The 91795-nt window shown below is 73.2% G+C and carries 80 protein-coding genes and 2 pseudogenes; 24 read left to right on the top strand and 58 right to left on the bottom strand.

The features are described 5' to 3' along the window. Positions 1–18: 18 nt before the first annotated feature. On the bottom strand, positions 19–4170 hold the full coding sequence (locus tag ACIBTU_RS31120) for a S8 family serine peptidase (protein ID WP_399129967.1): 4152 nt from the start codon (positions 4168–4170) through the stop codon (positions 19–21). Between the two features lie 172 nt (positions 4171–4342). Between ACIBTU_RS31120 and ACIBTU_RS31125 the strand changes: the two genes are divergently transcribed. Both ACIBTU_RS31125 and ACIBTU_RS31130 read left to right on the top strand, forming a co-directional pair. After that, entirely contained in the window at positions 4343–5317 is a 975-nt protein-coding gene (locus ACIBTU_RS31125; protein WP_399129969.1) for a LuxR C-terminal-related transcriptional regulator, read from the top strand. 82 nt (positions 5318–5399) lie between these two features. Then, entirely contained in the window at positions 5400–6494 is a 1095-nt protein-coding gene (locus ACIBTU_RS31130; RefSeq protein ID WP_399129970.1) for a DUF5925 domain-containing protein, read from the top strand. A 224-nt stretch (positions 6495–6718) separates the two neighbouring features. Here the strand turns inward: ACIBTU_RS31130 and ACIBTU_RS31135 are convergent, their stop codons facing one another. Further along, positions 6719–7093 (bottom strand): GntR family transcriptional regulator, encoded by a 375-nt coding sequence (locus ACIBTU_RS31135; RefSeq protein ID WP_399129972.1) that lies wholly within the window; start codon positions 7091–7093, stop codon positions 6719–6721. Between the two features lie 70 nt (positions 7094–7163). Between ACIBTU_RS31135 and ACIBTU_RS31140 the strand changes: the two genes are divergently transcribed. The 3 genes from ACIBTU_RS31140 (at position 7164) to ACIBTU_RS31150 (ending at position 8965) form a co-directional block, all read left to right on the top strand. After that, positions 7164–8096 carry a GNAT family N-acetyltransferase gene (locus ACIBTU_RS31140; RefSeq protein ID WP_399129974.1) on the top strand — a complete coding sequence of 311 codons (933 nt, stop codon included), beginning with the start codon at positions 7164–7166 and terminating at the stop codon, positions 8094–8096. After that, entirely contained in the window at positions 8074–8574 is a 501-nt protein-coding gene (locus tag ACIBTU_RS31145; RefSeq protein ID WP_399129976.1) for a DUF402 domain-containing protein, read from the top strand. Before ACIBTU_RS31140 ends, ACIBTU_RS31145 begins: the two co-directional genes overlap by 23 nt. Positions 8575–8827: 253 nt before the next feature. Further along, positions 8828–8965, top strand: coding sequence for a hypothetical protein (locus ACIBTU_RS31150; RefSeq protein WP_399129977.1), 138 nt, complete (start codon positions 8828–8830; stop codon positions 8963–8965). A 9-nt stretch (positions 8966–8974) separates the two neighbouring features. On the opposite strand, the gene ACIBTU_RS31155 is transcribed toward ACIBTU_RS31150, so the two are convergent. Further along, a complete protein-coding gene (locus tag ACIBTU_RS31155; RefSeq protein ID WP_399129978.1) occupies positions 8975–9439 on the bottom strand; it encodes a GNAT family N-acetyltransferase in 465 nt (154 codons plus the stop codon). Between the two features lie 185 nt (positions 9440–9624). Between ACIBTU_RS31155 and ACIBTU_RS31160 the strand changes: the two genes are divergently transcribed. Continuing rightward, positions 9625–10611, top strand: a complete 987-nt coding sequence (locus ACIBTU_RS31160; RefSeq protein ID WP_399129979.1) for a lytic polysaccharide monooxygenase — start codon at positions 9625–9627, stop codon at positions 10609–10611. Positions 10612–10694: 83 nt separating this feature from the next. Here the strand turns inward: ACIBTU_RS31160 and ACIBTU_RS31165 are convergent, their stop codons facing one another. Next, positions 10695–11576 carry an esterase/lipase family protein gene (locus tag ACIBTU_RS31165; protein WP_399129980.1) on the bottom strand — a complete coding sequence of 294 codons (882 nt, stop codon included), beginning with the start codon at positions 11574–11576 and terminating at the stop codon, positions 10695–10697. 141 nt (positions 11577–11717) lie between these two features. Further along, positions 11718–12164: a MarR family winged helix-turn-helix transcriptional regulator gene (locus tag ACIBTU_RS31170; protein ID WP_399129982.1), complete on the bottom strand. Its 447-nt coding sequence runs from the start codon at positions 12162–12164 to the stop codon at positions 11718–11720. A 120-nt stretch (positions 12165–12284) separates the two neighbouring features. Between ACIBTU_RS31170 and ACIBTU_RS31175 the strand changes: the two genes are divergently transcribed. Further along, positions 12285–12659: a cupin domain-containing protein gene (locus ACIBTU_RS31175; protein ID WP_399129983.1), complete on the top strand. Its 375-nt coding sequence runs from the start codon at positions 12285–12287 to the stop codon at positions 12657–12659. 24 nt (positions 12660–12683) lie between these two features. Here ACIBTU_RS31175 and ACIBTU_RS31180 read toward each other — a convergent pair whose 3' ends face one another. Both ACIBTU_RS31180 and ACIBTU_RS31185 read right to left on the bottom strand, forming a co-directional pair. Next, complete coding sequence (locus tag ACIBTU_RS31180) at positions 12684–13709, bottom strand: hypothetical protein (protein ID WP_399129984.1); 1026 nt, start codon at positions 13707–13709, stop codon at positions 12684–12686. Then, a complete protein-coding gene (locus tag ACIBTU_RS31185; RefSeq protein ID WP_399129985.1) occupies positions 13706–17170 on the bottom strand; it encodes a DNA polymerase III subunit alpha in 3465 nt (1154 codons plus the stop codon). Before ACIBTU_RS31185 ends, ACIBTU_RS31180 begins: the two co-directional genes overlap by 4 nt. 184 nt (positions 17171–17354) lie before the next feature. Between ACIBTU_RS31185 and ACIBTU_RS31190 the strand changes: the two genes are divergently transcribed. Next, positions 17355–18371, top strand: coding sequence for an ABC transporter permease (locus ACIBTU_RS31190; protein WP_399129986.1), 1017 nt, complete (start codon positions 17355–17357; stop codon positions 18369–18371). Positions 18372–18439: 68 nt separating this feature from the next. On the opposite strand, the gene ACIBTU_RS31195 is transcribed toward ACIBTU_RS31190, so the two are convergent. From ACIBTU_RS31195 to ACIBTU_RS31240, 10 genes and pseudogenes are all read right to left on the bottom strand, one after another. After that, positions 18440–19627, bottom strand: coding sequence for a S1 family peptidase (locus ACIBTU_RS31195; RefSeq protein WP_399130050.1), 1188 nt, complete (start codon positions 19625–19627; stop codon positions 18440–18442). A 160-nt stretch (positions 19628–19787) separates the two neighbouring features. Beyond that, positions 19788–20693, bottom strand: a complete 906-nt coding sequence (locus ACIBTU_RS31200; protein ID WP_399129987.1) for a S1 family peptidase — start codon at positions 20691–20693, stop codon at positions 19788–19790. A gap of 241 nt (positions 20694–20934) precedes the next feature. After that, positions 20935–21728: pseudogene (locus tag ACIBTU_RS31205) on the bottom strand (DUF1684 domain-containing protein). Beyond that, positions 21725–23047 carry an LLM class flavin-dependent oxidoreductase gene (locus ACIBTU_RS31210; RefSeq protein WP_399129988.1) on the bottom strand — a complete coding sequence of 441 codons (1323 nt, stop codon included), beginning with the start codon at positions 23045–23047 and terminating at the stop codon, positions 21725–21727. Before ACIBTU_RS31210 ends, ACIBTU_RS31205 begins: the two are co-directional and overlap by 4 nt. Further along, on the bottom strand, positions 23044–24138 hold the full coding sequence (locus ACIBTU_RS31215; protein WP_399129989.1) for an LLM class flavin-dependent oxidoreductase: 1095 nt from the start codon (positions 24136–24138) through the stop codon (positions 23044–23046). Before ACIBTU_RS31215 ends, ACIBTU_RS31210 begins: the two co-directional genes overlap by 4 nt. Positions 24139–24178: 40 nt before the next feature. Further along, the gene (locus tag ACIBTU_RS31220) at positions 24179–25159 is read right to left on the bottom strand and encodes an ABC transporter substrate-binding protein (protein WP_399129990.1); all 981 of its coding nucleotides are present in this window, start codon (positions 25157–25159) and stop codon (positions 24179–24181) included. Between the two features lie 45 nt (positions 25160–25204). Next, positions 25205–25993, bottom strand: a complete 789-nt coding sequence (locus ACIBTU_RS31225) for an amino acid ABC transporter ATP-binding protein (protein WP_399129991.1) — start codon at positions 25991–25993, stop codon at positions 25205–25207. Beyond that, positions 25990–26898, bottom strand: a complete 909-nt coding sequence (locus ACIBTU_RS31230; RefSeq protein WP_399129992.1) for an amino acid ABC transporter permease — start codon at positions 26896–26898, stop codon at positions 25990–25992. Before ACIBTU_RS31230 ends, ACIBTU_RS31225 begins: the two co-directional genes overlap by 4 nt. Before the next feature lie 38 nt (positions 26899–26936). Then, positions 26937–28727 (bottom strand): FAD/NAD(P)-binding protein, encoded by a 1791-nt coding sequence (locus ACIBTU_RS31235; protein ID WP_399129993.1) that lies wholly within the window; start codon positions 28725–28727, stop codon positions 26937–26939. Then, a complete protein-coding gene (locus tag ACIBTU_RS31240; protein WP_399129994.1) occupies positions 28724–29572 on the bottom strand; it encodes an amino acid ABC transporter permease in 849 nt (282 codons plus the stop codon). Before ACIBTU_RS31240 ends, ACIBTU_RS31235 begins: the two co-directional genes overlap by 4 nt. A 521-nt stretch (positions 29573–30093) precedes the next feature. On the opposite strand from ACIBTU_RS31240, the gene ACIBTU_RS31245 reads away from it, so the two are divergent. Further along, positions 30094–31035 (top strand): ABC transporter substrate-binding protein, encoded by a 942-nt coding sequence (locus tag ACIBTU_RS31245; RefSeq protein ID WP_399129995.1) that lies wholly within the window; start codon positions 30094–30096, stop codon positions 31033–31035. 18 nt (positions 31036–31053) lie between these two features. On the opposite strand, the gene ACIBTU_RS31250 is transcribed toward ACIBTU_RS31245, so the two are convergent. From ACIBTU_RS31250 to ACIBTU_RS31270, 5 genes are all read right to left on the bottom strand, one after another. Beyond that, positions 31054–31644, bottom strand: coding sequence for a GTP-binding protein (locus ACIBTU_RS31250; protein WP_399129996.1), 591 nt, complete (start codon positions 31642–31644; stop codon positions 31054–31056). Next, a complete protein-coding gene (locus ACIBTU_RS31255) occupies positions 31628–31996 on the bottom strand; it encodes a DUF742 domain-containing protein (RefSeq protein ID WP_399129997.1) in 369 nt (122 codons plus the stop codon). Before ACIBTU_RS31255 ends, ACIBTU_RS31250 begins: the two co-directional genes overlap by 17 nt. Then, positions 31993–32421, bottom strand: coding sequence for a roadblock/LC7 domain-containing protein (locus tag ACIBTU_RS31260; RefSeq protein WP_399129998.1), 429 nt, complete (start codon positions 32419–32421; stop codon positions 31993–31995). Before ACIBTU_RS31260 ends, ACIBTU_RS31255 begins: the two co-directional genes overlap by 4 nt. Further along, positions 32418–34805 carry a nitrate- and nitrite sensing domain-containing protein gene (locus ACIBTU_RS31265; protein WP_399129999.1) on the bottom strand — a complete coding sequence of 796 codons (2388 nt, stop codon included), beginning with the start codon at positions 34803–34805 and terminating at the stop codon, positions 32418–32420. The genes ACIBTU_RS31260 and ACIBTU_RS31265 overlap by 4 nt, the downstream gene beginning before the upstream one ends. A 213-nt stretch (positions 34806–35018) precedes the next feature. Next, the gene (locus tag ACIBTU_RS31270; RefSeq protein WP_399130000.1) at positions 35019–36296 is read right to left on the bottom strand and encodes a DUF5685 family protein; all 1278 of its coding nucleotides are present in this window, start codon (positions 36294–36296) and stop codon (positions 35019–35021) included. A gap of 367 nt (positions 36297–36663) precedes the next feature. On the opposite strand from ACIBTU_RS31270, the gene ACIBTU_RS31275 reads away from it, so the two are divergent. After that, on the top strand, positions 36664–37104 hold the full coding sequence (locus ACIBTU_RS31275; RefSeq protein WP_399130001.1) for a cell division protein SepF: 441 nt from the start codon (positions 36664–36666) through the stop codon (positions 37102–37104). 80 nt (positions 37105–37184) lie between these two features. Here ACIBTU_RS31275 and ACIBTU_RS31280 read toward each other — a convergent pair whose 3' ends face one another. Then, positions 37185–38834, bottom strand: a complete 1650-nt coding sequence (locus ACIBTU_RS31280) for an MFS transporter (protein ID WP_399130002.1) — start codon at positions 38832–38834, stop codon at positions 37185–37187. Positions 38835–39090: 256 nt separating this feature from the next. On the opposite strand from ACIBTU_RS31280, the gene ACIBTU_RS31285 reads away from it, so the two are divergent. Together ACIBTU_RS31285 and ACIBTU_RS31290 are read left to right on the top strand one after the other, a co-directional pair. Beyond that, entirely contained in the window at positions 39091–40224 is a 1134-nt protein-coding gene (locus tag ACIBTU_RS31285) for a hypothetical protein (protein ID WP_399130003.1), read from the top strand. Between the two features lie 259 nt (positions 40225–40483). Next, positions 40484–41518, top strand: a complete 1035-nt coding sequence (locus ACIBTU_RS31290) for a phosphatase PAP2 family protein (protein WP_399130004.1) — start codon at positions 40484–40486, stop codon at positions 41516–41518. 96 nt (positions 41519–41614) lie between these two features. On the opposite strand, the gene ACIBTU_RS31295 is transcribed toward ACIBTU_RS31290, so the two are convergent. From ACIBTU_RS31295 to ACIBTU_RS31315, 5 genes are all read right to left on the bottom strand, one after another. After that, complete coding sequence (locus ACIBTU_RS31295) at positions 41615–41830, bottom strand: I78 family peptidase inhibitor (RefSeq protein ID WP_188339754.1); 216 nt, start codon at positions 41828–41830, stop codon at positions 41615–41617. A gap of 356 nt (positions 41831–42186) precedes the next feature. Continuing rightward, on the bottom strand, positions 42187–43017 hold the full coding sequence (locus ACIBTU_RS31300; RefSeq protein ID WP_399130005.1) for a hypothetical protein: 831 nt from the start codon (positions 43015–43017) through the stop codon (positions 42187–42189). Then, positions 43014–44261 carry a glycosyltransferase family 4 protein gene (locus ACIBTU_RS31305; RefSeq protein ID WP_399130006.1) on the bottom strand — a complete coding sequence of 416 codons (1248 nt, stop codon included), beginning with the start codon at positions 44259–44261 and terminating at the stop codon, positions 43014–43016. Before ACIBTU_RS31305 ends, ACIBTU_RS31300 begins: the two co-directional genes overlap by 4 nt. A gap of 212 nt (positions 44262–44473) precedes the next feature. Beyond that, positions 44474–45784, bottom strand: coding sequence for an ABC transporter substrate-binding protein (locus ACIBTU_RS31310; RefSeq protein WP_399130007.1), 1311 nt, complete (start codon positions 45782–45784; stop codon positions 44474–44476). Beyond that, positions 45759–46286, bottom strand: a complete 528-nt coding sequence (locus ACIBTU_RS31315) for a hypothetical protein (RefSeq protein WP_399130008.1) — start codon at positions 46284–46286, stop codon at positions 45759–45761. The genes ACIBTU_RS31310 and ACIBTU_RS31315 overlap by 26 nt, the downstream gene beginning before the upstream one ends. 144 nt (positions 46287–46430) lie before the next feature. Between ACIBTU_RS31315 and ACIBTU_RS31320 the strand changes: the two genes are divergently transcribed. The 3 genes from ACIBTU_RS31320 to ACIBTU_RS31330 are packed head-to-tail and all read left to right on the top strand — an operon-like array spanning position 46431 to position 51073. Next, positions 46431–46895 (top strand): hypothetical protein, encoded by a 465-nt coding sequence (locus ACIBTU_RS31320; RefSeq protein WP_399130009.1) that lies wholly within the window; start codon positions 46431–46433, stop codon positions 46893–46895. A gap of 3 nt (positions 46896–46898) precedes the next feature. Beyond that, positions 46899–50399 (top strand): ATP-binding cassette domain-containing protein, encoded by a 3501-nt coding sequence (locus tag ACIBTU_RS31325; RefSeq protein ID WP_399130010.1) that lies wholly within the window; start codon positions 46899–46901, stop codon positions 50397–50399. Beyond that, a complete protein-coding gene (locus tag ACIBTU_RS31330) occupies positions 50396–51073 on the top strand; it encodes an ATP-binding cassette domain-containing protein (RefSeq protein ID WP_399130011.1) in 678 nt (225 codons plus the stop codon). The genes ACIBTU_RS31325 and ACIBTU_RS31330 overlap by 4 nt, the downstream gene beginning before the upstream one ends. 18 nt (positions 51074–51091) lie before the next feature. Here ACIBTU_RS31330 and ACIBTU_RS31335 read toward each other — a convergent pair whose 3' ends face one another. Then, positions 51092–51658 (bottom strand): transglycosylase family protein, encoded by a 567-nt coding sequence (locus tag ACIBTU_RS31335; RefSeq protein WP_399130012.1) that lies wholly within the window; start codon positions 51656–51658, stop codon positions 51092–51094. A 172-nt stretch (positions 51659–51830) separates the two neighbouring features. On the opposite strand from ACIBTU_RS31335, the gene ACIBTU_RS31340 reads away from it, so the two are divergent. Then, on the top strand, positions 51831–52613 hold the full coding sequence (locus ACIBTU_RS31340) for a hypothetical protein (protein ID WP_399130013.1): 783 nt from the start codon (positions 51831–51833) through the stop codon (positions 52611–52613). Between the two features lie 197 nt (positions 52614–52810). Next, positions 52811–53080: a hypothetical protein gene (locus ACIBTU_RS31345; protein WP_399130014.1), complete on the top strand. Its 270-nt coding sequence runs from the start codon at positions 52811–52813 to the stop codon at positions 53078–53080. A gap of 38 nt (positions 53081–53118) precedes the next feature. Here ACIBTU_RS31345 and der read toward each other — a convergent pair whose 3' ends face one another. From der to ACIBTU_RS31375, 6 genes are all read right to left on the bottom strand, one after another. Then, positions 53119–54594, bottom strand: coding sequence for a ribosome biogenesis GTPase Der (gene der / locus ACIBTU_RS31350; RefSeq protein WP_399130016.1), 1476 nt, complete (start codon positions 54592–54594; stop codon positions 53119–53121). A gap of 78 nt (positions 54595–54672) precedes the next feature. Continuing rightward, positions 54673–55320, bottom strand: a complete 648-nt coding sequence (locus tag ACIBTU_RS31355) for a 1-acyl-sn-glycerol-3-phosphate acyltransferase (RefSeq protein ID WP_188339742.1) — start codon at positions 55318–55320, stop codon at positions 54673–54675. Further along, complete coding sequence (cmk, locus tag ACIBTU_RS31360) at positions 55317–55997, bottom strand: (d)CMP kinase (RefSeq protein WP_399130017.1); 681 nt, start codon at positions 55995–55997, stop codon at positions 55317–55319. Before cmk ends, ACIBTU_RS31355 begins: the two co-directional genes overlap by 4 nt. A gap of 116 nt (positions 55998–56113) precedes the next feature. After that, positions 56114–57199: a prephenate dehydrogenase gene (locus tag ACIBTU_RS31365; RefSeq protein ID WP_399130018.1), complete on the bottom strand. Its 1086-nt coding sequence runs from the start codon at positions 57197–57199 to the stop codon at positions 56114–56116. After that, on the bottom strand, positions 57196–57558 hold the full coding sequence (gene aroH / locus ACIBTU_RS31370; protein ID WP_399130019.1) for a chorismate mutase: 363 nt from the start codon (positions 57556–57558) through the stop codon (positions 57196–57198). The genes ACIBTU_RS31365 and aroH overlap by 4 nt, the downstream gene beginning before the upstream one ends. Before the next feature lie 124 nt (positions 57559–57682). Then, entirely contained in the window at positions 57683–58132 is a 450-nt protein-coding gene (locus tag ACIBTU_RS31375; protein WP_399130020.1) for a YidB family protein, read from the bottom strand. Between the two features lie 99 nt (positions 58133–58231). On the opposite strand from ACIBTU_RS31375, the gene ACIBTU_RS31380 reads away from it, so the two are divergent. Beyond that, positions 58232–58921, top strand: coding sequence for a DNA polymerase beta superfamily protein (locus ACIBTU_RS31380; RefSeq protein WP_399130021.1), 690 nt, complete (start codon positions 58232–58234; stop codon positions 58919–58921). Here the strand turns inward: ACIBTU_RS31380 and ACIBTU_RS31385 are convergent. The 12 genes from ACIBTU_RS31385 to ACIBTU_RS31440 form a co-directional block, all read right to left on the bottom strand. Next, on the bottom strand, positions 58901–59677 hold the full coding sequence (locus tag ACIBTU_RS31385; protein WP_399130022.1) for a DNA polymerase beta superfamily protein: 777 nt from the start codon (positions 59675–59677) through the stop codon (positions 58901–58903). The two genes, ACIBTU_RS31380 and ACIBTU_RS31385, sit on opposite strands and share 21 nt — an antisense overlap. Then, complete coding sequence (locus ACIBTU_RS31390) at positions 59674–60699, bottom strand: ADP-ribosylglycohydrolase family protein (protein WP_399130023.1); 1026 nt, start codon at positions 60697–60699, stop codon at positions 59674–59676. Before ACIBTU_RS31390 ends, ACIBTU_RS31385 begins: the two co-directional genes overlap by 4 nt. Next, positions 60696–61478: an NUDIX hydrolase gene (locus ACIBTU_RS31395; protein WP_399130024.1), complete on the bottom strand. Its 783-nt coding sequence runs from the start codon at positions 61476–61478 to the stop codon at positions 60696–60698. Before ACIBTU_RS31395 ends, ACIBTU_RS31390 begins: the two co-directional genes overlap by 4 nt. Before the next feature lie 130 nt (positions 61479–61608). Then, positions 61609–62748, bottom strand: coding sequence for a pseudouridine synthase (locus ACIBTU_RS31400; RefSeq protein ID WP_399130025.1), 1140 nt, complete (start codon positions 62746–62748; stop codon positions 61609–61611). Between the two features lie 11 nt (positions 62749–62759). Then, positions 62760–63392 carry an SMC-Scp complex subunit ScpB gene (gene scpB / locus ACIBTU_RS31405; protein ID WP_399130026.1) on the bottom strand — a complete coding sequence of 211 codons (633 nt, stop codon included), beginning with the start codon at positions 63390–63392 and terminating at the stop codon, positions 62760–62762. Beyond that, positions 63389–64417, bottom strand: a complete 1029-nt coding sequence (locus ACIBTU_RS31410; RefSeq protein WP_399130027.1) for a segregation and condensation protein A — start codon at positions 64415–64417, stop codon at positions 63389–63391. The genes scpB and ACIBTU_RS31410 overlap by 4 nt, the downstream gene beginning before the upstream one ends. Before the next feature lie 18 nt (positions 64418–64435). After that, positions 64436–65038, bottom strand: a complete 603-nt coding sequence (locus ACIBTU_RS31415) for a hypothetical protein (RefSeq protein WP_399130028.1) — start codon at positions 65036–65038, stop codon at positions 64436–64438. Next, the gene (locus ACIBTU_RS31420) at positions 65023–66201 is read right to left on the bottom strand and encodes a ParA family protein (protein ID WP_399130029.1); all 1179 of its coding nucleotides are present in this window, start codon (positions 66199–66201) and stop codon (positions 65023–65025) included. Before ACIBTU_RS31420 ends, ACIBTU_RS31415 begins: the two co-directional genes overlap by 16 nt. 315 nt (positions 66202–66516) lie before the next feature. Beyond that, positions 66517–67632, bottom strand: coding sequence for an alanine dehydrogenase (ald, locus tag ACIBTU_RS31425; protein WP_399130030.1), 1116 nt, complete (start codon positions 67630–67632; stop codon positions 66517–66519). 146 nt (positions 67633–67778) lie between these two features. Further along, positions 67779–69749 (bottom strand): tetratricopeptide repeat protein, encoded by a 1971-nt coding sequence (locus ACIBTU_RS31430; RefSeq protein WP_399130051.1) that lies wholly within the window; start codon positions 69747–69749, stop codon positions 67779–67781. A gap of 447 nt (positions 69750–70196) precedes the next feature. After that, a complete protein-coding gene (locus ACIBTU_RS31435; protein WP_399130031.1) occupies positions 70197–70829 on the bottom strand; it encodes an NUDIX domain-containing protein in 633 nt (210 codons plus the stop codon). Between the two features lie 129 nt (positions 70830–70958). Then, positions 70959–72641 (bottom strand): CTP synthase, encoded by a 1683-nt coding sequence (locus tag ACIBTU_RS31440; RefSeq protein WP_399130032.1) that lies wholly within the window; start codon positions 72639–72641, stop codon positions 70959–70961. Positions 72642–73131: 490 nt separating this feature from the next. On the opposite strand from ACIBTU_RS31440, the gene ACIBTU_RS31445 reads away from it, so the two are divergent. The 3 genes from ACIBTU_RS31445 to ACIBTU_RS31455 all read left to right on the top strand — a co-directional run bounded on the left by ACIBTU_RS31445 (position 73132) and on the right by ACIBTU_RS31455 (position 78127). Next, positions 73132–74934: a glycoside hydrolase family 15 protein gene (locus tag ACIBTU_RS31445; protein ID WP_399130052.1), complete on the top strand. Its 1803-nt coding sequence runs from the start codon at positions 73132–73134 to the stop codon at positions 74932–74934. Positions 74935–75012: 78 nt separating this feature from the next. Further along, entirely contained in the window at positions 75013–76395 is a 1383-nt protein-coding gene (locus ACIBTU_RS31450; RefSeq protein WP_399130034.1) for an FAD-binding oxidoreductase, read from the top strand. A 79-nt stretch (positions 76396–76474) separates the two neighbouring features. Beyond that, positions 76475–78127, top strand: a complete 1653-nt coding sequence (locus tag ACIBTU_RS31455; RefSeq protein ID WP_399130035.1) for a PucR family transcriptional regulator — start codon at positions 76475–76477, stop codon at positions 78125–78127. A 4-nt stretch (positions 78128–78131) separates the two neighbouring features. On the opposite strand, the gene ACIBTU_RS31460 is transcribed toward ACIBTU_RS31455, so the two are convergent. The 6 genes from ACIBTU_RS31460 to ACIBTU_RS31485 all read right to left on the bottom strand — a co-directional run bounded on the left by ACIBTU_RS31460 (position 78132) and on the right by ACIBTU_RS31485 (position 84419). Further along, positions 78132–79277: a glycosyltransferase family 4 protein gene (locus ACIBTU_RS31460; protein WP_399130036.1), complete on the bottom strand. Its 1146-nt coding sequence runs from the start codon at positions 79275–79277 to the stop codon at positions 78132–78134. Between the two features lie 308 nt (positions 79278–79585). Continuing rightward, on the bottom strand, positions 79586–80341 hold the full coding sequence (locus tag ACIBTU_RS31465) for a hypothetical protein (protein ID WP_399130037.1): 756 nt from the start codon (positions 80339–80341) through the stop codon (positions 79586–79588). 43 nt (positions 80342–80384) lie between these two features. After that, entirely contained in the window at positions 80385–82109 is a 1725-nt protein-coding gene (gene recN, locus ACIBTU_RS31470) for a DNA repair protein RecN (protein WP_399130053.1), read from the bottom strand. 300 nt (positions 82110–82409) lie between these two features. Next, complete coding sequence (locus ACIBTU_RS31475; RefSeq protein WP_399130038.1) at positions 82410–83315, bottom strand: NAD kinase; 906 nt, start codon at positions 83313–83315, stop codon at positions 82410–82412. Beyond that, positions 83312–84127 (bottom strand): TlyA family RNA methyltransferase, encoded by an 816-nt coding sequence (locus tag ACIBTU_RS31480; protein ID WP_399130039.1) that lies wholly within the window; start codon positions 84125–84127, stop codon positions 83312–83314. The genes ACIBTU_RS31475 and ACIBTU_RS31480 overlap by 4 nt, the downstream gene beginning before the upstream one ends. 7 nt (positions 84128–84134) lie before the next feature. Beyond that, positions 84135–84419, bottom strand: coding sequence for a hypothetical protein (locus ACIBTU_RS31485; protein WP_399130040.1), 285 nt, complete (start codon positions 84417–84419; stop codon positions 84135–84137). 42 nt (positions 84420–84461) lie between these two features. On the opposite strand from ACIBTU_RS31485, the gene ACIBTU_RS31490 reads away from it, so the two are divergent. Beyond that, the gene (locus tag ACIBTU_RS31490) at positions 84462–84809 is read left to right on the top strand and encodes an SCP2 sterol-binding domain-containing protein (RefSeq protein ID WP_399130041.1); all 348 of its coding nucleotides are present in this window, start codon (positions 84462–84464) and stop codon (positions 84807–84809) included. Here the strand turns inward: ACIBTU_RS31490 and ACIBTU_RS31495 are convergent. Genes ACIBTU_RS31495 through ACIBTU_RS31510 form a run of 4 tightly spaced genes read right to left on the bottom strand, consistent with a single transcriptional unit; the run spans position 84793 to position 88877 of the window. After that, positions 84793–85665 (bottom strand): ABC transporter ATP-binding protein, encoded by an 873-nt coding sequence (locus ACIBTU_RS31495; protein WP_399130042.1) that lies wholly within the window; start codon positions 85663–85665, stop codon positions 84793–84795. The genes ACIBTU_RS31490 and ACIBTU_RS31495 overlap by 17 nt on opposite strands. Continuing rightward, entirely contained in the window at positions 85662–86720 is a 1059-nt protein-coding gene (locus ACIBTU_RS31500) for a FecCD family ABC transporter permease (RefSeq protein WP_399130043.1), read from the bottom strand. Before ACIBTU_RS31500 ends, ACIBTU_RS31495 begins: the two co-directional genes overlap by 4 nt. Next, positions 86717–87772 carry a FecCD family ABC transporter permease gene (locus ACIBTU_RS31505; RefSeq protein ID WP_399130044.1) on the bottom strand — a complete coding sequence of 352 codons (1056 nt, stop codon included), beginning with the start codon at positions 87770–87772 and terminating at the stop codon, positions 86717–86719. Before ACIBTU_RS31505 ends, ACIBTU_RS31500 begins: the two co-directional genes overlap by 4 nt. A 49-nt stretch (positions 87773–87821) precedes the next feature. Further along, positions 87822–88877 (bottom strand): HAD hydrolase-like protein, encoded by a 1056-nt coding sequence (locus tag ACIBTU_RS31510; RefSeq protein WP_399130045.1) that lies wholly within the window; start codon positions 88875–88877, stop codon positions 87822–87824. Positions 88878–88949: 72 nt separating this feature from the next. Here ACIBTU_RS31510 and ACIBTU_RS31515 point away from each other — a divergent pair, with 72 nt between their 5' ends. Then, the gene (locus ACIBTU_RS31515; protein ID WP_399130046.1) at positions 88950–90251 is read left to right on the top strand and encodes a DUF1015 family protein; all 1302 of its coding nucleotides are present in this window, start codon (positions 88950–88952) and stop codon (positions 90249–90251) included. 104 nt (positions 90252–90355) lie between these two features. Here ACIBTU_RS31515 and ACIBTU_RS31520 read toward each other — a convergent pair whose 3' ends face one another. Then, complete coding sequence (locus ACIBTU_RS31520) at positions 90356–91165, bottom strand: hypothetical protein (protein ID WP_399130054.1); 810 nt, start codon at positions 91163–91165, stop codon at positions 90356–90358. On the opposite strand from ACIBTU_RS31520, the pseudogene ACIBTU_RS31525 reads away from it, so the two are divergent. After that, positions 91136–91795, top strand: a pseudogene (locus ACIBTU_RS31525) (hypothetical protein); the annotation flags it as partial. The gene ACIBTU_RS31520 and the pseudogene ACIBTU_RS31525 overlap by 30 nt on opposite strands.

Here is a 91795-nt window from a genome sequence, read left to right on the forward strand (position 1 = left end):
CAAAGCCTTTTTGACGGGTCAGTCGGTCAGATACAGGCGGTGCACACCTCCCAGGGTGGTGCCGGCGTACAGGTCCTCGCCGTCGGTCGCGAGCTGGGTGACGTCGAGGTTCTGCAGCCCGGTGGAGACGTTGCGCCAGGTGCGGCCGCCGTCCGTGGACCGCAGGACGCCCCGGCCGCCGCGCGGCAGCGCGGTCTCCCAGAAGGCGCCGGATCCCGCGTACAGGGTGTCGCCGATCTGCTCGAAGTCCGTGATCCGGACGGGCAGTCCGCCGGTGTCGCCGGTGCGGAAGGTCCTGCCGCCGTCGGTCGACGTGCGGATCCCGTCGCCGCCGACCAGCAGGCGCGGGCCAGCGAACCGGATCGCGGTGACCTGGCCGTCGGCCCGCTTCGTCATCTCCTCGCCCCGGTCGTCGGAGCGGTAGAGGCCGTCGGGGGCGCCGAGCCACAGGACGTCCGGGTCGGAGGGGTCGCCCGCGAGGGCCGTGAGGTGGGTGTCCTGGCGCAGGTTCTTCCAGTGCTCGCCGCCGTCTCCGGTGGCGTAGAGGCCCTGGCTGCGGATGTTGCCGTAGGCCACGTACACCTGGTCGGGGTCGGCCGGGTGCACTTCGAGGGCGAAGACGGTGCCTTCGCCGTGGCCCTTCTCGTCCCAGGAGCGGCCTCCGTCGGTGCTGCGTTCGACGGCGAAGTCGCCCCACGGGCCCCGGCGGACCCGCCACACGACGTCGTCGTCCTGCGCGGACACCTTGAGCAGGGCGGTCTCGTTGCCGATGGTGCCCTCGCCGCCGGTGGTGCCCCAGTCGGGGTCGGTGGCCGGGAGCGCGGTGCGGTGGGTGCCCACCGGGCCCGCCGCGAGCAGCGTCTTCCCGCTCACCTCGAGGCCGTTGACGGTGCCGCCCTGGACGCCGAGGCGCTCGTAGTGCGCGCCGTCGTCGCGGGTGCGGTAGAGGCCTGCGCCGGACGCGGAGACGGTCAGGGAGCCGTCGGCCCAGCGGTCGAAGTCGAGGGCCACGTAGTCGCCGGGGGCCTTGATCAGGGACCAGTCGCGGCCGAGGTCCCGGCCGACGCGGATGCCGTCCCGGGTGGCGACGTAGAGGTCGCCACCGGTGATCGTGAGGCCGGAGACGCCGGGCCCGGTGGCGAGCAGCGTCGACCAGGTGGCGCCGCCGTCGCGGGAGCCGACGATGCCGGTGCCGTTCTCGTGGCCGCCGACGAAGTCGCCCTCGGCGACGACGCGGGTGAGGGTCCGGCCGTCCTTCGGCTCGTAGACCTTGCGCGGTGCGCCGAGGGTGCCCGCGGCGAGGCCGTCGCGCTTCCAGACGGCGTGGCCGGTGGCGTAGTAGAGGCTGTCGCCGGCGGCCTTCACGTCGTAGACGTCGCCGGGGACGTCGAGCGGCGTCGTGGTCCAGTGCGTGCCGCCGTCGCGGCTGAGCAGGAGGCCCGCGGCGGTCCACGCGATCAGGGTGCCGCTCTTGTCGTCGGAGAGGAGGCCGGAGACGGGGGCGCCGGGGGTGTCCAGGCGCCGCCAGGTGCGGCCGGCGTCCTCGGTGCGCAGGATCTGCCCGGTCTGCGGGAAGTTGGAGGCGCTGTTGACGGCGTACCACCAGCGGTTCTCGTCCTCGGGGTCGATGACGAGGTGGCCGTCGCCGGCGACGTCCGTGACGGGGAGCCGGGCGGTCTGGCGCCAGGTCCTGCCGCTGTCGTCGGTGGCCCACAGGCCCGTGCTGTCGGCGCGGTCGAGCACCGCGTGCCCGGGGGCGCCGGGCGCGAGCGTGAGGTCACCGGCCTGGCCGGCCGGACCGACGGGCTGCCACCGGTCGCCACGCGAGGACTTCGGGGTGACCTCGAAGCCGTCGGTGTTGCTGATGAGGGTCTTGCCGTCGGTGGTCTCGGCGCGCGCCGAGATCCGGTAGGCGCCCTCGTCCTTCACGGAGAGCTGGACCTCGTACACGTTGGCGCCCCGGTGCGTGGCCTCGGCGGTGAAGGACCGGCCGTGCGGCGGCCGCACGGTGACGGTCGGTACGCCCTTGAGGCCGACGGGGGCGAACACGGCGACGCCCGACTTCCCGTCGCTGGGGTCCGGTCCGGCCTGCGCGAACAGGGTGCGTACGGAGAGGAGGTAGGGCACGTGGAGCGCGGGGGCGCCCTCGGGGGTCAGGGTGACCTGGCCGCTGATCTCGGTGTCGGTGGCGGGCCGTTCGGCGCGGACGGTGACGGTCGCGCGGGCGCTGCCGCCCGCCGGGACGGTCAGGGCGCGGGGGCTGACGCGGGCGTCTCCGCTGGCGGTGAGGCGCACGGTGCGAGGCTGGTCGCCGTCGTTGTGCACGGTCAGGGCGCGGCTGCCGCCGATGTACCGGTCCTTCAGGTCGGCGAGGCCGTACGAGAGGGTCGCGGGTGTCGTGGTGATCCCGGCGTCGGCCGCGTCCGCGGCGGCGGCCACGTCGAGGCGTCCGGCGCCGGCGGTCGCCGTGTCGAAGTCCGGCAGTTCCTTGCTGGAGCCGGTGAGTTCGGAGGTGACGCGCGCCGGGCTGTGGTCGGGGTGCAGCTGGCGCAGCAGGGCCGCGGCGCCCGCGACGTGCGGGGCGGCCATCGACGTGCCGGACATGCGGTACTGGCCCGGCGCGTACAGGGACTTCGGCACGGTGGAGCGGATGTCGTAGCCGGGGGCGACGAGGTCGGGCTTGAGGTCCCAGCCGGCGTCGGGGCCGCGGGAGGAGAAGCCGGCCATGCGGTCGGTGGCGTCCTCGCCGGTGACGGTGATCTCGACCTCGCCGTCCGCGAGCCGGCGGCCGAGTTCGTCGTACTGGGTCTCGTCGACGCCCATCACGATCACGTGGTCCATGCGCAGGGAGTCGCCCGAGGCGTCGATCGTGTTGCGCGGGGCGGCCTCGACGAAGCCGCGCCGCTCCCCCGCCAGGACGGGGCCGCCGTTCGTGGTGCCGCCGAGGATCGCGACGGCGCCGCGCTTCTCGGCCTCGCGGGCCAGGTCCAGCTCCTGGATCGAGACGTCGCCGACGTCGGCGGAGATCGGGTACTGGACGCGTACCGCCTTGCCCTCGACGTCACCGGCGGCGTCCCACTCCTCCGGCGATCCGTAGCCGACGTCGGCGAGTTCGAGGGTGACGGGCTTCGCCGGCGGGTTCGCGGAGACGTATCCGCGGAACGTCTGGATCTTGCCGCCGTTCTTGTAGGCGGCGCCCGGGATCCGCAGTCCGCTGACGGAGGCGCCGACCGCGAGGACGCCGTCGGCGGCGGCCGGGGAGCCGACGGTGTTGTGGCCCGGGCCCTCGTTGCCGGCCGAGGCCACGACCACGACGCCGGCCTGCGTGGCGGCCGTGGAGGCGAGACCGATCGGGTCGCTGCCGTCGCCGGGGCCGCCGATGCTCATGTTGACGACGTCGGCGCGGTGCGGGTTCGCCGGGTCGACGGCCGCCTCCAGGCCGGCCACGATGTCGGAGGTCTCGCCGTAGCCGTCGGCGCCCATGACCTTGTACGCCATGAGCGAGGCGCCCGGGGCGACCCCGGTCACGCCGCCGGGTTCCGCCGCCTCACCGGCGATGATGCCCGCGACGTGGGTGCCGTGGCCGTTGTCGTCCATCGGGTCGGCGTCGTCGTCGGCGAAGTCGTACCCGCCGACGACCTTGTGGCCGGCGCCGAAGCCGCCGCCGAGGTCGGGGTGGGTGTAGTCGATGCCGCTGTCGAGGACGGCGACGGTCACGCCGTCGCCGCGGACCTTCGTGCCGTTCGGGTCCTCGCGCTTCCACACCTGGGGCGCGCCGACGGTGGGCACGCTGTCGTCGGTCTGGATCCGCAGCTTCTTGTCCTCGACGACGCCGGTGACACCGGGCTGCCGCCTCAGGTCCGCCACCTGGGAGGACTTGACGGTGACGGCGACGGCGTCGAGCAGCAGGTTCAGCCGGCGCGGCGCGCGGACCTCGATGCCCGCCGCGTCCAGCGCGTCCAGGAACCTGCCCTGTGCGGCCTTGAGTTCCTTGCGCTCGCCGAGCACGTCCGCCTTCTCGGCGCGGTCGAGCCTGCCCTTTCCGGCCACGGGCGCGGCTCCGGCGAGGGTGACGATCACCCGCCGGTCCGGGTCCTTGCCGGGCGCGGCGGTCGCGGCCGGTCCGGCGAGCAGGCCGCCGAGCACGGTGACGGCGACCAGGGAGGTCACCGTGCGGCCGGTGGCGGGCCGGGCGGATCTTCGGCCGGCCGGGGGTGAAGTCCTGCTCCGTGTGGCTGATATCGGGTCCATGCCCTCAGGTCCTACGTCCGCGCCGGTGGCCGGGACAACGATTCGGCCTGGCCCATTGCGGCCCCTGGCACACACGGGCCACGATCCCCGCATGCCCCACGAGTCGCCCGACACCCTCCGCAGGCAGCTGACCGCGGCCGGTGTCGACCCGTTCGACGAGCGCGTCTACCGCGAGATCCTGGTCCGCCACACGGCGGCGCCGGCCGAACTCGCCGGTCCCCTCGGCTGTTCCACGGACCGCGCGGCCCGCGCCCTGGACCGGCTGCGCGAACTCGGCCTGGTGGGGCGGCTCTCGGGGCAGCGCCGCCGGTACGCGGTGATCGAGCCCGGCGCGGCGATCGAGGCGCTGGTGCGCGCCCGCACCGCCGAACTCGCCACCGTGCGGGAGGCGGCGGGCGAACTGTCCCGGCTCTTCGACGCGGCCCAGGCGGGCGGCACGGAGGAGGTCGAGGTCGTCGTGGGCAGCGAGGCGCTGGGCCGCTGGTTCGTGCGGCTCCAGCAGGAGGCCCGCGAGGAGGTCATCACGCTCGACCGCCCGCCGTACGCCCTGACGACCTCGAATCCGGTGGAGGCGACGGCCCTCACGCGCGGTGTCGGGTACCGCGCGGTCTACGCGCCCGAGGCGCTGGAGTGGCCCGGCGTGCTCGGCGACATCCGCGAACTGGTGGCGCGCGGCGAGGAGGCCCGCGTCCTGCCGGGCCTGCGCGTGAAGCTGGCGATAGCGGACCGGCGGCTCGCGCTGCTGCCGCTGTCCCTGGACTTCGCCGGGGAGGTGCGGGCGGCGGTGCTGCGCCCGTCGGCGCTCCTGGACGGCCTGGTCGACTACTGGGAGATGTGCTGGCGTGCGGCGACCCCGCTGGGCGCGCCCGCCGACGATCCGCTGACGGAGGACGACCGCCGGATGCTGACGCTGCTCGTCGCGGGCCTCAAGGACGAGGCGATCGCCCGGCAGCTCGGCTGGTCGGTGCGCACGATGCGGCGCCGGATCAGCGCCCTCAACGAGAAGCTGGGGGCGGCCAATCGCTTCCAGGCCGGGGTGATCGCGGTCCGGCGCGGCTGGATCTGACCCGTGACGCCCCATCAAGCCGTACCGGGACGCGCTGCGGAAATCCCGTGCGGGCGGCGCATTCGTGCCGGATCATGGCGGCATGTCTGAGAACCCGTTCGACGCGCTGCCGGTCCGGCTGGGGGTCGACGACAGCGACTCGCCCGCCGATGTCGTCGACGCCCTGTTCCTCGGCCGCTTCGCCAAGGGCGAGCAGCCGCACTCGCACGCGGTGAACATCGACCGGGTCCGCTCCGGTGCCACGCTGCTGCCGCCCGGTGCCCGGGTGCTGCGCTCGGCGCGCGACGACGACCGCAGCGCGACGCTCGCCGAGGGCGAGGGCTGGACGCTGCTGGTCTCGCGGTGGAACAGGGGCGCGGACGTCACCGTGACGGCGACGACGGCGGAGCTCGCCGAGACAGTGCTGAAGCAGGCCACGGACGGGGCGGCCGACGAGCCCGAACCCCAGCCGGAGAACGTGACGATGGGCTTCTGGTACGTGTCGCCCCGGCGCGGCCCGCACCGCACCACGCGGCAGATCTCGGCCGGTACGTGGGACGAGGTGCGGCCCAACTACACGGCGCCCGTCGCCGAGGCGATGGACGGGCTGATGACGACGCGGCCCGAGAACATCGCGGGCCGGCTGCTCCTGTTGCACGGCCCGCCCGGCACCGGCAAGACGTCGGCGCTGCGCACGCTCGCGCGGTCCTGGCGGGACTGGTGCCAGGTGGACTGCGTCCTGGACCCCGAGCGTCTCTTCACGGACGTCGGCTATCTGATGGACATCGCGATCGGCGAGGAGGACGGCACGGCGAAGGGCCGCTGGCGGCTGCTGCTCCTGGAGGACTGCGACGAGCTGATCCGCGGAGAGGCCAAGCACACGGCGGGGCAGGCGTTGTCGCGGCTGCTCAACCTGACGGACGGGCTGCTCGGGCAGGGCCGCAACGTCCTCGTCGGGGTCACCACCAACGAGGACCTGGAGCGGTTGCATCCCGCGGTGGTGCGGCCCGGGCGGTGCCTCGCCCGCATCGAGGTCGGGCCCCTCACGCGGTCGGAGTCCGTGGACTGGCTGGGCTCCGACGAGGGCGTCGGCCACGGGGGCGCGACGCTGGCCGAGCTGTACGCCCTGCGCCGCGGGGTGTCTCCGACTTCGGTACCGGACCCTCGGGGCTCCGCCGACGCGGGTTTGTATCTGTAACCCGAGCCGAAGTCCCGGTTGGTCGGCTGACGGCCGGTGGGGGCTGGTCGCGCAGTTCCCCGCGCCCCTGAGATGCACACCCTTCGGGTGGCATCTCCTCGATCAAGGCGCCGGGCGCCTGTGGTCGGGGGAAGGCGCGGCGAAGCCGCATGCCTTCCAGGGGCGCGGGGAACTGCGCGACCAGCCCCCACCGGAGCCGCACCCGCCGACGAACCCGCCGCCCCCTACTCGTAGGCGGCCCGCAGCGCATCACGGGCAGCCGAAAGCGCCGCCTCCTGCGACAACCCGAGCCGACGAACCCGCTCGGCGAAGCCACTCGCCGCGATCGCCGCCTCCCGAGAAGCCGCGTCCCGAGCGGCAGCGATGAACGTTCCGTTGCGCCCCCGCGTCTCGACCACCCCGTCCGCCTCAAGGGCCCGGTACGCCTTGGCCACGGTGTTCGCGGCGAGCCCGAGCTGCTCGGCGAGCCCGCGCACGGTGGGGAGTTTGTGGCCCACGGGCAGCGCCCCGGAACGGGCCTGTTCGGAGATCTGGGCGCGCACCTGCTCGTAGGGCGCGGCGCTGTCGGCGGTGTCTTGGACACGGATCTTCAAGGTCACCGGCCGATTGTCCCGCAGGCCCGGAAAATGGGAGGCACCCGCGTCCGGACGGCGCGTAGCGTGCGCGTTCATGACTGTGATCGTCCGTGCCACCAGCCCTGACCGTCCGTCGGACACCGACGGCTTCGCCCGGGTCCGCCGCGCCTGTGTGCCGGCGATGCTGGCGACGCCCGCCTCCGTCGCGTTCGACGCCGCGCGGGCGCATCCCGACGCCCACTACCGCCAGCTCGTCGCGGTGGCGGACGACGGCGAGGTGATCGGCACGGCCCAGGTCGGCATCGCGGACGACAGCCCGGTGCCGGGCCAGGGCTTCGCCAACGTGTACGTGCATCCGGAGCGGCGTGGGCGCGGCGCGGGCACGCTGCTGCTGCGCACCGCCGAGGAGCATCTGGCCCGGCACGGTGCGCGGAGGGTGTTCTGCTGGGCACTGGACGGCGCGGAGAACCTGGCGTGGGCCGCGGCCCGGGGCTACCGGCCCAGCCGCAGCGCCCATTTCCTGCGCCTCGACCTGACGCCGGACGCGCTGCCGCCGCTGCAGGCGCCGCCGCCGGGTGTGGAGCTGCGGACGGCGGCGGACTTCGCGGACGATCCGCGCCCGGTGTTCGAGCTGGACGCGGCGACGGTCGCGGACGAGCCGGGCGACATCTCCGCCGAGATGGAGTACGGACAGTGGCTGCGCGACACCTGGGAGCATCCGCTGGTGAACCACGTGCTGACCACGATCGCGCTGGTGGACGGTCGTCCGGCCGCGTTCTCGGCGGCCCGTACGGACGGCGAGGGCCGCTACTCGACGGGGATGACGGGCACGCTGCGCGAGTTCCGGGGCCGGGGCCTGGCCAAGCTCGCCAAGAACGACTCGCTGCACCGGGCCCGCGCGGCGGGGATCACGGTGGCGTACACGGGCAACGACGCGGAGAACGGGCCGATGCTCGCGATCAACAAATGGTTCGGTTACGTGGTGGACACGACGGAGGTACGGCATGTCCGGGAGCTCGGCGCCTGAGGTGATGCGGGTCCGGCTGGTGAAGGGCGGGCGCGAGAAGATCTCGTACCCGGCGGAGCTGCTCGGGGACGACGGGACGCGGGTCGTGGTGCGGGCCGCGTGGGCGGGTTCCGGGGTGCGGGACTTCGGGTTCGTGCGCTTCGAGCCCGGTGACGTGTTCACCGAGCACTACTGGCGGGACCGCTGGTTCTCCGTGAAGGAGGTGCGGGCGGGTGACGGGGCCCTGAAGGGCTGGTACTGCGATGTCACCCGGCCCGTGGTCCGGGACGCGCAGGGGCTCGTCTCGGACGATCTCGACCTGGATCTGTGGGTGTCGGGGGACGGGACGGAGGTGATCCGGCTGGACGAGGACGAGTTCGCGGCGAGTGGCTTGCGTGAGCGGGATCCTGGTGCGGCGGGGGCCGCGGTGCGGGCCCTGGACGAACTGGAGGCCCTGGCCCGCGGGGGCGGTCTGGCGGGGCTGTTGAGAGGCGTCTGACCGTGTGGGCCTCTGTTTCGTAGGCCTCTGCGGGCCGGTGGGGCTTCTCGCGCAGTTCCCCGCGCCCCTGGAAGGCATGCGCTGCGCGCAGCCTTCAGGGGCGCGACCGGCCCCACCAGGGCCGCAGGCGAACGCATTCACGACCCGGGGACGTGACAACCGCCACTGACATTTGCGCTTCGATGCGTCACCCTCCGGGAACAGGACTACAACGGCACCACGTTGGAATCCGTGTAGGTACAGGAGGCCCGAGATGCGCCGAGTGACCATGCACAAGCCGGCCCGCACGAGCGGTATCACGCGCCGGCTGCAGGAAGAGGCCGCCGAGCCCCGGCGCGAGCGGCCCGAAGTGCGCAAGGACGTGCGCAGGACGTGGTGGCCGGACGAGTAGGGCGGCCGGTCAGATGACGTCCAGACGCCTGCGGTAGTGGATGCGGTCGTAGGGCCCGTCGACCCGGCGCTCCACGACCTCGTATCCGTACCGCGGATAGATCTTCTGGTTCTCCCACATCAGCGCGTTGGTGTAGAGCCGCACCTCGGGCAGCCCCAGGGCGCGCGCGTGGGCGTCCACGAAGTGGAGCAGGGTGCGGCCCACGCCGCGCCCGTGCGCGTCGGGGTGGACCGCGACGCTGTCGAGGAAGAGGTGGTCGGGGCGGGCCTCCACCACCACGAGTCCGACGACCTCCGGTTCCCCCGTGACGTACACGCGGCCCGCCGCCACGTTCGCCGCGTGGTCGGCCTCCATGGGTTGGGGGACGACGCCGATGCGGGCGATGTAGGGGTGGTAGGCGGCGTCGGTGACGGCGCGCACGGCCTCCACGTCGGCGCCGGTGGCCGGGCGGACCGGCTGGTTCTCGGTGTTCATGCGGCCATGTCTATGTCACCTCCGGGTCCCCGCGCCAGCAGCAGCCTGATCACAGTCTGAGCCGCGCCTTAAGTGCGCCATAAAGATCGTCGCGGGGAGCTCCCAGGGGCTTTCGGGGGCCGTTTCGCGGGCTAACTTCCTTGCCACCACCCCCCGTTCGCAGGAAGCAAGCCCGAGGAGCATCCATGTCCGCACGCCGTCGCAGGCTCGTCGCCGTCTCCGCCACCGCCGCCGTCCCGCTCGCCCTGTGGGCGGCGCCCGCCTCGGCGCACGGCACGCTGGGCGACCCGGTCAGCCGGGTCGCGGCCTGTTACGCCGAGGGCCCGGAGAGCCCGACGTCCGCGGCGTGCAAGGCGGCGGTCGCGGCGGGCGGCACGCAGGCCCTGTACGACTGGAACGGCATCCGGGACGGCGACGCGGCGGGCCGGCACCAGGAGCGGATCCCGGACGGCAAGCTGTGTTCGGCGAACGCGGCGGAGTTCAAGGGGCTCGACCTGGCCCGCGACGACTGGCCGGCGACGAAGGTCTCGGCGGGCTCGTACACGTTCAAGTACAAGGTGACGGCCCCGCACAAGGGCACCTTCAAGCTCTACCTGACGAAGCAGGGCTACGACGCGTCGAAGCCGCTGGCCTGGTCCGATCTGGACCTGGAGCACCCGGTGGCGACGAAGACGGACCCGGTGGCCGAGGGCGGCTACTACACGTTCTCCGGCACGCTGCCCGAGCGCACGGGCCGCCAGCTCGTCTACGGGATCTGGCAGCGCTCGGACAGCCCGGAGGCGTTCTACTCCTGCTCGGACGTGACGTACGGGGGCGGTGCGGCGTCCGGCGGTGCGGCGGCCCCGAAGACCTCGGAGCCCGCGGAGCCCTCGGCGCCTTCGGACGAGCAGATCGCGAAGGACGCCGACAAGTCGACGACCGACCACGGCGGCATGGACATGGGCGACGGTGCCGGGCACGAGGGGCACTCGGGTGCCACGGAGTCGCCCGCGGCCGCTCCCGCCAACGCACCCAAGACCAACGGGAGTTCCGAGGGCCTGGCCGAGACCGGCGGCGACTCGACGACCCCCTACCTCGCGATGGGCGGCGCGGCGGCGCTGGCGCTCGGTGCGGCGGGGCTGTTCGCCTCGGCGCGGCGCCGCGCGACGGCGGGCGCGCGCCACGGCCGCTGACCCGTACACGCACGAAGCGGCCCGGTCGTCGTCCTCCTCCGGAGCGGGGAGGCGGCGACCGGGCCGTTCGCGTGGGGGGTGGGTCAGTTGAAGCAGTCGGTGGGGGTGGCGTGGGCGGGGTCGAGGGCGTTGGCGACCTCGTGGTACGCGACGAGGTCGACGGTGCCGATCGTCACGTGCTCGGAGAGGTCGACGGGGCACAGGTCCTGGAGCAGCACGTTGCGCACGTCGGGCCCGTCCAGGAACTGGCTGCGGTACGGGGTCACGACCTCGTCGTACTTGGTCGCGATGACGGTGTAGTGGACGCCGGGCACGGTGTCGCCGCCCGCGTTGAGCCGGGTGATGAAGTCCGAGCCCGCGGCCTGGTCGGCGAGGCCCGGGGTGGCGAGGGTGAGCAGGTCGCCGGCGCCCGGGAAGTAGGGCAGCAGCTTGGTGAGCCCGTTGAGGGTGGTGCCGTGGTTGTCGGGGGCGAGTCCGACGAGGGAGTTCACCTCGGCGGCGCCGCCGAGGAACTTCAGGTAGTAGCGCGGCATCATGCCGCCCTGCGAGTGGCCGACGAGGTCGACCTTCGCGGTGCCGGTGGTGCCGCGCACCTTGTCGACGAAGGCGTCGAGCTGTTCGGCGGACTTGGCGATCGGGCCGAGTCCGTTGAAGAGGGGGACGCCGGGCAGTTGTCCGTAGTCGAGGGAGAAGACGCAGTAGCCGCGCTTCACCAGGTACGGCGCGAGGACGAGCCAGTTGTCCACGGAGTTGCCGAAGGTGCCGTGGACAAGGACGACGGGGCGGGGGTGGGCGGCCGAGGGGCGGCAGGACCAGTCGTTCCAGCCGCGGTCGGGCGCGGTGCTCGCGTGGGCGGCGCCGAGGGGGGTGACGGTGGCGGCGAGGAGCGCGGCGGTGACGGTCGCGGCGCGCAGCGTCCGCCGCCATGCGGACCGTACGGGCCGTGGGCTTCTGGGCAGCTTCATGGATCTCCTTGCGGCTCAAGGGAGTTGCAGGAGTGAGCTGTGCGGTTGCCCAGACAAGTTACGCGCGGGTAGTGCAGACGTGAAGTTACGCGTCGGTAAAGAATTCCCGGTGCCCTTGTGGATCACTCCGCTGACAGAGTGTCACCAGGTGGGCCGGATCGGGCCGTTCGGCGCGATGGCCAGCAATTGTCGTACCAGCGCGGCGGACTGCCGCTCCCCCAGGCGCTCCACCCAGGGCCGTACGGCGTCGGCGGCGGCCGCGTCGGCGGCGCGGGTGCAGGCGCGGCCACGCTCGGTGAGCACGACGAGCCGGGCGCGCGCGTCCCTGGGGTGCGGGCGGCGCTCCACGTACCCCTTGCGCTCCAGCTCGTCGACGAGCTGACTGGCCGCCTGCTTGGTGACGCCGAGGTGCGCGGCGACATCGGTGACCGTGGCATCCCCGGCGGAGATGCGCACGAACGCGAAGCCGTGCGCGGGCCGCACCCCCTCGAAACCCCTGGCCAGGACGCCCTCATGGATGCGCTGGGTCAGCTCCCCGGCCGCGGCGAGCAGGGCGGTGGACAGGGCGAGGGCGTCGGAGTTCTGCACGGGCCCATTGAAACACCCTTGACTATTTGGTCAAGCTCCTTGACCATCTAGTCAAGGAGCTTGACCAATTCATCCCTCGGATCGGAGAGATTCGAGGGGAACCGACCGGAGGGAACAGCCATGCCCGTAGTCCGCGCGTCCGAGGCCGTCGTCCACGATATGCACGGCGTCCGCTTCGTCTCGTACGCCACCACCGACAGCGGCAGCAAGGAGCTGGCGGCCTGGCGGGGCGAGATCCCGGCGGGCACGAAAGCGACCCCGCACACCGTGACGCGGGAGGAGATCCTGCACCTGCTGTCCGGCTCGCTGCGCCTGACGCTCGACGGCACGGCGCATGCGCTGACCGCCGGCGACACGGCGATCGTGAACGCGGGCTCGGAGCTCGCGCTGGAGAACCCGGCGGACTCCCCCGCGTCGGTGTGGGTGACGACGTCGGTGGGCCTGGAGGCGACCCTGCGGGACGGAACCCGGATCGCGCCGCCCTGGGCGGGCTGATCCGGGCTCCGTCCCGCACCCGGTTCAGCCCGTCGCCCCCGCCGGGCGCACCGCGTCGGGACCGTACTTGCGCCGGGCCCGGTCGACGACGGCCTCGATGCGGCGGGCCCGCTCGTCGACGGGGTCGAACAGGAGCTGGCGCGGGGCCTGTTCGGCCGGGATCAGATCCTCCGCGCGCAGGGCGAGGGAGCGGACCCGGGCCCGCTGCAGCGCGAGCCGGTCGTGGAGCTCGCGGGCCAGCGCGGTCAGCGGCGGGGTGTGGGACGTGGCCTCGCGCAGGGTGCGGCTGCGGGTGATCGTCGTGTATCCGGTGCGGTCGGCGTAGCGGACGGTGAGGGCGAGGGAGCGGGTGGCCTGCCGCTCGGCGCGCAGCCGCAGGCCGAGCCGGTCGGTGAGCGCGAGCAGGGCGGCGCGCCGCACGTCCGGGTCCAGCTCGTCCTGCGGGAAACGGTGTTCGACGCGCAGCGACCGGGCCGGGGCCGCGGGGACCACCCGGGTCGGGTCCAGGCCGTGCGCCGCGTCGTGCAGCCGCCGGCCCGCGCCGGCCCCCAGAATCCGCTGGAGGGTGCCGAGCGGTGCGGCGGCGATCCGGCCGACACTGTCCAGGCCGTACGAGGACAGGGTGCGGGCGGTCGCGGGACCGACCCCGTGCAGGGCGGCGGCGGGCTTGTGCGCGAGGAAGGCGGCGACGGCGTCCACGTCGTCGGGCAGCGCGCGCACCGCGGAGGGCGGCCCGTCGGCGGCGACCATGCGGGCCAGCATGGGGTTCGCGGCGACACCGACGGTCGAGCGCAGCCCGTAGAGGCCGCCGGTGCGGGCGCGGACGCGTTCGGCGAGGGCGAGGGCGTCGGTGCCGAAGTAGCGCAGGCTGCCGGAGACGTCGGCGAGCGCGGCGTCCGGCGGCAGGGCCTGCACCTGCGGGGTGAACTCGGCGAGGAGGTCGAGCAGCCGGTGGTAGAGCGGCTCGTCCGTCAGCTCGTGGAAGTGGATGTACAGGACGTGCATCCCGCTCTCGGTCGTCCCGCTCTCGGTCGTCCCGTTCTCGGTCATCCCGCGCTCCCCGGGCTCTGGTGCCACAGCTTGCGGCCCTGCTTGACGGATGCGCCGGGCGGCTGGAGGTCCGCCCAGGGGTGCAGGTCGTAGCCGGTCTCCAGGTGGATGGTGCGGCCGGTCCCGGAATCACCGTCGGCGCTCGGCAGCCCGCGTTCGGTGAGCCGCTCGGTGACCGCGGACAGGCCGCCGGTGCGGCGCAGTTCGGCCAGTTCGGTCAGGTCCCAGGCGGCGGAGCCGGTGACCGAGAGGGCCTTGCCGCTGCCGCCGCCGCGGCGCTGCACCACGCCGCGCACGAGCAGCAGCCAGGAGTGGAAGACGGTGTGCGCGCTGGCCTCGTGGCTGTCCTCGAAGAACGCGCAGTCGACCAGGCCCGTCGTGTCGTCGAGCGTGGCGAAGATGACGCGTTTTCCGGAGCGGACCGGCGGGGTCTGCACGGCGCCCTTCGCGCCGGCGACGAGCACGACCTGTCCGTGCGGCAGGTCCCGCAGCCGCTGCGCGGGCACCACGCCGAGCTCGTCGAGCAACTCCCGCTGGTCGCCGAGGAGATGGCGGGAGGTGTCCATGCCGAGCACGCCGAGCTCGGCGCCGAGCCGTTCGGCGTCGTCGAGGTCGGGCAGGTGGGCGGGGGCGACGGTGTCGGGGGTGTCACCGGTCTCGCCCAGCGCCAACTGGCCGCTGCCCGACCGGAGTCGGGAGCGGTGCAGTTCGGCGATGTGCAGCATCAGGTCGCGCCGGTTGCGCCCGAAGGCGTCCAGGGCGCCGACCTGGGCGAGCCGTTCGGCGACCGGGCGGGAGGGGTGGGCCCGGGAGAGGAAGTCCTGGAGCGAGACGTAGGGGCGCCCCGCGACGATCCGTGCGGCCTCGCCCTCGCTCATGCCGCGCACATCGCCGAGCGCGAGCCGGAGCCCGTACTCCGGAACCCCTCGCTCAGACACCAGTTCGATTCTATAGGCCGCATCCGACGCGTTGACGTCCAGCGGAAGCAGCGGCACCCCCCGGCGCCGCGCGTCCGCGAGCAGCAGCCGCTTCGGGTACATGCCGGGATCGTGCGTGAGCAGCCCCGCGTAGAAGGCGGCCGGGCGGTGCGCCTTGAGCCAGGCCGACTGGTACGAGGGCACGGCGAACGCGACGGCGTGCGCCTTGCAGAACCCGTACGCGCCGAACGCCTCGATGATCTCCCAGGTCCGCTCGACGACCTCCTGCGCGTAGCCGCGCCCGCGCGCCCGCTCGGCGAACCAGGCCTTCACCCGGCCGACCTGTCCGGGGTTCGACAGGGCCCGCCGCGTGTAGTCGCCGAAGGCGAGACCGCAGCCGGTCATCACGTCCAGGATGCGGATGATCTGCTCGTGGAAGACGACCACCCCGTACGTGTCCTCCAGTACGGGCTTCAGGTCCTCGTGCGGGTACCGGGGGGCCTGCCGGCCGTGCCGCGCCTTGATGAACGGGTCGACCATGTTCGCCGCGACCGGGCCGGGGCGGAACAGCGAGATGTCCACGACGAGGTCGTGGAAGGTCTCGGGCTGCAGCCGCGCGATGAGGTCCCGCTGGCCGGGCGACTCGGTCTGGAAGCAGCCGAGCGTCTGGGAGTTCTTGATGAGCGCGTACGTCTTCGGGTCGCCCGGCGGCACCTGTGCGGGGTCGTCGAGGTCGATGTGCCGCCCGGTGGTCCGTTCGATCTCGGCGACGGCGTGCGCCATCGCGGACTGCATGCGCACCCCGAGCACGTCGAGCTTGAGCAGCCCGAGGTCCTCCACGTCCTCCTTGTCGAACTGGGACATGGGGAAGCCCTCGGTGCTGGTCGGCACGACGGGGGTGCGGCGCAGCAGCGCGGTGTCGGAGAGCAGCACCCCGCACGGGTGCATGGCGATGCCGCGCGGCAGGCCGTCCAGCGCCTCGACCAGGTCCCACAGTCGCGGTCCGTACGCCTGCGGGTCGATGCCGCGCAGTTCCGGCAGTTCCTGGAGGGCGGCGCGGGCGTCGCGGGCGCGGATGTGCGGGAAGGACTTGGCGAGCCGGTCGACCTCGCCCGGGTTCAGGCCGAGGGCGAGGCCGACGTCGCGCACGGCGTGCCGCACCCGGTAGGTCTCGGGCATGGAGACGGTGGCCACCCGCTCGGGGCCGAAGCGCTCCAGGATCGCGCGGTAGACCTCGAGGCGGCGGGCGGACTCCACGTCGATGTCGATGTCGGGCAGTTCGGTGCGCCGCTCGGACAGGAACCGCTCCATGAGCAGCCCGTGTTCGACCGGGTCGGCGGTGGCGATGCCGAGCAGGTGGCTGACCAGGGACCCGGCGCCGGAGCCGCGGGCGGCCACCCGGATGCCGAGGTCCCGGGTGTCGGCGACCACCTGGGCGACGGTGAGGAAGTAGGCGGCGTAGCCGAGCCGTTCGATCAGGCCGAGCTCCTCCTCCAGGCGGTCCCAGTACTTCCGCCGCCGGTCGTAGCCGCGGGCGAGCATCGCGGCGGCGCAGCGCGAGCGCAGCACCCGCTCGGGGGTGCGCCGGGCGGCGCCGACGAGGTCCGGTTCGGGGAAGTGGACGCGGCCGAGGCCCAGGTCGTCCTCGGGGTCGACGCGGCAGGCTGCGGCGGTCTGCTCCGTGACGTCGAGCAGCCGGCGGGCGGTGTTCGCGCGGTAGCCGGCGGCCTCGGCGACGCGCAGGGCGAGGTCCGCCATGTCGTCTCCGGGCTTGAGCCAGCGCTCGCCGCCGTCGAGCCCGGCGCGCGGGTCGATCGGGACGAGCCGGCGCGCCGAGTCGAGGACGTCGGCGACCTCGCCCTGTCCGGGGTCGGCGTAGCGCACGGCGTTGGTCAGGACCGGCAGGATCTTCTGTTCGACGGCGAAGCCGAGGGCGCGGGCGGCGAGCCGCAGCGAGCCGGGTCCGGTGCCGCTCCGTCCGTGGTGGACCGCCTCGATGCGCAGCGCCGCGTCCCCGTACCGCTCCCGCCAGGGGGCGAGCAGCCGGGCCGCGCGGTCGGGGCGTCCGGCGGCCAGGGCGCGGCCGACGTCGGAGTCGGGGCCGAGCAGCACGGTGAGGTGGTCGCCGACGGTGGTGTCCCAGGGCAGCAGGGGGCGGGCGCCGTCGGGGAGGTCCCGGTGGGCAGCGGTGACGAGGTCGCACAGGGCGGCCCAGCCGGCCGCGCCGTCACGGGCGAGGAAGACGGCGCGCTGGGCCGACTCGTCGACGAAGGCGCCGCCGCGAACCGGGGTGCGCCGGCGCTCGGTGCGTCCGGCGGTCTCGGCGGGGGCCGCCACCGCGAGGTCGACGCCGAACAGGGGGCGGATGCCGGCCCGGCTCGCGGCCTTGGCGAAGCGGACGGCGCCGCCGAGGGTGTCCCGGTCGGTCAGCGCGAGCGCGTCCATCTCCCGCTCGGCGGCCCGCTCCGCGAGCGCGTCGGGGTGCGAGGCGCCGTACCGCAGGGAGAACCCGGAGGCGGTGTGGAGATGCGTGAAGCCCCGCATCCGAACCACCTCGCTACCCTGCCCCCTCCTGCCTGACCTGCCACACCGGCCCCATCGGGCCCGCTCTCCTCACCATAGACCATGTTCGAATATCTGTGCGAATACCTGTGCGCGCCCACTCCCCCCGGCACCCGTTCGGCCCTCCCCGACTGCACGCGGGCGGGGCCCGCCGGACCGTGGGGGCATGAAGTTCGCCGACGAGTTCAAGGCCGCCGTCACCCCACGAGCCGCGCTGCTCGTCCTCGGGGTGCTCGCCCTGCAGCTCCTGTTCATCACCTCCTACGTCGGGGCGCTGCACAGCCCCAAGCCGAAGGACGTGCCGTTCGGCGTCGTGGCCCCCGTGCCGGCCGTCGCCCAGCAGGCCGAGCAGCGCCTCGACCAGCTGCCCGGGTCGCCGCTCGATCCACGGGTGGTCGCCGACCGGGAGACGGCACGGCAGCAGATCATGGACCGGAAGATCGACGGCGCCCTGGTCATCGACCCCCGGGGCACCACCGACACCCTGCTCGTCGCGTCCGGCGGCGGCGCGGCCCTGTCGAACTTCCTGGAGGGCCTGACCGTCCGGATCGAGGCCGCCGAGCAGCGCACCGTGCGCACGATCGACGTGGCCCCCGCGTCACCCCAGGACTTCAACGGGCTGTCGTCGTTCTACCTCGTCATCGGCTGGTGCGTCGGCGGCTATCTGTGCGCCTCGATCATGTCGATCAGCGCCGGGACGCTGCGCGCGAGCCCGCAGCGCGCGGGCATCCGGATCGGGGCCATGGCGCTCGTCTCGATCGTCGGCGGCATCGGCGGCGCGCTCATCGTCGGCGACACGATCCTGGGCGCGCTGCCGGGCTCCTTCTGGGGGCTCACCGGGCTCGGCGCCCTGATCACCTTCGCGGTCGGCGCGATCACCCTGGCCCTCCAGGAGCTGACCGGCGTCGTCGGCATCGGCCTCGCCGTGCTGCTCGTCGTCGTGGCCGGCAACCCGAGCGCGGGCGGCGCCTTCCCGCTGCCGATGCTGCCCCCGTTCTGGCAGGCGATCGGGCCGTGGCTGCCGCCGGGCGCCGGCACCTGGTCGGCCCGTTCGATCGCCTACTTCGAGGGCAACGCCCTGACGAAGTCCCTCCTGGTCCTCTCCGCCTGGGCGGTCCTGGGCGTCGCGGTCACCCTGCTGGTGACGGCCCTGCGCGAACGGAAGCACCCCGCGCGGGCCTGAGGAACCAGCAGATGGGGCACCCCGCGGCGCGGGGTGCCCCATCTGCGTACTGATGCGTCCTGCGAGACTCAGCCGATCTGCGTGCCCGTGGCGGAGAGCGCCTCGGTCACCGGCTGGAAGAACGTCTCGCCGCCCGACGTGCAGTCGCCGCTGCCGCCGGAGGTGAGGCCGATCGCCTGGTCGCCGGAGAACAGCGAGCCACCGCTGTCACCGGGCTCGGCGCACACGTCGGTCTGGATCAGGCCGTTGACGACGTCGCCGTTGCCGTAGTTCACGGTGGCGTCGAGGCCGGTCACCGAACCGTCGTGGACCTGGGTGGTGGAGCCGGAGCGGGTGACCTTCATGCCCACGGTCGCGTCGGCGGCCCCGGTGATCTGCTGCGCGGAACCGTTGTAGAGGTTCACCTCGCTGGGGTGCGGCACGTCCGCGGTGTACTTCACGAGCCCGAAGTCGTTGTCCGGGAAGCTGGACTGCTCGTTCGTACCGATCTCCTGGCCGCTGGAGTCCGACCAGGTGGAGATCGCCTCGGTGCAGTGGCCCGCGGTGATGAAGTACGGCTCACCGCCCTTGACCACGTTGAACCCGAGGGAACAGCGGCCGCCGTCCCCGGTGATGGCGTCGCCGCCCGCGACGAAGGGCTTGAACTCACCCTGGGTGCGCTTGAGTTCGGCCTTTCCGCCGAGCCCGTCGACGACCTTGCTCAGCTTGCCCCAGGCGGCACCCCTGACCGTGCGGTCGGCGGTGACCACGACCTTGTTGGTGGCCGGGTCGGTGGCCCAGGAGGTGCCCGGGATGGTGGCGTCGCTCTTCAGGGTCGTACGGGCGCTCTTCAGCGCGGCGAGCGAGTTCTGCACGATTCTGGCCTTGGCGCCGACCGCCTCGACGGTCTTGACGGCGTCCTCGCTCAGCACGTTCATCACGAGCTGCTTGGTGCGGGCGTCGTAGTAGCTGCCCGCCGAGTCGGCGCCCAGATCCTTCGTCAGGGCCGAGGCGAGGTCCCCGGCCTTGGCGACGGAGAGCGTACGGGGCGACTGGACCGGGGTGTCGGTGCTGGCGTTCGCGCTCTGGAAGGTGATGCCCGCGGCGGCCAGGGCGAGTATTCCGCCTCCGGCGATCGCGGCACGCCTCTTGGACATGCGTCGGTGCTTCAACTCTCGTCCTCCTGTGGGGGGTCGGGAACCGGCCCGATGTGGGGGTGGACTGGCTCCGTGAGGCTGACGCGCCCCACTATTCCCACGGACCCCACTCGCACACAACCCCGAATTCAAGACCCACCGAGGAGAGGACAAGCGGCACGAGAAGCCCCGTAAGGGGCGCGGGGAACCGCGCGAGAAGCCCCCGCCCGGCGAACGCCGGACGGGGGCTCCCCACTACTGGCTGCTGCTGCGCACAAGACGTACCTGAACCGGAGTCAGGTCAGTACACGTGCACCCCGTACGCGCTGAGCGCCTCGGTGACCGGCTGGAAGAAGGTCGTACCGCCGGAGGAGCAGTTCCCGCTGCCACCGGAGGTGAGCCCGTACGCCTTCGTGCCACCGTAGAGCGGACCGCCGGAGTCACCGGGCTCGGCGCAGACCGTGGTCTGGATGAGGCCGGAGACGATGTCGCCGCCGCCGTAGTTCACGGTGGCGTTGAGGGCGGTGACCCGGCCGCTGTGCGTGCCGGTGGTGGAGCCGCGCCGGTAGACCGTGGTGCCCACGGACGGCGTGGCGGCGCTCGTGATGTCCTGGCTGCCGACGGTGCCGGACTTGGCCACGGAGCTGTTCGTGTAGCGCACGATGCCGTAGTCGTTGCCCGGGAAGCTGGACCCGGCGGTGGAGCCGAGGGTCGTCGAGTGCGCCGAGTTCGACCACCAGGTGCCCGCGCCGTCGGTGCAGTGACCGGCGGTCAGGAAGTAGTAGTTGCCGCTGCTGTCCTGGACGTTGAAGCCGAGCGAGCACCGCCAGCTGCTCGCGTAGATGGCGTCGCCGCCGGAGATCAGCTTCTTGAAGGTGCCCGGTGTGCGCTCGATCTTGAGCGCGCCCGCGTTGGCGCCGGCCTCCTGACGGATCCTGTTGATCTCCGCCTGCGAGACCGTGCTGTCGGCGGTCACGACGACCTGCTTGGTCTTCGCGTCGACGGCCCACGCGGTACCGGCGACATCGGCGCCCCGCACCGCGTCGGTGGTCTGCGCGAGTTCGGCGGCCGTGAAGGTCTGCGGGGTCTCGGCGGCGTGCGCGCTGGGTACGGCGAACGCCGCAGCGGCCAGCAGCCCGGTGCCCGCGGCGATCAGCCGGGTCCGTCTCGCCGTACCGCTGAGGGGGGTGGTGCGCTTGATCCTCACTGGTCGTTCCTCCCGTAGGGAAGTCGGGGGCCCGCGTGGGGTCGGGGCCCGGTGAGGCGCAGCCAGGACCCCGGCCCGCGGTCCGGATTCCGAACGCGACGTGACCCTGACAAGCGCTGCTCGGGAGTATTCGGGTTCTCAACTACCCGGCACAAGGGTGCCTTTCGGCCTTCCACCGGTTCTCCGCAAGCATGACGGCATGCCCCGACGGCTTCACGCCGCCGGGGCCCGGCTCGGCCTGTCAGACGGTGACGGGGGCGGCCAGGTTCCGTTCACCCGCGTCGACGGCCACGGGCAGGGTGTTGCCCGGGGGCGGGAAGGGGCAGACGAAGTGGTCGGCGAAGGCGCAGCTGGGCAGCACGGCGCGGTTCAGGTCGACGGTCGTGCGGCCCTCGGCCCCGGGCGCGTCCGCGTACAGGAAGCGGAAGCGGTACGTGCTCTTCCCGCTGGTGGCGTCGGCGAAGACGGCCCAGAGCCGGCCGTCGGGCAGCCCCGTCACGCGCAGGGCGTGGCGCCGGCCGTCGAGCGTGAAGGACAGCTCCCCGGCGAGCCCGAGCCCGCGCTCCACGCCGTCGGCGTTCCCGACACGGATCTCATGCGTCTCGTCGTACGGCGTGAACCGTGCGGGGAGGGTCCAGCGCGGGTCGTGGGGCGCGAGGTCGATCCCGGTGAAAGCGGTGCGGGTGGGGGCGGCGGGGTCGAAGTCCCGTACCGCCCACAGGCCTTCGCGGACGATGACGACGAGCCGGCGCTCGCCGAGCGGCACGGTGGTGTCGGCGGCCAGCCTGAGCTCGCCCGTCGTCTCGTACCCGTCGTCGGGACCCGCGGTGAGGACGACGGCGTCACCCTCGGCGCGCCAGTGACCCGGGATGGCCGGAAGTTGCCCTTCCGGATGGTCGGCGAGCATGGGGGTCCCCCCTGCTCCTTAAGAGCTTGGGGGAGGGTGCCCGCGAGGGCGAGCGGGCCGTGCGGGGCGGAGACGGTGGCGGTCCGCTCCTCGTGCCACTGCTTGCGGAGATCGGCGGCGTCGGTCATGCGGTGGGGATCCTTTCGTGGCGCGGGGCCGGGACGGGCAGCCCGAGGTGGGAGCGCAGGGTCGTGCCGGTGTATTCCGTGCGGAAGACGCCGCGCTCCTGGAGGAGGGGGACGACCTGGTCGACGAAGTCGTCGAGGCCGCCCGGGGTGAGGTGCGGGACGAGGATGAACCCGTCGGCGGCCCCGGCCTGCACGAAGGCGTCGATCTCGGCGGCGACGGCCGCCGGGGTGCCGATGAAGGACTGGCGGCGCGTGGTCTCGATGACGGTCTGCCGGATCGACAGGCCCTTGTCGCGGGACAGCGCCCGCCACTTCTCGGCCAGTTCGAACACGTCGCCGCGGTGGGTGCGCCCCTGGGAGAGGCCCGTGTCGGGCACCGGGTCGATGTCGGGCAGCGGTCCGTCCGGGTCGTACGCGGAGAGGTCGACGCCCCAGACCTGTTCGAGGGTGAGGAGCGCGTTCTGCGGGGAGACCTGCTGCCGGCGGATCCCGGCGGCCTTCTCCTGGGCCTCCTCCGCGGTGTCGCCGAGCACGAAGGTGACGCCCGGCATGATCTTGAGGTCGTCGGGCGCGCGTCCGTAGCGGGCGAGCCGGCCCTTCACGTCGGCGGAGAAGGCGCGGCCCGCCTCCAGGGTCCCGTGGCGGGTGAAGACGACATCGGCGGCGGACGCGGCGAACTCGCGGCCCTCGTCGGAGTCGCCGGCCTGGATCACGACCGGGTGCCCCTGCGGCGGGCGCGCCGGTCCGAGTTCGCCCTCGACGGTGAAGTGCTGTCCCGCGTGGCGGAACGGGCGCTCGGCGCCCGCGTCCCACACCTGCCGGGCCACGTCCACGAACTCGGCGGCCCGGGTGTACCGGTCCGCGCGGTCGAGGAAGCCGCCGCGCCGGAAGTTCTCGCCGGTGAACGCGTCGGAGGAGGTCACCACGTTCCACGCGGCGCGGCCCCCGCTGAGGTGGTCCAGGGTGGCGAAGCGGCGGGCCGTCTCGTACGGCTCGTTGAAGGTGGCGTTGACCGTGGCGGCGAGACCGAGCCGGTCCGTGACGGCCGCGAGGGCGTTCAGGACCGTGAGCGACTCGGGCCGGCCGACGACGTCGAGGTCGTGGATGCGGCCCTTGTGCTCGCGCAGCCGCAGCCCCTCCGCGAGGAAGAAGAAGTCGAACAGGCCGCGTTCGGCGGTGCGGGCCAGATGCTCGAAGGACGCGAAGTCGATCTGGGAGCGCGACCGGGGGTCGGCCCAGACGGTGGTGTTGTTGACGCCCGGGAAGTGCGCGGCGAGGTGCACCTGCCGGGGCGTGTCGTAGGACGAGGTCGATGTCATCGCCGCTCCCCCGCGGTGGCGTACTGGTTGACGGGCCGGGCGAGCCCCAGGTGTTCGCGCAGGGTGCTGCCCGGATAGAAGGTGCGGAACAGGCCGCGGTGCTGGAGCAGCGGCACGGTCCCGTTGACGAGGCGTTCCAGGTCGCGGCGCGGGTCGAGCGGCGTGAGGTGGAAGCCGTCGGCGGCGCCGCCCCGGTGCCAGTCGGCGATCAGGTCGGCGAGGTCGACGGGCCCGCCGCGGTACAGCGGGCCGCCCTCGGCGGGCAGCGGGCCGCCGCCGTGGCCGGGCCGCGCGGCGCGCTCCCCCGCGCCGAGGTCGATGCGCAGCGCGGCGAGGACCCGCAGGGTGTCGGGGTCGCGCCCCAGTTCGGCGGCGCGGCGGCGCAGTGCGGCGCGCGCGGCGGAGATCCGGTCCGGTTCGGCCTCCGCGACGAGGGCGACGTCGGCGTGCCGGGCGGCGGCCTCGGCGGAGTGGGGCGAACCGGCGTCGACGACGACCACGGGGTGGCCCTGCGGCGGGCGCGGCACGATGGACGGGCCACGCACGGAGAAGGTCGGTCCCTCGTGGTCGACGTGGTGGAGCTTGTCGCGGTCGACGAAGCGGCCGGTGGCGACGTCCCGGATCTCGGCGTCGTCCTCCCAGCTGTCCCACAGCTTGCGGGCCGCGTCGACGACGTCGCCGGCCTCCGCCCACAGGGCGGCGGGCGGGGCCGGGTCCCGGCGTCCGAAGAGCCTGGCCTCGGCGGCGCCGGTGGAGACGTCGGGCCGCCAGCCGGCCCGGCCGCGGCTCACCCAGTCGAGGGTGGCGACCGCGGCCTGCACGTGGAACGGCTCGGTGTGCGTGGTGGTGACGGTCGGCACGAGTCCGATCCGGGTGGTGCGGGGCGCGAGCCGGGACAGGACGGCGAGGCCGTCGGGGCCCGGCGCGGCGAACGAGTCGTGCAGCGTCACGAAGTCGAGCGCGCCGTGCTCGGCGAGCCGGACCGCACGCTCGTACGGTTCGGCCTCGTAGGCCTCGGCCGCGTACGGGTCCGGGAGGTCGACGGCCGCGGCGAGGTGCAGCGACCGGCGTCCGGCGGGACGGGTGGTCATGGGTGGCGGACCTCTCTGGGAGAACCGGTGGCGGGGGCGGTCACGGCTTGGGCAGGCCCGGCGGGTTGATCTCGGACTTCGGCACGGCCTCGCTCGACAGGCCCCAGCGCTTGAGCACGCGCCCGTACGAGCCGTCCTCGATGACGTGGTTCAGTGCGGCGGCGTACGCGTCGACGAGGCCGCTGTCCTTCTTCGTGGTGGCGGCGATCTTGCCCTGGACGAGGTCGCCGCCACCGGAGATGGTGCCGATGATCTGCGACTGGCCGGCGGACGCGACGTGGTAGGCGGAGGCGGGGCTCGGGCCGAGGTAGGCGTCGATGCGGCCGGACTGGAGCGCCAGGTAGTAGTCGGTGTCCTTCTGGAAGTACTTGATGGCGACGGGCTTGCGGCCGGCCTTCTCGTTCTGCTCGCTCCAGTCGACGAGGATCTTCTCCTGGTTGGTCCCGGAGGAGACGGCGATGGTCTTCCCGGCCACGTCCTTGGGCCCCTTGACCCGCCAGCTCGTGCCCTTCTTGGCCTCGAAGGCGATGTTGTCGAGCCGGTAGGTGGCGAAGTCGTACTTCTCCTTGCGCTCCTCGGTCACCGTGACGTTGGAGAAGACGGCGTCGAACTTTCCGCTGTCGAGGCCGACGAAGAGGTTCTCCCAGCTCACCTGTTCCTGCTGGATCTTGAGGCCGAGGGTGTCGGCGACGAGGGTGGCGAGGTCGATCTCGGAGCCGATCCGGGTCTTGTCGTCGGTGGCGAAGAAGCCGAGCGGTGGCGAGGCGTCGGCGCTGCCTCCGAGCCGGAGCGTGCCGCGCCTGCGCACGGACTCGGGCACCAGCGCGGCGATGGCCTCGACCTTCTTGCCGCGGATGCGGTTCTGGTCGGGGCCGATGTTGACGTTCCCGACCTTCTTGGTGCCCGCGGCGCCCGCTCCGCCCGTCCGGGCGGCGGCGTCGCTGTCACCTCCGCAGGCGGCGAGCAGGGGCGCCGCCGCGAGAGCGGCGAAGGAGGCGACGAGGGCACGACGGTTCAGCATGGGAGTTCTCCTCAACGGTGAAGTAGGAAAAAAGGGGAGGGGAGTTCAGAGGACCTTCGAGAGGAAGGCCTTGGTGCGGTCCTCGCGCGGCGCGTCCAGCACCTCGGCGGGGGCGCCCTGTTCGACGATGCGGCCCTCGTCCATGAAGACGACGGTGTCCGCGACCTCGCGGGCGAAGCCGATCTCGTGGGTGACGACGATCATCGTGGTGCCCTGGTGGGCCAGGTCCTTGATGACGTCGAGGACCTCGCCGACGAGTTCGGGGTCGAGCGCGGAGGTCGGCTCGTCGAACAGGAGCAGCTTGGGCTCCAGCGCGAGCGCGCGGGCGATGGCGACGCGCTGCTGCTGACCGCCGGAGAGCTGGCGCGGGTAGGCGTCCGCCTTGTCGCCGAGCCCGACCCGGTCGAGCAGCCGGCGGGCCGTCTCGGCGGCCTGGGCGCGGGGCCGCTTCAGGGCGGAGACCGGCGCCTCGACGATGTTCTCCAGGACGGTCAGGTGCGGGAACAGGTTGAAGTTCTGGAAGACGAAGCCGATGTGGGTGCGCTGCTTGAGGACCTCGCGCTCGCGCAGCTCGTACAGCTTGTCGCCGGACCTGCGGTAGCCGACGAGGGCGCCGTCGACGCTGATCCAGCCGCTGTCGACCTTCTCCAGGTGGTTGATGGTGCGCAGCAGCGTCGACTTGCCGGAACCGGACGGGCCGAGGACGACGGTGACCTCGCCGGTGCGGACCTGGAGGTCGATGCCGCGCAGCACCTCCAGCGGGCCGAAGCTCTTGTGCACGGACTTGATGTCGACCATGGGGGCGGCTTCGGGGGTCGAGGTGGCGGCGCTCATCGGGTCGTGCCTTTCGCGTAGTGACGTTCGACGTAGTGCTGGAGTACGGAGAGCGCGCTGGTCAGGAGGATGTACCAGGCGGTGGCGATCATGAGCAGGGGGACTACGCGGCCGTTGCGGCCGTAGATGACCTGCACCTGGTAGAAGAGTTCGCCGATCGCCATGACGGAGACGATCGAGGTGCCCTTGAAGAGGGAGATGACCTCGTTGGCGGCGTTCGGCAGGATCGAGCGCATGGCCTGCGGCAGCACGATGCGGCGGATCTGCCGCAGCCGCGGGATGCCGAGCGCCGCCGCGGCCTCCAGCTGTCCGCCGTCGACGGCGAGCACGCCGCCGCGCACGATCTCGGCGGCGTACGCGGCCTGGTGCAGGGCGAGACCGAGGACGGCGGCGCTCATCGCGCCGACCAGGCCCATGGTGTCGAAGGAGAAGAAGCCGGGCCCGAAGGGGATGCCGAACTGCAGCTCCTTGTAGAGGTAGGCCAGGTTGAACCAGAAGAGCAGCTGCACGATGAGCGGGATCGAGCGGAAGGCCCAGATGTAGCCGAACGCCACGGTCCGCAGGAAGCGGCTGCGCGACAGGCGCATGAACGCGAGCACGATGCCGAGCGCGAAGCCGAGGGCCGTGCCGTAGAAGGTGAGCTGGAGCGTCGTCCAGACGGCTTTGAGGACGACGTCGGCGGTGAAGAACTCGCCGAACACCTCCCATTCCCAGCCGGGGTTGGTGACGAGCCCGTGCACGAACTGGGCCAGCAGCACGGCGGTCACGGCGATGGCGACCCAGCGCCAGGGGTGCCGCACGGGCACGACCTTCAGGCTGCCCGGATCGTCGGCGACCGGCGCCGCGACGGCTTTCACCTCCTTCTCGGCGGAGGTCTTGAGGGGTGGATCGCTGGTCAGAGACATGGGGGTCCTAAGGGGGCGAGAGCGGGGGTGCACGGGGATCAGGCCGCGGCGGCGCGACAGTCCAGGTCGCGCAGCAGGTCGAGCACGGCCCGCGCGGTGGCGTCGTTCTGCCGGAACGAGGGGCTGTTGGTGCGCGGCCGGGTGAAGGCTCCGGCGCCCCGCGCGTTCGTGTGCGGGCCGAGCGCGAAGCGGCGCGGGTGGGCGCTGCCGTCGCGGTGCAGGACGCGGCCGTCGGCGGGGTCGACGGCGAGCAGCCCGGTGGGCGTGGCGGCGGCACCCTCGGCGTGCAGTGCGCGCAGCAGGCTGTCCCGGGTGCGGGCGAGCGTGGGCTGCGGGAGGCGGGCCTCGACGAGGGCGCGGGCCTCGACGACGGCGCCGGGCACGGTGTCGCCGGTGGCCCGGAAGACACCGTCCTCGGCGCTCACCCGCACGCCGGCGCCGAGGAAGCGGACGACGCCCGCGCGGGACAGGGCGAGCAGTTGGCGCAGGCGCGGGCCGGGCGGCCCGGAGGCCAGGTAGCTGAAGAAGCCGTGCCACCAGGGGCCGAGGTCGCCGAGCCGGACGAGCTGCCCGTACACGGAGAGCAGGCCGAGGAAGACGGCGAGGTCCTGGTCGTGCGCGGGGTCGTGCCGGCGTTCCAGGTCGGCGGTGATGTAGCCGCGCAGGGCCTCCTGCAGCTCCTCGGGCGAGCGGTGGCGGATGCCGTCGAGGGGGTGGTCGAGGGCGGCGAGGTCGAGCCGGTCGGCGGGGTCGGGCACGGAGGCGGCGACGAGGGCCTGGAGTTCGGCGCCGAGCGGGTCGGCGGCGGCGTACTTCTCCTCGAAGTCGGTCCAGGCGACGGCGGTGCGCTCGGGGTGCGCGGTGAACAGGCGGTGGTAGTGCGCGAAGCCGAGCTCCTTGTCGATGAGCGGCCACACGTCGCGCCGGAAGTCGAACCCGCCTTCGCGGGCGAGGAGTTCGTCGATCTGCGCGGGTCCGAGGAAGCGGGGCAGCGGCGGCCGCGCGCCCAGGGTGTCGTCCCAGTCGTAGCCGATCTTGGAGTGGTAGGGCACGCCGCGCCGGGAGCCGACGTGCAGCACGGGCTCGCGGCCCGACGGGATGTAGCGGTCCCCTTCGAAGCGGCCGCCGCGCCCCTCGGTGAGCAGCACCGTCAGGTCGACGAAGGCGAGCCCGAAGCCCCGCACGATGACGTCCTGGCCCGGCGCGAGGGCGCTCAGGTCGGAGTCGGCGGTGAAGTCCGGCGGCAGGTGGACGAGCCCGTGACGCGCCGCGTACGCGCTCAAATCGCGTTGCTCGTCGTCGAGTTCGGCGTCGAGGTGCCCCTGCGTGAGGACGACGGCGTCGGCGAGCAGGGGGCGCGGCCGGTCCTCCAGCCACACCTGCTGGCGGCCGTGCCGGGCGCCGGCGAGGCGCAGGGCGCGCCGCGCGTGGTGGTGGACGACGACGCCCTCGGGCAGGGCGGCGACGGCCTTCTCGTACACCCAGCGCAGATAGCCGCCCTGGCGCCGGCGGTCGGGAAAGGTACGGCCGTCGAGTCCGGCCCAGGTGTGCAGGGCGGGGCCGGGCAGCACGGGCCCGTCGAGCTCCACGGTGTCGTCGGTGAACATGGTGACGTCCTGGGCCTGCGAGTTCATCCAGAGCAGCGGGGACTGGTCCTCGCGCCAGATGCGTCCGCCGCCCGGCGGGTACGGGTCGACGAGGTGGATGTCGAGGTGCCAGGGCCCATCCCCGTCAGGGGCGTTGGCGGCGATCCGTTCCAGGACTCCGGTCCCCCGCGGCCCGGCTCCGACGACGACGAGCGAGCGGCGCGGCGGCCGCGCGGCGCTCATCGGCCGGCTCCGCGCGCGTAGTGCCGCTCGACGTAGTACTGGCCGACGCTGAGCAGGGAGGTGACGACGACGTACCAGAGCGTGGCGACCAGGAGCAGCGGGATGACCTGGTAGGTGCGGTGGTAGACGAGCTGCACGGAGTAGAGCAGGTCCTGCACGGCGATGACGCTGACGATGGAGGTGCCCTTGAGGGTGCCGATCAGCATGTTCCCGGCGGGCGGGACGATGGAGCGCATCGCCTGCGGCAGCACGATCCGGCGCCAGCGCCGGGAGCGGCTGAGCCCGAGCGCCTGGGCGGCCTCGATCTGGCCGCGGTCGACGGAGAGGATGCCGCCGCGCACCACTTCGGCGGCGTACGCGGCCTCGTGCAGGGTCAGTCCGACGACGGCGACGGTGACGGGGCCGAACAGGTCGACGGTCCTGATGCCGAGGATGTGCGGGTACAGGGCGCCGATGTTGAACCAGAACAGCAGCTGGACCAGGATCGGCATGGAGCGGAACAGCCACACGTAGCCCCAACTGACCGCGCGCAGCACGGGGTTGGCGGACAGGCGCAGGACGGCGAGCAGGGTGCCGAGGGCGAAGCCGAGGGCCATCACGAGGGCGGTGAGCCACAGGGTGAGGCCGAGGCCGCGCAGCACGGCCGTGGTGGTGAAGTAGTCGGCGACGACGCCCCACTGGAAGGCCTCGTTGCGCAGGACCGAGTTCACGGCGAGGCCGAGCAGGGTGAGCACGAGGGCGGCGGCGAGCCACTGGCCGGTGCGGCGCCGCGCGACGATGCGGGGCGGTGCGGCGCCGGAAGCGGCCCGGCGGGGCGTTGTCTTGGTGAGGGTCTGTGAGGACATGGCAGGCTCCGATGGCCGGAACTCCGGCACGGTCTTGCCTTCACGTCTGCGGTCTTGCCGGCACCGAGCCCCTCAGCAGCGGTACCGCACCGAGAGTAAGGGGCTGTTCACGGCTCCTGTCAAGGCTGTCCACACTGTGAGCCGTACGTCTCAAGCGAGTTGACGCGGAAACGGATGCCTGTTCCACTTGGCCCATGCATCCGCAGCAGTGGCTGGTCACGCGCTCCCACATCGACTTCGGTCGAGTGTGGTCCGCGTCTTGTTGATGCCCTTCCGGCGTCCTCTTCGCGACGCCCGCTGACGCCCGCGCTCACTCCGCGCGCGTCACGCCCTTCTCGCTCCGCCTCTTCATTCGACGGATCCCTCGGATCCGTAGCACTCACGCGTCCGTACGCGCGGCCACCGTGCCGTGCGCCCCTTCGCGCCTTCACCTCGCTGCACCCTCCCCTCCCCTCGCTCCACCCTGTTTCCGCCTGCTTCCGTCTGCTTCCGCGCCGCCGTAGAAGGGCATCCACCTCGCCATGCGCTCCTCCACCCTGACCTCCGCCTTCGCGCTGATCACCGTCGCGACCCTCGGACTGACCGCGTGCGGCTCCGGTGACGCGACGGACGCGGCGCCCGCGGGTGCCGCGAAGAGCGACAAGATCCCCACCCAGGACGTGACCTCGTCCGTACGAGAAGACCCCGCCGCCGCGAAACTGCTGCCCGACTCCGTACGGAAGAAGGGCAGCCTGAGACTCGCGGTGACCGTGGGCGGCACCCCGCCGGGCTCGGCCTATCTGCCGGACGGGAAGACGATCGCCGGCCAGGATGTCGACTTCGCCCAGGCCGTCGCGAAGGTGCTCGGCATCGAGCTGCACCAGGAGGTCGCGAGCTTCGAGGCGATCCTGCCGGCGCTCGGCAGCGGCAAGTACGACCTGGGCACGGGCAACTTCGGCGTCACCGACGAGCGCCGCAGGACCATCGACTTCGTGACCTACATCAACGACGGCCAGGGCTTCGCCGTCCGCAAGGACAGCGACCTGAAGAAGGTCACCGACCTCAAGCAGCTGTGCGGGCTGAACGTGGCCACGGGCGCGGGCACGACGTTCGAGGCGACGCTGGAGGAGAACAAGGGCGTCTGCGCGGACGCGGGCAAGAAGGCGTACAGCGTGAAGACGTACGCGGAGTCGAGCGCGATCTGGTCGTCGCTGCAGCAGGGCCGCTCGGACGTCGTGATGAGCACCATCAACGGGCTGCGCTACGCGGTGGAACACCAGGAGGGGCTGCGGTTCCTGAACGAGTTCCACCGCCTGGACGTCGGTTTCGCGTTCAAGAAGGGCACCCCGCTCGCGCCGGCCTTCCGGGCGGCGGTGAACAAGCTGATCGCGGACGGCACGTACACCCGCATCCTGAAGAAGTGGGGTACGGCGCCGTCCGCGATCGAGCGGTCCCGGATCTCGCCTCCGGAGATCAAGGACTGAGCCGGGGCCGGGCCGGGGTCAGACCCCGACCGGCCGGCGGCCGCGGGTGCGGACGCCGATGACCTGGTCCATGAGCGCCCCGAGGACGTCACGCACGGAGGCGCGGGCCCGGGCGTCGCACTCGACGACCGGGACCTCGTCGCCGACGCCGAGCGCCTCACGGATCTCGGCGAGATCGAAGCGCTCGGCGCCGTCGAACCGGTTGACGGCGAGCACGAACGGCGTGCCCTGCGCCTCGAAGTAGTCGAGTGCGGGGAAGCAGTCCTCGATGCGCCGCGTGTCGACCAGCACGATGGTGCCGATCGCGCCCTCAACCAGGTCGTCCCAGAGGAAGGAGAACCGGTCCTGTCCCGGGGTGCCGAACAGGTAGAGGGCGAGCGACGCGTCGAGGGTGATCCGGCCGAAGTCCAGGGCCACGGTCGTGGTCGTCTTGCCCTCGACGCCGTCGAGCGAGTCGACACCGAGCGACACCTGGGTGATCGCGGCCTCGGTGTCCAGGGGTTCGATCTCGGAGACCGCACCGATGAACGTGGTCTTGCCGACGCCGAGTCCACCGCTGACCACGATCTTCACGGCCAGCGGCGCGCGGCGTTCAGAGCGCCCTGACATGGTCTCTGATCCTTTCGAGGGTGTGGAGCGGAAGCTCCGCGGGTTGCGAGCAGGTCAGGTGACCGCTGACGACGAGGTCGGAGACGAGCACCTTGGCGACGCCGAGCGGCACCTCCACCGCCTCCGCGATCTGGGCGAGGGTGGTGGCCTGCGCGCAGAGCGCCACGATCCGCCGGCGCTCGAAGGCGAGGGGTGCGGACCCCTCCACCGGGTCGCAGGCGACCACGAGCGTCTCCAGGCGCAGATCGGCCTGGGCGGGCAGCGCGCGGCCGCCGGTGATGATGAACGGACGGACGAACTGGGTGTCCGCGGCCTCGTCGTCCTCCGCCCCATGAGGTCGGTCGGTGCTCATCGCGGCAGCGTCTCCCGCAGATCGGCGATGAGCATCGGGTTCAGCAGGTCACCGGCCCGCTCCGCGAGGACGGCCATCTCGTAGCCGACGAGGCCGAGTTCGCCGCTGCTGTCGGCGAGCACGCCGAGGCAGGAGCCGTCCCGGATCGCCGAGACCAGCAGGAAACCGCGGCCCATCTCGATCATGATGAGTTTGACCCCGTCGAAGCCGTAGCGCTTGGAAGCACTGCGGGCGAGGCTGGACAGGCCCGACACGATCGCGGACAGGTGGTCGGCCTCGGTGCGGCCGAGTCCGTCGGAGACGGCGATCAGCAGTCCGTCGGAGGAGACGGCCACGGCGTCCCGGACCCCGTCCGTGTGGCGGACGAAGTTGGCGAGGAGCCAGTTGAAGGTCTGCGAGTCGCCTCGCGTGTCGACGGTGCTCACTTCTCACCCTTCCCTTCGCTCGACGTACCTGAGGTGCCCGAGGTCTTCGACTGTTCGGCGGCGGCCCGCTCCTTCTCCACGCTGATGGCGCCGCGCATGTGGGCGCTGCGGAGGCTGGAGAGCATGCCCGACACCTGGTCGGGGCCGCGCTCGACGGCCGGCGCCGGGGGCGCGGGCCGCTCCGGCTCGCCGCTCTCCCGTACGACCTTGGCGATGGCGCTGCGCTGGGGGCGCTTGACCAGGCCGTTGCGGGTACGGGCGGCGGAGGGCGCGCTGGCGCTCACGGCGGCGGGTTCCCTGGCCGAGCCCGGCTCCGGAGCGGTGTCCGCGGCCGTGCCCCGCGCGGGCTCGCGCTCGGCACGCGGGGCCGGCAGCTCGACGGGGCGCCGTCCGCCGTCCGCGGCCTTCCTGCCGCTCGCGGCGGCCTTGGCGGCCTTCTTCTTGTCCTTGGCGGTGGGCTCGGTGAGCAGCGTGGCCGGGATGAGGACGCGCGCGACGACACCGGCCGCGGGAGCCTCGCCGAGCCGCACCTCGATGCCGCACCTGCGGGCGAGGGCGCCGACCACGAAGTGGCCGAGGAACCGGGTGGGTTCGGCCATGAAACCGGCCGCGCCGGACAGCCGGACGTTGGCCTCGGCGAGGGCCTTGCTGTCCATGCCGTGGCCGTGGTCGACGATCGCGACGAGGTAGCCCTCGCTGGTGCGCCGGCCCTCGATCTCGACCTCGGACTCGGGCGGCGAGAAGCTCAGCGCGTTCTCCACCAGCTCGGCGAACAGGTGGGCGACCTCGGCGACGTGCAGTCCGCTGATGTGCGCGGTGTCGACGCGGCGCAGCGTGACGCGGCGGTACTCCTCGACCTCGGAGAGCGAGGCGCGCAGGACGTCGGTCATGGAGAGCGCGGTGGACCAGGTGCGGGGGCTGGACTCGCCCGCGAGCACGAGCAGCGACTCGGCGTTGCGGCGCATGCGGGTCGCGAGGTGGTCGAGCTCGAAGAGGTTGGCGAGGGTGTCCGGGTCGGCGTCCTCGTGCTCCAGCCGGTTGATGAAGCTGATCTGACGGCGGACCAGGTTCTGGTTGCGGCGGCCGAGGCTGACGAGCGACTCGGTGGCGTTGCGGCGCAGTACGGCCTGTTCGGTGGCGAGGTCGAACGCGGCGCGCTGGACCCGGTCGAAGGCCTCGGCCACGTCGCGGACCTCGGCGCCCGCGTAGGCGTCCGGGGTGAGCGGCTCGGGCGGGTCGGGCTGTTCGCCGTCCGCGGCCTGCACGGCGGCGACGGCCTTGGGCAGCCGGTCGTCGGCGACGTCGCGGGCCTGCTCGGCGAGCCGGCTGAGGGGGCCGGACACGGAGCGGACGCAGTTGCGGGCGAGGGCGCCGACGGCGGCGGCCATGACGAGGGCGAACACCAGGAAGAGCAGCAGGTCGAGGCCTGCCCGGCGCTCCAGCTCGAGGGCGCGGGCCTGGATGTCGTCGCCGACGGAGACCTGGACGCCGCGCAGGCCGTCGATGGTCGCGGTGATCGACTGGTACCAGGACATGGGCGGGATGTCGCGGGCGGAGAGCTTGCCCGCGCCGCGCACGGCGTTCTCCTCGTAGTCGAAGGTGCGCTGCGCCTCGGGGGTGCCGAGGGCGTCGGCGAGGCGCCGGCGCTCGCCCGGGGTGGCGGTGCTCGGCAGGGCGTCGAGGGCGGCGAGCCGGCCGGCCCGCATCTGCATGAAGCGGCTGTAGTCGTCGCCCCGGAAGCGGCCGCCGGCGTCGAGGGAGCCGAGCACGATGGCGCGCTCCTCGCCGGTGAACTCCTTGGCGTTGCCGATGACCTGGAGGGTGCGGAAGGCGTCGCGCAGCTGCTCGTCCTGGACGTCCTCGAGGCCGAGGTCGGGCCGGTCGAGGGCGATCAGGGTGCTGGTGAACCAGTTGAAGGTGGGTTCGACCTTGGCGGTGCCGTTGTCGGCGGACTGGCGGATGCCGGTGAGGGCGTCCACGCGGCCCATCGTGGCCCGCACCGTGTCCGCGTCCGCGTCGTCGTGCTCGGTGAGCGTGTTCTCCAGGGTGGTGCGCGCGGCATCGGTGGTCTTGCGCTGCGCGGTCATCGGGCCGCGGAACGTCTTCTCGCCGCCGACGTAGCCGACGGTGAGTCCGCGTTCCTTCTGCAGCTCGTGGACGAACGCCTGGAGGGTGATCTCGAGTTTGGCGTTGGCGGCTCCGTGGGCCGCGTTGCGGTAGTCGGAGATGTGTCCGGCCGCGATGACGCCGAGGAGGGCGAGCAGCACGGCGAGACAGATGCCGAGGATGCGGAGCAGGCGGGACCTGATGGTCCGGGGTTTCACGGAGCGGGCGACGGCGTCCTTCACCGACGTCGCCGGTGCGGGGGGCGATGCAAGATCCACGTAATGGCCTTATAGAGAGGGCGAGTTGTCGAAACGTGCGGGTTTCTGTGCACGGTCAACGACCCTCGGGACCTCAGGTCACCCGTCCGGCCGGGGTTTTATATGGACACAACATGAACCGCCTTGATTCCGGGTCCATACAGGGATCCGCCCATGTCCCGGCAGAGCCGAACACAAGGGCGGACGACCCCTCTCAGGGGTGAGCGGCGGCGCTCAGCAGTCGCAGCAGGAGAGGCACTCGCAGCACTGGCAGCAGGAGCAGGCCTCGCAGCACGAGCCGTCGCAGTTGCTGCAGCAGCCCTCGCGCTTCTTGCGGGACCAGGCACCCTCGTACTCGTCGGCGCAGCACACCTTGCAGGTGCAGCAGAGGCCGATCGCGGCGAAGCAGCCGGCGAAGAAGCCGCGCTTCTCGGGGCGGGGCGGCTTGGCCGGGTCTCCTCCGAAGCCACCGAACCCGTCGCCGCCGAACCCGTCGCCGCCGCCCCCGGGCCCGTACGGTCCGCCGGGCCCCTGCGCGCCGCCGCCGTAGGGGTTGTTGGAGCCGTAGGCCTGGTCCGGGGTGAAGGAGCCGTGGCCGGGCGGGCCGTAGGGACCGGGCTGCTGCGGGTGGCCGTGTCCGGTGGAGCAGGTGGTCGTGCCGAAGGCGCGGTCCACGGAGCGGCCGAGCTCGTGCGCGAGCAGCAGATGCGCGAGCCGGCCGTCGACGAAGTCGACCTCGCGCAGGGCGAGCCGGATGCCGTGCACGGCGTCGTCGGCGAGCCGGCGGGCCTCGGGCAGCGGGGTGCCGGTGGCGGTGAGCGGGTTCCAGGCGCCGGCCTCGGCGTCGGCGCCCCGGTCCTCGACGGCGTCGAGGAGGTGGGCGAGCCGGCCGAAGAGGCGGCCGGCCTCGGCGAGCGGCTCCGCGTTGTGCGGGCGTCCGGCGAGCACGGCGGTGTGCGCGAAGGCGGCGGCGGTCGCGGTCTCGGTCGGCTCGGTGACGGTGAGCACGGAGGTGCCGGGTCCGGCGAGGGACTCGACGCCGGCCTGCCGCTCGACGGCGTCGATCAGCACGGCGGTGTCGAACCCGACGTCAGATCCCGTGCGCGCGCCCGCCTTTCCCCAGCTCGCGGCGACCTTGCGGGCCGCGGCGGCGACGGGCCTGCGGGCGAAGACGCCGTCCCGGTCGTCGACGTGGTCGCGGACCTTGGCCGAGGCGAGGACGAGCGAGACGGCGGCGGCGAGCCGGGCGCCCTCGCCCTGGGCGACGGAGGCGGTGCGCATGCCGCGCAGGGGGCAGGGTCCGGCCTGGCGCCGCCACCCTCCGGCCTCGGTGCGCTCGGCCTGAGCCTCCGTCAGGACCGAGACCAGCAAACCGTCATAGTTCGTGACAATCCGGGCGAACTGCCCATGATCGCCGCGCAGCGCCAGGCAGAGCCCGCACAGATGGGCCATCCACTGCGTCCTGAGCCCCTCGCCGAGCCGATGGCTGCAGGGCCTCACTATTCCGAACAAGGTGACTCCCCCGTGCGCCGCATGACGGTGCGTCAACCGGGCAGGCGCGCACCGTCACCGCGTGATGAATCCCGGCGGTCCCGGAACGACGGCATCGTACCGAGCGGGTCCGGCCTCCGGCTCGTTCACCCGTACGCACCGCAACTCACCCAAACGCCGTGAAGAATCATATTTCACTCACTGTCAGCAGCCGTACCCCACGCACCCCTTGGGAATGCCGGGATCACGCCGGGTTGACTGTGCACCAGTACCGTCACGAAAACCCCGCGCGGCGACTATCCACTTGGCGCCGCATCTGCATCATGGACGAACATTGGGGATGCACGACATGCGGAACACAGAGGGACCGCTGTGAGAGGAGGCGTCCATGGGATCGGTGCGCAAGGCGAGTGCCTGGCTTGGCCTCGTCGACGACAACGATGACGAGCGTTACTACGACGACGACTACGCCGAGGGGTCTTCCGAGCCCGGAGACGCCTGGGTGACGGACCCGCGAGTGAAGGTCGCCAGCGAGGAGGCCGTGGAGAAGGGCCGCCGGATCGGCACCGTGACCCCGGACAGCTTCCGGGACGCGCGCCGGATCGGCGAGATGTTCCGGGACGGCGTCCCGGTGATCATGAATCTCACCGCGATGGACCCCACCGACGCCAAGCGGGTCGTCGACTTCGCGGCCGGCCTCATCTTCGGCCTGCGCGGTTCGATCGACCGTGTCGCCACCCGGGTGTTCCTGCTGACCCCGGCGGACACACAGATCGTCTCCGGGCGCGAGGCGGCCGTACAGCCCGACGGGTTCTTCAACCAGAGCTGACCGGCTCCGACGGGGGCGACGGGAAGGGGTGCACCGCCCGGCCGTACGGCCGGGCGCCCGCCCTGTCCCCGCGGCGTCGGTCAGACCACGGGCGACTCGGCCCGGGACGAGGGACGTCGCTGTGCGGCGACCTCCGCGTTCCCGGCGCCCTGCGCGTCCGGCGCGCACGGTGCCGCCGGCGCCTCGCACTCCATCCGGCGCGGCAGCTTCAGCGCGGCCAGCGCGCCGAGCAGCAGCAGCACCGCGCTGACGATCAACGTGACGTGCAGTCCGTGCACGAACGCCCCCCGCGCCGCGTCGCGCAGCGAGGCCTCGGCCGCGCTCCCGAGCCGCGCGGCGATCTGGTACGCCTCGCCGAGCGAGTGCCCCGCGGCCTCGCTGTCGGAGGCCGACACCCCGGTGACCCGGGCGAGCCCCGGCGCGTACGCCGCGTTCATCACCGAGCCGAGCAGCGCGATGCCCATGCCCGCGCCGAGCTGGTACGAGGTCTCGCCGATCGCGGCCGCACCTCCGGCGTCGTCGGCCGGCGCCTCCGTGAGCATCGACTCGTAGGCACCGAAGAGGGTGCTCTGGAAGCCGAGGCCGAGCAGGACGAAGCCGGTGCCGAGCAGCCACGGCCGGTCGTTCTCGCCCATGAGGACCAGCAGCAGCACCGCGCAGGCGGTGAGCGCGAAGCCGTACGCGACCATGCGGCGCGGGCCGAGGCGGCGCAGGTTCGCCGAGCCTAGGACGCCCGCGATCATCGCCGCGAAGGTCAGCGGCAGCATGCGTACGCCGGTCTCCAGCGGGCTGAGGTCCAGCACCAGCTGGAGGTACTGGACGGCGATCAGCTCCAGGCCGACGAGCGCCAGCATGGCGATGACGATGCAGCCGACGGAGGAGGAGAACGCGGCGTTGGAGAACAGCCGCATGTCGATCAGCGGGTGCTCGCGCCGGCGCTGGCGCCGGACGAAGAGCAGGAGCAGCGCGATGCCGCCGAGGAAGGGCAGCACGGCGCCCGCGTCGAGGAGGTCCCGCTCGATGCCGAGTTCCTTGATGCCGTAGACGACGCCGAGCACGCCGAGGGCGGCCAGGAGGGCGCCGAGGAGGTCCCAGGGGCCGTCCGAGCGGCCCTTGGACTCGGGCACCAGGAGCCGGCACAGCGGGAGCATGACGGCCATCAGCGGGATGTTGATCAGGAAGACCGAGCCCCACCAGAAGTGCTCGACGAGGAAGCCGCCGAGGACCGGTCCGGTGGCGGCGCCGACGGCGGAGACCGCGGTCCACACGCCGATGGCGACGGCCCGCTCGTGCCGGTCGGGGAAGACGTCCCGCAGGATCGACAGGGTCGCGGGCATGATCATCGCGCCGCCGACGCCGAGCAGCGCCCGCGCCGCGATCAGCACCTGGGCGCTGTCGGAGACCACGGCGAGCGCGGAGGCGACGCCGAACAGGGCGTAGCCGAGGAGCAGGATCCGGCGGCGGCCGACGCGGTCGCCGAGGGTGCCGAAGAGGATCAGCAGGGAGGCGCAGACCAGTGGATAGGCGTCACCGATCCACAGCAGCTCGACCGAGGTGGGCTTCAGGTCCTCGGTGACCGAGGGCAGGGCCACGTAGAGGATGGTCGAGTCGAGCGCGACCAGGAGCAGACTTGTGCACAGGACGACGAGGACGATCCAGCGATTGGTGCGGGCCCCGGTGGCGGTCAGCCGATGGCGCAGGCGCCCGGTGGACGTGCTCGTCCCGGACATGCGTACCTCCCAGTGGTCCTCGCGTTCGGCGGATCCGGGGGCGGGGACTGCCCACGGTCTCCGGCTCGGGAGGAGCGGTCTCCCGGCCCCGCGGCGAAAGGCGAGTGAGCCGTCAGAGTACGCGAGTTCGAGCGGGTGACACGTGGCGGACCTCTCATGGAGTCGGGGAGCGGGTGTGGCGTACGCCACTCCCGGACGGGGCCGGGACCGGGCCCGGCCTGCGGCGACCCGGAGCCGGGCCCCGATAATCGGGGCCGTGACGGACGACGATCGACGAAGCCGGCCCTCCCCGCGCCGGGCCGCTCCGGCCCTGCTCGGATACGCGGGCGTGCGCGCGGCCGGCCTGCTGGCCCTCGCCCTGTGGAGCGCCGCGGCGGGCAAGAGCCCGCACACGCTGCTGACCGCGCGCTGGGACTCGCTCTGGTACACCCGGGTCGCCGAGCACGGCTACGGCTGGTCGGTGACGCTGCCCGACGGGAGCGTCCACTCCAATCTGGCGTTCTTCCCGCTGCTGCCGTGGCTGGAGCGGGGCGTCGCGGCGCTCTCCCCTCTCTCGTACGCGGACGCGGGCCTGCTGGTGAGCTGGCTCGCCTCGCTCGGCGCGGCCTGGGGGATCTTCGCGGTCGGTGACCGGCTGTACGGGCGCCGGGCCGGAGTGTGTCTGGCGGTGCTGTGGGGGGCGCTGCCGGTCGGGATCGTGGCGTCGATGGCGTACAGCGAGGCCCTGTTCACGGCGCTCGCGGCCTGGGGGCTGTACGCGGTGCTGCGGGAGCACTGGGTGAGCGCGGGCCTGCTCGCGGCGGCGGCCGGTCTGACCCGGCCGATCGGCGCGGCCGTGGTGGCGGCGGTGTGGGTGGCGGCCGCGCTGTGGGTCCGGCGGGAGCGGCGGGTGCCGTGGCGGCTGGTGCTGGGGGTGCTGCTGGCCCCGGCGGGCGCGGCGGCGTACGTACTGTGGGTGGGCCGGCGCACGGGCGGCGGCCTGTTCGGCTATCTGGACGTGCAGGAGCAGTGGGGGAACGGGTTCGACGGGGGCGTGGCCTTCGCCCGCTTCGTCGCCGACAAGTTCACTTCGCCGCTCGGCGCGCTCGCGGGAATCGGCCTGATCGTCGGGGTGGCGCTGGTGATCTGGCTCTACGTGGCCGGGGTGCGGCAGGGCCAGCCGGCGCCGCTGCTCGTCTACACGGGGATCGTCGTGGCGCTCGCGCTGTGCGCCTCGGGGTACTTCGGGTCGAAGCCGCGGCTGCTGCTGCCCGCGTTCCCGCTGCTGCTGCCGCTCGCGGTGGCCCTGTCCCGGTGGCGGACCGGCAGGTCGGCGGTGATCCTTGGGGCACTGACCCTGGTCTCGGCGGTGTACGGGGCGTTCTGGCTGAACGGTTCCGGCCCTCCGTGACCGTCCCCGACCGTCCTCGACCGGCTCCGGCGGGCCCGATGAGCGGACAGAGAATTCCGTGCCAGCAACCGGTGAACACTTTCATAATCGCCCCGGAACGAGCCGTGGAAAACGATCACTGAATTCCGCGGGCCTTCTCTCCGCGGTTACCGGAATCCGTGGAATAGACGGCATCCTGAGATCAATCCCACATCACATCGTCATCACAAAGCCACTGTTTCGCCCTGGTCCGCCGCGCGCCCGCTGTAGCGTCGATTGGGTGCGTACCGAACGAAACCTGACCCGGCGCGTCGAGCGGGTCTTCGCCCGGCTCGACCGCGAGCCCGAACGGCCGGTCATCCTGGACCCACCCAGGATGAGCCGGCACCGGGTCGTGCTCTTCGGGCTGACCCTGTCCTTCTACCTGGCCATCGTGGTCGCCGTCCTGGCCACCACCCGCCTGGTGGAGTTCGACTGGGAAGTCATGTTCTTCCGGCCGTACCAGCAGTGGCCGGAGGTGCACGCGTTCCTCGACTACTGGGTGGTCCTGGGCCAGCGCGGACCGACTGCCGTGATGGTGACGGCCTGGCTGGGCTGGCGCTCGTGGCGCCAGCACACGCTGCGCCCGCTGCTGATGTTCGGTGCCGCACTGCTGCTGCTCAACCTGACGGTGGGCGCGGCCAAGCTCGGCATGGGCCGCCTCGGCCCGCACTACGCCACCGTGATCGGCTCGAACGAGATGTGGCAGGGCGGCGATATATTTCCGTCCGGCCACACGGCGAACGCGGTGGTGACCTGGGGCATCCTGGCCTATCTGGCCTCCACGCCCTGGACCCGCCGCTGGCTGTCCGCGGCCTCCGCGGTGATCTCCCTCAGCGTGGGCCTCACGACGGTCTACCTCGGTACGCACTGGCTGAGCGACGTCCTGCTGGGCTGGGCCGCCGGCCTGCTGATCCTGCTCGCGCTCCCCTGGTGCGAGCCGCTGGTCGCCCGGGTCGAGGCGGTCGTCCTGGCCCTGCGCGACCGGCTCCGTTCGGGCCGTGGCGCCACGGCGCCGATGCCGGTGCCGCAGCCCGTCCCGGTCGCCGCGATGGAGCCCGCCCGGGCTCCGGCGCCCGCCGACGAGGTCCGCACGCACGAGCCGGTCACCGCGCGTCCGGGCCGGCACGGCACGCTGCTGCCGCCGGGCCCGCACACCCCGCGCGGCGAGCGCACCCCGGCCACGCCGACGGGCAGCCGCCGGCCGACCACGGAGCGGGTGCCCCGGGTCGGCGCCCTGAAGGGACGAGGGGAGCTGCGCGAGCAGCCTCAGTGACGAGACGGCGGGCCCCGGTACGCACAGCCGGCCCGCATGCGAAGGGCCCCGGAACCATGAGGTTCCGGGGCCCTTCGCATGTCCGGGCGGTCCGGGTCAGCCCTTCCAGGAGCGCGTCACGGTGCCGTCCGTGACCTCCAGATTGAGGCGTCCTGCGAGGTACTCCATGGTGATGATCGCGCCGGGCGGCAGCTGCCGGACGGTGGACCAGCCGCGGCCGCGCGCCTGGCGCTCGGCCTCCTGGGCGTCGAGTCCGACATACGCGTCGGGGCTGTCCTGCGGGTCTGCGGGCGGGGTCGGAACGGGTGCCATGCGGCCACCGTAGGCGGTTCGCCCGGGCGGCGCCAGGCCCGGCCGCCGCCCCCTCGACGGGTTCGTACGGTCACGCTTTCGTCACAAGATCACGACAGTCTCGTGCCTCGAACTTCCTCACACGATCGGGCGGTTCCGTTCGCCCGAAACGGTTCTTCCCAGGACTCCGCGGCGGCCGGAATCGGGAATTCCATGAGCTCCCCGGCGCATTCCCACACCTTCTGAATCCCGAATTCACGGGACGCGTCCGGCGCGCGTTTCCAGCCACCCGCCTCGCATTCCCGAATTACCGAAGACGCGGGCCGCACGGGCGAGTTGGGGCCCGCGGGAATTGCCCGGAACGGAATGGGGACGGGTCAGGCCGTGGCGACCAGAACCGACAGGTCGTTGTCCACCGTGTAGTACGGGCTCGCCGTCAGCTCACGCCCGGCGGCGCTCACCCGCGCGGCCGGATAGGTGAAGATCGGCTTCTTGTCGGCGACGTCGTCGAGCAGCCGGGCCACCCGCACCTCGGGGCCCTGCGGACCGGCCGGCCGCAGCCACACGTCCCAGCGTCCCGCGTCCAGCTCCGCGTACCCGATCCGCAGGGTGAACGCGGCCCCGTCCGCGGACAGCTCCCCCGTGCGGATCTCCCCGGCCGCCTCCCGGGAGCGCAGCTCGGCGCGGGCCCCGGCCGCGAAGGCGGTGCCGTAGAGCCGGCCGCGCACGGTCAGCTCGCCGTCCTCGATGAGCAGCTCGCCGGCCTCGGCGTGCGGGGTGCGCAGCCAGCTGCGGACCGTGAGGTTGCCGTGCTTGGTGGCGTACGGGATGCGGACGGCGACATGACCGCGCGAGCCGCTCGGCGCCCGGTCGACCAGGGAGCGCAGATCGTTCACGCCCGGCATCAGCCGCACCGGCTGCTCCCCGGCCACCTGCGCGTACGCGTCCCAACGGCCCTCGGGCAGCCCGACACCTATGGGCAGCGAGGCGCGCAGCCGGCCGTCCCCGGCGGGGGCGAGGGGCAGCCGCACCTCCTCGCCGCCCGCGCGGTCGATCAGCACGAGGTGTGCCGGGTCGTGCGCCCCGTGGTCCGAGACGTCGAAGGTGAGGCCGCCGGCGGAGTCGGCGATGCAGTCGGCGCGGGGCGGCAGGCCCGCCGTCCGGTCGTCGGAGCCCGAGGTCGGTGCGGGTACGGCCAGCGGAGTCATGCGGTGCGCCCCTTCGCCTGTGAGGTGAACGCGTTCCGTACGGCGTAGGCGCCGTCGAGGAGGGAGCCGCGGGCCCGCTGGAGCAGGCCGACGCGGCCGCCGCGCGCGGTGAGCGAGCCGAACAGGGTCTCGTAGCGCTCGGCGATCCGGGCCGGGTCGAAGCGCTCGGATTCGGTGAGCGCGCGGGCCGCCATGCGGTGGCGCAGCTCGTCGTCGTTGATGAGTTCCAGCAGGCCGCGCGCGATCGCGTCGACGTTGCCGACCTCGACGAGGCGTCCGTCGACACCGTTGTCGATGATCTCGCCGGGGCCGTGCGGGCAGTCGGTGGCGACGACCGGCAGGCCACAGCGCATGGCCTCGACGATCGTCATGCCGAAGGACTCGAAGGTCGAGGTCACCGCGGCGACGGAACCTTTCGCCCACTCCGGCTCGATGGGGTTGGCGGGGCCCATGAGGAACACGTGGTTGTACAGGCCGAGTTGGTCGATGAGGTGGCGCAGCTTGTCCTTCTGCTTGCCGCCGCCGTAGATGCGCAGCCGCCAGTCGGGGCGCTCGGCGCGCACCTTGTCGAAGGCCTTGATGAGGAGGTCGTAGCGCTTGACCGGGGCGAGGCGGCCGGCCGCGACGACCCACTTGCCGTTGCCGTCGGCGGGGGCGACGCCGGGCGCGGGCACCGGGTTGGGCAGGGCCGTGATCCGGACGCCGGGCAGCCGCATCCGCTCGCGGTAGGCGCGCGCGTCGGCCTCGGTGGTCGTGGTGAGGGCGTCGAGCCGCGGGTACACGGCGCGCAACTGCCGTACGAGGGCGGGCGAGTGCGTGTCGAGGGTGAGGTGCTCCTGGCCGATGCGCAGCGGGCCGCGCCGGGTCTGGCGGGCCAGGTGCACGTTCAGCCCCGGGCGGGTGCCGACGACGACGTCCGCCTCGACGCTCCCCAGGTGCTCGGCGATGCGCCGGTCGGTGAGCGCGCTGTACTGCGCGTAGCGGCCCTCGGCGCGCGGGAAGAAGCTCGCGGGCCGGTGGTACTCGGGGTCGTCGCCCTCGTAGCCGGGGCTGTCCTTGCGGATGTCGACCAGGTGACGCACCCGCACGCGCGGGTCGGTGGCGAACACCGGCTGGTCGCGATGCCGGAAGACGGACACGACCTCGACCTCGTGCTGCTCGGCCAGGGTGTTGGCGAGGTTGTACGTGGTGCGGATCGTCCCTCCGATCCCGTACGCATTGTGAATCAGGAAAGAGATCTGCATGCGTCCCCGTATCCCACCATTCCTCGCGGTCAGCCCCGGTCAGTCCCAACAGGTCACATCAGTCTGAACAGCCCGGGTCCTCCGCCTACCGCATGGTTAGACAGGGATGCCCCGACGAGGGTTGTTCTTCATCATCATCTTGTTCCAGAAGAGTTGCCGGATCGGAAGCCGACATCGGGAACCTTTTCGTCAATCCATCCATTAGGAGGACGTCATGGCTGGTAGGCGAGCTGCGGGACGTCGAAGCACGTCCGCGTCATGTCACCGTTCTGGGTGACCCAGCCACGCCCGTCGACCCAGCGGGCGACCGACAGACACGTGTGGCGCGTCGCCGGCGGCTCCGGCAGCGGGCGGTAGGTGACCGGCAGCAGCAGTCCGTGGGCGGTGTAGGGCGCGGCGCGGTTCATGAAGCGGTCGACGCACGCGCGGGTGACGCCGTCGCCGTGCGTCACGCAGGAGCGGGCCGCGTCCGTGAACCACAACGCGGCCGCCCAGCCCTCCAGTTGCCACTGGGAGTGCGTCTTCAGGTGCTTCGTGCCGTCGCGGAAGGCGCGGACGGCCGGGTGCCCGGTGTCCTCGTAGTTGCGGCTGGAGCCGGTGGCCCACAGGGAGTCGCGGCAGTGCGGGGCGTTCTTGTAGTCGGCGGCGACGGTCGAGGACCAGTTCTGGACGTTGGTGACCTTCGCGGTGACCCGGACCCCGGCCCGGTCCATCGCGTCGCACAGCCGGGCGTTGCCGTGCGCGTCGATCGCGTCGAAGACCAGGTCGGCCTTCTGGCTCTTCAGATCGGCGGCGACGGCGCGGAAGTTGGGCAGCGCGAAGTCGACCTGCTCGGGCACCACCTTGTAGCCCTCGGCCTCCAGACCGCGCGTCACGAGGCGGGCGTAAGCGGCCGACGCGGCCTGGTTGTAGGAGACGACGGCGGCGGTGCGGGCGCCCTTCTCCCGCTTGAAGTAGCGGTAGACCTCGGTACCGCCGTACAGCGTGCCGTCCCAGCCGGGGGTGCCGTCGCGCGGCGCGGAGCTGCCGTAGATCCCGTACAGGTGCGGGTAGGTGTCGTAGGCGGGACCGATGGGCTGGCCGCCGATGTCGGGGACGCCGGCCCGGGAGACGCGGGCCGCGCCCGCGTAGTCGAGCGAGGTGGTGGCGACCAGGGCGACGACCTTCTCCTCGTCGACGAGGCGGTGGACGCAGGTGTTGTTGCCGACGCCGCTGCCGCCGTCGTCGCACAGGTGCGCCTCCACGCGGCGGCCGCCGATGCCGCCGTGCGCGTTCAGTTGCGCGAAGTAGGCCTGGGCGCCGTCGCGGGTGTCGGTGAAGGTGGCGCCGCCGACGGGGCTGGTGGCGCTGGTGATGATGCCGACGCGGATCGGGGCGGCGGTGTCCGCCGGGGCGCGGCTCGTGCGGCCGCTCTCGAAGGCGCTCTCGGGCAGCCGGGAGCCGCAGGCCGCGACCGCGAGCAGCATCGCGGTGAGGACGAGGGCGAGGGCGGGGGCCTCAGCAGCCCGGCGCGGCCGACGCATTCTCGCTCAGCTGGACCAGGGCGCACAGCGTCTTGACCGACACCTTCCAGGTGCCGTCCTGCTCGACGGAGGTGCCCTTGGCGTCCGGCAGCACCGTGGCGCCCTTCAGCGACAGCGAGTACGTCACGTCGGCGCCGGTCGGCGAGGTGAAGGTCACCTTCGTGACGTCGGCGGAGACCTGCTGGCCGCGCTGGTCGCCGTTGAAGCCCTGGAGGACCTGCCGCATCTGCTGCCCGTTCTCCAGCACGGCTTCCTTCTCCTTGAGGGAGACGGCCGGGTCGAAGAACTTCTCCCAGTTCTCCTTGATCTCCTTGCGGGCCGCGGCCGGGTCGGCCGGGGCCGTCGCCGAGGGGGTCCGCGAGGCGGGGGTCGGGGGGTTGGTGCCGGCTCCCCCGCTGTCGTCGCTGCACGCCGCGAGGGCCGGTCCGAGCACCAGCGCACCGGCGAGGGCGAGCGCGGCGCCGCGCCCGCGGCCCGTTCTGATCCTGCTCCCGAGAACCATCTGGCTCACCACCGGGTATCGGTCCGGGCCTGTCCTGCGCCCGGTGCTTTCAGGGTCGGCTTCCAGAAGGCATAGTGCAAGCGATCGCCGGACAGGACCAGACACCTGCACGCGCCCGGGGCCGTGCGACGACGGGGAGCCACGATGCGGACGGTCGGACCACGCTCGGTGCACCCGGCCGCGTGGGCGGGGCTCGCCGCGCTCGCGGCGGGGGCGGTGCTCTGCGCGATCGGCTGGTACGGGGTGTCCGGCGAGCGGTTCGCCGAGCGGCAGCTGCCGTATCTCGCCTCCTGCACGGTGCCGGGCGCGGCCCTGATCGTCGCGGGCGCGGTGCTCCTCACGTACGGGCGCGGCGCGCTCGCCGCGTCGCGGGTGGAGCGGCTGTACGAGCTGCTCGTGGTGACCGGGGCGCCGCCCCGCGCGGAGGCCGGCGCCGGTCCGCTGGCCACCAGTGACGAGCTGCGGACGGTGCCGGACGGCACGCTGTGGCACCGGGCCGACTGCCCGCTGGTGGAGGGCCGGGCCGACGCGGCGCCCGTCGACGCGGCGGGTGCCGTGGAGCGGGGGCTCGCCCCGTGTCCGCTGTGCGAGCCTCCCGCCGGGAGCTGAGGCGTGGCCTCCCTGACGTACGAACTGACGCTCGCCGGCCTGTCGGTGGGCGCGGCCGCGGCGCTGACCGGGGTGGGCCTCGTCGTCACGTACCGGGCGACGGGCGTGCTCAACTTCGCGCACGGGGCCATCGCCATGTTCTGCGCCTACGTGCTGCGGCAGCTCGTGGTGGTGTGGGACTGGCCGCTGTGGGCGGGCGCCGCGCTGGTGCTGCTGGGGGTGGCGCCCGCGCTCGGGCTCGCCCTGGAGCGCGGGGTGTTCCGGCCGCTCGCGGTGTCCGGGAACGATCCGGCACAGACGCTGGTCGCGTCGATCGGCGTGTTCGTGCTGCTCGTGGGTGCGGCGGCGCTGCTGTGGGGCACGGGTGCGCAGGAGGACGCGCCGGTGCTGATCGCGGCCGACCCGTGGGGACAGCTCGCGGTGGTGTGCGCGGTCGCGGTGACGGTGTGGGCGGTGACCCGGCTGACCCGGTTCGGCGGGGAGCTGCGGGCGGTGGTCGACGACCGGCGGCTCGCGGTGCTCGGCGGGGTCGACGCGGACCGGGTGGCGGCGGTGGGCTGGGCGTTCGGCGCGTGCACGGCGGGTCTGACCGGGGTGCTGCTCGCCCCGTACGTGCGGCTCGACCCGTACGGGCTGCCGCTCCTGGTGATGGAGGTCGTGGCCGTCGCGGTGGCGGCGCGGATGCGGTACCTGTCGGTCGCGGTCGGGGTGGCCCTCGCCGTCGGGGTGGCGCAGAGCCAGCTGACGCGGCTGCATCCGGGCGGCTGGGCGCAGCCGCTGCTCCAGGCGGTGGGGGCGAACCTGTTCGTGGTGGCGCTGCTCGTCGCCGCGCTCGTGCTGCCGGCGGTCGGCGGGGCGGGGGCGCTGTCGCGGGCGGCGACGCGGCGGGTGGTGCCGGCGCCGCCGGGGGCGTGGCCGGTGGCCGGGGTGCTGTTCCTGCTGCCGCTCGGGTTCGCCGGGTCGGACCTGCACACGGCGGTCCAGGTGCCGGCGCTCGCGCTGATCCTGCTGTCGCTGGTCGTGGTGACCGGCCGGGCGGGGCAGCTCGCGCTGGGACAGGGGGCGTTCGCGGGGCTCGGGGCACTGTTCGCGGTGCTCCTCTCACTGGGCCGCTTCCCGGGCCTGCCCCAACTACCGGGTCTGGCCGCGCTGCTGCTCGCCGTTCTCCTGGTGGCGCCACTCGGTCTCCTCACCGCGCTGCCGGCGATCGGCCGGCACGGCCTGGCGCTCGCGCTGGCCACGTTCGCGGTCGGGGTCGGGGTGAGCCGCTTCGTGTTCGCGCAGCCGTACGCGGCGTCGGGCCTGGTCCCGCCCCGCCCTGCGGGCCTCGCCGACGACCGCGCGTTCTACGCCCTCGAACTGGTCCTGCTGTGCGGGGCGTTGCTCGTGGTCCGCCAGGTGCGCCGGGGCCGGGCCGGACGGGCGCTGGCCGCGCTGCGGGACGACGAGGCGGGGGCGGCCGCGGCGGGTGTCCCGGTGGCCGCGCTGAAGGTGGCGGCGTTCGTCCTGGCCGCCGCCCTGGCAGCCCTCGGCGGCGCCCTCCTCGCCTTCGGCCTGCACTCCTTCGACCCGGCCTCCTTCGACCCGGTCCGTGGCCTGCTCTGGTTCGCCGCGATCGTCGTCCTCGGCGCGGACGGCCCCCTCTCCGCCCTCCTCGGCGCGGCCCTCCTGGTCGGCCTGGACGCGGGCACCCGCGGCGGCGTGGCAGCGGCGACCATCGGCCTCCTGGCCGTCCTGGTGGGCCGCTTCCCGGAGGGCCCGTACGCGGCGGTGCGCTCCTTGTCGACACGGGCCCGGGGCCGCGGGCGGCTGACCGAGCGGGGTGCGGCGGTACGGGTCCGGCTCGGGCGGGGCGGCGGGGGACCGGGGACGGAACGGGCGGAACCGGGAGCGCGGGGCGGGGGGCCGGGCGGTCTCGGTGCGGGGGCAGGCGGAGCGGAAGTGAGGCCGGGGGCGGGCGGAGCGGACGTGAGGCCGGGGGCGGACGGAGCCGACGCGGAGCCGGGGGCGGACGGGGCCGACGTGAGGTCACCAGCGGGTGGGTCCGACGTGAAGCCCGAGGCGGGCGCAGCCGACGCGAAGCCAGAGACGAGCGGCACCTACTCGGAGCCGAGGGCGGACGGGGCCGACGCGGGACCGGCAGCCAGCTGCGCCGACGCGGGACCAAGGGCGGACGGCGCCGACATGAGGTCACAGGCAGGCGGAGTCAACGCGCAGCCCGAAGCGCGCGCAGCCCACACGAAGCCAGGGGCAAACCGGGCCGACGCGGGACCGGGGGCGGACGGGGCCGACGCAGGACCGGGAGCCAGCGGAACCGACATGAGATCACAGGCGGGCGGAGCCGACGCGGGACCGGCAGCCAGCAGCGCCGACGCGGGACCAAGGGCGGACGGCGCCGACATGAGGTCACAGGCAGGCGGAGCCGACGCGCACCCCGAAGCGGGCGCAGCCCACGCGAAGCCAGAGACCAGCGACGCCTACACGAAACCGAGGGCGGACGGAGCCGACGCGGGGCCGGCAGCCAGCAGCGCCGACGCGGGACCAAGGGCAGACGGCGCCGACATGAGGTCACAGGCAGGCGGAGCCGACGCGCACCCCGAAGCGCGCGCAGCCCAAACGAAGCCAGAGACCAGCGACGCCCACGCGGAGCCGGAGGCGGACGGAGCCGACGCCGGACCGAGGGCGGGCGGCGCCGACGCGCGGCCGGGGGCCAGTGGCACCGACGCGGGACCGAGGGCGGACGGCGCCGACGCCGGGCCGGGAGTGGGCGGAGCCCCTCCCACTCCTCCCCCGGCCCCGAACACCCCCGCCGAATCGCCCGGCAGGGCCCCCGTGTTGGCCTGTGCCGGGGTCGTGGTGCGGTTCGGGGGGCGGGTGGTGCTGGACGGGGTCGGGGTGCGGGTGGAGGCGGGGCGGGTGGCCGCGGTCGTGGGGGACAACGGGGCCGGGAAGAGCACTCTGTTCCACTGCCTGGCGGGGACGCTGCGGCCGGACGCGGGGCAGGTGTGGTTCGGGGGGCGGGACGTGACGCGGACGGCGGCGCACACGCGGACGCGGCTGGGGGTGGCGCGGACGTTCCAGCAGCTCGTCGTGTTCCCGTCGCTCAGCGTCGGGGACAACATCCGGGTCGGCGCCGAGCAGGGCCGCGTCCGTGACCCCGGGGCCACCGCGCGGCTGCTGCGGCTGCTCCGGGTGCCCGACGGGCGGCGTACCGACGACCTGTCCACCGGGATGCTGCGCCGGGTCGAACTGGCCCGCGCGCTCGCCGGACGCCCGCACGTCCTGCTCCTCGACGAACCCACCGCCGGGCTGGACGACGCCGAAGTGGACGAGCTGGCCCGGCTGTTGAAGGCCCTGGCCGCGGACGGCACGGCGCTGCTGATCGTCGAGCACGACCTGGAACTGGTGGCCGCGCTGGCCGACACCGTGCACGTACTGGACGGCGGACGGATCGTCGCGTCCGGTCCGCCCGGCGAGGTGCTCCCCGCGAGGGCCGGCCGATGAGGCGCGGCGTCGAACTGCGGGGCGCCCACGTCCACTACGGCCCGCTGGAGGCCCTGCACGGCGTCACCCTCGCGGCCCCCGCGGGCGCGCTCACCGTGCTCCTCGGCCGCAACGGCTCGGGCCGCACCACCGTGCTGCGCGCGCTCGCCGGCACCGTCGCGCTGTCCGGCGGGGCCGCGCTGTGGGACGGCCGGGACGTCACGGGTCACACCGCGCGCGCCCGCGCGGCGGCGGGGCTGCGCTTCGTCCCCGACCGGCAGGCCGTGCACGCGGGGCTCGGCGTGACGGACAACCTCCGCCTCGCCGCCCCCGACGGCGACCTCTCCCCCGCCCTCGACGCCTACCCGGAGCTGCGCCCGCTGCTCGCCCGCCGCGCCGGCACCCTCTCCGGCGGCGAGCAACGCATGCTGGCCCTGGCCCGCGCCCTGCTCGCCCGCCCCCGCGTCCTCCTCCTCGACGAACCGGCCCAGGGCATGTCGCCCCGGCTGGCGACCCGTACGTACGAGCTGCTGCGCGGCCTCGACGCCTGCGTGGTGCTGGCCGAGCAACGCTTGCCGCGGGCCCTGCGCGGTCCGGCGACCGGGAGCGGGCGCCCGGTGCTCGTGTACGGGCTCGGCCGCGGCACCGTCGTCTTCCGCGGCGAGCCCGGCGACCCGCACCTCCCGGACGCCTGACGCGGGGCTGCCGGAGGGTCAGGGGAGCTTGAGCATCATGCCGACGACCAACCGGTTCGGATCGGCCCCGATCGTCTTGCGGTTGGCCGCGTACAGGGCCTCCCAGCCGCCCCGGACCTTGAAACGGACGGCCACGGCGCCCAGCGTGTCGCCGGGCTGCACGAAATGGGCCCGCCCACTGAGCCCGTACCGCTTCGCGCACACCGGCCAGGCGCCCCAGCCCTGGACACGGACCACGTCCTCGGCGACCTTGATCTGTTCCTCGCGGGTGGCGAGGTCGGCGCGCGGCGCGTACTTCAGGCCGCCGAACGCCTTCCAGGTCGCCTGCCAGAACTGCAGGCCGCCGTAGTACGAGTTCCCGGTGTTGGCGTTCCAGCGGCCGCTGCTCTCGCAGTCGGCGACGCAGTCCCACGGCCACGTGCCCTTGGTGCAGACGCGGGGCGCACTGAACCCGCCGGGCCCCGGGGCGGGCGGCGGGACGGCCGCGGCGTGCGCGAGGTCCAGGGTCAGGCCCAGGGGAAGGAGCGCGCCCAGCAGGGCCGCCGCACAGCGCCGCGCGGCGGGCGTCACGGGGATCAGATGCATCGCGTCACGCTACGCAGCGCCGCGCCGGGCGCGGCCGTGCCGCGCCGCGCCCGGCGCGGCCCCACCCGGTCGGCGGACCTGCGCTTTTGTACGGGATGCGTGACCCAGGCGGCCGGTCACCCGTTGTCCCTTCATCAGCACTCACAGCGAGACCGATCCTGAGGAGCCACCCGTGCCGCGCTTGCTCGACGTCAGTGACGACGTACGCGCCGAGATCGGCGACGAAGAAGCCGACCGGCTGCTCGCCGGGGACAACGCCCCGGGCAGCTACGACTGCACGTCCTGCCGTACCCCGGGCGACACCCAGCAGGAACGGACCAGCACCGTCCTGTTCGTCGGCGACGAGACCGCCGTGCTCGCCTTCGCCCACGCCGCCTGCCTGCCCTCGCAGGTCGTCCAGGTCAACGAGGACCAGTTGCAGGGCGCCGTCCAGTCGCTCGGCTCCCCCGGCGCGGACGCGTCGGCCGAGGCGCCGCCCGCGCAGGCCGTGCTCGGCGTGACCAGCGGCCTGATCCTGATCAACGGCGATCTGCACCCCGCGCTCGTCGTCGAGCCGACCGGCCCGATCTCCCGCCCCGGCGCGCAGTCCGGCGGCGACGACTTCCTGCCGCTCCTGATCGAGCAGGGCTTCATGCCGTTGCCGGAGCTGGCGCAGGCGCCGCGCTCGCTGCCCGGCTGGTCGGTGCTGCTGGCGATGGGCCGGCTGCACGCGGTCCTGCAGCCCGGCACCGGCGGCGCGCCCGGGCAGGTCGCCTGGTGGCAGGCGCACCAGCCGCTCGTGGTGACGGAGGGCTGGCGGGCCGCGGCGAACAAGACGCAGACCGTGCTCGTCTTCGCCGCCCCGGTCGGCTCGATCGGCCGCCAGCCCCGCGAGGATCTGCTGCGCGACGCGCTCGACAAGGCCGCGGCGAACGGGCGCCTGGTCGCCGCCGCGATGCCGCTCGCGGGCACCTGAGCCGCCGGCCGCGCACTCCCCGTAGGACCCGCACGACCCGGCCCCCGCCGAATCCGCCGCTCAACGCCCCTGACGCCCCGCAAAAGCCGAGGCCAAGGGCGCATCCGACGGGGGACCGGGTCGTTTGCACGTATGTGCACCCATACGACCTCACCTCAGCCCCGCGGCGTCAGCCGTACCCGACGCCGATCCCGTCGATGCGGCCCTCGCAGCCCCCGGCGGGCGGCCGCTCGGCCACCCCGATCTACGACGCGCTGTACGCGGAGTACCGCCGCTCCTTCCGGGCCCTGCCGGGCGATCGCAGCGGCGAGGAGGAGCTGGGGTTCACCTCGTTCGGGGCGGGCATGTACGGCTCGCGGCACCACACCCCGCCGCAGCTGTGGCAGACGAGCAGCGGGCGGCACGCCGGTCCGGGAGTCTCGCTCCCGGCCGCCCTGCCGCCCGCTCCGCGCCGCGAGCACCACTGAGGTACCCGGCGCGGCCGTAGCTCTCGCCGTTACTTGTTCTACTTGTTCCTGCCGCGCTTCTCCCGCACCCGCACGGAAATGTGGATCGGCGTCCCCTCGAACCCGAACTCCTCGCGCAGACGCCGCTCCACGAAGCGCCGGTAGCCCGCCTCGATGAAGCCGGAGGCGAACAGCACGAACCGCGGCGGCTTGGTGCCGGCCTGCGTGCCGAACAGGATGCGGGGCTGCTTGCCGCCGCGGACCGGGTGCGGGTGGGCGGCGACCAGCTCGCCGAGGAAGGCGTTCAGGCGGCCGGTGGGGACACGGGTCTCCCAGCCGTCCAGCGCCGTCTCGATCGCCGGGACGAGCTTCTCCATGTGGCGGCCGGTACGCGCCGACACGTTGACCCGCGGGGCCCAGGCGATCTGGGCGAGCTCGGTGTCGATCTCGCGCTCCAGGTAGTAGCGCCGCTCCTCGTCGAGGGTGTCCCACTTGTTGAACGCGACGACGACCGCGCGGCCGGCCTCGACCGCCATCGTCACGATCCGCTGGTCCTGGATGGAGATGGACTCGGAGGCGTCGATCAGGATGACCGCGACCTCCGCCTTCTCGACGGCCGCGGCGGTACGCAGCGAGGCGTAGTAGTCGGCGCCCTGCTGGAGGTGGACGCGCTTGCGGATGCCCGCCGTGTCGACGAACTTCCACACGACACCGCCGAGCTCGATCAGCTCGTCGACCGGGTCGCGGGTGGTGCCCGCCAGCTCGTTGACGACGACGCGCTCCTCGTTGGCGACCTTGTTCAGGAGCGAGGACTTGCCGACGTTCGGGCGGCCGATCAGGGCGATGCGGCGCGGGCCGCCGACGCCGGTGGCGCCGAAGGTCTGCTGCGGCGCCTCGGGCAGCGCCTCCAGGACGGCGTCGAGCATGTCGCCGGTGCCGCGGCCGTGCAGCGAGGAGACGGGGTGCGGCTCGCCGATGCCGAGGGCCCACAGGGCGGTGGCGTCGGCCTCGCCGCTGGGGCCGTCGACCTTGTTGGCGCACAGCACGACGGGCTTCTTGGCCTTGCGCAGCAGGCGGACGACGGCCTCGTCGGTGTCGGTGACGCCGACCTTGGAGTCGACGACGAAGACGACGGCGTCGGCGGTCTCGATGGCGTACTCGGCCTGGGCGGCCACGGACGCGTCGATGCCGAGGACGTCCTGCTCCCAGCCGCCGGTGTCGACGACCTTGAAGCGGCGGCCCGCCCACTCGGCCTCGTACGTGACGCGGTCGCGGGTGACGCCCGGCTTGTCCTCGACGACGGCCTCGCGGCGGCCGATGATGCGGTTCACCAGGGTCGACTTGCCGACATTGGGGCGGCCGACGACGGCGAGGACGGGCAGCGGGCCGTGGCCCGCCTCCTCGATCGCGCCCTCGACGTCCTCGACGTCGAAGCCCTCCTCGGCCGCGAGCTCCATGAACTGGGCGTACTCAGCGTCGCCGAGCGCGCCGTGATCGTGCTCCGCGCCGCCCTCGGGCTGGATCTGGTCGTTCATGAAGTCCGTACCTCGTCGTTCATCGTGGTGATCGGTGCCCGCGCCCGTTCGGGGCGCGCGCACTACTGAAAGTCTCGCTCAGCGCCCGGTCAGGCGCCTGGCATTCTCCAGGTGGGCGGTGAGCCGGTCCTGGATGCGCACGGTCGCCTCGTCCAGCGCCTTGCGCGTGCGGCGGCCGCTGCCGTCGCCCGCCTCGAAGGGGTCGCCGAAAACGACGTCGACCCGGCTGCGCAGCGGAGGCAGCCCCTTTATCAACCGTCCGGGCCGGTCGGTGCTTCCCAGCACCGCGACCGGGACGATCGGAGCGCCGGAGCGCACCGCGAAGTACGCGAGCCCGGCCCGCAGCGAGGCGAAGTCGCCCTCGCCCCGGGTGCCCTCGGGGAAGATCCCGAGGACGCCGTCGTTCCGCAGGACGTCGAGGGCGCGGGTGACGGCGGTGCGGTCCGTGCCGGTCCGGTCCACCTTCACCTGGCCGATGCCGTCGAGGAAGCGGCCGAGCGGTCCGACGAACGCCTCCTGCTTGATCAGGAAGTGCGCCGGGCGCGGGGCCACGCCCATGACCATGGGCCCGTCGATGTTGTGCGCGTGGTTCACGGCGAGGATCACCGGGCCGCTCGCGGGGACCCGCCAGGACCCCAGCACGCGCGGCTTCCACAGCCCGTACATCAAGCCGACGCCGATGCGCCGTCCGACCTCGGCGCCGCGCTCGGAGGGAGCGTCGCTCACCGGGAGGCCCGCTTCTCCTCGACCAGCGTGACGACGCACTCGATGACCTGCTGCAGCGTGAGGTCGGTGGTGTCGACCTCGACGGCGTCGCCGGCCTTGGCCAGCGGAGACGTCTTGCGGCTGGAGTCGGCCTTGTCGCGCGCCACGAGGGCCTCCTGCGTCGCCTTCACGTCGGAGCCCTTGACCTCGCCGGAGCGGCGGGCGGCGCGGGCCTCGGGCGAGGCGGTCAGGAAGATCTTGAGGTCGGCGTCGGGCAGCACCGTCGTACCGATGTCCCGGCCCTCGACGACGATGCCCTGCTCGGCCGAGGCGGCGATGGAGCGCTGCAGCTCGGTGATCCGGGCCCGCACCTCGGGGACGGCGCTGACGGCGCTGACCTGGGAGGTGACCTCGGTCGTACGGATGGGGCCCGCCACGTCGGTGCCGTCCACCGTGATGGTGGGGCCGGACGGGTCGGTGCCGGAGACGATGTCGGCCTTGCCCGCCACCGCGGCGACGGCGGACGGGTCGCTCAGGTCGATGCCGTTGTTCACCATCCACCAGGTGATCGCCCGGTACTGGGCGCCGGTGTCCAGGTAGCTCAGCCCGAGCTGCGCGGCGACGGCCTTCGAGGTGCTCGACTTGCCCGTGCCGGAGGGTCCGTCGATGGCGACGATCACGGCTGCCGGGGTTTCCATGGGTGACGGACACCTTTCTCAGTGCACGGGGGCATGCGGACGAGGCGCGGACACGCCCCGCACAAGGTTACTGGCTCTGAGAAGCGACTCTTACGGGCACCTCGTACCGCCGCCTCTCACTGGCGCATGGCCCAGCCCCGCTCGCGCAGCGCGGCGGCGAGCTTGGGCGCGGCCGCGGGCTGCACCATGAGCTGGATGAAACCGGCCTGCTGCCCGGTCGCGTGCTCGATCCGTACGTCCTCGATGTTGATCCCGACGGCGCCGGCGTCCGCGAAGATGCGAGCGAGCTCACCCGGCTGGTCGGAGATGAGGACGGCGACGGCCTCGTACGTGGCGGGGGCGGCGCCGTGCTTGCCGGGGACCCGGGCCTGGCCCGCGTTCCCCTTGCGCAGCATCGTCTCGACGCCCTCGACGCCCTCGCGGCGCTTGTCGTCATCGGAGGACTGCAGCGCGCGCAGCGCCCGTACCGTCTCGTCGAGGTCGGCGGAGAGGTCGGTGAGCAGGTCGGCGACGGGGCCCGGGTTGGCGGAGAGGATGTCGATCCACATGCGCGGGTCGGAGGCGGCGATCCGGGTGACGTCGCGGATGCCCTGGCCGCAGAGGCGGACGGCGGCCTCCTCCGCGTTCTCCAGGCGGGCCGCGACCATGCCGGAGACGAGGTGCGGCATGTGCGAGACGAGGGCGACGGCCCGGTCGTGGGCGTCGGCGTCCATGACGACGGGCACGGCCCGGCACAGGGCGACCAGTTCCAGGGCGAGGTTGAGGACCTCGGTGTCGGTGTCCCGGGTCGGGGTGAGCACCCAGGGCCGGCCCTCGAAGAGGTCGGCGGTCGCGGCGAGCGGGCCGCTGCGCTCGCGGCCGCTCATGGGGTGCGTGCCGATGTAGGCGGTGAGGTCGAGGCCGAGCGCCTCCAGCTCGCGGCGCGGGCCGCCCTTGACGCTGGCGACGTCGAGGTAGCCGCGGGCGACGCCGCGGCGCATGGCGTCGGCGAGCTGCTGCGCCACGTGCGCAGGCGGTACGGCGACGAGGCACAGGTCGACGACGCCTTCGGGGGCCTCGGCGCTGCCGGCGCCGAGCGCGGCGGCGGTGCGGGCCTGGTCCGGGTCGTGGTCCTCGAGGTGCACGGCGACGCCGCGTGAGGCGAGCGCCAGGGCGGCGGAGGTGCCGATGAGGCCGGTGCCGATGACGAGTGCGGTTCTCACTGGGCGATGTCCTTGCGCAGGGCGGCCGCGGCGCCGAGGTAGACGTGCGCGACCTCGGACTTGGGCAGCTCGGTGTCGACGTGCGCGAGGAGGCGGACGACGCGCGGCATGGCGCCGGCGATGTCGAGCTCCTGGGCGCAGATCAGCGGGACGTCCACGATGCCCAGGCCGCGGGCGGCGGCCGCGGGGAAGGCGGAGTGCAGGTCGGGGGTGGCGGTGAACCAGATGGAGATCAGGTCGTCGCCGGTCAGCCCGTTCCGCTCCAGGACGGCGGTGAGCAGCTCGCCGACCTGCTCCTCCATGTGCCCGGCGTCGTCCCGTTCGAGTTGGACCGCGCCCCGGACCGCTCGTACCGCCACCGTGTCACTCCTTGATCCCGCGTACGTTCTGCCATCGCCCAGCGTAATCGCGCCGGTGCGACACGACGCGCGGCGCCCGTCTGTCGAGACGGGCGCCGCGCGTCGTGGGGCGTGCGTACGGGGATCAGAGGCGCTGTTCCTTGACGAGGTCCTCCAGGGAGGCCCCGGAGGGCACCTGGCCGTCGGGGGTGAGCCGGTCGACGGCCTGCGGGAGCTGTCGGGCCACCTGCTGGGCGGCCTCCTCGCGGCTGACGCCCGCTTCGGCGGCGACCTTGTCGAGGGTCTCGTCGGGGACGGCCTGCTTGACCTGCTCGGGGCTGAGCGGCTGGTTGTCGCCGGTGCCGATCCAGGAGTCGAGCTGCCCCTGGTCGCCGAGGCCGGACTTCGTGATCATGTCCATCAGGCCGCCCAGCGGGTTGGAGCCGGCCGAGCCGCCTCCGGTCCTGCCCGCGAGCACGCTCTGCAGCAGCGAGCCGAGGACGTTGGCCCCCGCCCCGCCTCCGCCGCCCGCCGCGCCCTGGCCGCCTCCGCCGAGGAGACCGCCGAGCAGACCGCCCAGATCCATTCCAGCCATGACCTTGTGCCTTTCGGAGTGCCGCAGACGACCACCTCAATGTCACCCGGGCCGCCCCCTGCCGCCACTCGGTGCGACCGGCGCTCGTAGGCTCCGGGCATGGAACCGGAGCAGCTGGTGCGCGATCACACGGTGTACGCGTGCGTGATGGGTTCGCGGGCCTTCGGTCTGGCCACGGAGGGCAGCGACACGGACCTGCGGGGTGTGTTCCTGGCGCCGACGCCGCTGTTCTGGCGCTTCGAGAAGCCGCCGACGCATGTGGACGGGCCGGCCGAGGAGCAGTTCTCCTGGGAGCTGGAGCGGTTCTGCTCGCTGGCGCTGCGCGCGAACCCGAACGTGCTGGAGTGTCTGCACTCGCCGCTCGTGGAGCGGATCAACGACACAGGGCGTGAGCTGCTCGGCCTGCGCGACGCGTTCCTGTCGCGGCAGGCGCACGACACGTTCGCCCGGTACGCGCTCGGTCAGCGCAGGAAGCTGGAGGCGGACGTGCGCACGCACGGCGCCCCGCGCTGGAAGCACGCCATGCACCTGCTGCGGCTGCTGGCCTCGTGCCGCGATCTGCTGCGCACCGGGGAGCTGGTGATCGACGTGAGCGGGCAGCGCGAGGAGCTGCTCGCGGTCAAGCGCGGCGAGGTGCCGTGGGCGGAGGTCGAGCGCAGGATGACCGCGCTCGCGGCGCAGGCGGAGGAGGCCGCGGCGCGCACCCCGCTGCCGCCGGAGCCGGACCGGGCCCGGGTCGAGGCGTTCCTCGTCCGGACCCGGCGGGCGTCAGCGCTGGAGTCCCTCTAGCCGTACCCGGGTGATCAGGTCGTCCAGGGCGTCGTACGCGCTCGGCTCGTCCGGCAGGGTGCTCGCTGCCTGCGCGGCATCGAGTTCCAAGTGCAGCGCCTCGATGTCGGCGGCGGCCCGCTCGGACGGCAGGTCGGTGCCACCGTGCTCGGCGGCGGCCTTCGCCTCGATCAGCTCGGGCAGATAGCCGGGGGCGTCCACGGCCTCGAGCAGGGTGGGCAGATGGGCCTCGACGCGGCCGGTGCGCATGAGGTGGATGCCGGTGAGCAGGACGCGGAAGGTGTAGAGCAGCGGCTTGAGTTCGCGCGTCTTCTCGTGGAGCCGCCACTGGGTGCCGGCGAAGCCGCGGTAGTGGTGGGCGTGGTGCCGGGTGAGGGCGCCGGGGGCGAGCGCGACGAGTTCGGCGTGCGCGGGGCCGGTGTGCACGACGAGCGGCGAGAGCAGCTGCTCCAGCACGTAGCCGTTGCGGCGCAGCATGAGGCGGACGAACTTGCGCAGGTCGTGGGTGACGAGGTCCATCTCGATCCCGTCCTTGTCCCACATGCGCGAGCGCGTCTCGTCCGGTTCGCGCAGTCCTACGAGCGCCTGCGGCGGCAGCAGGTGGACGCCGCGCAGGTCGACGTCGGAGTCGCGGGACGGGAAGCCGTACAGGTGGGCGCCGGAGACGGTCGCGAAGAGCAGCGGGTCCGTCTGGTCGGCGACGATCGCGGTGAGGTCGGCGCCCTCGGGCAGTCCGGCGTCGGCGAGGACGGTCACAGGGTGCCCCCGTCCCAGGCGGCGCCGATCGCGAGGAGTTCGTCGCGGTGCTCGACCCGCTCGACCCAGTCCGCGGGCCAGGCGTCGGCGCCGAGGTGGGCGCCCGCGAAGGCGCCGGTGAGGGCCGCGATCGAGTCGGAGTCGCCGGAGGTGCAGGCGGCGCGGCGCAGGGCGAGGACGGGCTCGTCGACGAAGAGCAGGAAGCAGAACAGGCCGGTGGCGAGGGCCTCTTCGGCGATCCAGCCGGCGCCGGTGGCGAGGCAGGGGTCGACCTCGGGGTTGGCGTCGCGCAGGGCGGCCTCAAGCTTTTCGAGCACGGCGAGGCACTCGTCCCAGCCGCGGGTGACGAAGTGCTCGGGGTCCGGGTCCTGGGAGCCGCGCCACAGGTCGCCGAGCCAGTCCTCGCGGTAGACGGTGCGGCTGCGCAGGGCGTGGGAGCGCAGCTGTCCGACGAGGCCGGTGGGGTCGACGCCCTCGGCGAGGAGCTGGACGGCCCGTGCGGTGAGTTCGCTCGCGGCGAGGGCGGTGGGGTGGCCATGGGTGAGGGCGGACTGCAGCTGGGCGGCGCCGGAGCGCTGTGCGTCGCTGAGGCCGGGGACGAGGCCGAGCGGGGTGACCCGCATGTTGGCCCCGCAGCCCTTGGAGTGGATCTGGGTGGCCTGGTGCCAGTGGCGGTCGCTGTCCAGGAGGCGGCAGGCGGTGAGGCAGGTGTTGCCGGGGGCGCGGTTGTTGTCGGGCGAGTGGTACCAGTCGACGAACTCCTCGCGCAGCGGCCGCTCGAACCGCTTCGGGCCGAGGGTGCCGCGCCCCATGCCGGTGCGCAGGGCGCGGGCGACGGCGAGCGCCATCTGCGTGTCGTCGGTGATGTGGGCCCGCGGCCGGGGCAGGTCCATGTCCCGCCAGGGGCCGAGCTTGGCGAGGATCGAGGGGACGTCGTTGAACTCGGTCGGGAAGCCGAGCGCGTCCCCGAGGGCGAGGCCGAGGAGGGACCCGGTGGCGGGGTTCTTGGTCGGGGTGGTCATCGGCGGGTTCCCTCCGTGGGAGCGGGCTCGGGTGCGGGGCGCAGCAGCGGCGGGTGGAGCGAGTCGGCGCCGCCCCCTCGGTAGAGCGCGGCGGGTTTGCCGCGGCCGCCGGTGAGCCGGGAGGCGCCGGGGATCTGCGCGACGAAGCCGGGCGTCGCGAGGACCTTGCGCCGGAAGTTCGCGGGGTCGAGCTCGGTGCCCCAGACGACCTCGTAGACGTGGCGCAGCTCGCCGAGGGTGAACTCGGGCGGGCAGAACGCGGTGGCGAGGCAGGTGTACTCGAGCTTGCCGCCGATCCGCTCGTGGGCGTCGGCGAGGATCCGGTCGTGGTCGAAGGCGAGGGGCCCGTGGGCTCCGGTGTCCTGGCCGCCGTACGGGATCCAGGCGGCGCGGGCCGCGTCGCCGCCGCCGTGCGCCTGCGGGGCGTCGGGGACGAGCGCGGCGAAGGCGACGGAGACGACCCGCATCCTCGGGTCGCGCCGCGGGTCGCTGTAGGTGCGCAGCTGCTCCAGGTGCAGGCCCGCCACGTCGTCGAGCCCGGTCTCCTCGGCGAGCTCGCGCCGGGCCGCGGCCTCGGCGGACTCGTCGGGTCGCAGGAAGCCGCCGGGCAGGGCCCAGCGTCCGGCGTAGGGCTCCTGGCCCCGCTCGACGAGCAGGATGTGCAGGGTGCCGGAGCGGATGGTGAAGACGGCCAGATCGACGGTGACGGCGAAGGGCTCGTAGGCGTGCTTGTCGTAGGCCGGTGCGCTGGGTGCGACCGGTGTGTCGGTGCCGGGCATGCGGCGACCCCCTCCCGTTATTGGTCTACTTGACCTTAAAGGGAGAGGGTCGTCGCTCACAAGCCCTGCGGCGGACCTACCACCGACTTACCGCCGACTTACCGGGGTCTGCCCGGGACCTGTCTGCGGCCTAGAGGTCGACTTCCTGCATCAGCATGCCGACCTCGGTGTTCGACAGGCGGCGCAGCCAGCCGGACTTCTGGTCGCCGAGGGTGATCGGCCCGAAGGCCACCCGCACCAGCTTGTCGACCGGGAACCCGGCCTCGGCCAGCATGCGGCGCACGATGTGCTTGCGGCCCTCGTGCAGGGTCACCTCGACCAGGTAGTTCTTGCCGGTCTGCTCGACGACGCGGAAGTGGTCCGCCTTCGCGTACCCGTCCTCCAGCTGGATGCCGTCCTTGAGCTGCTTGCCCAGGTCGCGCGGGATCGGGCCGACGATGTGCGCGAGGTAGACCTTCTTCACGCCGTACTTCGGGTGGGTCAGCCGGTGCGCCAGCTCGCCGTGGTTGGTGAGCAGGATGACACCCTCGGTCTCGGTGTCGAGCCGCCCGACGTGGAACAGCCGCGTCTCGCGGTTGTTCGTGTAGTCCCCGAGGCACTGCCGGCCCTCGTTGTCCTCCATCGTGGAGACGACACCGGCCGGCTTGTTGAGCGCGAAGAACTGGTACGACTGCGTGGCGACGGTCAGACCGTCGACCTTGATCTCGTCCTTCTCGGTGTCGACGCGCATGCCCTGCTCGAGCACGATCTCGCCGTTGACCTCGACACGGGCCTGCTCGACGAGCTCCTCACAGGAACGCCGCGAGCCGTAGCCGGCCCGGGCGAGCACCTTCTGCAGCCGCTCGCCCTCCTGCTCGGCGCCGGGGAAGGTCTTGGGGAGGTTCACCTTCGGCTTGCCCGCGTAGCGCTCGCGGTTGCGCTCCTCGGCCCGCGCCTCGTACTCGCGCGAGGTCGCCGGGACCCAGCGCCCACGGCCCGTGGAGGACTGCTGGCCGCGCTTGGGGCCGCCCTTGGCGCCACCGCGCGCGGACGCGCCGCGGCCCGTCTTCGGGCCGTCCTGCGTGCCACCGGGGCCTACGTCGTAACGCCGCTCCTCGGGACGCGGCTTCTTCGGACGGCCGCTGCCGCCGCCGCCCTGCTTGTCATCGCGGTTGCTCCCGGCGCCACGGTAGTCACCGCGGCCACCGCTGCTCCCGCCGCGGCCGCCGCTGTTGCCACCACGGCTCCCGCCGTTGTTTCCGCTGCTGTTCCTGCCGCTGCTGCTTCGCATCAAGTTTCCGTCTAGTCGTCTGCGTGCTCGTACCCCGGCGCATCGGGTGCGTCCGGGTCGAACGACGGGACCCCTTCCAGCGTGTCCGCCTCGATCGCGTCCGCCTCGGGGAGGAAGGGCGCGAGCTCCGGGAGCTCGTCCAGGCCGCGCAGGCCCATCCGCTCCAGAAAGTAGTTCGTCGTCCTGTACAGGATCGCACCTGTTTCGGGTTCCGCGCCCGCCTCCTCCACGAGACCGCGCTGGAGCAGGGTCCGCATGACCCCGTCACAGTTCACCCCGCGCACCGCGGAGACCCGCGAACGGCTCACCGGCTGGCGGTACGCGACGACCGCGAGCGTCTCCAGAGCGGCCTGGGTCAGCCGCGCGACCTGCCCGTCGAGCACGAATCCCTCGACGGCGGCCGCGTACTCCGGCCGGGTGTAGAAGCGCCAGCCGCCCGCCACGGGGCGCAGCTCGAAGCCGCGGCCCTGGACGGTGTACTCGTCGGCCAGGGCGCGCAGGGCGTCCGCGACGGCCCGCTCGGGCCGCTGCAGGATCTTCGCGAGGTGCTTCTCGGTGGCGGGCTCGTCGACGACCATGAGGACGGCCTCCAGGGCGGGCTTGAGGTCGAGCCCCGCCACGCCGTCGTCCGGTACGGCACTCATACGGCCTCCTCCTGCTGCTCTCTCCCCGGTTCCTCCGGACTTTCCGACGCCCGGTCGAACTCGTCCGTCACGACGGGCTGCGCCTCGCCCTCGCCGCCGGTCCAGCGCACCAGGAGCTCGCCGAGGGCGGCCTCCTGGTCCAGGGCGACGGCCTTCTCCCGGTACAGCTCGAGCAGGGCGAGGAAGCGGGCCACGACCGTGAGCGTGTCGTCGGTGTCGGCCACGAGGTCCTGGAAGCTGGCCTCGCCGAGCTCGCGCAGCCGCGCCACCACGACCCCGGCCTGTTCCTGCACGCTGACCAGCGGGGCGTGGATGTGGTCCACGTAGACCTGCGGCTTGGGCCTGGGCTGCATCGCCTTCACGGCGAGCTTCGCGAAGCCCTCGGGGCCGATGCTGATCACGACGTCGGGCAGCAGTTCGGCGTGGTGCGGCTCGAGGCCGACGGTGCGCGGGTGGCGCCGCGCCTCGTCCTCGAACCGGGCGCTGAAGATGTCGGCGATCCGCTTGTACGCGCGGTACTGGAGCAGCCGGGCGAACAGCAGGTCCCGCGCCTCCAGCAGCGCGAGATCTCCCTCGTCCTCGACCTCGGCGGCGGGCAGCAGCCGCGCCGCCTTCAGGTCCAGCAGGGTGGCGGCGACGACCAGGAACTCGGTCGTCTGGTCCAGGTCCCAGTCCGGCCCCAAGGCCCGGAGGTGCGCCATGAACTCGTCGGTCACCTTGGACAGCGCGACCTCGGTGACATCGAGCTTGTGCTTGGCGATCAGCTGCAGCAGCAGATCGAAGGGGCCCTCGAAGTTCGCCAGCCGGACCGTGAACTTCCCGTCGTCGGCGCCGGGCTCCGGCTCCGACACGGGCTCCGGTTCCGGCGCCGGCTCGGATTCCGGCGCGGGCCGCGGCTCCGGCCCGGGCTCCTCGGCCACCGGCTCGGGCTCCGGCTCTCGCGGTGGAGCCGCCGCCGCGCCGCGGCCCAGCACGCGTCGGGGCGGGCGCTCGGGCGGGGCGGGGCTCGGATCGTTCTCAGGCATCAAGGCCGGAGGCTACCGCTACCGCCCGCGCAGCCGGCGTACGAGAATGCTCGCGTCCCCGCGGGACTCCAGGTCGGCCAGGACGACGGCGACGGCCTCGCGCACGATGCGGCCGCGGTCGACGGCGAGCCCGTGCTCGCCGCGCAGCACCAGGCGCGCATGCTCGAGGTCCATCAGCTCCTCGGCGGAGACGTAGACGGTGATCTTCTCGTCGTGCCGCTCGCGGCCGCTGGGCCGGCGATTGGCGGCCCGGGCGCGGCGCCGGGCCCCGGCGGTCCCGCCGCGGCCACTGCCAGAACCTTCCTGCGCGCTCCCCGACGGACGCCGGTCGGGCTTGTCCCCGCCCTCGCCCGCCCCGCCGCGGCTGCGCGAGCCGGAGTCGGACTCCGCCTCGGCGGCGGCGTGCTCGGCGCCCTCGGACGAAGGGTCCGCCCCGCCCTCCTTGGCCGCCGGGGCCACGGAGGCCGCACCGGCCGCCTCGTCGCTCTCGCCCGCCGGACTCGGCACCCGGGGTTCACCGTTCGCGTTCGCGCCGCGTCTCGGCGACGACGCCTGCAGTGCCATGCCCCCGGTCGTACGGAACAGTTCGTCGGCCCCCGGCAGACTCACTCGGCGTGACACCGGGCGAGCACCTCCCTGGCGAGCTGACGGTAGGCGGCGGCACCGACCGAGTTCGAGGCGTACGTGGTGATGGGCTCGCCGGCGACCGTGGTCTCCGGGAAGCGCACCGTGCGGCCGATGACCGTGTGGTAGACGTGATCGTCGAACGCCTCGACCACGCGCGCGAGGACCTCACGGCTGTGCACGGTCCGCGAGTCGTACATCGTGGCGAGGATGCCGTCGAGCTCCAGGTCGGGGTTGAGCCGCTCCTGGACCTTCTCGATCGTCTCGGTCAGCAGGGCCACACCGCGCAGCGCGAAGAACTCGCACTCCAGCGGCACGATCACCTTGTGAGCCGCCGTCAGGGCGTTCACGGTGAGCAGGCCGAGCGAGGGCTGACAGTCGATCACGATGTAGTCGTAGTCGGACATCAGCGGCTTCAGGGCGCGCTGCAGCGTGGACTCGCGCGCGACCTCGCTCACGAGCTGGACCTCGGCGGCCGACAGGTCGATGTTGCTCGGCAGCAGGTCCATGTTCGGGACCGCGGTCTTCAGGAGGACCTCGTCGGCCGACATGCCCCGCTCCATGAGCAGGTTGTAGACGGTGAGGTCGAGCTCCATCGGGTTGACGCCGAGGCCGACCGACAGGGCACCCTGCGGGTCGAAGTCGACGAGCAGCACCCGGCGTCCGTACTCGGCGAGCGCGGCACCCAGGTTGATGGTCGACGTGGTCTTGCCGACGCCGCCCTTCTGGTTGCACATCGCGATGATCTTCGCCGGGCCGTGGTCGGTCAGCGGTCCTGGGATCGGGAAGTACGGGAGCGGGCGCCCGGTCGGGCCGACGCGCTCGCGGCGCTGACGGGCAGCGTCCGGGGCGAGCGTGGCCGCGTACTCGGGATCGGGCTCGTACTCGGCGTCGGGGTCGTAGAAGTGCCCCTCGGGCAGTTCGTCGTAGTCGGCGAAGTGGCTTTGTGTGTCGCCGCTTCGGTCGCCGGCCATGGCGTTCACGTGATGGCCATCCATGCTCTGGTGTGCTGTCTGCGTCGGCGTCTGCGGGGGGCTGCTCCGGTAGCCGCTCTGGTGGGCCGCGAAGGTGCGTACAGCGACGGAGCCGACAGCCTGAAGCCCCGCGGGTCCCTGCCCGCCCGGCCGGCCACCTCCGGGAGTAAATGTCGACTCATTCACAAGTCGTCTTACCTCCTTGGACGTGACCAGGAACATTTATCGATAGGTCAGCGTGGCACCATGCCGACGGTTGGCGACTCTATGGCGTGTCACCGCTCCGCAGCAACACAATCCACCGGACCCGGCACGATGTGTCGGTAATGGAACACCCTCATGTCAAGGGCGTACGGGGGTTCTTCGCCACGTTTCGCGAGGGAGCGAATCGGTTAAAGGGTTACCTTCAAGGCGAGTTGACCATGTCCTGACCCATGCACGTACGGCCGGACCTCTGACGAGGTCCGGCCGTAGGCGTGAGATTGACGACTTCGGTTGACGTCAGCCGAGGAGCGTCTCGAGCTCGAGGTGCTCGAGACCGTGCGCCTCGGCGACCTCCTTGTAAACCACCTTGCCGTCATGGGTGTTGAGACCCAGGGCGAGCGCGGCGTCGCGGCGCAGGGCCTCGACCCAGCCGTTGTTCGCCAGCGACACGATGTAGGGCAGCGTGGCGTTGGTCAGCGCGTACGTCGACGTGTTGGGCACGGCGCCCGGCATGTTGGCGACGCAGTAGAAGACCGAGTTGTGGACCATGAAGGTCGGCTCGGCGTGCGTGGTCGGGTGCGAGTCCTCGAAGCAGCCGCCCTGGTCGATCGCGATGTCGACAAGGACACTTCCGGGCTTCATCTTGGCGACGAGCTCGTTGGTGACCAGCTTCGGGGCCTTGGCGCCCGGGATGAGGACGGCGCCGATGACGAGGTCGGCCTCGATGACGGCCTTCTCCAGCTCGTAGGCGTTGGAGACGATCGTCTGCACCTTGGTGCCGAAGATCTTGTCGGCCTCGCGGAGCTTGTTGATGTCCTTGTCGAGCAGGGTCACGTGGAAGCCCATGCCTACGGCGATCTGCGTCGCGTTCCAGCCGGAGACGCCGCCGCCGATGACGACGGCCTTGCCGGCGTGGGTGCCGGGGACGCCGCCGGGGAGCACGCCGCGGCCGCCGACCGAGCGCATCAGGTGGTAGGCGCCGACCTGCGGGGCCAGGCGGCCCGCGACCTCGGACATCGGGGCGAGCAGCGGGAGCGCGCGGTTCGCGGTCTCGACCGTCTCGTAGGCGATGGCGGTGGTGCCGGACTCGAGGAGCGCGTCCGTGCACTCCTTGGAGGCGGCCAGGTGCAGGTAGGTGAAGAGCGTCTGGTCCTTGCGGAGGCGGTGGTACTCCTCCGCGATCGGCTCCTTGACCTTCAGGAGCAGGTCGGCGGTGGCCCAGACCTCGTCGGCGGTGCCGAGGATCCGCGCACCGGCCGAGACGTACTCGTCGTCCGTGATCGAGGAGCCGACACCGGCGTTCTGCTCGATGAAGACCTGGTGGCCGTGGCGCACGAGCTCATGCACGCCGGCGGGGGTGATGGCCACCCGGAACTCGTTGTTCTTGACCTCGCGGGGGATGCCGACCTTCATCGTCGATCACGGTCCTTGGCTCAGGGGATTTCTCGGGCAATGCACTACATACCAGTGTGCCGGGGGACACACCAGGAGAGACCGCGGAATCACCGCAGCGGAGCCAGTCTAATGAAGGTTTTCTTGCTGTCTAGCCTTTCGTTACATCAATCTTCAGAGGATGCACTACGGATTTCGTAGGTGTTCGCGGCCTGTTCCGAAGGTTTTACCTCCAGGGTGAGCTCCTCCCCCAGCATGCGCTCGGCCGCGCCCCGGTGCAGCTTGGCCGCCGCGGGGTCGCCCAGTCGTTCGAGGGTGTCGGCCAGCCGCAGCTGGAGCGCCGCCTGCAGCCGGACGTCCTTGGCCTGACGTGCCCATTCGACCGCCTCCTGGCAGGTGCGCAGCGACTCCTCGGGCCGCCCCGCGTACTCCTGCACCCGTGCCAGCTCACTCAACGCCCGTGCCTGCGCGGGCACATCGCCCTCCTTGCGGTACCCGGCCACCGCCGAGCGCCAGCTGCGCAGCGCCTCCCCGTACCGGCCCGCGTACGTGTGCACGGCGGCGATCCGGCCGTGCAGGCGCGCGGCGTCGGCCCGCTCCCCGCGCGCGAGCCGCTGCGCGAGGGCCCGCCCGTACCAGTCGGCGGCCCGCTGCCAGTCCCCCAGCTCCTGGTGCGCGCCTCCTACGGATTCCATCGCGCGGCCGGTCGCGTACGGGTCCCGGGCCTCGCGTCCGGCGTCCAGCGCGGCCCGGTAGCGGGCGAGGGCGTCCCGGGTCCGGCCGGTCTGCGCGTCCACGTCGGCCAGGTTCAGCAGCGCCGCGGCCTTCTCGCGGGGCAGATCGCGGCGCTCGGCGACGTCGAGCACCATCCGGTGGATCCCGTACAGCTCGGGGGCCGCCGCCTCGGTGCCGCGGTGGGCGACCAGGGCCCGGGACAGCGCCGACATCAGCCGCCGGGCCAGGGTGTCGAGCTCGCCGTCGGCGACGGCCAGGCGGGCCGCGGCGAGCAGCGCGGGCTGCCGGACGCGCAGCCACTCGGCGGCGGCCCCGGGGTCCGCGAACCGCAGGGCGCTGGGCAGCCCGGCGAGTTTCTTGCGGGCCGGGGACCCGTCCGGCTCGGTGACGGCGCGGCAGGAGGTGAGCAGCCGTACGGTGCGCTCCAGCATGCGGGCGCGGGCCAGCTGCACCTCGCCGGGCCGGTCCTGAGTCTCGGTGAGCCCGCGCAGCAGCGGCACCAGGCAGCCCGGCACCTCGTACTGGGGCAGCTCGGAGAGCACGGCACGGACCAGGCCCAGGGTCACGAAGTCGTCGAGGGTGGTCTGCGCGGCGGAAACGGAGCAGCCGGCCAGCGCGGACGCGGTGTGCGGGTCCACGTAGCCGTCGGGGGCGAGCGACAGATAGCGCAGTATGCGGGCGGCAGGCCCGGGCAGTGTGGCGTAGGTGTGCCGGAACACCCGGGCGAGCGCGGTGCCCTCGCCGTCCTGGGCGTGCAGCTGCTTGGCCAGGTCGGCCACCGACTCCTTGGGCCGTGCGGCGAGCCAACCGCCGGCGAGTTCCAGCGCGGCCGGCTCGGCCCCGCACAGTTCGACCAGGGACTCGGCCGAGCGCGGGTCGCAGGTGATGCGGACGGAGCCGGTGTGGCGGGTGAGCAGTTCGAGCGCGGACTTGGTGTCGAGGCCGCCGAGGGTGCAGGGCCGTACGTCGGGGATGCCGGTGAGGGGGCCCTCGGCGACGGCGACGACCAGGCAGTCCGGGGTGTCGGGCAGCAGTTGGTCGACCTGTTCGGCGTCCTGCGCGTCGTCGAGGAACAGGACGACGCGGCGCAGGGCGAGCCCCTCGCGCAGCCGCTCCGTGAGGTCGTCGGCGGACTCGCCGGGCGGCGCGGGCAGTGCGAGGGCGTCGAGCAGCTCACGGGCCACGCGTTCGGTCGGGACGGGGGTGCCGTCGGCGCCGCTGAGCCGGACCCGCAGCGCCCCGTCCGGGTACCGCTCGGCGACCTCGCGCAGCAGTTCCCCGGCCAGTGCGGTGCGGCCGGTGCCGGGGCGGCCCGCGATGAGCAGGACGCGGGCGCGGGGGGCCTTCCGGCCGGACAGGGTGTCGAGTCCGGCCCGCTCGATGTCGGACCTGAGTTCGGCCAACTCCCGGCGGCGGCCCAGGAACTGACGGTTCACCGTGGGGCGGGGCCGGGGTTTGCGGGGGGTGCGGGGTGCGGGTCCGGACGACTTCCCGACCGCCGTCACGTCGTCCGACTCGACCGCCTGATCCGTCACGGGCCACGCTCCGTCTCACCCATCCCCTCCGGGGGTCGGCAGGGGCGATCCCGAGCCTAGTTCAGGGGGTACGGGTGCCCTTGGCGGGCGGCGCGCACAAGTCCCCTGATCGGATCAGCGGATTGTGGGACCGGGTGGGGATTCGTCGCGGGCTGCGGGCCCGGTGGGGCTTCTCGCGCAGTTCCCCGCGCCCCTGAAGGCATGCGCTGCGCGCAGCCTTCATCGGGGGAATGCCGCCCGAAGGGCGTGCATTCCAGGGGCGCGGGGAACTGCGCGACCAGCCCCCACCGAACCCGCACCCGCCGACGAAACGGATCAGGCCTCGAACGGCCGCGCAGGCCAGGGCGCCTCGGCGGGCCGCAGCGCATCCATCCCGCCCTCGACAGAGCGGGCCGCGACGAGCGAGAGCGCGCCCACCACGAGGCAGTTGTTGTGCAGGTCACCGGCGAGCACCCCGGAGACCAGGTCGGCCAGCGGCACCCGGGCCAACTCCATGTCGGCCTCCTCGTGCTCGACCTCGAACCGCTCCCCCTCCGCCTCCGCGAGATCCCGCGCGAGGAAGATGCGCACGGCCTCGGAGCAGCCGCCCGGCGTCGTGTAGACGTCGGTCAGGACGCGCCAGTCCTCCGCCTTGACGTGCGCCTCCTCGTAGAGCTCGCGCTGGGCGGCGTGCAGCGGGTTCTCACCGGGGATGTCGAGCAGCCCTGCCGGGATCTCCCAGAGCTTCATGAGCACGGGGTGGCGGTACTGCTTGAGGATCAGCACCCGGTCCTGGTCGTCGAGGGCGAGCACGGCGACGGACCCCGGGTGGACCTGGTAGTCGCGGTGGACGACCTCGCCGTCGGGCATGACGACCTCGTCCGTCCGTACGGAGGTCTTGTTCCCGACGAAGGGGGTCGCGGTCGCCCGGACCTCCCACTGCTCGGCGGTGTCCCTGATCGTCGTCATGCCGAACGTTCCTCCCACTTGCCGCGCGAAGCGCTTGCCACACAGAGAACTTGCCACACAAAGAAACCGGGGCACGTGCCGCATTCGGCACGCACCCCGGTAACCGTACATCCGCTCGGCGTACGGGCCTTACTTGGCCTTCTTGGCCCCCGTGGCAGCGGCGGCGGCCGCGACCTTGCGCTCGACCGCGGCCTTCACCAGACCGGCGAAGAGCGGGTGCGGACGCGTCGGGCGCGAGCGCAGCTCCGGGTGCGCCTGGGTGGCGACCAGGTAGGGGTGGACGTCGCGCGGGTACTCGACGTACTCGACGAGCTTGCCGTCCGGGGAGAGGCCGGAGAACTGCAGGCCGGCCTTCTTCTCGAGCTCGGCGCGGTACGCGTTGTTCACCTCGTAGCGGTGACGGTGGCGCTCCTCGACGTACTCCTTACCGTCGTACACCTCGCGCACGATGGAGCCCTCGGCGAGCTTGGCCGGGTACATGCCGAGCCGCATGGTGCCGCCCATGTCGCCCTCACCGGCGACGATGTCGAGCTGCTCGGCCATGGTGGAGATGACCGGGTGGGCGGTCGCGGCGTCGAACTCGGTGGAGTTGGCGTCCGGGATGTCCGCGAGGTTGCGGGCCGCCTCGATGACGGTGCACTGCAGGCCCAGGCAGAGGCCGAGCAGCGGGACCTTGTTCTCGCGGGCGAACTGGATGGCGCCGACCTTGCCGGAGACACCGCGGTCGCCGAAGCCGCCGGGGATGCAGATCGCGTCCACGTCGCCGAGCTGCTTCTTGGCGCCGGCCGGGGTCTTGCAGTCGTCCGAGGTGACCCACTTGATCTTGACGCGGGCCTTGTTGGCGAAGCCGCCGGCGCGCAGCGCCTCGGTCACCGACAGGTAGGCGTCGGGCAGGTCGATGTACTTGCCGACCAGGGCCATGACGATCTCGTGGTCGGGGTTGTGGACGCGGTCGAGCAGGTCGTCCCAGGTCGTCCAGTCCACGTCGCGGAACGGCAGGTCGAGCTTGCGCACGACGTACGCGTCGAGGCCCTCGGTGTGCACGACCTTCGGGATGTCGTAGATGGAGCGGGCGTCGGGGCAGGCCACGACGGCGTCCTCGTCCACGTCGCACATCAGCGAGATCTTGCGCTTGATGGCGGTGGGGACCTCACGGTCGCAGCGCAGCACGATGGCGTCCGGCTGGATACCGATGTTGCGCAGGGCGGCGACGGAGTGCTGGGTGGGCTTGGTCTTCAGCTCGCCGGAGGGGCCGATGTAGGGCAGCAGCGAGATGTGGACGACGAAGACGTTGTCCCGGCCGACCTCGTGGCGGACCTGGCGGACGGTCTCCAGGAAGGGCAGCGACTCGATGTCGCCGACGGTGCCGCCGACCTCGGTGATCACGACGTCGACCTCGTCCGTCGCCATGCGGCGGATGCGGTGCTTGATCTCGTTCGTGATGTGCGGGATGACCTGGACGGTGTCGCCGAGGTACTCGCCGCGCCGCTCCTTGGCGATGACCTGCGAGTAGACCTGGCCGGTCGTCACGTTGGCCGAGCCGTCGAGGTCGCGGTCGAGGAAGCGCTCGTAGTGGCCGATGTCCAGGTCGGTCTCGGCGCCGTCGTTCGTGACGAACACCTCACCGTGCTGGAAGGGGTTCATCGTGCCCGGGTCGACGTTCAGGTACGGGTCGAGCTTCTGCATGACGACGCGGAGGCCCCGTGCCTTGAGCAGCATCCCGAGGCTGGAGGCGGTGAGGCCCTTGCCGAGGGAGGAGGCGACACCCCCGGTGACGAAGATGTGCTTGGTCGTCGTGGATTTGGGCGTCATGGCCAAAGGGGGGCTCCCGTGGTCGCGGTCTGGACTGCGTACCGGCTTCCTCACCAGGTCTTCCGGGGGAGGTGCCGTCGCTGCGGTTCGGGGGTTCTATGACCACCGGCTCACGGGCTACCAGGGTATCAGCGACCGGACGAGACCGCTTCCGGCCACGCTCCGCGCACGCGTGGCCACCGCATGGACGGGGTATCGGCGGGGTACACGGCTTCGTCACCCTGCGGTCACCCGTTCGGCCCAGGGGTGTTGCCGCGAGCGGCACGCAGAGCGGGTACGTGCGTCGTATCCTGCTCGGACACTCGGCTGGCCCTCCCGGAACACCGGTCCGTCAGTTCGTTTGACAACGCCGTTACACGCCAAAATCGCCGTACAGCCGTATACAGGTCGACGTGTCGGGACGTATCCAGCATCTGTCCGTCGGCCTTCCCCCTGACCCCAGCCCCCTGACCTTCCGGGGGCGTACGTGGCCGTTCGACTGGAGTTGCACGTGGCCGGGCGCATCGAGGATTACGCACTCATCGGAGACATGCAGACCGCCGCCCTGGTCTGCCGGGACGGCACGGTCGACTGGCTGTGCCTGCCCCGCTTCGACTCGCACGCCATTTTCGCCGGGCTGCTCGGCACCGAGGACCACGGCTTCTGGCGGCTGGGACCCGCGTACGCCGCGGGGGCCCGACCACCGGCGGCGACGCGGCGCGAGTACCGCGGCGACTCGCTGGTCCTCGTCTCCGAATGGGACACCCCGCGCGGCACGGTGCGCGTGACCGACTTCATGCCGCCGCGCGACGGCGCGCCGCAGCTGACCCGGATCGTGGAGGGCGTGAGCGGGCGCGTCCCGATGCGCTCGGCGCTGCGCATGCGCTTCTCGTACGGGCGGATCGTGCCCTGGGTGCACAAGGTGGAAGGGCGCACGGTCGCCGTGGCCGGTCCGGACTCGGTGTGGCTGGACACGGACACGGACACGTACGGCGAGAACCTGACGACGTACTCCGACTTCACCGTCTCGCCCGGCGAGAAGTTCGCCTTCACCATCCAGTGGCAGCCCTCGCACAAGGACCAGCCGGCCCTGCCGGACCCGGACGGCGCACTGGACGCGACGCTGGAGTTCTGGCGCGAGTGGGTCGACCACTGCACGTACCACGGGCCCTACCGCGAGGCCGTGGTCCGCTCGCTGATCACGCTGAAGGCGCTCACCTACGCGCCGACGGGCGGCATCGTGGCGGCCCCCACCACCTCGCTGCCGGAGGAGATCGGCGGCGTACGGAACTGGGACTACCGCTACACCTGGCTGCGGGACGCGGCGATCACCCTGTCCTCGCTGCTGCGCACCGGCTACCGCGAGGAGGCCCGCGCCTGGCGCGAGTGGCTGCTGCGCGCGGTGGCCGGCGACCCGGAGAACCTGCAGATCATGTACGGCATCGCGGGCGAGCGCGAGCTCGGCGAGGCGGAGCTGGACTGGCTGCCGGGGTACGAGAACTCGGCGCCGGTGCGCGTGGGCAACGGGGCGGCGCACCAGCTCCAGCTCGACGTCTACGGCGAGGTCACCGAGGCGCTGCACCTGGCGCACATGACGGGCCTCGCCCGCAACGACTACGCGTCGCTGCTCCAGCTCAAGCTCATCCGGTACCTGGAGGACCACTGGGACGAGCCGGACGAGGGCATCTGGGAGGTGCGCGGCCCGCGCCGCCACTTCGTGCACTCGAAGGTGATGGCCTGGGTCGCGGTGGACCGCACGATCAAGCTCATCGAGTCCGGTGACGCGGACGGCCCGCTGGCGAAGTGGCGCGACCTGCGCGACGACATCCACCGGGACGTGTGCGAGAAGGGCTACGACAAGGAGCGCAACACCTTCACGCAGTCCTACGGCAGCAAGGAGCTCGACGCGTCGTTGCTGCTGATCCCGCAGATGGGTTTCCTGCCGCCCGACGACAAGCGCGTCATCGGCACCATCGAGGCGATCCAGCGGGAGCTGTCGACGACGGACGGATTCATCCTGCGCTACCCGACGGACGGCGAGGACGCCGGCGTGGACGGACTGCCCGGCGACGAGGGCGCGTTCCTGGCCTGTTCGTTCTGGATGGCGGACGACCTCGCGATGATCGGCCGGGTCGACGAGGCCCGCACCCTGTTCGAGAAGCTCCTGGCCCTGCGCAATGATCTGGGCCTGCTCGCGGAGGAGTGGGACCCGCGGCTGCAGCGTCAGGTCGGTAACTTCCCGCAGGCGTTCAGCCACGTCCCGCTGATCGACACGGCCCTGCGTCTGACGGCCTCGGGAGCGTACGGGGGTTAGTACCCGGGCCGACAGGACCGCCGCCCCCGACCGGCCTAGGCTGAGAGCCATCAGCCCCTGCACGGAAGGGGGCGCCCCATGGCTGCCCCGACGAAGGCGGGCGCGGCGCTTGTCGCGTTGCGCGAGGATCTGGTCGGCGACGTGTTCGCCCCGGGGGACGCGGGTTACGACGAGGCCCGCGTGCTCTACAACTCGATGATCGACCGTCGGCCGGCGGTCATAGCCCAGTGCGTGGACGCGGACGACGTGGTGAAGGCCGTCCGCTTCGGCCGCGAGCAGGATCTGCCGATCGCGGTGCGCGGCGGCGGGCACAGTGTGGCGGGCATGTCGCTGAACGACGGCGGTCTCGTCGTCGATCTGCGTCACATGCGGGCCGTCACCGTCCACCCCGGCGCCATGGCGGTGCAGGTCGCCGGCGGCGCCACGATGAGCGAACTGGACCGCGCCTGCCAGCCGTACGACCTGGCCACCACCGGCGGCCGGGTCTCGACGACGGGGGTCGGCGGGTTCGTGCTCGGCGGCGGCAGCGGCTGGCTGGAGCGCTGCTGGGGCCTGGCCACGGACAACCTGCTGGGCGCCGAGCTCGTCACGGCGGACGGCACCAAGGTCCGCACCAGCGCCGAGGAGAACCCGGAGCTGTTCTGGGGCCTGCACGGCGGCGGCGGCAACTTCGGTGTCGCCACCTCGCTCACCCTGCGCCTGCACGAACTCCCCGCGTTCTCCATCGCGATGATGTTCTGCCTGCCCGAGTTCGGCCCCGACGTGGTGCGCACGTACCGCGACGTCATCGAGGCGGGCCCGGTGGAGGCGGGCGGCGGCGTCATCTACCTCACCGGCCAGCCCGAGGAGTTCATGCCGCCCGAGCTGGTCGGCAAGCTGCTCTGCGGCGCGCTGATCACGTACGCCGGGACCGAGGAGGACCTGCGCAAGCTCGCGCAGCCGCTGCTCGCCCTGCCGCACGAGGTGGAGATCGTCGCGCAGCTGCCCTACGCCGACGTCCAGTGCATGCTCGACGATCCGCCCGGACTGCGGAACTACTGGTCCGCCGAGTACCTGACCGGCCTGCCGGACGCGTACGCGGACGTCTTCTGCGACGGCGCGGCCCTCATGCCGGTGCCGAGCGGCACCCTCCACGTCCTGTTCCCGGAGGGCGGAGCGGTCGCCGACGGGCCGTCCGAGTACCCGGTGCCCTACCGGGACGCCCCCTGGGGCATGCACCCGTTCGCGGCCTGGGAGAACCCGGCCGACGACGAGCACAACATCCAGTGGGTCAAGGACGTCCGCGCGGCGGCCCGGCCCTGGGCCACCGGTGACGTGTACCTCAACTTCATCGGCGACGAGGGCGAGGAACGCGTGGTGGCGGGCCTGGGCGCGGAGAACACCCGGCGGCTGTCCGCGCTGAAACGGGAGTACGACCCGGACAACGTGTTCCGCTTCAACCACAACATCAGGCCGGCCTGACCCGGTCGGACCCCGCTCCCCGAGGCCGCACGTCCCTCGGAGGTGTGCTCACGGCATTCGCGCAGGTAGCGTCCGCAGCATGGACAGCGGATTCGACAGCCAGAGCGCCGGCGTCACGGTGCAGCGTGCGCTGGAACTGCCCGGCCTGCGGGGCGGTCTCCCCGAGGTGATCGCGGGCGCCGAGCGCCTGCAGCGGCCGGTGCGCTGGGTGCACGCGGGCGAGGTGCCGAACATCGCGTCCCTGCTCAAGGGCGGCGAGCTGCTCCTGACCACGGGTTTCGGGATCGGCACCCGCCCCGCCGAGCAGCGCGCGTTCGTCCGCAAGCTGGCCGAGCGCGGCATCGCGGCGCTCGTCATCGAACTGGGTCAGCGCTTCGTGCGGCTGCCCGCCGCGCTCGTGGAGACGGCGCGTGCGGCGGGCCTGCCGCTGGTGCAGCTGCACCGCGAGGTGCCGTTCGTGACGGTGACCGAGGAGATCCACACCGAGATCGTCAACGGGCACTACGCGCTGCTCCAGCGGGCCGAGGAGGTGCACCGGCGCTGCACCGAGGCGCTGCTCGGCGGTGGCGGGGTGCCCCAGGTCCTGCGGATCCTCGCCGGCTTCTCCAGGAACCCGGTGTTCCTGGAGACCGTCGACGGACAGCTCCTGTACGCGGCCGGGGTGGCGGACGACGTCGCCGACCCGCTGCAGGTGTGGGAGGGCATGCGGGGCGCGCACAAGGACGCGCCGCCCGCCGGTGCCGTCCTGGTGGACGTGCCGGGCGGCGGCCCGGGCGCCGGTTCGGTCCGGGCCCGGCTCGTGCTGCTGCCGGTCGCGGGGGCCCTCGCCCCGGTGCACCGGATCGCCGCCGAGCGGGCCGCGGGCTCGCTGGCCGTGGTGCTGATGCAGGCGCGGCAGGAGGAGGAGCTGGCGGCGCGGGGGCGCGGTGACTTCCTCACGGATCTCGCGGAGGGCCGGATCACGCCGGAGGACGCGCCGGCGCAGGCCCGGGTCCTCGGCTTCAAGCCGACCGGGCAGGGTCCGCTGCTGCCCGTGGTGATGCGGCTGCCGGAGGCGTCGGTGGGCTCGGTGGGCCTCTCCCCCGGCGGCGGCTGGGCGGTGCTCGCGCGGGCCGTGTCTGAGGAGCTGGCCTCGGTCGGGGTGCCCGTGCTGCTCGGTGTGCGGCCGGTCGAGGGCCGGGTGCCGCTGCTGCTCGGGCTGCGGTCGGAGTCGGAGCGCACGGCGGTCGCGGACCGGGTCGCGGCGGCGCTGCGGGCCGGGGTGGAGCGGGCCGGGATGCTGCGGGCGGGCACGCAGCCGCCGGTCGTGGTGGTCGGTGGCGTCGGCGGCTGGGCGGCGGCGGCCGCGGGGCTGCGGCACGCGGCGGAGACGGCGACGGCCGCGCAGGGCCTGGACGACCGGCCCTGGTACGACGCGCGGCGCCTGGACATCGACCTGCTGCTGTGGCGGCTGCGGGACCACCGGGACCTGGCCGCGTTCGTGGAGCGGGCGATCGGGCCGCTGCAGGAGCACGACCGGCGGGCGAAACCGCCGCTGCTGCCCACGCTGCAGACGTATCTGGCGCACGCGGGCCGCAAGGCGGAGACGGCGCGCGAGCTGCACCTCAACCGGCAGACGCTCTACAACCGCCTGGCCCGCATCGGGGAGTTGCTCGGCACGGACCTGGACGACCCGCAGACGGTGCTCGCCCTGAGCCTGGCCCTGCGCGCCCGCCGGCACCTCACGCCCTGACCGCTCAGCCGGCGCTCCCGGTGCGGCCGGTCAACTCGTCGTAGACGCTGAGGACCTGGGCGACGGTGGCGTCCTCGGACGGCCAGGAGGCGGCCTGTACGGCGCCGAGCTCGCGCAGTTCGGCGCGGCGCTCGGGGTCGCCGAGCAGCCGGACGACGGCGCGGGCGAGCGCGGGGGCGTCGCCGGGCGGCACCAACTCGGCTGCTTCGCCCACGAGTTCGGGGATGCCGCCGGTGTGCGCCGCGACGAGCGGGACGCGGGAGTGGAGGGCCTCCTGCGCGAGCAGCGGGCGGGACTCCGGGCTGCCGGGCAGCAGTGCGACATCGGCGGCCGGGAGCAGTTCGGCCACGTCGTCGCGGCGCCCGACGAGCCGCACCGGCAGCCCTTCCCGTTCGATGCGCCGCTGCAGCGCGGCCCGTCCCGGCCCCTCACCTGCGATGACGAGCAGCGGCAGGGGGTCGAGGGCGAGCCAGGCGTGGGCCGCGTCGAGCAGCAGGTCGTGGCCGCGCTCGCGGCGCAGGCTGCCGACGGCCATGAGCAACGGGCGGTCCACCGCGCCAAGTTCGGCCCGGGTCTTGAGCCGGGCGCGCTCGGCGTCGTCCTCCTCGCCGTCGGCGGGGCGGGGCGGCGGCGGGAAGGAGATCGCGGCGAGCCGGGCGTCCCGGGCTCCGCGGGTCCGGGCCCGGTCGACGAGTTCGGAGGAGGTGCCGAGCACGACGGACGCGGCGCGGGCCACGCGTCGTTCGAGGACCTTGAGCAGCCGGGCGCGGGCGCCCTCGGCGTGCGGGCGGGTGTGCCAGGTGACGACGAGGGGGACGCGGCGGCCGCTGAGGGCGAGCGAGGCGCGCAGGGCGGCGTTCAGCCCGTGGGCGTGCACGAGGTCGGCGTCGGCGCAGGCGACGCGGAGCGCGGCGACGGCGGCCGGGTCGCTGCTGCGGGGCACCGGCAGGTGATGCGCGCCGACCGCGCCGAACCCGTAGGCGTGCTCGGTCTCGGCCGGGGCGCAGACCGTGACGCGCAGCCCGCGGGCCACCAGTCCCGCCGCCAGCGACCGGACATGGGCGCTGCTGCCCGCGCTGCCGCCGCCCAGCACCTGCACGGTGCGCAGGGAGGAAGGGCCGTGCGCGGGGTGGCTGCTCACGTGGCTCACGCGGCCGGGCTCCTGGTCGGTTCGGATCGCTTCGGGTCGGGCAGGTTCGGTTCGGGTCGGGCAGGTTCGGGTCGGGCAGGTTCGGGTCGGGCAGGTTCGGGTCGGATCGGTTCGGGTCGATTCTTCTCGGTCCGGGGGCGGCCTGGGGCCCGCTCGGGACGGTTCGGTCGGGGTGCGCGCGCCGGGAAAGGCCGGGGCTCGGGCCCAAGGATGCCAGTCCGTACGGACGGTGCGGCACGGGTCACGGTCCCCTACCGCGAGGACGTGGGCAACACGGCGCACCGGACCACCCGCACGGGTGAGCCGGCCTACCGGGCCGTGTCCCGTACGAAGGCGCTGACCCGGTCCCCGTAGGCGGCCGCGGCGACGAGTGCGGCGGCGTGCGCGGCGAGTCCGGCCCGGCCGTTGCCCGCGACGACGGCGACGCCGAGCGCGGCGCCGAGCGCGTGGGCGCCGCTGTCGCCGAGCATGCCGCGTTCGGCGAGGTCCTCGGGGAGCACGGCCGCCGCGGCGCCCATCGGCACGGCGGCGAAGGGTCCGCGCGGCAGCCCGGGGGCGCCGAGCGCGAGCGCCGCCAGGGCCGCGCGTCCGGGGCGTACGTCGACGAGGTTGAGGAGGTGCGCGGTGCCGGCGACGACGACTCCGGCGAGCACCCGGTCCACGGCCCGCTCCTTGAGGAGGGCTCCCGCGACCAGTCCGGCGCCCGAGATCCCGAACAACTTGACGGCGCCGCTGGTGAGTTCACCGTCCCGGAGCGCGCCGAGGTGGGCCCGGAACCCGCGCCGCGGGTCGTCCGCCCCCGCCACGTCGTCGTAGCCCCCGCAGGCACCGGCCGCGAGGACGGCGACGAGCGCGGCGGCGCGGGTGCCGGGCGGACCGGCGAGGACACCGGCGGCGATCCCCGCGGTGGTGGCGGGGCCCGCGCACAGGTCGACGGTGCGGCCCGCGTGGTTCTTCCGCTCCAGGGCGGCGCCCGCGCGGGTGCGGCGCAGGGCGGTGGTCGCGGCGCGGGTGACGCCCGCGGCGACGGCGGCGGCCCGCAGACTCCGGGTGAGCTCGGTCATCCGGTCACCCTAGGGCCTGCGGTCCCCGCCGCCGCGCCGAGGCTCAGGCGTCGGCCCGGGCCGCTTCGAGGAGTTCCTCGGCGTGGGCGCGGGCCGTCTGGGAGTCCTCCTGGCCGGCGAGCATCCGCGACAACTCCCGTACGCGGTCCTCCCCTTCGAGGACGGTGACGCCGGACCGGGTCACCGATCCGTCGTTCGTCTTCTCCACGAGGAGCTGCCGGTCGGCGAACGCGGCGACCTGCGGCAGGTGCGTGACCACGACGACCTGGGCGGTCCGGGCGAGCTTGGCGAGCCGGCGGCCGATCTCGACGGCCGCCTTGCCGCCGACCCCCGCGTCGACCTCGTCGAAGAGGTACGTGGGCACGGGGTCGGTGCCCGCGAAGACGACCTCGACCGCGAGCATCACGCGGGACAGCTCACCGCCGGACGCGCCCTTGGCGATGGGCCGGGGCGGGGCCCCGGGGTGCGGGGCGAGCAGCAGCTCGACCTCGTCGACGCCGGTGGGCCCGCACACGACGTTCCGCCCGTCGACCTCGACGCCGTCGGGGCCTTCGGTGTCGGTCTGCCGGATGTCGAAGGAGACCCGGGCGTGCGGCATCGCGAGCGAGGCCAGTTCCTCGGTGACGGCGTCCGCGAACCGGGACGCGGCCTCGGCGCGGGCCCGGGTCAGCTCCTGGGCCAGCTCGCCGAGCTCACCGCGCAGCGAGGCGCGTTCGGCGGTGAGCTCGTCGATGCGCTCGTCGTCCCCGTCGAGTTCGAGCAGCCGGGCGGAGCTCGACTCGGACCATGCGAGGACGCCGGCGACGTCCTCGCCGTACTTGCGGGTCAGCTGGGTGAGCGCGGCGCGGCGCTCCTCGACGGCGGCGAGGCGCAGCGGGTCGGCGTCCAGGTCGTCGGCGTACCCGGCGAGTTCGGCGGCGACGTCGGTGAGCAGGATCTGCACCTCGCCGATCCGCTCGGCGAGCGCGCCGAGCGCCGGGTCGTGGGCGCGGACGGCCTCCAGGGCCCGGTGCGCGGCGCCGACCAGGGTCTGCGCGTCGACTCCCTCGGGGTCCTCCGGGTTGCCGGCCAGCGCGGCGTGCGCGGTCGCGGCGGCGGAGGCGAGCCCTTCGGCGTGGCCGAGCCGGGAGGCCTCCTCGGCGAGCTCGACGTCCTCGCCGGCGCGCGGTTCCACGGCGGCGATCTCGTCGAGCCCGAAGCGCAGCAGATCGGCCTCCTGGGCCCGCTCGCGGGCGCGGGTGGTGATCTCGTCGAGCTCGGCGCTGACCTTCTTGAGCCGCTTGTAGACGCCGCGGTACCGGCCGAGCGGCGCCGTGACGGCGTCCCCGGCGTACCGGTCGAGCGCCTGGCGCTGCCGCCCGAGCTTGAGCAGTCCCTGCTGGTCCGTCTGGCCGTGCACCGCGACGAGTTCGTCGGCGAGTTCGCCGAGCACGCCCACCGGGACGGACCGCCCGCCCAGGTGCGCCCGCGAGCGTCCCTCCGCCGAGACGGTCCGGCTGAGCAGCAGCACCCCGTCGTCGAGCTCGGCCCCGGCCTCCTCGGCGCGGGCCAGCGCGGCCGAACCGGCGGGGACGGCTACGCGCCCCTCCACCACCGCGTTCTTCGCACCGATCCGCACGAGCGCCGGGTCGGCGCGGCCGCCGAGCAGCAGCCCGAGGCTCGTGACGACCATGGTCTTGCCCGCTCCGGTCTCACCCGTGACCGCGGTGAATCCGGGCGACAGCTCCACCACCGCGTCGTCGATGACTCCCAGCGACCGTATCCGCATCTCCTCCAACACGGACACGACCTTACGAGGTCGGGGGCCACCTGTGCGACGGGCCCTCGCTCACGGGCCCGAACCAGCAGGTGGCGCGGGGCCTCTGTCACCCGTGCGAGTGCCCGCGCGCGGCGGCCGGTGGTGGGGCCGGGGTGGTGGGGCTGTCCCCCGGCCCCGCCGTCGGAGCCGCACCATGGCGCCGCCCCGGCCCCGCGGCCCACGCTGGTCCCATGATCGGTACGAGACTGGCGCACGCCGCCCTGGCGGGCGATCGACGTGGTGCGGGGCTGACCCGGCGCCGGGCGGGCCCTAGTGAGGCGCCCCGCGCCAGCCCGCCACCGGCAGCGCGAACTTGGCGACGAGCCGGTCCGTGAACACGGCGTGATGCAGCCGCGCGAGCCGCACCGGCACGGCTCCGCGCCGCACCTCGACCCGGGCGCCCGCGGGCAGTTCTACGGTCCGCCGTCCGTCGCACCACAGCACCCCGTGCGGCGTGTGCTGCTGCACCTCGACCGCGAGCACCGAGTCCGGCGAGGTGATCAGCGGCTTGGCGAACAGGGCGTGCGCGCTGATCGGCACCATGAGCAGCGCCTCGACCTCGGGCCACACCACGGGCCCGCCCGCCGAGAACGCGTACGCGGTCGAACCGGTCGGGGTCGCGCACACGATGCCGTCGCAGCCGAACCCGGTCACCGGCCGGCCGTCGATCTCGAGGACGACCTCGAGCATCCGCTCGGGCTCGATCTTCTGGACGGCGGCCTCGTTGAGCGCCCAGTCCCGGTGGACGACGTCCCCGTTGCGGTGCACGGCGACGTCGATCGTCATGCGCTCCTCGACCTCGTACTCCCGGGTGACGACCCGGTCGACGACCTTGTCGAGGTCGTCGCGCTCGGCCTCGGCGAGGAAGCCGACGCGCCCCAGGTTCACCCCGAGCATCGGCACCCCGGAGGCCCGCGCGAACTCGGCGCCGCGCAGCAGCGTCCCGTCACCGCCGAGGACGATGAGCAGCTCGCACGCGTCGAGGCAGGACGGTGTGGCCTCCTTCACCAGCTCCACCTCGGGCGGCAGCGGCAGATCGGCCGCCTCCGCCTCCAGGACTCGTACGCCGAGGCCGCTGCGCAGCAGCCCCTGCACCACGAGTTCCGCACTGCGGATGGCCGCGGGCCGTCCGGTGTGGGCGAGCAGGAAAACAGTACGAGCTCGGGTCTGTGTCAACGAGGCCCCTCCGCCACTGCGCGATCGACGTCGGCCGGGTCCAGTTCGGGCGCCCCGGCACGCAGCCACAGAAAGTACTCGACGTTCCCGGACGGGCCGGGCAGGGGGCTCGCAGTCACGCCACGCACGCCGAGCCCCAGCTTCCAGGCCTGACCGGCGACGCCCTTCACAGCGTCGGCGCGCAGCTCCGTGCTGCGCACGACGCCGCCGCTGCCGAGCCGCTCCTTGCCCACCTCGAACTGCGGCTTGACCATGAGCACGAGGTCGGCGTCCGGCGCGGCGCAGCGCGCGAGCGCGGGCAGCACGAGGCCGAGCGGGATGAAGGACAGGTCGCCGACGACGAGGTCCACGGGGACGTCGTCGAGGGTCTCCAGAGTCAACTCGCGTACGTTCGTGCGGTCCTTGATGGTGACGCGCTCGTCGCTCTGCAGCGACCAGGCGAGCTGCCCGTACCCGACGTCGACGGCGACGACATGGGCGGCGCCGGCGCGCAGCAGCACGTCGGTGAAGCCGCCGGTGGACGCGCCCGCGTCCAGCGCCCGGCGTCCCTCGACGACGAGCCCCTGCGGGACGAACGCGGCGAACGCGCCCGCGAGCTTGTGCCCGCCGCGCGAGACGTACTCGGGGTCGCCGTCGTCCTGGGCGACGACGATCGCGGCGGCCGTCTCCACCTGGGTCGCGGGCTTGGTCGCGACGGTCTTGCCGACGCTGACCCGCCCCGCGGCGATCAGCTGGCTGGCGTGCTCGCGCGAGCGGGCCAGCTTGCGGCGGACGAGTTCGGCGTCGAGGCGGCGACGTGCCACACCTGCCACGGTCGGTTCAGCTCCTGTTGTCGTGCGGGGAGGGTACGGGGCGTGCGTCGAGCGCGGTGAGCGCCGAGCGCAGGCCCTGGTGTACATCCTCGTACACCTCGGCGTGCCCGTCGGCCGCGAGGTGGTCCACGTCGGCGAGCCGGTCCAGCTGGGCGTCCACCTCGGCGTGCCCGGTCGGGGTGCGCCCGATGCCGAGCGGGGCGGGGGCCGCGGGGTCGTACGACGGCTCCGGTCCGGGGGCCGGCGCTTCGGCCGCGGCTGCGGCGGGGGCTTCGGCGGGGGTCTCGCTCATGCCCCGACGCTACCGCGAAGCCCCGGTGTACCGTCGATCGCGATGGCCACGATCGAGGAGTGCCGCGCCGCACTCGAAAAGCTCTCCGAGAGCATGACGCGCGCCGACGGCGACGTGCGGGCGGCCGCCGCGCTCGACCGCTCGCTGAGCTGCCGCATCACCGACCTGGATGTGACGTTTTCCGGCCGACTCCAGGACGGCCGGATCGTGGTGCTCGACACCCGTCCGGGACCGCCCGCCGAGAAGGCGCAGATCCGCCTCGCGATGGCGGGTGACGACCTGGTGGCGATGGTGGACGGCGAGCTGAACTTCGCGAAGGCCTGGGCCTCCGGCCGGGTCCGCCTCGAGGCCTCGTTCCGCGATCTGCTGCGGCTCAGGACGCTGCTGTAGCCACCTGAGCGGACGGCTTGCGAGCCTTGCGGGCTGCGGGCACCACCAGCGGAGTACCGGTCTCCGGATCGTCGATGACCTGGCACTTCATCCCGAAGAGCCGTTCCACGAGCTCAGCCGTGACGATCTCCTTCGGCGGCCCCTCGGCGATGACCTCGCCCTCGCGCAGGGCGATGAGGTGCGTCGCGTACCGGGCAGCGTGGTTGAGGTCGTGCAGGACGGCGACGAGCGTGCGGCCCCGCTCCTCGTGCAGTTCGGCGCACAGGTCGAGGACGTCGATCTGGTGCTGGATGTCGAGGTAGGTGGTCGGCTCGTCGAGGAGCAGCAGCGGGGTCTGCTGGGCGAGCGCCATGGCGATCCACACGCGCTGACGCTGGCCGCCGGAGAGCTCGTCGACGTACCGGTCGGCGAGCTCGGCGACGCCGGTGGACTCCATGGACTCGAGGACGACCCGCTCGTCCTCCGGCGACCACTGGCGCAGCAGGCCCTGGTGCGGGTAGCGGCCGCGGGCGACGAGGTCGCCGACGGTGATGCCGTCGGGCGCGACGGACGACTGCGGGAGCAGCCCGAGCGTCCTGGCGACCTTCTTGACGGGCATCGACTGGATGACCTCGCCGTCGAGCAGCACCCGGCCGGCGCTCGGCTTCAGCATCCGGGACAGGGCGCGCAGCAGGGTGGACTTGCCGCAGGCGTTGGGGCCGACGATCACCGTGAAGGAGTGGTCGGGTATCTCGACGGACAGCTGCTCGGCGATGACCCGCTGGTCGTATCCGAGGGTCACGGCGTCGGCGGACAGCCTGTTCACAGGGGTGCTCCTTCGATTCGTACGGGGGCCGCGCGCGGTCGCGTCGCTCATATCCGGCCCGCCTTGCGCTCGGTGACCAGCAGCCACAGCAGATAGCCGCCGCCCACGACGCCGGTGACGACGCCGACGGGCAGCTGGTCGGCGCCGAACGCCCGCTGCGAGGCCAGGTCGGCGACGATCAGCAGGGTCGCGCCGAGCCAGGTCGCGGCCATCAGGTTGGGTCCGGGCGAGCGGGTCAGCCGGCGGGCGATCTGCGGGGCGGTGAGCGCCACGAAGACGACGGGCCCCGCGGCGGCGGTGGCGGCAGCGGTGAGAAAGACGGCGGCGACGAGCAGGATCAGCCGGGTCCGCTCGACGCGGATGCCCAGCGCGCCGGCCGCGTCGTCGCCCATCTCCAGCATCCGCAGCGGCCGCGCGTACACGGCGACGAACGGCACGAGGACGGCGAACAGCGCGAGCAGCGGCCAGACCTGCGCCCAGTCGCGCCCGTTGAGCGAGCCCGTCATCCACACGGTGGCGCGGGCCGCGTCGACGAAGTCGGCCTTGGTGAGCAGATAGCCGTTGACGGCGGTGACGAACGCGGAGACGCCGATGCCGACGAGCACGAGCCGGTACCCGTGCACGCCCCGCTTCCACGCCAGTACGTAGATGGCGGCGCCGGTGACGAGTCCGCCGACCAGGGCGCCGAACGCGACCTGTGTCGCGCTCCCGCCGAAGACGACGATCATCACGAGGGCGCCGGCGGTCGATCCCTGTCCGAGCCCGAGCACGTCGGGGCTGCCCAGCGGGTTGCGCGAGACGGACTGGAAGAGCGCGCCGGAGAGCCCGAGCGCGCCGCCGACCAGCAGGGCGACCAGGACCCGCGGCAGCCGCAGGTCGTTGATGATGAACTCCTGCCCCGGGTCGCCCCGACCGGCCAGGGTGCGCAGCACGTCGGCGGCCGGGATCGCGAAGTCGCCGGTGCCGATGAGCACGACGCCCGCGGCGAGCGCGGCCACCACGAGCAGCACCACGACGACCGCCGGCCGCAGGCCGAGCCGGACGGAGAGCCCGCCCGGGGTCCGTATCGCCCGTGTCCCGGGACGCTTCGCTTCTGTCGCCTTCACAGCTGGGCCAACTTCCGGCGTCGTACGAGGAGGATGAACACCGGCGCGCCGAGCACGGCGGTGACGATGCCGACCTGGAGCTCGGCGGGGCGCGCGACGATCCGGCCGACGACGTCGGCGCCGAGCAGCAGCACCGGTGAGAGGAGCGCCGCGTAGGGCAGGATCCAGCGCATGTCGGGGCCGGTGAACGAGCGCACGATGTGCGGCACCATCAGGCCGACGAAGACGATGGGCCCGCAGGCGGCGGTGGCGGCCCCGCACAGCAGGGTCGCGGCGCCCATGCTCAGCGCGCGGGTGCGGCCGAGGCGGGCGCCGAGCGCGCGGGCGGTGTCGTCGCCCATGGCCATGGCGTTGAGCGGTCGGGCCAGGGCGAGCGCGACGACGATGCCGACGACGATGAACGGCAGGACCTGGCGGACGGTGCCCATGGTGGCGGTGGCCAGCGAGCCGACCTGCCAGAACCGCATCCGGTTGAGCGCCATGTCGTCGCTGATCATCACGGCGTAGAGATAGCCGGAGAGCGCGGCGGTGACGGCGGTACCGGCGAGGGCGAGCCGTACGGGCGTCGCGTTGCGGGTCCCGCCGAGGACGTAGACGAGGGCACCGACGGCCGCAGCCCCCACGAAGGCGAACCAGACGTAGCCGCTCAGCGAGGTCACGCCGAAAAAGCTGATGGCGGTGACGACGGCGGCGGACGCGCCCATGTTGATGCCGAGGATGCCGGGGTCGGCGAGCGGGTTGCGGGTCAGCGCCTGCAGCACCGCTCCGGCGAGCCCGAGCGCGGCCCCGGCGAGCAGCCCGAGCAGCGTGCGCGAGATCCGCTCCCCGACGACGACATCGGCGTACCGCCCGGTGTCCTGGAACAGCCCGTGCCAGACCTGCTCGACCGAGAGCGGCTTGGCCCCGATCGCGATACTCGCCACCAGCACGGCAGCCAGCACGACCAGGGACACGAGCAGCCCGGCCGAACGGATCGCGGTACGGCGCCCTGGGCGCGGCGGCGCAGGGGCAGCGGCCCCCGCACGACTTCCTGAAGGACTGTCAACCAACACGGAAGTTAGGTTAGCCTACCCTGCTATCCGGAGGTGCACAGCCCGGCCGTCACCCCATCCCGACCCGGGCCAACGCCTTCTCCGAGTCCAACCCGCACTCCCCGTCCCCACCCGCAGTCCACGCCGCCCCGCACAGCGCCCTCAACCCGTCGATCGCCGAGCCCTCCCCGCGAACCTCCAACTCCCCGTCCCCCGCCACCGCGGTCCACCCGCCACAAGAGAACCCGTCCTCCGACGCGACGACCTCCGGCTGCCCGGTCAGCATCCCCCGCAGATCCACGTCCACATACGTAGGCCGGTGCCGGGGCGCCGCGGCGAGCAACTGCGCCCCGTCCGTCACCCCGGTGAGCACCAGCAACGAATCCACACCCCCGTTGAACGCCCCCTCGATGTCCGTGTCGAGCCGGTCCCCCACCACGAGCGGCGTCCGCGCCCCCGTCCGCAGAACCGTCTCCCGGTGCATCGGCGGCAATGGCTTCCCCGCGACCTGCGGCTCCGCCCCCGTCGCGATCCGGACGACCTCGACCGCCGCCCCGTTCCCCGGCGCGATCCCCCGCGCGCTGGGAATCGTCAGGTCCGTGTTCGACGCGAACCACGGCACCCCGCGCGCGATCGCGTAACAGGCCTCGGCGAACCGCCCCCAGGCCAACTCCGGCCCCCCGTACCCCTGCACGACCGCCGCCGGATCCTCGTCCGCCGAGTCGACCGGCACGAGCCCCCGCTCGCGCAGCGCGACCCGCAGCCCCTCCCCGCCGATCACGAGGACCCGCGAACCGGCCGGCACCTGCTCACCGATGAGCCGCGCCACCGCCTGCGCGGACGTGATCACATCGTCCGCCCCGGTCGGGATCCCGAGCTCGGTCAGATGCTCGGCGACCGCGCCCGGCGTACGCAGCGCGTTGTTCGTCACGTACGCCAGCGCCATCCCCCCGGACCGCGCCACCGCCAGCGACTCCACCGCGTGCGCGATCGCCTGGCCCCCCGCGTACACCACCCCGTCGAGATCGAGCAGCGCCGTGTCGTACGCCTCGCTCAACGCCCGCGCACTGCCCGCGGGCCGCCCCCGGAAAACGCCCTCGGCCACCCCGCTCGCACTCTGGCTCATCCCGTATCGCTCCTCGCTCGAACTCACTCCCCCGATCATCCCCCACGCCTCTGACACTCGTACGATGCACGGATGAACACTGCAGGTGACGGCGGCCTCGACCTGATCCCCTTCCGCGGAGTGCGGTACGTCCCGGAACGGGTCGGCAGTCTCGCCGCCGTGACCTCACCGCCGTACGACGTCGTGGTCCGCCCCGACGGCCTGCTCCACCTGGAGAGCGCGGACCCGCACAACATCGTCCGCCTGATCCTGCCGCAGGCCGGCCCCGCGGCCGCCCCGCAGTCCCGCAACGACCAGGCGGCCGCCACCCTGCGCCGCTGGCTCGCCGAGGGCATCCTCGCCCTCGACGCCGAACCGGCCCTCTACGTCTACGAGCAGCGCGGCGGCGACCTCCTCCAGCGCGGCCTGATCGGCGCCCTGCGCCTGTCCGAGCCGTCGGAGGGTGTCGTCCTGCCGCACGAGGACGTCATGCCGCACGTCGTCGAGGAGCGCGCGGGCCTGATGCGCACCGCCGCCGCGAACCTCGAGCCGCTGCTCCTGACCTACCGCGGAAACGGCCGGGCGACCGGCGCGACGGCCGTCATCGAGCGCACCGTCCAGAGCGCCCCGCTCCTGGCCACCACCACCGAGGACGGCTTCGCGCACCGCCTCTGGGCGATCACCGACCCGGCCGAACAGCAGCGGATCCAAGCCGATCTCGCCGCCCACCAGGCCCTGATCGCCGACGGCCACCACCGCTGGGCGACCTATCTCCGGCTGCGCTCCGAGCACTCCGGCCCCACCCCGTGGGACTACGGGCTGGTCCTCCTCGTCGACACGGCCCGCTACCCGCTGCGCGTCCGCGCCATCCACCGCCTCCTGAACCGGCTCCCGCTCGACGAGGCCCTGGCGGCGGCCCGCGCCCACTTCCGCGTCCGCGAGATCCCGGGCCCCCTCGCGCACGCGATGGACGAGCTGGCGGAGGCGGCCTCGGCAGGCAACGCGTTCCTGCTCGCCGGCGGCTCCGAGGACACGGACACGTACCACCTGCTCGACCTCCCGGACCCCGCGCTCCTGGACCGCACGGTCCCGGCGAACCGCCCGCAGGCCTGGCGCACCCTGGACGCGACCGTGCTCCACTCGACGCTCCTCAACCACGTCTGGCACATCCGCGAGGACTCCCCCGCCGAGATCTCGTACATCCACGACACGGCGGCGACCGTCGCCAAGGCACGCCGCGACGGCGGCACGGCCGTCCTCATGCACCCCGTCCGCGAGGAAGTCGTCCGGGAGCTGGCCCGGCAGGGCGTCACGATGCCCCGCAAGTCGACGTCCTTCGGCCCGAAGCCGGCCACGGGCCTGGTCCTGCGCACCCTGACCGACCTCACCGACTGAACCCGGCTTGAATCCGGCCTGAATCCGGCCTGAAACAACGAACGGGCGGGCCCCCCGAAGGGAACCCGCCCGCCAAGGCCGAGGCCTTACCTGCTTCGCCTTACCTACTTCGCGTCACGGTCGTCCTCGTCGTCAGCGCTGTCGTCGCTGTCGCCGTCCTCACCGTCTTCGCCGCGTGCGCTGTCGTCGTCCGCACGCGCCGGCTCCGGCGCCTCGGCACCGTTGTCCTCGCTGTCGTCGAACGCGTCCACGAAGTCGACACCGTCCATCTCGGCCAGCCGGTCGGAGGCGTCCGTGCTGCCGTCCTTGTCGGCCTCGACGGCCTTGGCGAACCACTCGCGGGCCTCGCCCTCACGCCCGACGGCCAGCAGCGCGTCGGCGTACGCGTAGCGCAGCCGCGCGGTCCACGGCTGTACGGAGTTCGAGGCCAGCTCGGGGCTCTGCAGCGTCACGATGGCCGCGTCCAGCTGCCCCATGTCACGGCGCGCACCGGCCGCCACGAGCCGCATCTCGACCTGACCGGCCTTGTCGAGCTTCTGCACCTCGGGCGCACCGGCCATGTCGAGCGCCTTCTCGGGCCGCCCGAGCCCACGCTCGCAGTCGGCCATGACGGGCCACAGCTCGATGTTGCCGGTCATCCGACGCGCGGCACGGAACTCGGCGAGCGCCTCGCTGTACTTCTGGTTCGCGTACGCGGCGAAACCGGCGGCCTCACGGACGGCGGCGACACGCGAGGCGAGCCGCAGCGCGACCTTGGCGTACCCGTAGGCACCCTCGGGGTCCTCGTCGATGAGCCGGGCGACCATCACCAGGTTCTTGGCGACGTCCTCCGCGAGCCCCTTCGGCAGGGACTGGAGCTCCTGCTGCACGTCCTTGTCGATCTCGTGCCCGGTGACGTCCTCGGGGATCGGCAGCCGCTTGATCGGCTCCCGGTCGCGGTCCCGCTCGTCACGGAACCGACCGCCGCCGCCACCACGCCGGTCGTCCCGACGGTCGTCGCGCCGGTCGTCACGCCCACGGAAACCACCGGGACGCCCGCCCCGGTCGTCCCGACGCGGCCCACGCCCACGGTCGTCGTCACGCCCACGGAAACCACCACGGTCCCCGTACGACGGACGGTCATCGCGGCGATCGTCACGCCGGTCATCGCGACGGAACGCCGGACGGTCACGGTCACCGTCACGACGCGGCCCACGATCCCGATCCCGGTCACGGTCCCCGTACGAACGCGGCGCCCGGTCGTCCCGACGATCGCGGAACCCGCCACCGGCGCCACCACCACGGTTGTCGTCCCGCCCACGGAAACCACCACGGTCCCCGTACGACGGACGGTCATCGCGGCGATCGTCACGCCGGTCGTCCCGACGGTCATCACGGCGGAACGCCGGACGGTCCCCGTCACGACGCGGCCCACGATCCCGGTCACGGTCCCCGTAGGACGGCCGGTCGTCGCGACGCCCACGGAACCCACCGCCGGCGCCACCACCACGGTTGTCATCACGCCCACGGAAACCACCACGGTCCCCGTACGACGGACGGTCATC

Source organism: Streptomyces sp. NPDC050145 (assembly GCF_044460245.1).
Taxonomy (GTDB): Bacteria; Actinomycetota; Actinomycetes; order Streptomycetales; family Streptomycetaceae; genus Streptomyces.

Excerpts from the sequence above, each read along its gene's own strand:
- ACIBTU_RS31305 (WP_399130006.1), bottom strand. The coding sequence starts at position 44,261 with ATGCAGATCTCTTTCCTGATTCACAATGCGTACGGGATCGGAGGGACG.
- ACIBTU_RS31275 (WP_399130001.1), top strand. The coding sequence starts at position 36,664 with ATGGGATCGGTGCGCAAGGCGAGTGCCTGGCTTGGCCTCGTCGACGAC.
- ACIBTU_RS31400 (WP_399130025.1), bottom strand. The coding sequence starts at position 62,748 with ATGCGAAGCAGCAGCGGCAGGAACAGCAGCGGAAACAACGGCGGGAGC.
- ACIBTU_RS31150 (WP_399129977.1), top strand. The coding sequence starts at position 8,828 with ATGCGCCGAGTGACCATGCACAAGCCGGCCCGCACGAGCGGTATCACG.
- ACIBTU_RS31295 (WP_188339754.1), bottom strand. The coding sequence starts at position 41,830 with ATGGCACCCGTTCCGACCCCGCCCGCAGACCCGCAGGACAGCCCCGAC.
- ACIBTU_RS31175 (WP_399129983.1), top strand. The coding sequence starts at position 12,285 with ATGCCCGTAGTCCGCGCGTCCGAGGCCGTCGTCCACGATATGCACGGC.
- ACIBTU_RS31180 (WP_399129984.1), bottom strand. The coding sequence starts at position 13,709 with ATGACCGAGAACGGGACGACCGAGAGCGGGACGACCGAGAGCGGGATG.
- ACIBTU_RS31375 (WP_399130020.1), bottom strand. The coding sequence starts at position 58,132 with ATGGCTGGAATGGATCTGGGCGGTCTGCTCGGCGGTCTCCTCGGCGGA.
- ACIBTU_RS31515 (WP_399130046.1), top strand. The coding sequence starts at position 88,950 with ATGAACACTGCAGGTGACGGCGGCCTCGACCTGATCCCCTTCCGCGGA.
- ACIBTU_RS31235 (WP_399129993.1), bottom strand. The coding sequence starts at position 28,727 with ATGAGCGCCGCGCGGCCGCCGCGCCGCTCGCTCGTCGTCGTCGGAGCC.
- ACIBTU_RS31210 (WP_399129988.1), bottom strand. The coding sequence starts at position 23,047 with ATGACATCGACCTCGTCCTACGACACGCCCCGGCAGGTGCACCTCGCC.
- scpB (WP_399130026.1), bottom strand. The coding sequence starts at position 63,392 with ATGAGTGCCGTACCGGACGACGGCGTGGCGGGGCTCGACCTCAAGCCC.
- ACIBTU_RS31225 (WP_399129991.1), bottom strand. The coding sequence starts at position 25,993 with ATGAGCGCCGCCACCTCGACCCCCGAAGCCGCCCCCATGGTCGACATC.
- ACIBTU_RS31255 (WP_399129997.1), bottom strand. The coding sequence starts at position 31,996 with ATGAGCACCGACCGACCTCATGGGGCGGAGGACGACGAGGCCGCGGAC.
- ACIBTU_RS31380 (WP_399130021.1), top strand. The coding sequence starts at position 58,232 with ATGGAACCGGAGCAGCTGGTGCGCGATCACACGGTGTACGCGTGCGTG.
- ACIBTU_RS31410 (WP_399130027.1), bottom strand. The coding sequence starts at position 64,417 with ATGCCTGAGAACGATCCGAGCCCCGCCCCGCCCGAGCGCCCGCCCCGA.
- cmk (WP_399130017.1), bottom strand. The coding sequence starts at position 55,997 with ATGGAAACCCCGGCAGCCGTGATCGTCGCCATCGACGGACCCTCCGGC.
- ACIBTU_RS31315 (WP_399130008.1), bottom strand. The coding sequence starts at position 46,286 with ATGGTTCTCGGGAGCAGGATCAGAACGGGCCGCGGGCGCGGCGCCGCG.
- ACIBTU_RS31310 (WP_399130007.1), bottom strand. The coding sequence starts at position 45,784 with ATGCGTCGGCCGCGCCGGGCTGCTGAGGCCCCCGCCCTCGCCCTCGTC.
- ACIBTU_RS31320 (WP_399130009.1), top strand. The coding sequence starts at position 46,431 with ATGCGGACGGTCGGACCACGCTCGGTGCACCCGGCCGCGTGGGCGGGG.
- ACIBTU_RS31160 (WP_399129979.1), top strand. The coding sequence starts at position 9,625 with ATGTCCGCACGCCGTCGCAGGCTCGTCGCCGTCTCCGCCACCGCCGCC.
- ACIBTU_RS31345 (WP_399130014.1), top strand. The coding sequence starts at position 52,811 with ATGCGGCCCTCGCAGCCCCCGGCGGGCGGCCGCTCGGCCACCCCGATC.
- ACIBTU_RS31145 (WP_399129976.1), top strand. The coding sequence starts at position 8,074 with ATGTCCGGGAGCTCGGCGCCTGAGGTGATGCGGGTCCGGCTGGTGAAG.
- ACIBTU_RS31335 (WP_399130012.1), bottom strand. The coding sequence starts at position 51,658 with ATGCATCTGATCCCCGTGACGCCCGCCGCGCGGCGCTGTGCGGCGGCC.
- ACIBTU_RS31190 (WP_399129986.1), top strand. The coding sequence starts at position 17,355 with ATGAAGTTCGCCGACGAGTTCAAGGCCGCCGTCACCCCACGAGCCGCG.
- ACIBTU_RS31250 (WP_399129996.1), bottom strand. The coding sequence starts at position 31,644 with ATGTCAGGGCGCTCTGAACGCCGCGCGCCGCTGGCCGTGAAGATCGTG.
- ACIBTU_RS31490 (WP_399130041.1), top strand. The coding sequence starts at position 84,462 with ATGGCCACGATCGAGGAGTGCCGCGCCGCACTCGAAAAGCTCTCCGAG.
- ACIBTU_RS31495 (WP_399130042.1), bottom strand. The coding sequence starts at position 85,665 with ATGAGCGACGCGACCGCGCGCGGCCCCCGTACGAATCGAAGGAGCACC.
- ACIBTU_RS31435 (WP_399130031.1), bottom strand. The coding sequence starts at position 70,829 with ATGACGACGATCAGGGACACCGCCGAGCAGTGGGAGGTCCGGGCGACC.
- ACIBTU_RS31125 (WP_399129969.1), top strand. The coding sequence starts at position 4,343 with ATGCCCCACGAGTCGCCCGACACCCTCCGCAGGCAGCTGACCGCGGCC.
- ald (WP_399130030.1), bottom strand. The coding sequence starts at position 67,632 with ATGAAGGTCGGCATCCCCCGCGAGGTCAAGAACAACGAGTTCCGGGTG.
- recN (WP_399130053.1), bottom strand. The coding sequence starts at position 82,109 with ATGCGGATACGGTCGCTGGGAGTCATCGACGACGCGGTGGTGGAGCTG.
- ACIBTU_RS31230 (WP_399129992.1), bottom strand. The coding sequence starts at position 26,898 with ATGTCTCTGACCAGCGATCCACCCCTCAAGACCTCCGCCGAGAAGGAG.
- ACIBTU_RS31485 (WP_399130040.1), bottom strand. The coding sequence starts at position 84,419 with ATGAGCGAGACCCCCGCCGAAGCCCCCGCCGCAGCCGCGGCCGAAGCG.
- ACIBTU_RS31165 (WP_399129980.1), bottom strand. The coding sequence starts at position 11,576 with ATGAAGCTGCCCAGAAGCCCACGGCCCGTACGGTCCGCATGGCGGCGG.
- ACIBTU_RS31140 (WP_399129974.1), top strand. The coding sequence starts at position 7,164 with ATGACTGTGATCGTCCGTGCCACCAGCCCTGACCGTCCGTCGGACACC.
- ACIBTU_RS31330 (WP_399130011.1), top strand. The coding sequence starts at position 50,396 with ATGAGGCGCGGCGTCGAACTGCGGGGCGCCCACGTCCACTACGGCCCG.
- ACIBTU_RS31245 (WP_399129995.1), top strand. The coding sequence starts at position 30,094 with ATGCGCTCCTCCACCCTGACCTCCGCCTTCGCGCTGATCACCGTCGCG.
- ACIBTU_RS31440 (WP_399130032.1), bottom strand. The coding sequence starts at position 72,641 with ATGACGCCCAAATCCACGACGACCAAGCACATCTTCGTCACCGGGGGT.
- ACIBTU_RS31465 (WP_399130037.1), bottom strand. The coding sequence starts at position 80,341 with ATGACCGAGCTCACCCGGAGTCTGCGGGCCGCCGCCGTCGCCGCGGGC.
- ACIBTU_RS31300 (WP_399130005.1), bottom strand. The coding sequence starts at position 43,017 with ATGACTCCGCTGGCCGTACCCGCACCGACCTCGGGCTCCGACGACCGG.
- ACIBTU_RS31395 (WP_399130024.1), bottom strand. The coding sequence starts at position 61,478 with ATGCCCGGCACCGACACACCGGTCGCACCCAGCGCACCGGCCTACGAC.
- ACIBTU_RS31390 (WP_399130023.1), bottom strand. The coding sequence starts at position 60,699 with ATGACCACCCCGACCAAGAACCCCGCCACCGGGTCCCTCCTCGGCCTC.
- ACIBTU_RS31220 (WP_399129990.1), bottom strand. The coding sequence starts at position 25,159 with ATGCTGAACCGTCGTGCCCTCGTCGCCTCCTTCGCCGCTCTCGCGGCG.
- ACIBTU_RS31155 (WP_399129978.1), bottom strand. The coding sequence starts at position 9,439 with ATGAACACCGAGAACCAGCCGGTCCGCCCGGCCACCGGCGCCGACGTG.
- ACIBTU_RS31185 (WP_399129985.1), bottom strand. The coding sequence starts at position 17,170 with ATGCGGGGCTTCACGCATCTCCACACCGCCTCCGGGTTCTCCCTGCGG.
- ACIBTU_RS31455 (WP_399130035.1), top strand. The coding sequence starts at position 76,475 with ATGGACAGCGGATTCGACAGCCAGAGCGCCGGCGTCACGGTGCAGCGT.
- der (WP_399130016.1), bottom strand. The coding sequence starts at position 54,594 with ATGAACGACCAGATCCAGCCCGAGGGCGGCGCGGAGCACGATCACGGC.
- ACIBTU_RS31280 (WP_399130002.1), bottom strand. The coding sequence starts at position 38,834 with ATGTCCGGGACGAGCACGTCCACCGGGCGCCTGCGCCATCGGCTGACC.
- ACIBTU_RS31240 (WP_399129994.1), bottom strand. The coding sequence starts at position 29,572 with ATGTCCTCACAGACCCTCACCAAGACAACGCCCCGCCGGGCCGCTTCC.
- ACIBTU_RS31510 (WP_399130045.1), bottom strand. The coding sequence starts at position 88,877 with ATGAGCCAGAGTGCGAGCGGGGTGGCCGAGGGCGTTTTCCGGGGGCGG.
- ACIBTU_RS31450 (WP_399130034.1), top strand. The coding sequence starts at position 75,013 with ATGGCTGCCCCGACGAAGGCGGGCGCGGCGCTTGTCGCGTTGCGCGAG.
- ACIBTU_RS31215 (WP_399129989.1), bottom strand. The coding sequence starts at position 24,138 with ATGACCACCCGTCCCGCCGGACGCCGGTCGCTGCACCTCGCCGCGGCC.
- ACIBTU_RS31130 (WP_399129970.1), top strand. The coding sequence starts at position 5,400 with ATGTCTGAGAACCCGTTCGACGCGCTGCCGGTCCGGCTGGGGGTCGAC.